Source organism: Streptomyces sp. NPDC046303 (assembly GCF_055588085.1).
In genome coordinates this window covers 1-109,868 of sequence record NZ_JBVJFA010000016.1, presented here as the reverse complement: position 1 = coordinate 109,868, position 109,868 = coordinate 1, and the positions used below count along the sequence as shown (strand labels likewise).

The 109,868-nt window shown below is 72.1% G+C and carries 106 protein-coding genes and 5 tRNA genes (1 of these 111 running past the window's edge); 32 read left to right on the top strand and 79 right to left on the bottom strand.

From position 1 onward, the window contains the following. Both ACZ6I1_RS18825 and ACZ6I1_RS18820 read left to right on the top strand, forming a co-directional pair. Positions 1-278 carry the 3' portion of a DsbA family protein gene (locus ACZ6I1_RS18825; RefSeq protein ID WP_469288486.1) on the top strand. The gene continues 226 nt to the left of window position 1, outside the view, so 278 of the gene's 504 nt are visible here — the last part of the coding sequence; its start codon lies off the left edge, out of view; the stop codon is at positions 276-278. Between the two features lie 4 nt (positions 279-282). Next, on the top strand, positions 283-1,008 hold the full coding sequence (locus ACZ6I1_RS18820; RefSeq protein WP_469288485.1) for a hypothetical protein: 726 nt from the start codon (positions 283-285) through the stop codon (positions 1,006-1,008). Positions 1,009-1,147: 139 nt separating this feature from the next. Here ACZ6I1_RS18820 and ACZ6I1_RS18815 read toward each other — a convergent pair whose 3' ends face one another. The 3 genes from ACZ6I1_RS18815 to ACZ6I1_RS18805 are packed head-to-tail and all read right to left on the bottom strand — an operon-like array spanning position 1,148 to position 3,934. After that, complete coding sequence (locus ACZ6I1_RS18815) at positions 1,148-1,990, bottom strand: GNAT family N-acetyltransferase (protein ID WP_469288483.1); 843 nt, start codon at positions 1,988-1,990, stop codon at positions 1,148-1,150. Positions 1,991-2,033: 43 nt separating this feature from the next. Further along, the gene (locus ACZ6I1_RS18810) at positions 2,034-2,855 is read right to left on the bottom strand and encodes an aminotransferase class IV (RefSeq protein ID WP_469288481.1); all 822 of its coding nucleotides are present in this window, start codon (positions 2,853-2,855) and stop codon (positions 2,034-2,036) included. Positions 2,856-2,869: 14 nt separating this feature from the next. After that, the gene (locus ACZ6I1_RS18805; protein ID WP_469288479.1) at positions 2,870-3,934 is read right to left on the bottom strand and encodes a chorismate-binding protein; all 1,065 of its coding nucleotides are present in this window, start codon (positions 3,932-3,934) and stop codon (positions 2,870-2,872) included. Positions 3,935-4,114: 180 nt separating this feature from the next. Here ACZ6I1_RS18805 and ACZ6I1_RS18800 point away from each other — a divergent pair. From ACZ6I1_RS18800 to ACZ6I1_RS18780, 5 genes are all read left to right on the top strand, one after another. Continuing rightward, positions 4,115-4,187 (top strand) — tRNA-Gly (locus ACZ6I1_RS18800). Between the two features lie 41 nt (positions 4,188-4,228). Then, positions 4,229-4,302, top strand: a tRNA-Cys gene (locus tag ACZ6I1_RS18795). 1 nt (position 4,303) lies between these two features. Then, positions 4,304-4,375, top strand: a tRNA-Val gene (locus tag ACZ6I1_RS18790). A 19-nt stretch (positions 4,376-4,394) separates the two neighbouring features. Then, positions 4,395-4,466 (top strand) — tRNA-Val (locus tag ACZ6I1_RS18785). A gap of 47 nt (positions 4,467-4,513) precedes the next feature. After that, positions 4,514-4,588 (top strand) — tRNA-Val (locus ACZ6I1_RS18780). 49 nt (positions 4,589-4,637) lie between these two features. Here the strand turns inward: ACZ6I1_RS18780 and ACZ6I1_RS18775 are convergent. From ACZ6I1_RS18775 to ACZ6I1_RS18760, 4 genes are all read right to left on the bottom strand, one after another. After that, positions 4,638-4,949 carry a TFIIB-type zinc ribbon-containing protein gene (locus ACZ6I1_RS18775; protein ID WP_469288477.1) on the bottom strand — a complete coding sequence of 104 codons (312 nt, stop codon included), beginning with the start codon at positions 4,947-4,949 and terminating at the stop codon, positions 4,638-4,640. A gap of 65 nt (positions 4,950-5,014) precedes the next feature. Next, on the bottom strand, positions 5,015-5,953 hold the full coding sequence (locus ACZ6I1_RS18770; RefSeq protein ID WP_469288476.1) for a phosphotransferase family protein: 939 nt from the start codon (positions 5,951-5,953) through the stop codon (positions 5,015-5,017). Continuing rightward, the gene (locus ACZ6I1_RS18765; RefSeq protein WP_469288474.1) at positions 5,950-6,270 is read right to left on the bottom strand and encodes a hypothetical protein; all 321 of its coding nucleotides are present in this window, start codon (positions 6,268-6,270) and stop codon (positions 5,950-5,952) included. Before ACZ6I1_RS18765 ends, ACZ6I1_RS18770 begins: the two co-directional genes overlap by 4 nt. A 236-nt stretch (positions 6,271-6,506) precedes the next feature. Beyond that, positions 6,507-6,692 carry a hypothetical protein gene (locus ACZ6I1_RS18760; RefSeq protein WP_469288472.1) on the bottom strand — a complete coding sequence of 62 codons (186 nt, stop codon included), beginning with the start codon at positions 6,690-6,692 and terminating at the stop codon, positions 6,507-6,509. A gap of 551 nt (positions 6,693-7,243) precedes the next feature. On the opposite strand from ACZ6I1_RS18760, the gene ACZ6I1_RS18755 reads away from it, so the two are divergent. Next, positions 7,244-8,434, top strand: a complete 1,191-nt coding sequence (locus tag ACZ6I1_RS18755) for a serine/threonine-protein kinase (protein ID WP_469288470.1) — start codon at positions 7,244-7,246, stop codon at positions 8,432-8,434. Between the two features lie 15 nt (positions 8,435-8,449). Here the strand turns inward: ACZ6I1_RS18755 and ACZ6I1_RS18750 are convergent, their stop codons facing one another. The 8 genes from ACZ6I1_RS18750 to ACZ6I1_RS18715 form a co-directional block, all read right to left on the bottom strand. Beyond that, positions 8,450-9,268 (bottom strand): TrmH family RNA methyltransferase, encoded by an 819-nt coding sequence (locus ACZ6I1_RS18750; RefSeq protein ID WP_469288468.1) that lies wholly within the window; start codon positions 9,266-9,268, stop codon positions 8,450-8,452. 42 nt (positions 9,269-9,310) lie between these two features. Next, positions 9,311-10,540 carry a uroporphyrinogen-III C-methyltransferase gene (cobA, locus tag ACZ6I1_RS18745; RefSeq protein WP_469288466.1) on the bottom strand — a complete coding sequence of 410 codons (1,230 nt, stop codon included), beginning with the start codon at positions 10,538-10,540 and terminating at the stop codon, positions 9,311-9,313. A gap of 356 nt (positions 10,541-10,896) precedes the next feature. Further along, positions 10,897-13,953 (bottom strand): nicotinate-nucleotide--dimethylbenzimidazole phosphoribosyltransferase, encoded by a 3,057-nt coding sequence (gene cobT / locus ACZ6I1_RS18740; RefSeq protein ID WP_469288464.1) that lies wholly within the window; start codon positions 13,951-13,953, stop codon positions 10,897-10,899. A 275-nt stretch (positions 13,954-14,228) separates the two neighbouring features. Continuing rightward, positions 14,229-15,443 (bottom strand): precorrin-6y C5,15-methyltransferase (decarboxylating) subunit CbiE, encoded by a 1,215-nt coding sequence (gene cbiE, locus ACZ6I1_RS18735; RefSeq protein ID WP_469288462.1) that lies wholly within the window; start codon positions 15,441-15,443, stop codon positions 14,229-14,231. 53 nt (positions 15,444-15,496) lie between these two features. Next, positions 15,497-16,180: a GNAT family N-acetyltransferase gene (locus tag ACZ6I1_RS18730; protein ID WP_469288460.1), complete on the bottom strand. Its 684-nt coding sequence runs from the start codon at positions 16,178-16,180 to the stop codon at positions 15,497-15,499. Between the two features lie 169 nt (positions 16,181-16,349). After that, positions 16,350-17,210, bottom strand: coding sequence for a MetQ/NlpA family ABC transporter substrate-binding protein (locus ACZ6I1_RS18725; protein WP_469288458.1), 861 nt, complete (start codon positions 17,208-17,210; stop codon positions 16,350-16,352). 89 nt (positions 17,211-17,299) lie between these two features. Then, positions 17,300-17,968, bottom strand: a complete 669-nt coding sequence (locus tag ACZ6I1_RS18720) for a methionine ABC transporter permease (RefSeq protein WP_469288456.1) — start codon at positions 17,966-17,968, stop codon at positions 17,300-17,302. Then, positions 17,965-19,029, bottom strand: coding sequence for a methionine ABC transporter ATP-binding protein (locus ACZ6I1_RS18715; protein ID WP_469288454.1), 1,065 nt, complete (start codon positions 19,027-19,029; stop codon positions 17,965-17,967). The genes ACZ6I1_RS18720 and ACZ6I1_RS18715 overlap by 4 nt, the downstream gene beginning before the upstream one ends. A gap of 558 nt (positions 19,030-19,587) precedes the next feature. On the opposite strand from ACZ6I1_RS18715, the gene ACZ6I1_RS18710 reads away from it, so the two are divergent. Together ACZ6I1_RS18710 and ACZ6I1_RS18705 are read left to right on the top strand one after the other, a co-directional pair. Beyond that, the gene (locus tag ACZ6I1_RS18710; protein ID WP_469288452.1) at positions 19,588-19,956 is read left to right on the top strand and encodes a hypothetical protein; all 369 of its coding nucleotides are present in this window, start codon (positions 19,588-19,590) and stop codon (positions 19,954-19,956) included. Next, a complete protein-coding gene (locus ACZ6I1_RS18705) occupies positions 19,949-20,365 on the top strand; it encodes a hypothetical protein (protein WP_469288449.1) in 417 nt (138 codons plus the stop codon). Before ACZ6I1_RS18710 ends, ACZ6I1_RS18705 begins: the two co-directional genes overlap by 8 nt. Before the next feature lie 43 nt (positions 20,366-20,408). Here the strand turns inward: ACZ6I1_RS18705 and ACZ6I1_RS18700 are convergent, their stop codons facing one another. The 3 genes from ACZ6I1_RS18700 to ACZ6I1_RS18690 form a co-directional block, all read right to left on the bottom strand. Then, complete coding sequence (locus ACZ6I1_RS18700; RefSeq protein WP_469288447.1) at positions 20,409-20,915, bottom strand: GNAT family N-acetyltransferase; 507 nt, start codon at positions 20,913-20,915, stop codon at positions 20,409-20,411. Between the two features lie 37 nt (positions 20,916-20,952). Continuing rightward, the gene (locus tag ACZ6I1_RS18695; RefSeq protein ID WP_469288445.1) at positions 20,953-21,522 is read right to left on the bottom strand and encodes a sigma-70 family RNA polymerase sigma factor; all 570 of its coding nucleotides are present in this window, start codon (positions 21,520-21,522) and stop codon (positions 20,953-20,955) included. 73 nt (positions 21,523-21,595) lie between these two features. Beyond that, entirely contained in the window at positions 21,596-22,765 is a 1,170-nt protein-coding gene (locus ACZ6I1_RS18690) for a glycerophosphodiester phosphodiesterase (RefSeq protein ID WP_469288443.1), read from the bottom strand. Between the two features lie 272 nt (positions 22,766-23,037). Here ACZ6I1_RS18690 and ACZ6I1_RS18685 point away from each other — a divergent pair, with 272 nt between their 5' ends. Further along, positions 23,038-23,667 carry a lysophospholipid acyltransferase family protein gene (locus tag ACZ6I1_RS18685; RefSeq protein WP_362297797.1) on the top strand — a complete coding sequence of 210 codons (630 nt, stop codon included), beginning with the start codon at positions 23,038-23,040 and terminating at the stop codon, positions 23,665-23,667. 1 nt (position 23,668) lies between these two features. On the opposite strand, the gene ACZ6I1_RS18680 is transcribed toward ACZ6I1_RS18685, so the two are convergent. From ACZ6I1_RS18680 to ACZ6I1_RS18665, 4 genes are all read right to left on the bottom strand, one after another. Then, positions 23,669-25,141 carry a membrane-associated oxidoreductase gene (locus tag ACZ6I1_RS18680; RefSeq protein ID WP_469288441.1) on the bottom strand — a complete coding sequence of 491 codons (1,473 nt, stop codon included), beginning with the start codon at positions 25,139-25,141 and terminating at the stop codon, positions 23,669-23,671. A 69-nt stretch (positions 25,142-25,210) separates the two neighbouring features. Further along, entirely contained in the window at positions 25,211-26,755 is a 1,545-nt protein-coding gene (locus ACZ6I1_RS18675) for an MFS transporter (protein WP_469288439.1), read from the bottom strand. Next, the gene (locus ACZ6I1_RS18670; protein WP_469288437.1) at positions 26,752-27,303 is read right to left on the bottom strand and encodes a TetR/AcrR family transcriptional regulator; all 552 of its coding nucleotides are present in this window, start codon (positions 27,301-27,303) and stop codon (positions 26,752-26,754) included. The genes ACZ6I1_RS18675 and ACZ6I1_RS18670 overlap by 4 nt, the downstream gene beginning before the upstream one ends. 34 nt (positions 27,304-27,337) lie before the next feature. Then, a complete protein-coding gene (locus tag ACZ6I1_RS18665; protein ID WP_469288435.1) occupies positions 27,338-28,615 on the bottom strand; it encodes a phthiocerol/phthiodiolone dimycocerosyl transferase family protein in 1,278 nt (425 codons plus the stop codon). 176 nt (positions 28,616-28,791) lie between these two features. Here ACZ6I1_RS18665 and ACZ6I1_RS18660 point away from each other — a divergent pair, with 176 nt between their 5' ends. Beyond that, the gene (locus tag ACZ6I1_RS18660) at positions 28,792-29,301 is read left to right on the top strand and encodes an HAD domain-containing protein (protein WP_469288434.1); all 510 of its coding nucleotides are present in this window, start codon (positions 28,792-28,794) and stop codon (positions 29,299-29,301) included. 45 nt (positions 29,302-29,346) lie between these two features. Here ACZ6I1_RS18660 and bla read toward each other — a convergent pair whose 3' ends face one another. From bla to ACZ6I1_RS18645, 3 genes are all read right to left on the bottom strand, one after another. Then, complete coding sequence (bla, locus tag ACZ6I1_RS18655) at positions 29,347-30,276, bottom strand: class A beta-lactamase (RefSeq protein ID WP_469288432.1); 930 nt, start codon at positions 30,274-30,276, stop codon at positions 29,347-29,349. A gap of 154 nt (positions 30,277-30,430) precedes the next feature. Beyond that, positions 30,431-31,858, bottom strand: coding sequence for an argininosuccinate lyase (gene argH / locus ACZ6I1_RS18650; RefSeq protein ID WP_469288430.1), 1,428 nt, complete (start codon positions 31,856-31,858; stop codon positions 30,431-30,433). Between the two features lie 129 nt (positions 31,859-31,987). Further along, the gene (locus tag ACZ6I1_RS18645; protein WP_469288428.1) at positions 31,988-33,181 is read right to left on the bottom strand and encodes an argininosuccinate synthase; all 1,194 of its coding nucleotides are present in this window, start codon (positions 33,179-33,181) and stop codon (positions 31,988-31,990) included. A gap of 176 nt (positions 33,182-33,357) precedes the next feature. Here ACZ6I1_RS18645 and ACZ6I1_RS18640 point away from each other — a divergent pair, with 176 nt between their 5' ends. The 3 genes from ACZ6I1_RS18640 to ACZ6I1_RS18630 are packed head-to-tail and all read left to right on the top strand — an operon-like array spanning position 33,358 to position 36,053. Beyond that, positions 33,358-34,764 (top strand): hypothetical protein, encoded by a 1,407-nt coding sequence (locus ACZ6I1_RS18640; RefSeq protein ID WP_469288427.1) that lies wholly within the window; start codon positions 33,358-33,360, stop codon positions 34,762-34,764. 5 nt (positions 34,765-34,769) lie between these two features. Further along, the gene (locus ACZ6I1_RS18635; RefSeq protein WP_469288425.1) at positions 34,770-35,351 is read left to right on the top strand and encodes a pyridoxamine 5'-phosphate oxidase family protein; all 582 of its coding nucleotides are present in this window, start codon (positions 34,770-34,772) and stop codon (positions 35,349-35,351) included. 6 nt (positions 35,352-35,357) lie between these two features. Continuing rightward, entirely contained in the window at positions 35,358-36,053 is a 696-nt protein-coding gene (locus ACZ6I1_RS18630; protein WP_469288619.1) for a L,D-transpeptidase family protein, read from the top strand. A gap of 11 nt (positions 36,054-36,064) precedes the next feature. Here the strand turns inward: ACZ6I1_RS18630 and ACZ6I1_RS18625 are convergent, their stop codons facing one another. From ACZ6I1_RS18625 to argC, 5 genes are read right to left on the bottom strand one after another with little or no spacing between them, the layout of a single operon-like run. Further along, positions 36,065-36,601, bottom strand: a complete 537-nt coding sequence (locus ACZ6I1_RS18625) for an arginine repressor (RefSeq protein WP_257557104.1) — start codon at positions 36,599-36,601, stop codon at positions 36,065-36,067. 7 nt (positions 36,602-36,608) lie between these two features. After that, the gene (locus tag ACZ6I1_RS18620) at positions 36,609-37,808 is read right to left on the bottom strand and encodes an acetylornithine transaminase (RefSeq protein WP_469288422.1); all 1,200 of its coding nucleotides are present in this window, start codon (positions 37,806-37,808) and stop codon (positions 36,609-36,611) included. Beyond that, positions 37,805-38,713 carry an acetylglutamate kinase gene (gene argB, locus ACZ6I1_RS18615; protein ID WP_469288421.1) on the bottom strand — a complete coding sequence of 303 codons (909 nt, stop codon included), beginning with the start codon at positions 38,711-38,713 and terminating at the stop codon, positions 37,805-37,807. The genes ACZ6I1_RS18620 and argB overlap by 4 nt, the downstream gene beginning before the upstream one ends. Continuing rightward, positions 38,710-39,867, bottom strand: a complete 1,158-nt coding sequence (gene argJ / locus ACZ6I1_RS18610; protein WP_469288419.1) for a bifunctional glutamate N-acetyltransferase/amino-acid acetyltransferase ArgJ — start codon at positions 39,865-39,867, stop codon at positions 38,710-38,712. The genes argB and argJ overlap by 4 nt, the downstream gene beginning before the upstream one ends. After that, positions 39,864-40,892 (bottom strand): N-acetyl-gamma-glutamyl-phosphate reductase, encoded by a 1,029-nt coding sequence (gene argC / locus ACZ6I1_RS18605; RefSeq protein WP_469288417.1) that lies wholly within the window; start codon positions 40,890-40,892, stop codon positions 39,864-39,866. Before argC ends, argJ begins: the two co-directional genes overlap by 4 nt. 348 nt (positions 40,893-41,240) lie before the next feature. On the opposite strand from argC, the gene ACZ6I1_RS18600 reads away from it, so the two are divergent. Further along, positions 41,241-41,936: a DUF6215 domain-containing protein gene (locus ACZ6I1_RS18600; protein WP_469288415.1), complete on the top strand. Its 696-nt coding sequence runs from the start codon at positions 41,241-41,243 to the stop codon at positions 41,934-41,936. A gap of 26 nt (positions 41,937-41,962) precedes the next feature. On the opposite strand, the gene ACZ6I1_RS18595 is transcribed toward ACZ6I1_RS18600, so the two are convergent. The 3 genes from ACZ6I1_RS18595 to ACZ6I1_RS18585 are packed head-to-tail and all read right to left on the bottom strand — an operon-like array spanning position 41,963 to position 44,808. Continuing rightward, positions 41,963-42,727, bottom strand: a complete 765-nt coding sequence (locus ACZ6I1_RS18595) for an N-acetyltransferase (RefSeq protein ID WP_469288414.1) — start codon at positions 42,725-42,727, stop codon at positions 41,963-41,965. A gap of 40 nt (positions 42,728-42,767) precedes the next feature. Continuing rightward, entirely contained in the window at positions 42,768-43,343 is a 576-nt protein-coding gene (locus ACZ6I1_RS18590) for a histidine phosphatase family protein (RefSeq protein WP_469288412.1), read from the bottom strand. Positions 43,344-43,374: 31 nt separating this feature from the next. Then, positions 43,375-44,808, bottom strand: coding sequence for an aminotransferase-like domain-containing protein (locus tag ACZ6I1_RS18585; protein WP_469288410.1), 1,434 nt, complete (start codon positions 44,806-44,808; stop codon positions 43,375-43,377). Between ACZ6I1_RS18585 and ACZ6I1_RS18580 the strand changes: the two genes are divergently transcribed. Together ACZ6I1_RS18580 and ACZ6I1_RS18575 are read left to right on the top strand one after the other, a co-directional pair. After that, positions 44,807-45,721, top strand: a complete 915-nt coding sequence (locus tag ACZ6I1_RS18580) for a DMT family transporter (protein ID WP_469288408.1) — start codon at positions 44,807-44,809, stop codon at positions 45,719-45,721. The two genes, ACZ6I1_RS18585 and ACZ6I1_RS18580, sit on opposite strands and share 2 nt — an antisense overlap. Before the next feature lie 57 nt (positions 45,722-45,778). After that, a complete protein-coding gene (locus tag ACZ6I1_RS18575) occupies positions 45,779-45,982 on the top strand; it encodes a DUF1918 domain-containing protein (RefSeq protein ID WP_469288406.1) in 204 nt (67 codons plus the stop codon). A 1-nt stretch (position 45,983) separates the two neighbouring features. On the opposite strand, the gene ACZ6I1_RS18570 is transcribed toward ACZ6I1_RS18575, so the two are convergent. Beyond that, positions 45,984-47,228, bottom strand: a complete 1,245-nt coding sequence (locus tag ACZ6I1_RS18570; protein WP_469288404.1) for a glycoside hydrolase family 10-like protein — start codon at positions 47,226-47,228, stop codon at positions 45,984-45,986. Between the two features lie 153 nt (positions 47,229-47,381). Here ACZ6I1_RS18570 and ACZ6I1_RS18565 point away from each other — a divergent pair, with 153 nt between their 5' ends. Next, positions 47,382-48,284: a 3-hydroxybutyryl-CoA dehydrogenase gene (locus ACZ6I1_RS18565; protein ID WP_469288402.1), complete on the top strand. Its 903-nt coding sequence runs from the start codon at positions 47,382-47,384 to the stop codon at positions 48,282-48,284. Here the strand turns inward: ACZ6I1_RS18565 and ACZ6I1_RS18560 are convergent. From ACZ6I1_RS18560 to infC, 10 genes are all read right to left on the bottom strand, one after another. Continuing rightward, complete coding sequence (locus ACZ6I1_RS18560; RefSeq protein WP_469288401.1) at positions 48,281-48,811, bottom strand: NUDIX hydrolase; 531 nt, start codon at positions 48,809-48,811, stop codon at positions 48,281-48,283. The genes ACZ6I1_RS18565 and ACZ6I1_RS18560 overlap by 4 nt on opposite strands. A 53-nt stretch (positions 48,812-48,864) precedes the next feature. Then, positions 48,865-50,205 (bottom strand): transcriptional regulator, encoded by a 1,341-nt coding sequence (locus ACZ6I1_RS18555; RefSeq protein WP_469288399.1) that lies wholly within the window; start codon positions 50,203-50,205, stop codon positions 48,865-48,867. Between the two features lie 316 nt (positions 50,206-50,521). Continuing rightward, entirely contained in the window at positions 50,522-51,703 is a 1,182-nt protein-coding gene (locus tag ACZ6I1_RS18550; protein WP_469288396.1) for a PP2C family protein-serine/threonine phosphatase, read from the bottom strand. Positions 51,704-51,842: 139 nt separating this feature from the next. Then, positions 51,843-54,371 carry a phenylalanine--tRNA ligase subunit beta gene (gene pheT, locus ACZ6I1_RS18545; protein WP_469288395.1) on the bottom strand — a complete coding sequence of 843 codons (2,529 nt, stop codon included), beginning with the start codon at positions 54,369-54,371 and terminating at the stop codon, positions 51,843-51,845. After that, complete coding sequence (gene pheS, locus ACZ6I1_RS18540; RefSeq protein ID WP_469288393.1) at positions 54,371-55,498, bottom strand: phenylalanine--tRNA ligase subunit alpha; 1,128 nt, start codon at positions 55,496-55,498, stop codon at positions 54,371-54,373. The genes pheT and pheS overlap by 1 nt, the downstream gene beginning before the upstream one ends. A gap of 150 nt (positions 55,499-55,648) precedes the next feature. Next, entirely contained in the window at positions 55,649-56,764 is a 1,116-nt protein-coding gene (locus ACZ6I1_RS18535) for a sensor histidine kinase (RefSeq protein ID WP_469288390.1), read from the bottom strand. Positions 56,765-56,819: 55 nt separating this feature from the next. After that, positions 56,820-57,677, bottom strand: coding sequence for a TrmH family RNA methyltransferase (locus ACZ6I1_RS18530; protein ID WP_469288617.1), 858 nt, complete (start codon positions 57,675-57,677; stop codon positions 56,820-56,822). Positions 57,678-57,914: 237 nt separating this feature from the next. After that, positions 57,915-58,301 carry a 50S ribosomal protein L20 gene (rplT, locus tag ACZ6I1_RS18525; protein WP_007263143.1) on the bottom strand — a complete coding sequence of 129 codons (387 nt, stop codon included), beginning with the start codon at positions 58,299-58,301 and terminating at the stop codon, positions 57,915-57,917. A 104-nt stretch (positions 58,302-58,405) separates the two neighbouring features. Next, the gene (gene rpmI, locus ACZ6I1_RS18520) at positions 58,406-58,600 is read right to left on the bottom strand and encodes a 50S ribosomal protein L35 (RefSeq protein WP_069919538.1); all 195 of its coding nucleotides are present in this window, start codon (positions 58,598-58,600) and stop codon (positions 58,406-58,408) included. A 104-nt stretch (positions 58,601-58,704) separates the two neighbouring features. After that, complete coding sequence (gene infC / locus ACZ6I1_RS18515) at positions 58,705-59,418, bottom strand: translation initiation factor IF-3 (protein WP_469288388.1); 714 nt, start codon at positions 59,416-59,418, stop codon at positions 58,705-58,707. A 355-nt stretch (positions 59,419-59,773) separates the two neighbouring features. On the opposite strand from infC, the gene ACZ6I1_RS18510 reads away from it, so the two are divergent. Next, complete coding sequence (locus tag ACZ6I1_RS18510) at positions 59,774-60,160, top strand: DUF1844 domain-containing protein (protein WP_469288386.1); 387 nt, start codon at positions 59,774-59,776, stop codon at positions 60,158-60,160. Between the two features lie 71 nt (positions 60,161-60,231). Here the strand turns inward: ACZ6I1_RS18510 and ACZ6I1_RS18505 are convergent, their stop codons facing one another. From ACZ6I1_RS18505 to ACZ6I1_RS18495, 3 genes are read right to left on the bottom strand one after another with little or no spacing between them, the layout of a single operon-like run. After that, positions 60,232-60,972, bottom strand: a complete 741-nt coding sequence (locus tag ACZ6I1_RS18505) for an SseB family protein (protein WP_469288384.1) — start codon at positions 60,970-60,972, stop codon at positions 60,232-60,234. Between the two features lie 21 nt (positions 60,973-60,993). Continuing rightward, positions 60,994-62,229: a type VII secretion-associated serine protease mycosin gene (gene mycP / locus ACZ6I1_RS18500; RefSeq protein ID WP_469288382.1), complete on the bottom strand. Its 1,236-nt coding sequence runs from the start codon at positions 62,227-62,229 to the stop codon at positions 60,994-60,996. Beyond that, positions 62,226-63,056 (bottom strand): hypothetical protein, encoded by an 831-nt coding sequence (locus tag ACZ6I1_RS18495; protein ID WP_469288380.1) that lies wholly within the window; start codon positions 63,054-63,056, stop codon positions 62,226-62,228. The genes mycP and ACZ6I1_RS18495 overlap by 4 nt, the downstream gene beginning before the upstream one ends. A gap of 206 nt (positions 63,057-63,262) precedes the next feature. Between ACZ6I1_RS18495 and ACZ6I1_RS18490 the strand changes: the two genes are divergently transcribed. Then, positions 63,263-64,465 (top strand): amino acid deaminase/aldolase, encoded by a 1,203-nt coding sequence (locus tag ACZ6I1_RS18490; protein WP_469288378.1) that lies wholly within the window; start codon positions 63,263-63,265, stop codon positions 64,463-64,465. Here the strand turns inward: ACZ6I1_RS18490 and ACZ6I1_RS18485 are convergent. The 4 genes from ACZ6I1_RS18485 to ACZ6I1_RS18470 form a co-directional block, all read right to left on the bottom strand. Next, the gene (locus tag ACZ6I1_RS18485) at positions 64,462-65,718 is read right to left on the bottom strand and encodes a haloacid dehalogenase-like hydrolase (RefSeq protein ID WP_469288376.1); all 1,257 of its coding nucleotides are present in this window, start codon (positions 65,716-65,718) and stop codon (positions 64,462-64,464) included. The genes ACZ6I1_RS18490 and ACZ6I1_RS18485 overlap by 4 nt on opposite strands. A gap of 104 nt (positions 65,719-65,822) precedes the next feature. Further along, entirely contained in the window at positions 65,823-66,608 is a 786-nt protein-coding gene (locus ACZ6I1_RS18480; protein WP_469288375.1) for a 3-oxoacyl-ACP reductase, read from the bottom strand. Between the two features lie 5 nt (positions 66,609-66,613). Then, on the bottom strand, positions 66,614-67,978 hold the full coding sequence (locus ACZ6I1_RS18475) for an aldehyde dehydrogenase family protein (RefSeq protein WP_469288374.1): 1,365 nt from the start codon (positions 67,976-67,978) through the stop codon (positions 66,614-66,616). A gap of 37 nt (positions 67,979-68,015) precedes the next feature. Further along, positions 68,016-69,380 carry a glutamine synthetase family protein gene (locus tag ACZ6I1_RS18470; RefSeq protein WP_469288372.1) on the bottom strand — a complete coding sequence of 455 codons (1,365 nt, stop codon included), beginning with the start codon at positions 69,378-69,380 and terminating at the stop codon, positions 68,016-68,018. Between the two features lie 77 nt (positions 69,381-69,457). On the opposite strand from ACZ6I1_RS18470, the gene ACZ6I1_RS18465 reads away from it, so the two are divergent. From ACZ6I1_RS18465 to ACZ6I1_RS18455, 3 genes are all read left to right on the top strand, one after another. Next, the gene (locus ACZ6I1_RS18465) at positions 69,458-70,204 is read left to right on the top strand and encodes a FadR/GntR family transcriptional regulator (protein ID WP_469288370.1); all 747 of its coding nucleotides are present in this window, start codon (positions 69,458-69,460) and stop codon (positions 70,202-70,204) included. A gap of 129 nt (positions 70,205-70,333) precedes the next feature. After that, positions 70,334-71,812 carry an ethanolamine permease gene (gene eat / locus ACZ6I1_RS18460; RefSeq protein WP_469288369.1) on the top strand — a complete coding sequence of 493 codons (1,479 nt, stop codon included), beginning with the start codon at positions 70,334-70,336 and terminating at the stop codon, positions 71,810-71,812. 72 nt (positions 71,813-71,884) lie between these two features. Then, positions 71,885-72,592 carry a gamma-glutamyl-gamma-aminobutyrate hydrolase family protein gene (locus tag ACZ6I1_RS18455; RefSeq protein WP_469288367.1) on the top strand — a complete coding sequence of 236 codons (708 nt, stop codon included), beginning with the start codon at positions 71,885-71,887 and terminating at the stop codon, positions 72,590-72,592. A 695-nt stretch (positions 72,593-73,287) separates the two neighbouring features. Here the strand turns inward: ACZ6I1_RS18455 and ACZ6I1_RS18450 are convergent. Next, on the bottom strand, positions 73,288-74,208 hold the full coding sequence (locus ACZ6I1_RS18450; protein WP_469288365.1) for a LysR family transcriptional regulator: 921 nt from the start codon (positions 74,206-74,208) through the stop codon (positions 73,288-73,290). A 70-nt stretch (positions 74,209-74,278) separates the two neighbouring features. Here ACZ6I1_RS18450 and ACZ6I1_RS18445 point away from each other — a divergent pair, with 70 nt between their 5' ends. Continuing rightward, a complete protein-coding gene (locus ACZ6I1_RS18445; protein ID WP_469288363.1) occupies positions 74,279-75,400 on the top strand; it encodes a TDT family transporter in 1,122 nt (373 codons plus the stop codon). Here the strand turns inward: ACZ6I1_RS18445 and ACZ6I1_RS18440 are convergent. Then, positions 75,397-76,149: a helical backbone metal receptor gene (locus tag ACZ6I1_RS18440; protein ID WP_469288615.1), complete on the bottom strand. Its 753-nt coding sequence runs from the start codon at positions 76,147-76,149 to the stop codon at positions 75,397-75,399. The two genes, ACZ6I1_RS18445 and ACZ6I1_RS18440, sit on opposite strands and share 4 nt — an antisense overlap. Then, complete coding sequence (locus tag ACZ6I1_RS18435; RefSeq protein ID WP_469288613.1) at positions 76,146-76,742, bottom strand: helix-turn-helix domain-containing protein; 597 nt, start codon at positions 76,740-76,742, stop codon at positions 76,146-76,148. The genes ACZ6I1_RS18440 and ACZ6I1_RS18435 overlap by 4 nt, the downstream gene beginning before the upstream one ends. Before the next feature lie 237 nt (positions 76,743-76,979). Here ACZ6I1_RS18435 and ACZ6I1_RS18430 point away from each other — a divergent pair, with 237 nt between their 5' ends. Genes ACZ6I1_RS18430 through ACZ6I1_RS18420 form a run of 3 tightly spaced genes read left to right on the top strand, consistent with a single transcriptional unit; the run spans position 76,980 to position 79,812 of the window. Further along, the gene (locus ACZ6I1_RS18430; RefSeq protein WP_469288611.1) at positions 76,980-77,885 is read left to right on the top strand and encodes a 5'-3' exonuclease; all 906 of its coding nucleotides are present in this window, start codon (positions 76,980-76,982) and stop codon (positions 77,883-77,885) included. Positions 77,886-77,938: 53 nt separating this feature from the next. After that, entirely contained in the window at positions 77,939-78,778 is an 840-nt protein-coding gene (locus tag ACZ6I1_RS18425; RefSeq protein WP_469288362.1) for a siderophore-interacting protein, read from the top strand. Positions 78,779-78,810: 32 nt separating this feature from the next. Continuing rightward, positions 78,811-79,812, top strand: coding sequence for an RluA family pseudouridine synthase (locus ACZ6I1_RS18420; protein WP_469288360.1), 1,002 nt, complete (start codon positions 78,811-78,813; stop codon positions 79,810-79,812). 15 nt (positions 79,813-79,827) lie between these two features. Here the strand turns inward: ACZ6I1_RS18420 and ACZ6I1_RS18415 are convergent, their stop codons facing one another. The 12 genes from ACZ6I1_RS18415 to ACZ6I1_RS18360 form a co-directional block, all read right to left on the bottom strand. Further along, positions 79,828-79,986, bottom strand: coding sequence for a hypothetical protein (locus ACZ6I1_RS18415; RefSeq protein ID WP_469288358.1), 159 nt, complete (start codon positions 79,984-79,986; stop codon positions 79,828-79,830). Between the two features lie 111 nt (positions 79,987-80,097). Beyond that, on the bottom strand, positions 80,098-82,938 hold the full coding sequence (locus ACZ6I1_RS18410) for a DEAD/DEAH box helicase (protein ID WP_469288356.1): 2,841 nt from the start codon (positions 82,936-82,938) through the stop codon (positions 80,098-80,100). Positions 82,939-83,047: 109 nt separating this feature from the next. Continuing rightward, a complete protein-coding gene (tatC, locus tag ACZ6I1_RS18405; RefSeq protein ID WP_469288354.1) occupies positions 83,048-84,013 on the bottom strand; it encodes a twin-arginine translocase subunit TatC in 966 nt (321 codons plus the stop codon). A 47-nt stretch (positions 84,014-84,060) separates the two neighbouring features. Continuing rightward, the gene (gene tatA, locus ACZ6I1_RS18400) at positions 84,061-84,354 is read right to left on the bottom strand and encodes a Sec-independent protein translocase subunit TatA (RefSeq protein ID WP_469288352.1); all 294 of its coding nucleotides are present in this window, start codon (positions 84,352-84,354) and stop codon (positions 84,061-84,063) included. A 183-nt stretch (positions 84,355-84,537) separates the two neighbouring features. Further along, on the bottom strand, positions 84,538-84,738 hold the full coding sequence (locus ACZ6I1_RS18395) for a hypothetical protein (RefSeq protein WP_469288350.1): 201 nt from the start codon (positions 84,736-84,738) through the stop codon (positions 84,538-84,540). Positions 84,739-84,764: 26 nt separating this feature from the next. Beyond that, positions 84,765-85,037: a hypothetical protein gene (locus ACZ6I1_RS18390; protein ID WP_469288348.1), complete on the bottom strand. Its 273-nt coding sequence runs from the start codon at positions 85,035-85,037 to the stop codon at positions 84,765-84,767. Positions 85,038-85,052: 15 nt separating this feature from the next. Then, positions 85,053-86,021, bottom strand: coding sequence for a helix-turn-helix transcriptional regulator (locus ACZ6I1_RS18385; protein ID WP_469288346.1), 969 nt, complete (start codon positions 86,019-86,021; stop codon positions 85,053-85,055). Between the two features lie 44 nt (positions 86,022-86,065). Continuing rightward, positions 86,066-87,022 (bottom strand): helix-turn-helix transcriptional regulator, encoded by a 957-nt coding sequence (locus ACZ6I1_RS18380; RefSeq protein WP_469288344.1) that lies wholly within the window; start codon positions 87,020-87,022, stop codon positions 86,066-86,068. A gap of 123 nt (positions 87,023-87,145) precedes the next feature. Continuing rightward, entirely contained in the window at positions 87,146-87,541 is a 396-nt protein-coding gene (locus ACZ6I1_RS18375; protein ID WP_469288342.1) for an FKBP-type peptidyl-prolyl cis-trans isomerase, read from the bottom strand. A gap of 31 nt (positions 87,542-87,572) precedes the next feature. Then, on the bottom strand, positions 87,573-88,514 hold the full coding sequence (locus tag ACZ6I1_RS18370; RefSeq protein ID WP_469288340.1) for an FKBP-type peptidyl-prolyl cis-trans isomerase: 942 nt from the start codon (positions 88,512-88,514) through the stop codon (positions 87,573-87,575). Between the two features lie 117 nt (positions 88,515-88,631). Further along, positions 88,632-89,993: a Pup--protein ligase gene (gene pafA, locus ACZ6I1_RS18365; protein WP_030655944.1), complete on the bottom strand. Its 1,362-nt coding sequence runs from the start codon at positions 89,991-89,993 to the stop codon at positions 88,632-88,634. 117 nt (positions 89,994-90,110) lie between these two features. After that, a complete protein-coding gene (locus ACZ6I1_RS18360) occupies positions 90,111-91,373 on the bottom strand; it encodes an MFS transporter (protein ID WP_469288338.1) in 1,263 nt (420 codons plus the stop codon). A gap of 146 nt (positions 91,374-91,519) precedes the next feature. Between ACZ6I1_RS18360 and ACZ6I1_RS18355 the strand changes: the two genes are divergently transcribed. Continuing rightward, complete coding sequence (locus tag ACZ6I1_RS18355) at positions 91,520-92,536, top strand: LacI family DNA-binding transcriptional regulator (protein ID WP_469288336.1); 1,017 nt, start codon at positions 91,520-91,522, stop codon at positions 92,534-92,536. 60 nt (positions 92,537-92,596) lie between these two features. Here ACZ6I1_RS18355 and prcA read toward each other — a convergent pair whose 3' ends face one another. The 6 genes from prcA to arc form a co-directional block, all read right to left on the bottom strand. Further along, on the bottom strand, positions 92,597-93,361 hold the full coding sequence (gene prcA / locus ACZ6I1_RS18350) for a proteasome subunit alpha (protein WP_362596112.1): 765 nt from the start codon (positions 93,359-93,361) through the stop codon (positions 92,597-92,599). Between the two features lie 46 nt (positions 93,362-93,407). Next, positions 93,408-94,247, bottom strand: a complete 840-nt coding sequence (gene prcB, locus ACZ6I1_RS18345; protein WP_048476955.1) for a proteasome subunit beta — start codon at positions 94,245-94,247, stop codon at positions 93,408-93,410. Next, a complete protein-coding gene (locus tag ACZ6I1_RS18340) occupies positions 94,199-94,432 on the bottom strand; it encodes an endonuclease VII domain-containing protein (protein WP_385065877.1) in 234 nt (77 codons plus the stop codon). Before ACZ6I1_RS18340 ends, prcB begins: the two co-directional genes overlap by 49 nt. 397 nt (positions 94,433-94,829) lie before the next feature. Then, the gene (locus ACZ6I1_RS18335; RefSeq protein WP_030233608.1) at positions 94,830-95,042 is read right to left on the bottom strand and encodes a ubiquitin-like protein Pup; all 213 of its coding nucleotides are present in this window, start codon (positions 95,040-95,042) and stop codon (positions 94,830-94,832) included. Positions 95,043-95,216: 174 nt separating this feature from the next. Continuing rightward, the gene (gene dop, locus ACZ6I1_RS18330) at positions 95,217-96,728 is read right to left on the bottom strand and encodes a depupylase/deamidase Dop (protein ID WP_469288332.1); all 1,512 of its coding nucleotides are present in this window, start codon (positions 96,726-96,728) and stop codon (positions 95,217-95,219) included. A gap of 252 nt (positions 96,729-96,980) precedes the next feature. Beyond that, complete coding sequence (arc, locus tag ACZ6I1_RS18325) at positions 96,981-98,747, bottom strand: proteasome ATPase (protein ID WP_469288331.1); 1,767 nt, start codon at positions 98,745-98,747, stop codon at positions 96,981-96,983. 264 nt (positions 98,748-99,011) lie between these two features. Between arc and ACZ6I1_RS18320 the strand changes: the two genes are divergently transcribed. Further along, entirely contained in the window at positions 99,012-99,332 is a 321-nt protein-coding gene (locus ACZ6I1_RS18320) for a ferredoxin (RefSeq protein WP_469288330.1), read from the top strand. A 4-nt stretch (positions 99,333-99,336) separates the two neighbouring features. On the opposite strand, the gene ACZ6I1_RS18315 is transcribed toward ACZ6I1_RS18320, so the two are convergent. The 3 genes from ACZ6I1_RS18315 to ACZ6I1_RS18305 form a co-directional block, all read right to left on the bottom strand. Continuing rightward, positions 99,337-99,942, bottom strand: a complete 606-nt coding sequence (locus tag ACZ6I1_RS18315) for a hypothetical protein (protein WP_469288328.1) — start codon at positions 99,940-99,942, stop codon at positions 99,337-99,339. A gap of 197 nt (positions 99,943-100,139) precedes the next feature. Beyond that, positions 100,140-101,036, bottom strand: a complete 897-nt coding sequence (locus tag ACZ6I1_RS18310; protein WP_362596102.1) for a tRNA (adenine-N1)-methyltransferase — start codon at positions 101,034-101,036, stop codon at positions 100,140-100,142. A gap of 18 nt (positions 101,037-101,054) precedes the next feature. After that, the gene (locus tag ACZ6I1_RS18305) at positions 101,055-102,188 is read right to left on the bottom strand and encodes a site-2 protease family protein (RefSeq protein ID WP_469288609.1); all 1,134 of its coding nucleotides are present in this window, start codon (positions 102,186-102,188) and stop codon (positions 101,055-101,057) included. 281 nt (positions 102,189-102,469) lie between these two features. Here ACZ6I1_RS18305 and ACZ6I1_RS18300 point away from each other — a divergent pair, with 281 nt between their 5' ends. Together ACZ6I1_RS18300 and ACZ6I1_RS18295 are read left to right on the top strand one after the other, a co-directional pair. Continuing rightward, complete coding sequence (locus tag ACZ6I1_RS18300; protein WP_469288327.1) at positions 102,470-103,351, top strand: RecB family exonuclease; 882 nt, start codon at positions 102,470-102,472, stop codon at positions 103,349-103,351. Positions 103,352-103,415: 64 nt separating this feature from the next. Continuing rightward, entirely contained in the window at positions 103,416-104,087 is a 672-nt protein-coding gene (locus ACZ6I1_RS18295; RefSeq protein WP_469288325.1) for a response regulator, read from the top strand. 74 nt (positions 104,088-104,161) lie between these two features. Here ACZ6I1_RS18295 and ACZ6I1_RS18290 read toward each other — a convergent pair whose 3' ends face one another. The 4 genes from ACZ6I1_RS18290 to ACZ6I1_RS18275 form a co-directional block, all read right to left on the bottom strand. Beyond that, the gene (locus tag ACZ6I1_RS18290; protein WP_469288323.1) at positions 104,162-105,745 is read right to left on the bottom strand and encodes an ABC transporter substrate-binding protein; all 1,584 of its coding nucleotides are present in this window, start codon (positions 105,743-105,745) and stop codon (positions 104,162-104,164) included. 71 nt (positions 105,746-105,816) lie between these two features. Then, positions 105,817-107,421 carry an ABC transporter substrate-binding protein gene (locus ACZ6I1_RS18285; protein WP_469288322.1) on the bottom strand — a complete coding sequence of 535 codons (1,605 nt, stop codon included), beginning with the start codon at positions 107,419-107,421 and terminating at the stop codon, positions 105,817-105,819. A gap of 537 nt (positions 107,422-107,958) precedes the next feature. Next, positions 107,959-108,660: an HAD family hydrolase gene (locus ACZ6I1_RS18280; RefSeq protein ID WP_469288321.1), complete on the bottom strand. Its 702-nt coding sequence runs from the start codon at positions 108,658-108,660 to the stop codon at positions 107,959-107,961. Positions 108,661-108,773: 113 nt separating this feature from the next. Beyond that, on the bottom strand, positions 108,774-109,868 hold a 1,095-nt coding region (locus tag ACZ6I1_RS18275; RefSeq protein WP_469288319.1), incomplete at its 5' end, for a vitamin B12 dependent-methionine synthase activation domain-containing protein.

Here is a 109,868-nt window from a genome sequence, read left to right as displayed (position 1 = left end):
CGCGCACCGCGGAGCTGGCCGAGCGGGGCGAGCCGGTCCTGCTGGACGTGGCGCGTGAACTCGGCCTGGACGTGGAGGAGTTCGACACCGCCCTGATCGACGGCCGGCACATCCTGATCGTCGACGCCGACCAGGCCGAAGGCAAGGCGATCGGCGTCACCGGCACCCCGACGTACGTGATCGGCGGGGAGCGCCTGGACGGCGGCAAGAGCCAGGAGGGCCTGCGCGCCCGCATCGAGGAGATCGCCGACCGCCTGCTCGACTCCTGGCTAGGCTGACCGAATGACAGCTGATCGCACAGCAGCCGCGTACCGCCGCATCCTCGCCCTGGCCGGCGCGGCCGGGATCGCCCTTGCCGGGAGCGCCTGTTCCTCGTCCGGGAGTTCCGGCGGGGCCGCCTCGGGCGGTGAGAGGCTGTCCTACGACCGGGTCGCCTCGACGGCGAAGCAGCTGACGAGTACGTCGGCCTGCCCGTTCGGCCTGGACCCGGCGGCGGCGCTGAAGGCGGCCGGTGTCGAACGGACCGTCACCCCGGCGGCGTCCGGCGGCGACCCCGCGGCTCAGGGGACCGTCGACCCGGGCCGGCCGGCTGAGGCCTGGCCCAGCGGGCAGCCCACGCCGTCCGGGCTCCCCTCCATCCCCGCCGTCCCGCCGAACGCGTCCGTCGTCTGCAACTTCACGGCTTCGGAAGCCCCGCTGGAGATCGACCTCGTGGCCGTGTCCGAGGGCGGGGTGGCGGTGAACCTGGCGCTGCCGCAGATCGCCCGCCTCGGCAACCTCGGCGCCGACGAGGTGATGGCGTTCTCCAAGGACGAGCCCGGGATCGGCCAGACCAGGGTCACCCCGGGCCGGGGCACGGCTGCCGTCGCACGGGTGGCGGTGGCGGGCAAGGGCGACTTGGCGCTCGTGGTCTCCCAGGGACCGAGCGTCACCAAGGCGGACCCGGCCCTGGCCGGCGAGTCGCTCAGGAAGGTCGCCGAGGCACTCGCGGCCCAGCTGCGGCCGTAGGCGCCGCCGGCAGGCGCCCCGTTGGCCCCGTCGCGGCACTAGGGGGTGTCTGACGGAGGTCCGCGGCGTCGCGATGCCCGGCACGCACTCTCGCCGCACCGGACACCGCTCCTTCACCACGGACCTCCGTCGGACACCCCTAGAGCAGTTCTTTCCGCGCGTTCACCAGGACGTCCTGGTATCCGAGCGACGCGTAGAGCCGGCGGGCCGGGGTGTTGTCCTCGTGGACGTGCAGGGCCAGCCGGCGGGCGCCCGCGGCCAGGGCGGCGTGCTCGGCCAGCAGCATGAGGGTCCGCCCGTGCCCCTGCCGCCGGTGCTCGGCGGCGACGTCGACGTCCCACACGTACGGGACGGGGCCGAGCCCGGGCACGTCGCGCTCCCCCACCCACAGCGTGCCCCGGATCGCCCCGTCCGGCGCCTGGAGCACGAGAAACGCCGACCCGGGGGTGTCCTGCCCGGCCGGCAGCAGCTCGGCGTGCAGCGCGCGGGACGCGGCCAGGGCCTGTTCGGCGGTCGTGCCGGGGCCGGCGAGGTGCTGGCTGTACTCCGCGACGGCCCGCTCGTGCCAGGCGTCGTACTCGGCCCGGGTCATGGCGCGGGGGCTGCCGCCCGGCGGCAGGGCGGGCGGTTCCGCCGGCAGCTCCTTGACCCGGACCCGGCCGGTCACCCGGTAGCCGAGGGCCTCGGCCATCCGCAGCGCGGGCGCCGCGTCGGCGGGTACCGACACGGCGATGCTCGTGCAGCGCCAGGAGCGCAGCACTTCCTCGGCGGCGAGCACGGCGACCGTGCCGCGTCCGCGCCGCCGGTCCGGTTCGTCGATCCGCAGGTCCCGGATCACACCGACCTCCGGCTGTTCGCCGGAGCGGGTGGCGAGTTCGAGGCTGCCGACGTGCCGGCTGTTGACCCGGACGGCGTACGTCCGTGAACGGGTGCCGTCACTGTGCTGCTGGAGCGGCTGCGCGGGCCGCAGGGTGGTGGTCATCACCTCGTGTTGTACCTGCCCGGCGGCTCCGCGTCACCCGGGTTCACGGATCGAGCCCGGCCCCGGCCTTCGCGTCGAAGATCCGCATGGCCTCGGCGGTGACCGGGCCGGGGGCCATGCCGAGCTCGCGGCCGTCGATCCGCAGGACCGCCTGCACGTCGCGCAGCGACGAGGTCAGGAAGACCTCCTCGGCCTGCTCCAGCACCTCGAAGGGCAGGTCGGTCTCCTTGGCCCCGGCCCACTCGACGACCAGGGCGCGGGTGATGCCGGCCAGGCAGCCCGAGGCCAGGGGCGGGGTGTGCAGTTCTCCGTCGAGCACGACGAAGACGTTGGAGCCGGTGCCCTCGCAGAGCTGTCCCACGGTGTTGGCGAGGAGCGCCTCGGAGGCGCCGGCCCGGTGGGCGGTGGCGAGGGCGACGACGTTCTCGGCGTACGAGGTGGTCTTCAGGCCGGCCACGGCGGAGCGCTCGTTGCGGACCCAGTCCACGCGGACGACGGAGGTGGTGTCGGGGCGGCGGACGGACTCCGCGACGGCGGCGACCAGCGTGGGCGCCGCATCCCCGCGGTCGGAGCCGAGGGGGGAGACGCCACCGGTGTAGGTCACGCGCAGCCGTCCGAACGGCATCGGGTTGGCTTCCAGTACCGCCGCGCACGCGCGGCGCACCTCGTCCAGGTCGGGATCCGGGAGGCCGAGACCGCGCGCCGAGCGGGTCAGCCGCTCGAGGTGGCGGGTGAGCGCGAAGGCCTGTCCGCGCTCCGCCTTGAGCGTCTCGAACACGCCGTCACCCACGGTCAGCCCGTGGTCGAAGACCGACACCTTCGCGTCGTCCACGTCCCGCAGCGCCCCGTCGAGCCAGATCCTCATCCGTGCGGCCCCTCTCATCGTCCCGCTCGTCCTGTTCGTCCTGTCTCATGCGCCCCCGACGCTACCCGCAACAGGCGGGCGGCCTTCAGTTCGGTCTCCGCCCATTCGCGGTCGGGGTCGGAGCCCCAGGTGATGCCCGCGCCGGTGCCGAACAGCAGGCGGGGGCCGCCGGGGGCCTCCCGGTCGATCCAGAAGGTGCGGATGCCGACGGCGAGCTCGGCGGTGCCCCGGTCGGCGTCGACCCAGCCGATGCCCCCGCAGTAGGGGCCGCGCGGGGCGGTCTCCAGGGCCTCGATGATCCGCAGGGCGGAGGATTTGGGCGCCCCGGTGACGGAGCCGGGCGGGAAGGCCGCGGCGAGCAGCTCGGGCCAGCCGGCGCCGTCGGCGAGCTCGCCGCTGACCGTGGACACGAGGTGGACCAGGCCCGGGTGCTCCTCGACGGCGCACAGCTCGGGGACGGTGACGGAGCCGGTGGCGCAGACCCGGCCCAGGTCGTTGCGTACGAGGTCCACGATCATCACGTTCTCGGCGTGGTCCTTGGGGAGCAGGTCGGCGACGGTGCGGCCGGTGCCCTTGATGGGGCCGGAGTCGATGCGGCGGCCGGTGCGGCGCAGGAACAGCTCCGGGGAGGCGGTGGCGATCTCGACTCCGTGGGCGGGGAGCCGAATCGTTCCTGCGTAGGGCGCGGGGTTGCCGCGGGCGAGCAGCGCGGTGAGGGCGTCGACGTCGGCACCGGCCGGATCGGGAAGCGGCGCGGACATCACCCGGCAGAGGTTGGCCTGGTAGACCTCCCCGGCGGCGATGTGCTCGCGGATGCGGCGGACGCCGGCGACGTACGCGGCGCGGTCGAGCGAGGTGGACCACTGGTCGGCGTCGGGGCCCCGCCAGGCGCCGGGTCGCGGCGTGGGGACGGGGTCCGGGCGTATGTCTCCGAAGCGCGCGCAGACGAGCCGCCCTTCGAAGTCGGCGGTCACCGCCCAGAAGCCGGTGGAGTCCAGGGCCGCGGGATCGCTGGTGACGTCTCGGAGGTCGGTCGCGAGGAGGCCGCCGAAGCGGGCCAGGGGAGGCAGGTCGTGCACGGCTGCGAGTCTATGACCGGTGGCGCGAAGGCGCCGGTGAGGTGACGGCGGGGTGACCGCCGGTGATCGAGCGGCAGCACGCTGCGGAAACGCGTTTTTGAGCTGGCCCCGGAATCCGCTAGAGTTCAACACGTCGCCAGGGAGCGAAGGGGGAAAACCCCGGAGCGAGCACGGTGACCTGCGGACGTAGCTCAGTTGGTAGAGCACCACCTTGCCAAGGTGGATGTCGCGAGTTCGAGTCTCGTCGTCCGCTCGAAGTGGGGGATTTCTTCCCGAGAACCCCTGCAGCTCCATGGTGGAGTGGCCGAGAGGCGAGGCAACGGCCTGCAAAGCCGTCTACACGGGTTCAAATCCCGTCTCCACCTCCAAGGACGATTAGCTCAGCGGGAGAGCGCTTCCCTGACACGGAAGAGGTCACTGGTTCAATCCCAGTATCGTCCACTGATCCGCAAGGATCCCCGCGCGATTAGCTCAGCGGGAGAGCGCTTCCCTGACACGGAAGAGGTCACTGGTTCAATCCCAGTATCGCGCACGCAGTACCTGTACCACCTGCTTCACCTGCGGCTTCATGCCGTTCCCGCGCGATTAGCTCAGCGGGAGAGCGCTTCCCTGACACGGAAGAGGTCACTGGTTCAATCCCAGTATCGCGCACCACCCGGAAGCCCCGGCCGTTTCGACGGCCGGGGCTTCCGCGTTCCGGGCATCAGGAGGAGAAGAGCATCCGGCCGAAGCCGCCCTTGCGGTGGCCGTGGTGACCGTGGCCGCCGTGACCGCCGTGGTGCGGGGCGCCCCAGGCAGGGGCCGGGGCCGCGTGCGGTGCCGGGTAGGGGGCCGGGGGCGCGGCGGGCGGGGGTGCCTGGCCGTACTGCTGGGCGGTGTACTGGGACTCCAGACGGGTCAGCGCCTCCAGCTCCCCGTAGTCGAGGAAGATGCCGCGGCAGCCGCTGCACTGCTCGATCTGGACGCCGTTGCGGTGGTAGGTGTGCATCATCGCGTGACACTTCGGACACTGCATGGCCGGATCAACTCCTCGCCGTGGACGCCGTCATCGGATGCATGCCCGATGGCGGAAGACTCACCCTACGCCGGAGGCCCGGACTCCAAGTAGGCCGGGAGAGCGGCGATTCGGGCGCAGGCATCCACCATCAGCCGCTGCTCCTCGTCGAGTCGGCGGCCGCCCCGCGCCGCCTTGGCCAGGGAAAGCGCCGCCGTCTGCACGGTGAGCGCCCGGGCGGCGAGATCGAGTTCCGGCCAGGGGTCGCTGCCGGGCGGACCGGCCGCCGGACCGCCGGCGGACCGGTAGGCATCGAGGAAGCGCAGCCAGGTGGCGGTGTCGAGGAGCCCGGCGGCGTACCAGGCGGCGGGGCGGGCCAGGTCCCAGCCGGGGGCGCCGGCACCGAGGTCGTCGACGTCGATGAGCAGCCAGGCCCCTGCCGGGGCGGGATGCCGCACCAACTGCCCCAGGTGCAGGTCCCCGTGGCACAGCGCCCCGCCGGCCGGCGGCGGCTCCTCCCCGCGCGCCCAGGCGGGCAGGGACCGGGCGGCGGCCCGTACGGCGCGCGCGGCCGCGGGCTCGGGCCGCAGGTGCTCCGCCCGCGCCAGCCGGTCCAGGGCGCGGGCGACCTTGGCCGGTCCGCGCATCGGCGGGAGGGGCGCGGGGAGCACGTCCGCCGGTGTCCGGTGCAGGGCGGCCAGGAGCCGGCCGGCCTCCTCCCAGGGCGCGTTCTCGGGGCGCTCCGGATCGACCGGAGCTCCGTAGGGCCACAGGGAGGCGGGCCTGCCGTGCACGGATCCGGTGCGCAGCGGCGGCAGCAGCACCCCGGCGAGGGCCGGCGTCCCGGCGATGCGCAGCCGGGCGGCGAGGGCCCCGCGGTCGCTGTCCCCGGCGTGGGCCTTGGCCACGGTGTCGCCGTGGCGTACGAGGGTGCCGTCGGGCCGGTCGGCGAGCACCTCGTACGTCCCGGGAGCGCGGCCCGCGCCCCAGGCGGCGAGGGCGGCGGGCAGGGGGCGGCGGGTCACGGCTCGAACGGCTCGTCGCTCCACCGGAACCAGGCCTCCGCCCCGTCGACGTGCAGCAGGAACTCGGCCACCGGGCCGGCGGGCGAGGCGAGGGTGAGCGCCTGCGCGATGCGCTCGCAGGCGGCGTCGAAGGGCTCCTCGTACTCCTCGGCGGCCATCAGGGCGAGGACCTCGTCGAACCAGGGCTTGACCTCGGCGAAGGCCGGCTCGGGCGCGAACCTGCCGTGCAGCCAGGGGAAATCGGCACCGGTGATGGTGATGGTGCCCAGCAGGGCGTCGCGGCGGAGCAGCCGCCAGGTGGTGCCTTCGGGCGTCACGGGCCCTCCCCTCTCGTGGGGCACGAGGGTACGCGCAGGCCGTCGCGGCATGAGCAGCGGTACGAGGAGCGGTGTGAGGCGCGGTGTGAGGCGCGGCATGAAAAAGGGTGCTGCCCGTCCGACTCCCCAGTCGTACGGGCAGCACCCTTCACCTGCCGTCCGTCGTCACGCCCCCGTCCCCACGGGGTGTGACAGGCTGATTTCCCCGGGCCGCTCTCCCGGGTCTGCGGCGCCGCTCAGCGCCCCAGCATCGCGCCCACGGACGACGCCTGCGCCGCCACCTGCTCGAAGCCTCCGAAGAGGAAGAGCAGGACGGCGGCCAGGGGGAGCACCATCGCAGCGGCCACCAGCGGGTGCCGCGTACCGGACTCATGGCCGTTGAACGCGAATGCCTTGCGTCCCTGCCGTGCGACGTCCGCCATGGTCCTCTCCCTGTGGTTGGCAGCGGCGGGCTTGTGACCTCGGGGGACGAGTGCTCCACCCGCCGCTTGTCTTCAACACTAGGCGCGCGGACGGTTCCAGGCCTCATGCCCTCGTACCCCTTCGCGGGCCTCCAGGAGGATGACGGGCCGCGGTCGGTGTACTCCCCTGGGTGGAGACCGCGCCCCCGCTGTCGGGGTCTTCCCGGAGGGGGTCAGCGCAGGGTGGTGACTTCGCTCACTTCCGTCACTCCCTGTTGCCGCGCGTCCGCCAAGGGGGCCGCGGGCGTGATCGACTCGCCGGTGCACGGCCCGCGGGCGCGGACGAACCGGGCACGGGCGGCGGCGATCGCCCAACCCCCTTGTGCGCAGCCCCGATTGATCCATCCGGCCGACCGGGGGTTCGTGCCGGGCCTGGCAGCTGAGGGCCCCTCAAGTGTGCCGCGGCGCACTGACAATCGAATCCCACGGCGAGGGCGCGGCCTCTGAGCGCACATGCCGGATGGTCCGTAAGCTGTGCCACGTCAACAGGACGACCGGTCAGCGGGGTGGACATGGCGATGATGCGGCTCCGGCGCGAGGACCCGCGTGTCGTCGGCTCGTTCAGACTGCACCGACGGCTCGGCGCCGGCGGCATGGGCGTGGTCTACCTGGGCTCGGACCGGCGCGGTCAGCGCGTCGCGCTCAAGGTCATCCGGCCGGATCTGGCCGAGGACCAGGAGTTCCGCTCCCGGTTCGCCCGCGAGGTGTCCGCCGCCCGCCGCATCCGGGGCGGGTGCACCGCACGCCTGGTGGCGGCGGATCTGGAGGCCGAGAGGCCGTGGTTCGCGACCCAGTACGTTCCCGGGCCCTCCCTGCACGACAAGGTGGCCGAGGAAGGCCCCCTGGTGGCCGCGCAGATCGCCGCCATCGGTGCCGCGCTCTCCGAGGGCCTGGTCGCCGTGCACGAGGCGGGGGTCGTCCACCGGGACCTGAAGCCCTCGAACATCCTCCTCTCCCCCAAGGGCCCGCGGATCATCGACTTCGGGATCGCCTGGGCGACCGGAGCGAGCACCCTCACCCATGTGGGGACGGCCGTCGGCTCCCCCGGCTTCCTCGCGCCCGAACAGGTGCGCGGCGCGGCCGTCACCCCGGCCACCGACGTCTTCGCGCTCGGCGCCACCCTCGCCTACGCGGCGACGGCGGACTCGCCCTTCGGGCACGGCAGTTCCGAGGTCATGCTGTACCGGGTGGTGCACGAGGAGCCCCACCTGGTGGGAGTACCGGACGCGTTGGCGCCCCTCGTACGGGCCTGCCTGGCCAAGGATCCCGAGGAGCGGCCCAGCACGCTCCAGCTGTCGATGCGGCTCAAGGAGATCGCGGCCCGCGAGGCGCAGGGCCTGTCCGACGGGCGCCCGCCGGCGCAGCGCGCCCGCGTCGAGCGGCCGACCGGGCGGCTCACGGAGGAGTACGCCGACCAGCGCACGGAGCGTCGCACCGGCGGCGGGGCCGCGCCCCGGCCCCAGGGCGGAGCGCAGAGCGGACCGCACTCGCGGCCCTCGTCCTCCCGCAATCCGCGTACCCCGGGCGGCCCGTCCTCCCGGCCGACGGCGGGGCGTACGGGGGGCCGCCCGGGTCCCCGTACGACGGGGACGGGCCGGCGGCCTTCGCGGCCGGACCCGAAGCTGATGCGGCAGCGGCTGATCGTGTTCGTCGTGGTGACGCTGATCGTGGCCCTGGGCATCGCGGCGGCCCAGAAGTTCTGAGCGGCCCGGGGCCGCTCAGGCGTGGTCGCGGCCCTGGGCCACCGCGTAGAAGGCCACCGCGGCTGCGGCGCCCACGTTCAGCGAGTCCACGCCGTGCGCCATGGGGATGCGCACCCATTCGTCGGCGGCGACCAGTGCCTGCGTGGACAGGCCGTCCCCTTCGGCGCCGAGCATCAGCGCGACCCGCTCCAGGGACTGGGGCGCGGCCACGTCGATGGGCGAGGCCTTCTGGTGCGGGGTGAGGGCCAGCAGCTTGAAGCCGGCCTCGCGGACCGAGTCCAGGCCCTTGGGCCAGGCGTCCAGGCGGGCGTAGGGGACGGAGAACACGGCGCCCATGGAGACCTTCACCGAGCGGCGGTAGAGCGGGTCCGCGCAGTCGGGTGACAGCAGGACCGCGTCCATGCCGAGGGCGGCGGCGCTGCGGAAGATGGCCCCGATGTTGGTGTGGTCGTTGACCGCTTCCATGATGACCACGCGGCGGGTGGTGGTGAGGAGCTCCTCGGCCGTGGGCAGCGGCTTGCGCTGCATGGAGGCGAGGGCGCCGCGGTGCACGTGGTAGCCGGTGACGCGTTCGGCGAGCTCCGGGCTGACGGCGTAGACCGGGGCGGGGAGCTCGTCGATGACGTCGCGCATGACGTCGACCCACTTGGCGGAGAGCAGCATCGAGCGCATCTCGTACCCGGCGTCCTTGGCCCGTCTGATGACCTTCTCGCCCTCGGCGATGAAGAGGCCTTCCTCGGGCTCGCGCCTGCGCCGGAGTTCGACGTCGGTCAGGCCCGTGTAGTCGCGCAGGCGCGGGTCGTCGGGGTCCTCGACGGTGATGAGATCAGCCACAGGGTGATACTGCCTTGTCCTGGGTGCGGTGCCAACGGCCTGTCAGGCGCTGGTACGGGGGAGGGCTCCGGGGTCGAGGACGGTGACGACCTCGCCGATGACGATGACGGCGGGCGGGCGGACCTCCTCGGCACGCACCGTCTCGCCGACCGTGGCGAGGGTCGCGTCCACCCGGCGCTGGGTGGCGGTGGTGCCCTCCTGGATCACGGCGACCGGGGTCCCGGCGGGCTTGCCGTGCCGGACGAGGGCCTCGGCGATCGAGCCGATCTTGTCGACGCCCATCAGGATGACGAGGGTGCCGGTGAGCTTGGCGAGGGAGGCCCAGTCCACGAGGGAGCGCGGGTCGTCGGGGCCGACGTGGCCGCTGACCACGGTGAACTCGTGGGCCACGCCCCGGTGGGTGACGGGGATGCCGACGGCGCTGGGCACCGAGATGGAGCTGGAGATGCCGGGCACGACGGTGCAGGTGATGCCGGCCTCGGCAAGCGCCTGGAGCTCTTCCATGCCGCGGCCGAAGACGTACGGGTCGCCGCCCTTGAGGCGGACCACGGCCTTGCCGGCCTTGGCGTGCTCGATCAGGGCGTTGTTGATGGCCTCCTGGGCCATGTACCGGCCGTACGGGATCTTCGCGGCGTCGATGACCTCGACGTGCGGTGGGAGCTCGGCGAGCAGGTCGCGGGGGCCGAGCCGGTCGGCGATGACGACGTCGGCCTCGGCGAGGAGGCGGCGGCCGCGCACGGTGATGAGGTCGGGGTCGCCCGGTCCGCCGCCGACGAGGGAGACGCCGGGGTTGTGGGGGCGGGCGGCCGTGAGGGAGCCGTCGCGCAGTCCCTCGACGACGGCGTCGCGGACGGCGGCGGAGCGGCGGGGGTCGTTGCCGCTGAGCACGGCGACGGTGACGCCCTCCACCCGGCCGGTGGCCGGGGTCCAGGCGGTGGCGGCCTCGGCGTCGTCGGCGCGGACGCACCAGACCCGCTCGCGGTCGGCCTCGGCGGAGGCGCGGTCGTTGGCCTCGCGGTCCCGGGTGGCGATGAGGGCGTACCAGGCACCGGCGAGGTCGCCGTCCTCGTAGCGGCGGCGCTCCCAGCGGATCTCCCCGGTCTCGGCCATGGCGTCCACGGAGGGGGTGGCGGAGGGCGAGATCAGGAGGACGTCGGCGCCGGCCGCGATGAGCGCGGGCAGGCGGCGCTGGGCGACCTGGCCACCGCCGATGACGACGACGCGGCGGCCCGCGAGTCTGAGGCCGACGGGGTACGCGGGGTGTTCAGCCATGGCGGTGCGGCTCCTGGTGCGGCGGTCGTCGTGTGGCTTGCCGCTGCGGCGTTGGAGCGGCGGTGGTACTGACGTGCGGTTATGTGGTGCGGGTCCACCATACGGCGCGGGCCGGGCGGGGGCGCGGGCCGGGCCGGGCCGGGCCGCTGCGCGGGGCTTCCCGGGGCTCCGCCCCGGACCCCGCGCCTCAAACGCCGGCGGGGCTGGAATTGCGCCGCTACGCGGCAACCCAGCCGCGCCTGGCGGACGGCATCAGCCACATCCAGCCCCGCCGGCGTTTGAGGCGTAGGGGTCCCCCCCGGACGGAGTCTGGGGGAGGGTCTGGGGCGGAGCCCCAGGACGGGGGTCCGCACGGGCTACTTCTCGGTGACGCCCGCGGAGTCGAACGTGGCGACCTCGTGCATCGCGCGGGCCGCGCTCTGGACCAGCGGGAGGGCGAGCAGCGCGCCCGTGCCCTCGCCGAGGCGGAGGTCCAGGTCGACCAGGGGACGCAGGCCCAGCTTGTTCAGGGCGGCCACGTGGCCCGGCTCGGCGCTGCGGTGGCCCGCGATGCACGCCGACAGGGCCTCGGGGGCGATGGCACGGGCCACCAGGGCGGCCGCGCCGGCGCTCACGCCGTCCAGGATGACCGGCGTACGCAGGGAGGCTCCGCCCAGGAGGAGGCCGACGATCGCCGCGTGCTCGAGGCCGCCGATGGCCGCCAGGACGCCGATGGGGTCCGCCGGGTCCGGCTGGTGCAGTTCCAGGGCGCGGCGTACGACGTCGACCTTGCGGGCGTGGGTCTCGTCGTTGATGCCCGTGCCGCGGCCGGTCACCTCGGCCGGGTCGACCCCGGTGAACACCGAGATGAGGGCCGCGGAGACGGTGGTGTTCGCGATGCCCATCTCGCCCGTGAGGAGGGCCTTGTTGCCCGCCGCGACCAGGTCGCGGGCGGTCTCGATGCCGACCTCGATGGCCGCGACGGCTTCCTCGCGGGTCATCGCCGGGCCGACGGAGAGGTCGGCCGTGCCGGGGCGGACCTTGCGCGGGAGCAGGCCGGGGGTGGCGGGCAGGTCGCCCGCGACGCCCACGTCGATCACGCAGACCTCGGCACCGACCTGGTTGGCGAAGGCGTTGCAGACCGCCCCGCCGCCCAGGAAGTTGGCCACCATCTGCGTGGTGACCTCCTGCGGCCACGGGGTGACGCCCTGGGCGTGCACACCGTGGTCACCCGCGAAGATCGCGACGGCGGCGGGCTCCGGGATCGGCGGCGGGCAGACCCGGGACAGGCCGCTGAGCTGCGCAGAGATGATTTCGAGCATGCCCAGGGCCCCGGCGGGCTTGGTCATGCGCTTCTGCCGCTCCCACGCCTCACCGAGCGCCTTCGCGTCGAGCGGGCGGATGCCGGCGACGGTCTCGGAGAGCAGGTCGTGCGGCTCCTCGCCGGGCAGCGCGCGGCGCCCGTACGTCTCCTCGTGCACGACCCAGGACAGCGGGCGGCGCTGTGACCAGCCGGCCTGCGCGAGCTCGGGCTCCTCGGGGAACTCGTCCACGTAACCGACGCACAGGTACGCGACGACTTCCAGGTGCTCCGGCAGGCCGAGCGACCGGACCATCTCGCGCTCGTCGAAGAAGCTGACCCAGCCGACGCCGAGGCCTTCGGCGCGCGCGGCGAGCCAGAGGTTCTCGACGGCGAGGGCCGAGGAGTACGGGGCCATCTGCGGCTGGGTGTGGCGGCCGAGGGTGTGGCGGCCGCCGCGGGTGGGGTCGGCGGTGACGACGATGTTCACCGGGGTGTCGAGGATGGCCTCGATCTTGAGTTCCTTGAACTGCTTCGCCCGGGCCTTGGGGAGGGAGTTCGCGTAGGCCTCGCGCTGGCGCTGGGCGAGCTCGTGCATCGTCCGGCGGGTCTCGGCGGAGCGGATGACGACGAAGTCCCAGGGCTGGGAGTGGCCGACGCTGGGCGCGGTGTGGGCCGCCTCCAGGACGCGGAGCAGCACCTCGTGCGGGATGGGGTCGGTGCGGAAGCCCTTCCGGATGTCGCGGCGCTCGCGCATGACGCGCAGGACGGCCTCGCGCTCGGCGTCGTCGTAGGCCGGAGCCGGGTCGCCTGCGGCGGGCTCGGCCGGTACGGCGGGCTCCGGCTGCGGCTGCGGCTGTGCTTCAGCCTCGGCGGGCGCCGGCTCGGGCTCGGCCACGGCCACGGGCGGTACGGGCTCCGCCGCGGCCAGGGGCTGGGGTTCGGGCTCGGGCTCGACGGCGACCGGCTCGGCGGGGGCGGGCTCGGCGGGGGCGGGCTCGCCCGCGACCGGAACGGCCACGGGCGCGGCCGCCACCGGCTCCGGTGCCACGACCGGCTCGGGCGCGGGCTCGGCGGGCACCACCGCTTCGGCGGGGCCGGGCGCGGGGACGGACTCGGGCTCGGGCTGCGGCTCGGGAGCGGCGGCCGCGACCATCACGGGGGCCGGCACGGGCTCCGGCTCCGGGACGGCCGCCACGACCGGCTCCGGCTCCGGCTCCGGCTCCGGCTCCGCTACCCGTACGGCGACCGGCTGGGGTTCCGCTACCGGTACGGCGACCGGCTGGGGCTCGGGCTGCGCCTCGGGCTCGGGCTGCGCCTCGGGCGCGGGCTGCGCCTCGGGCGCGGGCTGTGCTTCGGGCGCGGGCTGCGCTTCGGCTACCGGCTGTGCTTCGGCTACCGGCTGTGCTTCGGGCGCCGGGGCCGCGGGCGCCTCGACGGCCACCGGCGCCGGCGCCGGCTCCGGCGTCCACGGGGCGCCGGCCTGCGGCGGGATCTCGCTCAGCTGCGGCGCGGGGGCCGCGGGGATGTCCAGGTACTCCGGACCGGTGGTCGGCGGTCCGGCCTGCTGCACGGGGGCGGGCGCCGCGGCGGGACCCCGGTCCGCGAGGGACCGTACGACTCCGCCGGTGGCCTCGGGCACGGGCGGACCCATGTGCAGCGGGCGCCGGACCGGAGCGGCCGGGGCGGCGGCCGGGGCGGGGGCGGCGGGCGGCGGGACGACGAGCCCGCCGAGGTCGAGCGCTCCGGAGTCGCGGCCGCCGGTCTCGTGGGCGCCGGCGCCGTAGGACGGGAACTCGGGGTAGGCGGCGGGCTCGTGGTAGGCCGGGGGCTGCGGGTACGAGGGCTCGGTGCCGTACGGGGCGTCGGCGTAGTGCGGCAGTTCGGCCGGGGGCTCGACGGGGAAGGCGGGGGCCTGCGGGACGACCTGCGGGTCGCTCCACGCGCCCTGGCCGCTCGGCATCAGCAGCAGTTCCTCGTCCTCCGGCTCGGCCGGGTCGTCCACGAGGTCCTGGAAGGCGTAGCCGGCCGGAAGCGGCGGCGGGGGCTGGACGGGAGCGGGGATGCCCTGCTGATCCACCATGCCCGCATTGTCCGGGTGACCCTCGCCCGGGACCTGGCCGGTGTCAGTCATGCGTACCCCTCGCCCATCGGTGTTGCGTCTTCGATCGCCCGGTCGCCCACAGGGCCCGCCGAGCGGAGTGTCCGTGCGGCGTTGCCGTGCGGCGCCCTTGCCTCACGTGCGCCTGCGCGACAACCACTAAGCATTGTCGCGCCCGTTCGCCACCGTGGCGGCCATAACCGCCACGGTCCACTGTGGACTGCGCCACGTCGCGCGTCGTCCGGTGCCGTGATGCCCGAATCGTCCTGGGCAGTACGACGATCGGCCAGCCTACCCCGGTGCTGCCGTCAGCGGGTCACGGGGCGTTCGGCGGCCAGCAGGAAGACGACGGAGCGCGCTTGTTCGGTCCATGTGCGGGTGTCCAGGCCCACGGACTGGAGCAGCGCGCATTCGACGGCGTACCCGTGTTCGGTGAGGGCGCGGCCGATGGCCTCCGCCTCGTCGCGCGTGGAGGCGTGGCTGACGATCCGTTCGGGGCGGCGGTCGGCGACGGCCGCGACGACCGCGGCTCCCCCGCCGCCGACGCGTACGACGTCGGGTTCGGGCAGGTTCTCCAGTACGTGGGGTGCGCGTCCGGCGACGACCTGGAGCTGCACTCCCCGCTTGCGGGCCGCGGCAGTTACGCGTTCACAGGCCTGCGGGTCGGCGTCGACGGCGATGACGGCGGCGCCGAGTGCGGCGGCGTCCACGGCGACGCCGCCGGAGCCCGCTCCGATGTCCCAGACGAGGTCGCCGGTGCGGGGGCCGAGCCGGGCGAGCTGGGCGGCGCGCAGCTGCGCGGACTCCCCTTCCCCGGTGTCCGCCTGGGGCCGGGCCCAGCCGCGGTCGCCGGGGCGGTTCCGGTCGGGGCTCTGGCCGAGCAGCCAGCCCGGTTCGGCGGCCAGGGCCTGTCCGGTGCCTCCGCCGCCGATGACGATGACGACGTTCGGATCGCGCCAGGTGTGGTCGGCGGCCTTGTCGGAGGTGAGCACACTCACCTGTTCCCGGTCGGTGCCGAGTTCCTCGCAGATGACGAAGGTGCGGTGGACTCCCTCGAGGAGCAGCGCGAGTTCGGCGGGGCCGGCGCCGGGCGAGGTGAGGACGGCGACCTTGCCGTGGGCGCGGATGACGTTGACGGCGCGGCGCAGGGTACGGGGGTGGGCGACGACGACCTGGGCGTCGTCCCAGGGCATCCCGGCGCGGGCGAAGGCCGCGGCGACGGAGGACACGGCCGGGACGACCTCGACCTCCAGGCCGTGCTCCGGGGCGCGCAGGGTGCGTACGACGCCGAAGAAGCCGGGGTCGCCGTCGGCGAAGACGACGGCGGTGCCGCGGTGGCCGGCGATGCGGCGGGCGGCGAGGCCGAGGCTGCCGAGGCGGATGCGTTCGGCGGTGGGCGGGACCTCGGGGAGCGCGAGGTGGTGGGCGGCGCCGGCCACCAGGGTCGCGGCCGAGAGCGCGGATCGGGCGGCCGCGGTCAGGGGCGAGCCGTCCCAGCCGATCACCGTGACCCGGTCGGCCATCGTCGTCAGTCTCCTGGTGTGGGCGGGGGGCTGGGCACGGTGAGACTACCTGGTCATCGGGTCAGTTCCCGGTCGGCGCCGTCGGCTCTGTCGACGGAGAACGTCTCGTAGGTGTCATAGGTGTCGTAGCCGTCGTAGTCGCCGTAGCCTTCCGCGTCGTCGAGGTCCTCGGGGACGAGGCTCCAGACGATGACGTCGGTGCGGGTGTCGGTCCAGCTGCCGTCGGCGGACTGGGTGCGCACTATCCAGGCGTTGCGCAGGACTCCCTCGCTGATGCAGCCGATCTTCTGGGCCACCTGCTGGGAGGCGGTGTTGTCGGCGGCGGTGCGCAGTTCGAGGCGTTCGAAGCCCTGGTCGCGGAAGAGCCATCGGGTGACGGCGAGGACGGACTCGCTGGCGTAGCCCTCGCCGCGGGCCCAGGGAGCGGTGACGTAGGCGACCTCGGTGGCCCGGGTGCGCCAGTTGGTGTTCCTGAGGTGGACGATGCCGACGAGGCGCTGGGTGAGGAACTCGGTGACGGCGAAGACGATGCCGCGGCCTTCGGTGCGCTCGGCGTGGGAGACGCGGGTGGCCCAGCCGTGGGCGTCGGCCCGGGTGTAGGGGTGCGGGACCGAGGTCCAGGCGGTGACGCTCTCGTCGTTCATCATCTCCGTGAGCGCGGTGACGTCCTCTTCCTCGAACGGGCGCAGCACCAGCCGGTCCGTGCTGATGGTGACGTCCGGGAAGGTGGTAGTCATGCGCAGCTCCATGCCTGAGACCGTGGTGCGGGACCGTTTGTGCGGGTCGTAGGCCACAGCATGCAGCATCGGCCTGAGGAAGTGCAGGGCCGGGTTGCCCGGAAGCGGGCAGAGCGCGGCCCCGCGCGCCGACAGGTGCGTGCGGGGCCGTCATGCCTGACCGGCCGGCTCAGGAGGCGGGGGTGCCGAAGGCCGGGATGACCGAGCCCTGGTACTTCTCCTCGATGAACTTCTTGACGTCGTCGGAGTTCAGGAGCTTGGCGAGCTTCTGGATCCGCGGGTCGTCCTGCCTGCCGTCCTTGGCCGCGAGGAAGTTCGCGTACGGGTTGCCCTCGGCCTTCTCCAGGATCAGCGCGTCCTTGGCGGGCGAGAGGCTGGCCTCGATGGCGTAGTTGCCGTTGATGACGGCGGCGTCCACGTCGTTCAGGGCGCGCGGGACCGTGGCGGCCTCCAGCTCCTTGAACTCCAGGCCCTTCTTGTCGGTGATGTCGGACAGCTTGGCGCTGGTGCCGACACCCTCCTTGAGGGTGATGAGGTGGTGGGCGGCGAGGAGCTGGAGCGCGCGGCCCTCGTTGGTGGTGTCGTTGGGGACGGCGATGGTCTGGCCGGCCTTGATGTCGGTGAGGGCCTTGGCCTTCTTCGAGTAGAGGCCGAGCGGCTCCAGGTGCACGTTCACGACGGGCACGATGTGCGTGCCGTTCTTCTTGTTGAAGTCGTCGAGGTACGGCTTGTGCTGGAAGTAGTTGCCGTCGACCTGGCCCTGCTCGGTGGCGGTGTTCGGCAGGACGTAGTCCGTGAACTCCTTGACCTCCAGCGTGAGGCCTTCCTTGGCCGCGAGCTTGTCCTTGACGAAGTTCAGGATGTCGGCGTGCGGGCTCGGGGAGGCCGCGATGACGAGCGGCTTGCTCTCGTCGGCGGCGCCGTCGGCCTTGGTGGAGGACGGGTCCGAGGAGCTGCCGCAGGCGGTGAGGCCGAGGGCGAGCGCCGTGGCGGTGGCTGCGAGGGCGGTGAGCTTGGTGTTCTTACGCACGAAGAGTGCCTTTCTTGCATTTACAGGGTGGTGGCCCAAGCACGACAAGTGCGGGCTTTGCGAGGGGGAGGTGTTGTGGGCCCGGGGGCTCAGGCTGTCCGGCCGCGGCGGGCCAGGAGTCGGACCACGCCGTCGCCGATCAGCTGGATCACCGTGACGATGGCGATCAGGACGACGACGGTGGCGACCATGAATCCGGTCTCGAAGCGCTGGAAGCCGTAGGTGATGGCCTTCGAGCCGAGGCCTTCGCCGCCGACGGCGCCGGCCATGGCGGAGTAGCCGACCAGGGTGATCACGGTGGTGGTGACGCCGGCGACCAGGGAGGGCAGGGCCTGGGGAAGGAGCACCTTGCCGACGAGGGTGGGGATGCCGCCGCCCATGGATTCGACGGCCTCGACCAGGCCGTGGTCCACCTCGCGGACGGCGGTCTCGACGAGCCGGGCGAAGAAGGGGATGGCGCCGATGGCGAGCGGGACGATCATGGCGGTGGGGCCGATGAAGGTGCCGACGACCGCGGTGGTGACCGGGATCAGGAAGATCAGCAGGATGATGAACGGCAGCGAGCGGCCTATGTTCACGATCACGCCGAGCACTTTGTTGACGGGCCGGTTCTGCAGGAGGCCGCCCTTGTCGGTGAGGACCAGCAGGATGCCGGCGGGCAGTCCGCCCAGGACGGTCACCAGGGTGGACCACAGCACCATGTAGAGGGTGTCGTAGGTGCCCTGGGTGAGCAGGGGCTGCATTTCGGACCAGGTCACTTCGCACCATCCTTGACCAGCGCGGCCAGTTCGTCGTCGATCGCGTCGGCCTCGTCCGCCTGGTCGACGACGTCGACCTGGAGGCCCTGTTCGCGCAGGAAGCCCACGGGTACGACGTTGTCCTCGAAGCGGCCGGGCAGCTCGATGCGCATGCGGCCGATCTGGCGCCCGGCGACGGTGTCCATCGCGGCGCCGAGGATCGAGATGTCGATGTTGTACGTGCGCGAGAGCTGCGAGATGACCGGCTGGGCGGCGGCTTCGCCGTGGAAGGTGACGTCGACGACCGTGCGGTCGGGGCCGGTGGCGGCGCCGGTGACGGGGAAGAGCTCGCCCGCGAGCTCGGAGCCGGGGGTGGCGAGCAGCTGGGCGACGGTTCCGGACTCGACGATCCTGCCGCGCTTCATCAGGGCGGCCGAGTCGCAGACGGACTTGACCACGTCCATCTCGTGGGTGATGAGCAGGACGGTGAGGCCGAGCTGCTGGTTGAGGTCGCGCAGCAGCTGGAGGATGGAGCGGGTGGTTTCGGGGTCCAGGGCGCTGGTGGCCTCGTCGGACAGCAGCACCTTGGGGTCGCCGGCCAGGGCGCGGGCGATGCCGACGCGCTGCTTCTGTCCGCCGGAAAGCTGGGTGGGGTAGGCCTTGGCCTTGTCGGCGAGGCCGACCAGGTCGAGGAGTTCGAGGGCCTTGCGGGCGCGCTCGCGGCCGGAGACGCCGAGGATCTCCAGGGGCAGCTCGACGTTGCCCTGCACGGTGCGCGAGGACAGCAGGTTGAAGTGCTGGAAGACCATGCCGATGCGGCTGCGGGCCTCGCGCAGTTCCTTGCCGGCGCGGCGGCCGCGGCCCGCGAGGGCGGTGAGGTCGACGCCGTCGACGCTCACGGTGCCGGTGGTGGGGCGCTCGAGCAGGTTCACGCAGCGGATCAGGGAGGATTTGCCGGCGCCGCTCTGGCCGATGACTCCGTAGACCTCGCCCTCGCGGACGTGGAGGTCCACGCCGTCCAGGGCGGTGACCTCGCGGCCACGGGACTGGTAGACCTTCGTGAGGCCCGATGTGGTGATCACAGGATTTCCGTCGCTGTCGAGTGCACGGCGCAGCGGTGTGCCGGGCACGGGGCAAACATCTGGGGGACGCGATACGGGTCGAAACGTCAGGAAGGGACGGCGTCGACGCGTGCGCGGGGCAGGAGCGGTCCGGGGTTGCACGGACGGGCTCGGCCGGTCTCGCTTCGGGGCGCGAGGCGTGCGGAAGGGGCCCTCAGAAGGCGCGCATTCGACACATACAACGAGCACCGGGCGTCATCGTCGCCTCGGTCGCAAGGGTGCGGCTGCTCGTCGTGGTCATGGGCCCCAGTAAAGCAGACATGTCGCTTCACCGATCACGAATGTCCGAATAGCGGACGGAAAGCAGCCACATACCGGACAGGACCGGTCGCCGTCAGCCATCCGTCCCGACGGCTGGATCCCGTAGCCGACCTGCACCGACACGGCCGGCAGGTCCCGAACGGACCACCTCCGCGTCCGGTGCGGCGGCGCAGTGCGGTGTGGTCAAGACCACGGTCCGCACGCCGCCCGCGCAGGGGTGCGCGCATCGAGTCTTTAGGCCCGTAATACCCTCGCTGCATGCTCGACGCCCTGACGGTCGCCATCGGTGTGGCCGCACTCGCCCTCGCCGCCTGGTGCGGACACGCCGCATGGCGGGACCAGCCGACCAAGGACTGGCACTTCATCGGCATGGCCGTGGTGACGGTGCTGGTCCTGGCCCAGCTGGTGACCGGCCTGGTCATGCTGGCCCGGGGCGGGAAGCCCGACGAGGGCGCGGTGATCTTCGTGGCGTACCTGCTGGGCGCCTTCGCGGCGGTACCGGCCGCCGGGATGCTCTCGCTGACCGAGCGGACCAAGTGGGGTTCGGTGACGGTGGCCGCGGGCGCGGTCGTCCTCGCCGTCCTCGAAGTACGGCTCTACGACATCTGGGGAACCACCGGTGCCTGAGACGACGACCGCCACACCCGCCGGGCGCACACGGCTCGTCTCCGGGCCGGGGCTGCTGCTGGTGTGGCTGTACGGGGTGATGGTGGTCGGCGCGGTGTCGCGGTCGGCGTACCAGATCTCCACCGAGTTCGACCGGGCGCCGCTGGCGTACTCGCTGTCCGCCGCGGCCGCCCTGGCCTACGCGTTCATCACGTACTCGCTGGTGCGGGGCGGGGAGACGGCTCGCAAGGCGGCGCTGGGCTGCTGTGCCGCCGAGTTGGCCGGCGTCCTGGCCGTCGGCACGTGGACCGTGGTGCGGCCCGACTCCTTCTCCGACGCGACGGTGTGGTCGCAGTTCGGCATGGGCTACCTGTTCATCCCGGTGATCCTGCCGATCACCGGGATGCTCTGGCTGCGCAAGAGGCGCTAGCGCCGGGCGCCGGCGTCAAGGCGCCCGGCGTCGCCAGCCGGCGTCAGGCGCTGACCGCGAAGTCGGTGGCGTCCTTGGCTTCCTTCTCCAGGATCACCAGCTGCACGCCGTCCGAGGCCGTCCGGCCGCCGACCTGCGTGTAGCCCGCCTTGCGGTAGAGGCGCAGGTTGGACTCGCTCTTGTGCCCGGTGTGCAGGCGGAAGCGCGTGGTGGCGCCGTGGCCGGCCAGGGCCTCCTCGACCGCGCGCAGCAGACGTGCGCCGAGACCGTGACCCTGCAGCCGCGGGTGGACGCACAGCTTGGCGATCTTTCCGGTGCCGTCCTCGTCGACGCTGCCGCGCACGGTGCCCACGACCTCGTCGCCGAGCCGGGCCACCAGGACGGTGTCCGCCGCCAGCTCTGCCTTGAGGGAGTCCAGGGACTGGGTGAGCGGCTGGATGAGGTAGTTGCCGTACAGCTCGGCCTCGCGCTGGAAGGCCAGGTACTGCAGTTTGAAGATCTGCTCAGCGTCCTCGGCAGCCGCCGCCGAAATGGTCACGCTCATGCCCATGTGCGCATGCCTCCCGCTCACCTGGTAGCCCGTTGGTCTACCGCTCCTTTCCCCGCAGGCCAGGAGCCGCAACCTCTGCAGCCAGCATTCTGCGCAGACATCCCAGGCAACGGGAACGGACGGGCCCCAAACTTCCTTGTGAGATACCCAACTCTCCTGCGATTTCACGGTAAGTGAGGTCTCTGGGCGAAAGAAGTGCCTTCATCAGCTCCGGGCAGCGGCCGGGCAATCGGGCGACCGCCGACCGGAGTGCCCGGTTGTCCTCACCGTTCAGGAGGGCGTCCTCCGGTACGCCGGCGGCGTCCGCGGGGGCCGCGCCGGCCGCTCGGTGGCGGCGGCGGCCGTCCACGGGGTGGTGCCGGTGGTCGTAGGGGATCTCGCGGCGCGCCCGGCGCCGGGCGAGCCGGGCCTCGGCGCGCACCGCCCGGCGCAGCCAGCGGGCGCGGCCGGTGGGGTCGGGGTCGCGGGGGCCGCTCTCCAGCAGCCTGACCCAGACGGCTTGTTCCAGGTCGGCCGCCTCGACTCCGGTGCCCGGGGCTTCCGCGGCCGCCTCGGCGGAGAGCAACGGGCCGAGCTTCTCGAAGAGGTCAGCCTTCAGCAGGTCCATGCCGGGCGGGACGTGCGGTGCGTGCCCGGCGGTTTCCCCGCCGGGCGCGTCCCACTCGTACGGGAAGCTCCGCTCAGCGGTTGACGGGGCGTCGGCCCGGGTGGAACGCCTCCGCCGCGAGGAGCCCGGTGTCCGGGTTGTCCGTGAAGATGCCGTCGATGCCCTGCTCGAAGTACGTCCGGAAGGCGGCGAAGGCGTCTCCGTACGCGGCCGGGTCCGTGCCCTTGCGGAAGTCGGCCGGCAGGAAGCTGTTCTCGTTCCGGGCGGTGTAGGGGTGCAGCAGCAGCCCCTGGGCGTGGGCGTCCTTGACCAGGGTGGTCGGGGCGCCGAGCTTGCCGGCCGCGTCGCGCGGGAGGATCAGGTCCATGGTCGGGCCGATGCCCTGGGCGAAGCCGGCGATCCACTTCAGGCCCTCGGGCTTGACCAGGTCGGCGACGGTGCGCGGGTCGTTGGCCTGTTCGAAGTCCCAGGGGCGGGTGCCCGCCGCGGAGAGCAGTACGACGCGGGGCGCCGAGACCAGGCGGGAGAGCCGCTGGATGCTGGAGGGCTCGAAGGACTGGAGGAAGACGGCCGAGTCGTGCCGGTCGCGTCCGTAGCGGCGCAGCAGCTTGGCGAGGGGCTCCTCCAGGCCGAGGCCGAGCGCCCGGAAGTAGCTGGGGTGCTTGGTCTCCACGTGCAGCCAGATCTGCCGGTCGCGCCGCCGGCCTTCCCGGTTGGCCCAGCGCAGGACCTCCTCGAAGGTGGGCACCGCCCACTGGCCGTCGTAGAGGGTGTTGCGCTGCCGGACGGCGGGGATGCGTTCCTTCGCGCGCAGGGTCTTCAGCTCGGCGAGGGTGAAGTCCTCGGTGAACCAGCCGGTGACCGGGACCCCGTCGACGGACTTGGTGGTACGGCGTCCCGCGAACCCGGGATGGTCGGCGACGTCCGTGGTGCCGCCGATCTCGTTCTCGTGGCGGCACACCAGGTGCCCGTCCTTGGTCGGGACGAGGTCCTGCTCGATGACGTCGGCGCCCAGGTCGAGGGCGAGCTGGTAGGAGCCGAGGGTGTGCTCGGGCCGGTAGCCGCTGGCTCCGCGGTGGCCGATCACCGTCGGGTACGGGAGGTCCCGGAACCCTCCCCCGCCGTGCCCGCCGCCGGTGTCGGAGGCGGAGGCGGATCCCGCCGCGAGGCCGGTGATGCCGGTGCCCGCCGCCAGGACCGCCGCGCCGAGGACCGTCCGCCGTGCTGCCCCACCCTGTGTCATGCGTGCCACTTCCCCTCGCGAATACGCCCGAATCGGCGTGCCGATCGTAGGCTGGAAGGGGTTTCCGGGAAGGGTGTCACGTCGGAACACGGCGGAAACGCGCGTCAACACTGCGTATCCGTCGTGTGAACCCGATGTGCGATCAGTCCTGACCCACGAGTATCGTCCTCACCTGCACTACCGCCGCGTGGTGGGTGCGAGAACCGCTTTTCGATGCCGGAGGGCCCACGTTGTTCCGTACGCGCCTCATCAAAGCCACTGTCGGACCGGTCATGCGCCTGATGTTCCGCACCCGTGTGGAGGGCATCGAGAACATCCCGGGCACCGGACCGGTGATTTTGGCGGGCAACCACCTCACGTTCATCGACTCCATGATCCTCCCGCTGGTGTGCGACCGCACGGTGCACTTCATCGGCAAGGACGAGTACGTGACGGGCAAGGGGATCAAGGGCCGGGCGATGGCCTGGTTCTTCACCGGCTCCGGCATGATCCCCGTCGACCGTGACGGGGCGAACGGCGGGGTCGCCGCCCTGATGACCGGCCGCCGGATCCTCGAAGAGGGCAAGATCTTCGGCATCTACCCGGAGGGCACCCGCTCCCCCGACGGCCGGCTCTACCGCGGCCGCACCGGCATCGCCCGGCTGACCCTGATGACGGGCGCCCCGGTGGTCCCGTTCGCGATGATCGGCACCGACAAGCTGCAGCCCGGCGGCGCCGGGATGCCGCGCCCGGGCCGCGTCACCGTGCGCTTCGGCGAGCCGATGGAGTTCTCCCGCTACGAGGGCATGGACCGCGACCGGTACGTGCTGCGCGCGGTCACCGACTCGGTGATGGCCGAGGTCATGCGGCTCTCGGGCCAGGAGTACGTGGACATGTACGCGACGAAGGCGAAGGCGGCCTGACCTACTGCCGCTGGAGTGAGCGGCTGATGCCCGCCGCCGTGGTGGTGGCGAGGATCCAGCCGGTCACGATCAGCAGGTAGGACAGCCACTGGTACCAGCCGCTCGGCGCGTAGGCGGACTCCTGGCCGAAGCTGATGATCGGCACCATCAGGTCGAGCGTGTAGAAGACCGCGTTGAAGTCGGGGGCTTCACCCGCCTTCAGGGCCCGCGGCGGATGCGTGCCGTATGCGGTCGCCCCGGTCAGCAGCAGCGCGAGCAGCCAGCCGACCGCCCGCAGCGGCCGGAAGCCGTAACCGACGGTGACGTCCTGGAGCTTCCCCCACAGCCGGGCGGGCCGCGGCAGGGTGCGGCGGTGCCTTCGCAGTTTGGCGAGCTGGACGGTCCGGGCGGCGGCCTCGTCGCCCGCCGTGCGGTAGGCCGCGGCGAGCTGCTCGTAGGAGTACGGCAGGTAGCCCGACTCCTCGCGCTCCAACGCGGGCAGCCGCTGTTCGGCCGACAGGTGCGGGCTGATCGCCCGGTAGCTGAGCCCGGCCATGCGCACCGTACCCGGCCAGGTCTCGGGCTCCACGTGCAGCAGGTCGAACTGGGAGCGGCGCAGGTTGACCCCGCCCTGGATGGTGTCGCAGTTCCTCAGCCAGAACTCGCCGACGGTGCAGCTGCTGGCCCGCAGGGCCACGCCGCCGGGATTGACGAGCCGGGCGTAGGCGAGGTTGAGCTGCCCCGGTATGCGGGATCCGGTGAGGTTGACCCGGCCGAGCAGCTGTGCGCGCATCGCCCGCATGTCGGTGCCGACGGTCACGGTCTCCGCGTGCAGGGCGGTGCCGCCGGGCGCGTGGAGGGTGGCGTCGTCGAGGTTGATCTGGCCGCCGACGACCGCGCCGTTGATCCGCATCTGGCCGTGTACGGTCAGGTTGAAGGCGATGATGTCGGTTCCGATGGCGGCATGGTTGAGCTGGAGCGGCGCTTCGCCGGCCAGTTCGCCCTCGACCGGGCCGATCACGGCGCCCTGGAGGAAGAGGCCGCCGTCTATCCGGGCGCCCGCGAGGCGCACCGGGCCGCTGATCCGGCAGCAGGACAGCCGCAACACGACCTCGACGCGGACGGTGGAGGCGGTCAGGCCCGGCAGGGACGACTCGGTGAGGACCAGTGCGCGCAACCGTGCCCCGTAGAGCCCTGGTTTGCGTTCGAACCAGCAACCGCGCATCCGCATCGGGACGTCGATCGAGGCGTATTTGAGGTCCAGTTTCCCGGTGACCTTGGCGCCCTTGATCTTGAGGCCGGGGACTTGGCCGGGCTCGCTGGGTCCGCTCAGCAGCAGGGCCATGAGCACCTCGGCGCGCACCGTGCGCTCCGGCCCCCACGAGGCTCCGTCGGCCGCTTCCTCGTCGGGGCTTTCCCGGAAGTCGACGCCTTCCCCGCGCGGGAAGGCCTCCCATACGCGGCGCTCCGCCGGGGTCAGGTCGTTGATCTCCATCGCCGGGATGGTGTCCCGCGCTTCGACGGAATGTCAACTCCGCTCCGAGGAGCCTTCCCTGGCGGGACGTCAGTGCTCGATGCCGTCCTGGAGCCGCTGGCCCTTCAGCAGGAACCAGGCGGCCGCGGCGGTGGCCAGGAGGACGGCCGCGCCCACGCCGGAGGCGAGCCGCAGCCCGTCCACGAAGGCCTCCTGAGCGGCTCCCACCAGCTGCCCGGCGGTGTGCGGGTCCAGTGTCCCGGCCGCTTCGACGGCGCCGCCGAGGGATTCGTGCGCGGCGTCGGCGACGGGTCCGGCGACGGCGGCGGGGGTGGTGAAGCCCTGGTAGACGCCGGTGACGATGGAACCGAGCAGGGCGATGCCGAGGGCGGCGCCGAGTTCGTACGCCGTCTCGGAGACGGCCGAGGCCGAACCGGCCTGCTCCTTGGGCACGCTGGAGAGGATCACGTCGGCGGTGACGGTGAAGGAGAATCCGGCGCCGAGCCCGACGACCAGCAGGGCCGCGCCGATCAGCGGGTAGCCGGTCTCCTTGTGGATCACGGTCAGCACGGCGAGGGCCAGGCCGATGGCGGCGAGTCCGCCGGCGACGACGGAGCGCACCGAGTACCGGCGGGCGTAGCGGCCCGCGAGCAGACCGGTGGCCACCGCGCCGATGGCGGCGGGCAGTTCGGCCAGGCCCGCCTCCAGCGGGTCGCGGCCCTGGACGAGCTGGAGGAACTGGGAGAGGAAGAAGACCAGTCCGGAGAGCCCGAAGACGGTGAGCAGGTCGGCGAGGACCGCACCGGAGAAGCCGCGGTGCTGGAAGAGGCGCATGTCGAGCAGCGGGGACGGCAGGCTGAACTGGCGGCGGACGAAGGCGTACAGGCAGGCCGCGCCTATGACGGCGGCGGCCCAGACGCCCCAGGTCATGCCGTGGGTGGCGACTTCCTTGACGGCGTATACGACGCCGATGACCCCGACGAGGGAGAGGCCGACGCTGAACAGGTCCCAGGGGCCCGCGACCGGGTTCTTGGACTCGGGCAGCAGCTTGATGCCGACGACGACCAGGACGATCATCACGGGGAGGTTGATGAGGAAGACCGATCCCCAGTAGAAGTGCTGGAGCAGGGCTCCGCCGACGACCGGGCCGACGGCCGCGCCGGCCGAGGCGGTGGCGCCCCAGATGCCGATGGCGAGGCTGCGTTCCCTGGGGTCGTGGAAGATGTTGCGGATCAGCGCGAGGGTGGACGGCATCAGGGTCGCGCCGGCCACGCCGAGCAGGGCCCGGGCGACGATCATCATCTCGGGGCTCGTCGCGTAGGCGTTCAGCACCGAGACGGCGCCGAAGGCGGTGGCGCCGACGAGCAGGAGCTTCTTGCGGCCGATGCGGTCGCCGAGGGAGCCCATGGAGACGAGCAGTCCGGCGATGACGAAGGAGTAGATGTCGCCGATCCACAGCAGCTGGGTGCCGGACGGCTTGAGGTCCTCGCTGAGCGAGGGCGTGGCCAGACCGAGTACGGTCGCGTCCACCGCGACCAGCAGGACGGCCAGGACGAGCACGGAGAGCGCGAGCCAGCGCCCGGAGCCCTTCGCCCCCGTCTCCTTCGTCCGGCTCAGCTGCTCGGTTCGGGTCATTGCTCCACACTCCGTCGTGCGCCACCGAGCAACAGCTCGATGATCATGTACTGAAAGTCCTTGGCGGCGACCCGGCCGTCCATGACGGCCCAGGCGCAGGTGCCAATGAGGCCGTAGAGGGCCTCGGTGAGCCAGGCGGGGCTCAGGTCGATCCGGATGTCGCCCTCGGCCTGGCCCCGCCGGAAGAGCGCGCCGACGCGGGCGTCGAGGCGGGCCCATCCCTCGTTGACCTGGTCGCCCTCGAACAGCTGGTTCTCGGTCACGAGGAAGGCCAGCAGCTGCGCGTTGGGTTCGGTCTCGGCGACGAGCCGCTTCAGGGCGTCGACCGCCGTGCCCTCGCCGAGGCGGGCGTTGTCGAAGGCCACCTCGAACTCGCGGATGCCGAGGTCCTCGAGGGCGCGTACGAGGGCGTCGCGCCCGGCGAAATGCCGGTGGAGGGTCGCGCGGCCGATGCCTGCGGCGCGGGCGACCTCGTCCATCGTGGCGGTCGATTTGCGGGAGAGCAGGGCCGCCGCAGCGCGGAGCACCTGGTCACGATCCATGGCCATGAGACAAGCATACCCCGAATGAGACGACGATGTCTCATTGAGTGCCGTCGAGCTGGGCGAGGGCGGCGCGCAGCCTGGCCGTGATGCTGTCGGCGCGGCGCCGCTGCTGCGCGGCAACCGCTGCGGTGTGGTGGATCTCGACGCTGAGGCGGCCTCCGAAGGTACTGATCACGCAGGCGCCGCCGCTGGGGTGGTGCGGGCCCGGCGCCGAGGTGAGGACCGAGCGGAAGTCGGTGGTCCGCAGTCCTTTCGGCATCCGCGGCGCCGGGACCCGGCCCCAGTTGGTGACGAGCAGCATGCCCGGGGGCGGCGTCACGCCTGCCGTGCTCTTCTTGGGGACGTGCAACGGCGTCTGCTGCACGACGCCCTCGGCGATGGCCGCCGCCAGCGATGCGCAGATGCTGCGGCCCAGCTCGACCAGGCCGGTCGTCTCGGCCGCGGGCAGGTATCTCGCGGCCCCGAGCAGGTTGGTGCCGTCGGTGGTGCCGACCGCCGGCGTGAGCCGCGTGCGCAGGTCCACCGGGTAGACGTAGATCATCTCGGTCAGCGGAAGTCCGCGGATCTCGGCGTCGCTCAAGAGGATCGCGGCCGAGACCAGACCGTTGACGGTGACGCCCTCCCGGTGCCCGAGCTCGACGAGCGCGGCGGTCTCGTCGACCGACAGGTGGCAGCGCGCGACCAGCGGGGGGACGTGCCGGCCGCCGCCGACGGGTGCTTCGGCGGCGGCCGGTTCGGCGGTGGCGTTCGGTTCGGGGGCGTTCGGTTCGGGGGCGTCCGCCGGCCCCGCCGGCAGTGGCCAGGCCATCTTCTCGATGCCGCGCTGGGCGAGCAGTTCCTCGACGGGGACCGGATACGGACGTACCTCGCGCTCGGGCGAACGCCCCGTCACCACATCCGTGTAGCACGACCACAACTCGGCGAGCACGGCCAGGGAGTGATAGGCGTCCGCGATGCTGTGGTGGGTGAACAGCGTCACGTCGGCGGTGTCGCCGTCGCGCACCACGGACACGTGGCTGAGGACGGTACGCTGATCGAACTCCGGTCGGTGGACCGGCTGATCCGCATCACCGTCCACCACCGTGATTCCCGGTGCGCCCGCCGACGCGGCGACCAGATCGAAGCCCCCGCCGTCCGCCGGCTCCAGCCGCGCGCCGAGCACCGGATGGGCCCGCACCACCGCTTGGTAGGCCGCGGCGAGCGCCGCCACGTCCAAGCTGCCGGACACCCGCACCGCATACCCCATGTACACGCCGGCCCTCGCGAACGTCACTTCGCTCGGTGCCAACGGGCGGATCACCGCAGACGTGGTCATCGAGTCGAGCTCCCCTTCTCCTGGACGAGCAGCGTGCAAAAGGGACATCAAACCCCCGCACGCAGGCCGGAGCAATCCGGTTTCCGGTCCGCCGGAGGCGACCGGAGCGGACGTCAAGTCCCCCTCGAGCGAAAAACGAGCTGCCGTCGAGCAGCCGGAAAGGAATCCTGCGCACCATGAAGCCACTGCTGCTGATCGACGTCGACGGACCGCTGAACCCCTACGCGGCGAAGGCACAGCGCCGCCCCGAGGGCTACCGCACCCACCGGATGCGCCCGACGGGCTGGACGGTCGCCGAGAGCGCGAAACCCCTGCGCGTCTGGCTCAACCACGCCCACGGCGCGGACCTGCTCGCGCTCGCGGACTCGTACGAGCTCGTGTGGGCCACGACGTGGAAGGACGAGGCGAACGACTGGATAGGGCCGCACCTGGGCCTGCCCCGGCTCCCCTACATCGACTGGCCGGCGATGCACGGCCGGGCGCCGCGGGGCACCTTCTGGAAGACCCAGTACATCCTCGACTACGCGGGCGCCCGGCCCTTCGCGTGGATCGACGACGACATCACGGCCATGGACCACGAGTACGTCGACCAGCGCCACCCGGCGCGGGCGCTGCTCCTGCGCGTCGACGAGCGGATCGGGCTGACCCGGCCCGACTTCGACGCGCTGCGCGACTGGGCGGCGTAGGGCGAGCCGGGTCACCAGGCGGGCCGGGGTCGGCAGGGCGGGGGATCAGGTGAGGGCCGAGGCCAGCAGCCGGGCGGTCTCGGCGACGAGCACGTTGTCCCGGGGGCCGGTCGGCGAGCCCGGCTTGGTCGTCAGGACCGCCATCACGATCGGGGCGCCGTCCGGCGGCCACACCACCCCCACGTCGTTGGCCACCCCGTACTCGTGCCCGCCGCCGGTCTTGTCCGCCAGGATCCAGTCCGCGGGGAGGCCGGCCTTGAACCGCTCGGTGTTCGTCGTGTTGGCGATCAGCCAGCCGGTCAGCATCTCCCGGTCCCCCGGTGCCAGCGCGTCGCCGAGGAGCAGGCGCGCGTACGTCCTCCCGATGGCCCTGGGGCTGGTGGTGTCGGTCAGGCGGCCGGGTTCCGCCGAGTTCAGGGCGGGTTCCCAGCGGTCCAGCCGGGTGATCCGGTCCCCGAGGGAGCGGCTGAAGCGGGTGATCGCCGTGGGGCCGCCCAGTTCCTCGAGGAGCAGGTTGGCGGCGGCGTTGTCGCTCAGGCTGACGGAGGCGGAGCACAGGGCCCCGACCGTCATGCCGTGGGCCACGTTCTCGGGCTTGCCGGTCTCCGGGCCGTACCCGGACGCCGTGACGTACTCCCGCGTGTACCGGATCCGCTGCGCGAGGAACGCGCCGTCCTCGTCGAGGTCCCGCAGGACGGCCGCGGCGGCGAGCCCCTTGAAGACCGAACACATCGGGAACCGCTCGTCCGCGCGGTACACCACCGTCCGGCCCGTGCCCGTGTGGCGGGCGAACACCCCCAGCCTGGCGGAGTGCTCCCGTTCCAGCTCCCGCAGCCGCCGGGTCACCGCGGCCGCCGGCTCCGCGGCGTGGGCCGGGCCTCCGGCCGCCGTGGCCAGGCCGCTGAACAGGACGGTCCCCGTACCGAGTGCCAGTACCGCACGCCGGGACGGACCGGTTCCTGAGGTGTGCACCATCGTCTCCCCGTCTCCTCGTTCTCCATGATCGGAACACCGTCCACCACGCTCCTTGCGGACCGTTCGGTTCCCGTGGGGACGGGGAGGCGCGGCGCATGCCGGAGGGGGCGGCCGGGGCCCGTCCGCCCCGGCCGCCCCCTCGGGGCGGTGCCGTCTACTGCTTGTGCGCCGCCCAGGCGTGCTGGATGACCAGGTCCGCCTTCAGCTCGGTCAGCTGGACGGCGACCGCCGAAGGGGCGGTGCCGCCGCGGCCGTTGCGGGAGGCCAGGGCGCCGGGCACGTTGAGGACGGTGCGGACCTCGGGGGTCAGGTGCTCCGAGATCTTCGCGAACTGCTCGTCCGTGAGCTCGTCCAGCTCGATGCCGAGCCCCTCGCACTCCTTGACGCACTCGCCGGCCACCTCGTGCGCGACGCGGAACGGCACGCCCTGCTTGACCAGCCACTCCGCGATGTCCGTGGCGAGCGAGAAGCCGGCCGGAGCCAGTTCCTCCATCCGCTCCCGGTTGACCGTGAGGGTGGCCATCATGCCGGTGAAGGCCGGCAGCAGGACCTCGAGGGTGTCGCAGGAGTCGAAGACCGGCTCCTTGTCTTCCTGGAGGTCCCGGTTGTAGGCCAGGGGCAGCGCCTTGAGGGTCGCGAGGAGACCCGTGAGGTTGCCGATGAGGCGGCCCGACTTGCCGCGCGCCAGCTCCGCGATGTCCGGGTTCTTCTTCTGCGGCATGATCGACGACCCGGTGGAGAAGGCGTCGTGCAGGGTCACGAAGGAGAACTCCTTCGTGTTCCAGATGATGATCTCCTCCGCGATCCGGGACAGGTTGATCCCGATCATGGCGGTGACGAAGGCGAACTCGGCGACGAAGTCGCGCGAGGCCGTGCCGTCGATGGAGTTGCCGACCGAGCCCCGCTCGAAGCCCAGGTCGGCGGCGACGGCCTCCGGGTCCAGGCCGAGGGAGGAGCCGGCGAGGGCGCCCGAGCCGTACGGGGAGACCGCGGTCCGGTTGTCCCACTGGCGCAGCCGCTCCGCGTCCCGGGACAGGGCCTGCACGTGGGCCAGTACGTGGTGGGCGAAGAGCACCGGCTGGGCGTGCTGGAGGTGGGTGCGGCCGGGCATCGCCACGTCCGCGTGCGTCTCGGCGAGGCCGACCAGCGCGTCCTGGAGGTCGGCGATGAGCCCGCCGATGATCCGGGCGTGGTCGCGCAGGTACATCCGGAACAGCGTGGCCACCTGGTCGTTGCGGGACCGGCCAGCCCGCAGTTTGCCGCCGAGGTCGGCGCCGAGCCGCTCCAGCAGGCCGCGCTCCAGCGCGGTGTGCACGTCCTCGTCGGCGATGGTGCCGACGAAGGTGCCCGCGGCCACGTCGGCCTCGAGCCGGTCCAGTCCGTCGATCATGCGCTCGAGCTCGTCGACCGTGAGCAGACCTGCCTTGTGGAGCACGCGCGCGTGGGCACGGGAGCCCGCGATGTCGTACGGCGCGAGGCGCCAGTCGAAGTGGACCGACGCGGACAGCTTCGCGAGGGCCTCGGCGGGCCCGTCGGCGAAGCGGCCGCCCCAGAGCCGGACGTCACCGTTGTTGCTGCTCACAGCTACTGCTCCTCAAGACTGCATGGTGTGGGATGTGCAACCGCCCCCTCACTTTCGGCCCCGGCGGGCCCGGGAGGACCCCGGCGCGCGGAGGTGTCGGGAGGCGGTTCGTTCGGCTGCGCGTGCGCCTCAGGCGAGGTCGCGGCGCGCGGCGATCTTCGAGGAGAGGCCGAAGATCTCGATGAAGCCCTGGGCCTTCGACTGGTCGAAGGTGTCGCCCGAGTCGTAGGTCGCCAGGTTGAAGTCGTACAGCGACTCCTGCGACGAGCGGCCGGTGACGACGGCGCGGCCGCCGTGCAGGGTCATCCGGATGTCGCCGGTGACGTGCCGGCCGGCCTCCTCGATGAAGCCGTCCAGCGCCCGCTTCAGCGGGGAGAACCACAGGCCGTCGTAGACCAGCTCGCCCCAGCGCTGCTCGACCTGCCGCTTGTAGCGGGCCAGTTCGCGCTCGACGGTGACGTTCTCCAGCTCCTGGTGGGCGGTGATCAGCGCGATCGCGCCGGGAGCCTCGTACACCTCCCGGGACTTGATGCCCACGAGCCGGTCCTCGACCATGTCGATCCGGCCGACGCCCTGGGCCCCGGCGCGCTCGTTGAGCTGCTGGATGGCCTGCAGGACGGAGACGGACGTGCCGTCGACGGCGACGGGGACGCCGGCCTCGAAGGAGATGACGACCTCGTCGGGCTCGCGCGGGATCGCCGGGTTCGCGGTGTACTCGTAGACGTCCTCGGTCGGCGCGTTCCAGATGTCCTCCAGGAAGCCCGTCTCGACGGCGCGCCCGAAGACGTTCTGGTCGATGGAGTACGGGGACTTCTTGGTGGTGGCGATGGGGAGGCCGGCCCGCTCGGCGAAGGCGATCGCCTTGTCCCGGGTCATCGCGTAGTCGCGGACCGGGGCGATGCACCTCAGATCGGGGCCGAGGGCGGCGATGCCGGCCTCGAAGCGGACCTGGTCGTTGCCCTTGCCGGTGCAGCCGTGGGCGACGGTCGAAGCGCCGTGCTTGGTGGCGGCGGCGACGAGGTGCTTGACGATGACCGGCCGCGAGAGGGCGGAGACCAGCGGGTAGCGGTCCATGTAGAGGGCGTTCGCCTTGATCGCCGGGAGGCAGTACTCGTCGGCGAACTCGTCCTTGGCGTCGGCGATCTCGGCTTCCACCGCACCGCAGGCGAGCGCGCGCTTGCGGATGACGTCCAGGTCCTCGCCGCCCTGGCCGACGTCCACGGCGACGGCGATGACCTCGGCACCCGTCTCCTCGGCGATCCAGCCGATGGCGACGGAGGTGTCCAGGCCGCCCGAGTAGGCGAGTACGACGCGCTCGGCCACGGGCTTCTCCTTACGGTGCGTTCACTACGGTGCATTCCACGACAGGCATAACTATGCATTACTCCGTATGTTTCGTCAATCCTCGCCCTCTGCGAGGCTCCGACCAGCCCGAATATCAGGGGCGAAGGGCCGAGACGCCCGTCTAGCATCGGGCCGAGGTACCACGGGGAGGGCACATGGGCGCCGAAAGACAGCAGGAAGCACGGACGGGGCGACAGGCCGCCGAGCGGCTGGAGCATGCGGAGGAGTCCACCGGGGACGCACTGCCACCCGGCGCCGGGCCGGGCGCGTGGACCGCTTTCGACCGGGCCGTACGGGCGCTGCACCACCCCTGGCACCGCGGCAACCACCTCGCGCTGCGGCTGTGCCACCCCGACGGCTGGATCCGGGCGGGCGCACTGAACGCTCCGCACCCTCCGCTGCCCCTCGTCGCGATCCGCTGCGCCGACTGGGTCCCGGCGGTACGGGAGCGCGCGCGAGCCGTACTGGACCAGGCCCTGGCCGACGACCCCCCGGGGACGCTGCGCGCGCTCACCCCGCTGGTCCTGCGGCTGGGCCGGCGCGAACACGGCGCCTGGGCGCTGGAGCGGTTCGAGGCCGCGTTGCGCGGCACCGAGGAGGTGCTCGCCGAGCTGCTCCACAGCGCCGACCTGAAGTCCCGGCGGTTCGCCGTCCGGCTGAGCCTGGAGGCCGGGCGGTACGGCGTACGGGACCTGGCCCGGCTGGCGGCCGCCGAGCGGGACCCGGCCGCGAGCCGCCTGTGGGCGGACGCCGCCCTCGCCGCCATGGCGGCCGACGGGCCGGACGACGCGGCGATCGACACCCTGCTGCGCGGACACGTCCCCATGGTCCGGGCCGGCGGTGTCACCGCCCTGCGGAGCGCCGGGCGGGCGGCGGAGGCCGCAGACCACCTCGCCGACCGCTCCGGGCTCGTCCGGGCCTGCGCCCGCTGGCTGGTCCGGCAGGACGGCGGCGACGCGTACGCCCGCTACCGCGAGCTGGTCGAGGACCCGGCCCGCCTCACCCCGTACACCGTCACCGGCTTCGCCGAGTGCGCCCGCCGCGAGGACGCACCGCTGCTGCGCGCGCTGCTGGAGCACCCCGCCGGGGCGGTGCGGGCCTCCGCCGTGGGCGGGCTGCGGCTGCTGGACACCACCGACCTCGAGCTGCTGGTCCCGCTGCTGGACGACCCCTCACCCGCGGTGACCCGCGAGGTCTCCCTGAGCCTGCGCGCCACGGCCGGGCAGCTGCCCGCCGACCGGCTGCTGGCCCGCGTCGACCCCGAGCGGCCGCCGCACATCCGCCGGGCCGCGTACCGCCTGCTGCGGTCGCGGGGCGGTGTGGCCGGACTGCGCGCCTCGGTCGAGCTGCTGACGGATGGTGACCCGGGCCTGCGGCGGATCGCCGCGCAGCACATCCAGAGCATGTGGTCCCCGTACGGGCCGCCCGCCCTGCCCGTACGGGACCCCGAGGTCGGCGCCCTGCTGGACCGCTGCACCGGGCTGTTCAGCGACTACGTGATGGCGCGGATGCGCGCACAGCTCGGCCTCCCCCGCAGGACATCGACGACGGACGGATACTGATCACCATGGGAAAGCTCTACGCACGCATAGACGGCCGACTGCGTACGTTCATCGAGGAACAGCCGGTCTTCTTCACGGCCACCGCACCGCTCGCCGGTGACGGCCACGTCAACCTGTCCCCCAAGGGCCGCGCCGGCACCCTCGTCGTCCTCGACGAGCAGACGCTCGCCTACCTCGACTTCGGCGGCAGCGGCGCCGAGACCATCGCCCACGTCCGCGAGAACGGCCGCATCACCCTGATGTGGTGCGCCTTCAGCGGGCCGCCCAACATCGTGCGCGTGCACGGCGAGGGCGAGGCGGTCTTCCGCGACGACCCCCGCTGGGGTGAGCTGATCGGCCGGTTCGGCGATGCCGACGGGCCCTCCGCGCGGGCCGTCATCCTCGTCCGCGCCCGGCGGATCTCCGACACCTGCGGGTACGCCGTCCCCTTCATGGAGTACGAGAGCGAGCGCACCCTCCATGCGGAGTACTTCGGGCGCAAGACGGACGAGGAGTTCGCCGCGTACTGCGAGAAGAAGGACCACGTCGGGCAGAGCCTCGACGGCCTGCCTGCGCTGCCTTTGCCCCTTCCGCCCCGTACCGTCTGATATGTGCTGCGTACCGCCCTCGTCACGGGCTCACTGATCGTCACCGCTCTGCTCCCGCAGGGATTCCAGAGCCACGCCCCGCTGCCCGCCCGGCTCGCCGACACCGGCGGCGGGAGTCAGCTGATCACCGCCGTCGCCCCCGCTCCCGGCTCCACGACCGGTCTGCTGACCTGGTGGGACCGGCGGGCGGGGCGGTGGTACGAGGCCGGGAGCGCGAAGGTCCGGTTCGGGACGAAGGGTCTCGCCGAGGGCACGACGCGCACCCAGGGCACGAACACCACCCCGGCCGGCCTGTTCAGCCTCCCGTTCGCCTTCGGGATCCGGCCGGCGCCGGCCGGTACGGAGTACGAGTACCGCCCCGTCACCGGCGACTCCTGGTGGTGCCAGGACAACACGTCGGCCGCCTACAACCGCTGGGTGGAGCCGCTGCCGGCGGACTGCGCGCCGGGCGAGGCGGAGCGCCTGGTGACGTACAGGAAGCAGTACGCCCATGCGCTGGTCGTCGGCTTCAACTACGCCGAGCGCGTGCGCGGCCGGGGCGCCGGCATCTTCCTGCACGTCAACGGCAAGGGCGCGACGGCCGGTTGCCTGTCCGTACCCGGGAAGGCGATGCGGGAGCTCCTCCGCTGGGCGGATCCGGGCCGCCGCCCCCACATCGCGATCGGCACCGAGTCGGGGGCCCTGGACGTGACGCGCTACTAGGCCGTGGCGGCCTAGCCCTCCTTCTGGGCCAGGCGCAGCAGGTGGTCGGCCAGGGCCTGGCCGCCCGCCGGGTCGCGGCTGATCAGCATCAGGGTGTCGTCGCCCGCGATCGTGCCGAGGATCTCCCGCAGTTCGGCCTGGTCGATCGCGGAGGCCAGGAACTGGGCCGCACCCGGCGGGGTGCGCAGGACGACGAGGTTGGCGGAGGCCTCCGCCGAGATCAGCAGCTCCCCGGAGAGGCGCCGCATGCGCTCCTCCTTCGCCGACTCGCCGAGCGGGGCCTGCGGGGTGCGGAAACCGCCCTCGCTCGGCACGGCGTAGATCAGCTCGCCGCCGGTGTTGCGGATCTTCACCGCGCCCAGCTCGTCGAGGTCGCGGGAGAGCGTCGCCTGGGTGACGCTCAGCCCGTCGTCGGCGAGCAGCTTGGCCAGCTGGCTCTGCGAGCGGACCGGCTGCCGGTTGAGGATGTCCACGATCCGGCGGTGGCGGGCGGTGCGGGTCTGCGGGACGGCCTGGCCGCCTTGCTCGTTGTCCTGCGCCTGACTCATCGTCGTCTCATTCTCCGGATCCGTCCCCGTGGGCCGCGTCGAGGATGCCGGGCAGGTCCCGGACGAACGCGTCCGCCTCGGCCTCGGAGAGTACGTACGGCGGCATGAGCCGTACGACGTCGGGGGCGGGCGCGTTGACCAGGTAACCGGCATCCTGAGCCGCCTGCTGCACCTGAGGTGCGAGGGGCTCGGTCAGCACGATACCCAGCAGGAGGCCGGCCCCACGGACGTGGGAGACCAGCGGATGCGCGGAACCCTCGATTCCAGAGCGCAGCCGCTCGCCGCGTGCCTTGACCTGCGCGAGCAGGCCGTCGGCGGCGATGGTGTCGATGACGGCGAGTCCGGCGGCGCAGGCGACCGGGTTCCCGCCGAAGGTGGTGCCGTGCTGGCCCGGCTGGAGCAGGTCGGCGGCGGCTCCGAAGGCGGCCACGGCGCCGATGGGCAGCCCGCCGCCCAGCCCCTTCGCGAGGGCGACGAGGTCCGGCTCGACGCCCTCGTGCGCCTGGTGCTCGAACCACTGGCCGCAGCGGCCGATGCCGGTCTGCACCTCGTCGAGGACGAGCAGGGTGCCGGTGGCACGGGTGATCTCGCGGGCGGCCGTCAGGTACCCGGCGGGCGGGACGACGACGCCGTTCTCGCCCTGGATGGGTTCGATGACGACGCATGCGGTCTGCTCGGTGACAGCGGCCCGCAGGGCCTCGGCGTCGCCGTAGGGAACGTGCGTGACGTCACCGGGCAGGGGCAGGAACGGGGCCTGCTTCTTGGGCTGGCCGGTGAGCGCGAGGGCTCCCATGGTCCGGCCGTGGAAGCCGCCCGTGGTGGCGACCATGTGGGTGCGGCCCGTCAGCCGGCCGATCTTGAAGGCGGCTTCGATGGCCTCGGCGCCGGAGTTGCAGAAGAACACCTTGCCGGGGCGGCCGAAGAGCTGGAGCAGCCGCTCGCCGAGTGCGATGACCGGCTCGGAGGCGTAGAGGTTGGAGACGTGGCCCAGCGTCCGGATCTGGTTGCCGACGGCCTCGGCGACCGCGGGGTGGGCGTGGCCGAGCGCGTTGACCGCGATGCCGCCGACGAAGTCCGTGTACTGCTTGCCGTCCGCGTCCCAGACCTGGGCGCCCTCACCGCGTACGAGAGCCAGCGCGGGGGTGCCGTAGTTGTTGGTCAGGCTTCCCTGCCAGCGGGCGCGGTACTCCTCGTTGCCGGTGGTCACCGGGGCTCCCCTCCCTGTCCGTCGGGCACGACCATCGTGCCGATTCCCTCGTCGGTGAAGATCTCCAGCAGGATCGAGTGCTGGACCCGTCCGTCGATCACGCGGGCGGTGGTGACGCCGTTGCGGACGGCGTGCAGGCAGCCCTCCATCTTGGGCACCATGCCGCTGGACAGCTCGGGCAGCAGCTTCTCCAGCTGGCTGACGGTGAGCCGGCTGATGACCTCGTCGCTGTGGGGCCAGTCCGCGTAGAGGCCCTCGACGTCGGTGAGGACCATCAGGGTCTCGGCGCCGAGCGCCGCCGCGAGCGCGGCCGCGGCCGTGTCCGCGTTCACGTTGTACACGTGGTCGTCGTCGGCGCTGCGCGCGATGGAGGAGATCACCGGGATCCTGCCGTCGCCGAGCAGCGCCTCGATCGCGCCGGTGTCGATGGCGGTGATCTCGCCGACCCGCCCGATGTCGACGGGCTCGCCCTCGATCTCGGGGGTGTGCTTGGTGGCGGTGATGGTCCGGGCGTCCTCGCCGGTCATGCCGACGGCGAGCGGCCCGTGCTGGTTGAGCAGCCCGACCAGCTCGCGCTGGACCTGGCCGGCCAGGACCATCCGTACGACGTCCATGGCCTCGGGGGTGGTGACGCGCAGGCCCGCCTTGAACTCGCTGACCAGGCCCTGCTTGTCGAGCTGGGCGTTGATCTGCGGGCCGCCGCCGTGCACCACGACGGGCTTGAGGCCGGCCTGGCGCAGGAAGACCACGTCCTGGGCGAAGGCGGCCTTCAGGTCCTCGTCGATCATGGCGTTGCCGCCGAACTTGATGACGACGACCTTGCCGTTGTGGCGGGTCAGCCAGGGCAGGGCCTCGATGAGGATCTGGGCCTTGGGCAGCGCGGTGTGCTTCCTCGCGGTGCTCACGAGCTGTACGCGCTGTTCTCGTGGACGTACTCGGCGGTCAGGTCGTTGGCCCAGATGACCGCCGACTCGCCGCCCGTGGCCAGGTCGGCGGTGATGCGGACCTCGCGGTCCTTCATGCTCACCAGGTCGCGGTCCTCGCCGACCGAGCCGTTCTTGCAGACCCAGACCCCGTTGATGGCCACGTTCAGCCGGTCCGGGTCGAAGGCGGCCCGGGTGGTGCCGATGGCGGAGAGCACCCGGCCCCAGTTCGGGTCCTCGCCGTGGATCGCGCACTTGAGCAGGTTGTTCCGGGCGATGGACCGGCCGACCTCGACCGCGTCCGCCTCGTCGGCCGCGCCGATGACCTCGATGCGGATGTCCTTGCTGGCGCCTTCGGCGTCGCCGATCAGCTGGCGGGCCAGGTCGTCGCAGACGGTCCGTACGGCCTCGGCGAACTCCTCGTACGCGGGCACCGTGCCGGAGGCTCCGGAGGCCAGCAGCAGCACCGTGTCGTTGGTGGACATGCAGCCGTCGGAGTCGACCCGGTCGAAGGTGGTGCGGGTGGCGGCGCGCAGTGCCGTGTCGAGGGTGGCGCTGTCCAGGTCGGCGTCGGTGGTGAGGACGACGAGCATGGTGGCCAGGCCGGGGGCGAGCATGCCCGCGCCCTTGGCCATGCCGCCGACGGTCCAGCCGTCCCGGGTCACCGTGGCCGTCTTGTGCACGGTGTCGGTGGTCTTGATGGCGACGGCCGCGTCCTCGCCGCCGTCCTCGGACAGGGCCGCGGCCGCGGTCTCGATGCCCGGCAGCAGCTTGTCCATGGGGAGCAGGACGCCGATCAGGCCGGTGGACGCGACCGCGATCTCGCCGGCGTTGAACTCCTCGCCGAGGACGGCGGCCACCTTCTCGGCGGTGGCGTGGGTGTCCTGGAAGCCCTGGGGGCCGGTGCAGGCGTTGGCGCCGCCGGAGTTCAGGACGACCGCGCTGACCACGGCGCCGCGCAGGACCTGCTCGGACCAGCGCACCGGGGCGGCCTTGACGCGGTTGGAGGTGAAGACGCCCGCCGCTGCCAGGCGCGGCCCGTTGTTGACCACGAGGGCCAGGTCCGGGTTGCCGTTCGCCTTGATCCCGGCGGCGATGCCCGCCGCCGTGAATCCCTGTGCTGCCGTGACGCTCACGGTGCGACTCCGATCGTGGAAAGACCCAGGCCCTCGGGGAGGCCGAGAGCGATGTTCATGCTCTGCACCGCGCCGCCGGCGGTGCCCTTGGTCAGGTTGTCGATGGCGCTGACGGCAATGATCCGCCCGGCGGACTCGTCGTGGGCGACCTGCACGTGGACGGCGTTGGAACCGTGCACGGACTTGGTGGACGGCCACCGGCCCTCGGGCAGCAGCCGGACGAAGGGCTCGTCGGCGTACGCCTTCTCGTAGGCGGCGCGCAGCGACTCTCCGGTGGTGCCGGGCAGGGCCTTGGCGGAGCAGGTGGCGAGGATGCCGCGCGCCATGGGGACGAGGGTCGGCGTGAAGGAGACGGAGACCTTGGCGCCCGCGAGGGGGCTCAGGTTCTGCACCATTTCGGGCGTGTGCCGGTGGCCGCCGCCCACGCCGTACGGGGTGACGCTGCCCATCACCTCGGCGCCGAGCAGGTGCGTCTTGAGCGCCTTGCCCGCACCGGAGGTGCCGGTGGCGGCGACGATCACGGCCTCCGGCTCGGCGAGCTGCGCCTGGTAGGCCGGGAACAGCGCGAGGGAGACGGCGGTGGGGAAGCAGCCGGGGACGGCGATGCGCTTGGCCCCTTCGAGCGCGGCGCGCCCGCCGGGCAGCTCGGGGAGACCGTACGGCCAGGTGCCGGCGTGCGGGGCTCCGTAGAACCGGTCCCAGTCGGCCGGGTCCTTGAGCCGGTGGTCGGCGCCCATGTCGACGACGAGGACCTCGTCGCCGAGCTGGGCGGCGACGGCGGCGGACTGGCCGTGCGGCAGCGCGAGGAACACGACGTCGTGCCCGGCCAGGACCTCCGGGGTGGTCGCCTCCAGGGTCCGCCCCGCGAGCGGCCCGAGGTGCGGCTGCAGGTTGCCGAGGAGCTCTCCGGCGTTGGAGTGGCCGGTCAGCGCACCGATCTCGACCTCGGGGTGCGAGAGCAGCAGGCGCAGGACTTCACCGCCCGCGTACCCGCTCGCTCCGGCCACCGCTACACGTACCGCCATCGGACCCTCCTTGTCGATGGCATGACTATACGTATCGCCGCACGTTTATGCAAAGGTCTTTCCGCTCGGCGGTCTTGTGCGCGTGTGACGTGCTTATGCTGCCGCCATGAGTCTGGGTCTCATGCCGACCGGCGACGGAGGATTCTTCCCGCCGGCCGCCGACCGCTGGCACCCGTCGGTCCTTCTGGTGTGCCCGCCCGAGGCCTTGCCTGGCAAGGCCCGCGCCTGGACGCGGGGGGAATCCCGCCTTGAGGAGTTCCTGGAGCGGGTTTTATTGCTCCCTCTCGGCTGATGATCACGGATAACATCCCCGGGCATCTATCGGGGGAACCACAGCAGGCGGGGGACATGGCGGACGACAGCGACGCGCCCAACAGGGGAGCGGCCGCGTGGGGGCAGGCCCTCGCGGCTCTGGTATTGGTGCCCGCGCTCGGCATGGGCCTGTGGGTCTGGGGAGAGGCGGTGTCGCGCGGCGGCAGTGGCGGTGGCGGTGGCGGGGAAGCGAAGGCGGCCGGCTGCGCGGGGGCCGAGCCCGAAGGGGAGTCCGCGGGGCTCTCCGGGACGCGGTTGTGCGAGGCGCTGAACCGACCCGACCTCGCCGACCTGCTGGGGACGCCCGGGGAGCGGGCGAAGTCGGCCGGCGGCAGCGGCGGCGGCAGCAGCGAGGACGCCACACCGTCCGGCAGGGTCGAGTTCGAGACCTACACCGTGACGCTGGCGGCCACCTCCGGCAGCCTCCGGGTGGCCGGGGCGGCCTCCCTCCTCGGGGAGACCGCATCCCCGCGCACCGTTCTGGGGCGCCCGGCGGCCTTCTACTCCGACCGCACCATCCGGATCCGGTTCCGCCTCGACGGGAGCGACTCCGGCAGCGGCCCCGGCGTGCCCGCACGGGTCCTGACCGTGGCCCGGGACGCGCAGGACAGCGGCGGCTTCTTCGAGGTCTCGCTGTGGCGCGCGGACGGCGCGATCCCGGACGACGCCGTCCTGCTTCGCGTCGCGGAAACGATCCTCCCGACCGTTCCGGGCTGGAGCGCCTCCGGCTGACCGCCGCTCCCACCTGCGGCCGGAGGTCAGCGCGGCACGGGCGGCCCCAGCGGGTGGCGGACCCAGACGTTCGGTTCGACGTAGACCGCGTAGCCCCCTTCCGGGGAGCAGTGGACCGGGGCCAGGGCGCCCGGGACGTGGACCGGGCCCGGGGCGTCGAAGGGAAGGCCGGTCCACTCGCGCCACTGGGGAAGGGAGCCGGTGATGGTCATCGAGAGGGGCGCCACCGAGTCGACGACACCGCCCGCGCGGACGTGGACGCGCAGCCAGGGGTCGTACGGGAGGCCGTCCTCGCGGGTGCGGTACGCGTACTCCTCGATCGGGGTGTCCGGCTCGGCCGGTTTCCCGCTCGGCCGCACCGGGGCCACGGCCTCGGTGAAGCCGCGGGCGCGGGCGTTGTCCCGCAGGGCGGCGAGCATCCGGCCGGACAGGCCCTCGCCCTGCCGGTCCGTGGCGACGCTGATCTCGATCGCGCTCACCGTGTCCGGTACGACCGCGCGCCGCAGGTCGGAGAAGGCCCACATCAGGACCCGGTCCCAGCCCTGCGCGGGCAGGACCCCGTCCCGGCCCGGCGCGTGCTGGGCGAAGGGCACGCTGAACCCCCGGGCGACCACCGCGTCGCCGTCGGTGGCGACCAGGACGTACTCCGGCAGCTCGGCCACCATCCGCGGGTACAGCAGCCAGGCCAGCGCGTCGTGGCTGGCGAACTCCGGCCACGAGTCCTTCATGTCCCAGAGCCGGCCCGCGAGTTCGGGCCGCTCCGCCAGTGTGGTGATCAGTATCCCGGTCATCCCCGCAGGCTAGGACCGCGCCGGAAGCGCCTCAACCGCTTTACACCGGTGCTTGCAGGGACAGGTGCCAGCGCCCCGGCCGGCCCGTCAGGGTCATCGTGGACAGCGGTCGCACGTCCACGTTCCAGTAGGTCAGCGGCGGTGCCTGCAGGGCGTAGACCAGGGCCGCCCGCACCACCGAGGGCTCCGCGACCGCGACGATCGCGCCGCCGTCGTCGGCGGGCCGCGTGTCGAGCCAGCCGCCGATCCGGGAGATGAAGGCGAGCAGTGACTCGCCGCCGTGCGGGGCGGCGCGCGGGTCGGTGAGCCACAGGTCCACCGCCCCCGGCTCGCGGGCGGTCACCTCGGCCAGGGTCAGCCCCCGCCAGCGGCCCATGTCGCACTCGCGCAGCGCGGGCTGGGCGAGGGGCGCGTACCCGAGCGCCTCGCCGGTGGCCCTGCTGCGCGGGGTGGGCGAGCAGTAGCGCAGTCCGGCCGCGCCCAGCGGGACCAGCCCGGGGGCGGCGGACTCCACCGCGTACCACCCGGCGCCGTCGAGCGGGCGGTCGTCGTCGAAGCGCTCGGTCAGCAGCGGACAACTGCGGGCTGCGGCGACGAGCGAGACCCGAACATGCATGCGGTGATGGTGGGCCTCGCGCCGCACTGGGTCAAGCGTCGGTACCGAGTCCGGCCCGCAGCCGCTGGACCGCCTCCACCAGCTCCCCGGGCCCCGACACCCCCGCGAAGCTGAGCCGGACGTGCGGGCCGGGCGGCTCCGCGCAGAAGTAGGGGCGGCCGGGTGCGACCGCGACCCCGGCGCGCAGGGCGGCCGCCGCGAATCCGGCGTCGTCTCCCCCGCCGCTCGGCCGCACCCACAACTGGTATCCGCCGGACGGCACATGGGGCAGCTCCAGCCCGGGCAGCTCCCGGCGCAGCGCCCCGGCGAGGACGTCCCGGCGGTGGCGCAGCTCGGCGGAGACGGTCCGCAGGTGGCGGGGCCAGGCGGGCGCGCCGACCAGTTCCAGGGCGGCCTCCTGGAGCGGCCGGGACACGAAGAAGCTGTCCACGACCTGGATGGCGCGCAGCCGGTCCACGACGGGGCCCCGCGCGGCGAGGGCGCCCACCCGCAGGCTGGGCGAGGTCGGCTTGGTCAGGGACCGGACGTGGACGACGACTCCGTCGGCGTCCTCGGCGGCCAGGGTGGCGGGCAGCGGCCCGCAGTCCTCGTGGGCGAGGGCCCGGGCGTAGTCGTCCTCGACGACGAAGGCGCCGGCGGCCCGTGCGATCCGCAGCACCTCGGCCCGCCGCGCGGGGGCCAGTACGGCCCCGGTCGGGTTCTGGAAGAGCGGCTGGCATACGAAGACCCGTGCCCCGGTGGCTTCGAAGGCGGCGGCGAGCAGTTCCGGCCGGACGCCCTCGGCGTCCACCGGGACCGGCACGGGCCGGCAGCCGGAGGCGCGCGCGATGGCGAGCAGTCCGGGGTAGGTGGGCGACTCCACGAGGATCGGCGCTCCGGGCGGGGCGAGCGCCCTCAGGGCGGTGGCCAGCGCGCTCTGTCCGCCCGCGGTCACCAGCACGTCGGCGGCGACCACGGCGCCGCCGATCTCGCGGGCGAACCAGTCGCGCAGCTCGGGCAGTCCCTCGACGGGCGGCCGCCCCCACGCCCCGGGCCGCCGCCCGGCCCGGGCCAGCGCGGCCGCCATGGCCCGCTCGGGCTGCAGGGAGGGGTGCAGGTAGCCCCCGTTGAGCTCGATCACCCCGGACGGCGGGGTGGCCAGTGAGCCCAGTACGCCGGTGGCGTCCACGGAGCGCGGGACGATCTCCCCGGCGCCCTCGGCGCTGAGGGCGACCTCCTGCCAGGAGGTGTCTCCGGGGGCGGCGGCCGACGTGCGCGGCGGGGCGCGGAAGACCCCGGCGCCGGGCCGGGTGACGACGAGGCCTTCGGCGGCGAGCTGTGCCAGGGCCCGGGAGACCGTGACGGGGCTGACCCGGTAGCGCTCGACCAGGGCCCGGCTCGACGGCAGCTTTCCACCGACCGAGTAGCGGTTCAGTTCGGACCTCAGGGATTCGGCCAGCTCCACCACACTGCTACGCTCATACATGACAGCACAGAATAGCGCTACTCTGCCGAGCACGATAGCGGTGACGGGGTCCGCCCGCGGCTCCGCCACCGGTACCGTCCTCGCCTCGCTCGGCGTGGTCGCCTTCTCCCTGACGTTCCCGGCCACGGCGTGGGGGCTGGAGAGCTTCGGCCCGTGGTCCCTGGTCGCCCTGCGCAGTGTCCTGGCCGCCGCCATCGCCGGCGCGTTCCTGCTGGCCCGGCGGGTCCCGCTGCCCGCCCGGGAGCACTGGGCGGGGCTGGCCGTGGTCGCCGCCGGGGTGGTCGTAGGATTCCCCCTCCTGACCACCCTCGCGCTGACCACCTCCACCACCTCGCACGCCGCCGTCGTGGTCGGGCTGCTGCCGCTGACCACGGCCGCCCTCTCCGCGCTGCGCACCGGCGCCCGGCCCTCGCGCCGGTTCTGGGCGGCGGCGCTGGCCGGGGCCGGCGTGGTCCTCGCCTTCACCGTCGCCCAGAGCGGCGGTTCGCTGTCGGCCGGGGACGCCTACCTGTTCGGCGCCCTGCTGGTGTGCGCCGCCGGGTACACCGAGGGCGGCCGGCTCGCCCGGACGCTGCCGGGCTGGCAGGTGGTCGGCTGGGCGCTGGTGCTGTGCCTGCCGCTCAGCCTGACGGGCTCCGCGCTGGGGCTCGCGTACGAGCCGGTCCACCTCACCGGGCACGGGCTGGCCGGGCTGGTCTGGGCGGCGGCCGGCTCCACCTTCCTCGGCCTGTACGTCTGGTACCGCGGCATGGCCGAAATCGGCGCGCCCCGGGCCAGCCAGCTGCAGCTCGCCCAGCCGCTGCTGACCCTGTTCTGGTCCGTGGCCCTGCTCGGCGAGCAGCTGTCCCCCGCCGCCCCGGTGGCCGCCTGCGCGGTACTGGTCTGCATCGCCGTGACCCAACGGGTCAAATAGCCGCGGAACGACCTAAACTGCTAGCACCGGATCGGACCGCCACCGAGGAGGTCAGTTATGCGCGCGACCGAGGGCGACCAGCTGGTGCAGCACGGCAGGATCGTCGGACAGCACGACAAGGTGGGCGAGATCACCCAGGTGCTCGGCGAGAACGGAACCCCCCCGTACCGGGTCCGCTTCCAGGACGGGCACGAGGCCCTGATGGCCCCCGGGCCGGACTGCGTGGTCCGCCACCCCGCAGAGCCCGAGGACCAGCACTGACTCAGCGCGGTACCGCCGCCGCCCCGTAGTGGTCGGCGACCACGCGGGCCATCGCACCGTTGGGGTCCGCCGCCACGTGTTTCGCCGAGAAGTACACGTGGCCGCGGACCTCCGGGTATCGCCGCGCGAAGGTGACGTGGCGGGAGAGTTCCCGCGGATCGCGCCAGGCGGGCGTGGGGCTGTCCGCGTCGCAGCGGTACAGGGCCTCCCCCACGTACAGCTGTACGCCCGTGCCCGCGACCGTCCGCGCCCACCAGGGCACGAGGTCCGCGTAGTCGGCGGTCGGGTGCCCGATGTGCCAGTACGCCTGCGGCACGACGTAGTCGATCCAGCCCTCGGTGACCCACTTGCGGGTGTCCGCGTACAGGTCGTCGTACGTCGCGATGCCCGCCCGTGTGGGTGAACCGAGCGGGTCCCGGTCGGAGTTGCGCCACACGGCGAACGGGCTGACGCCGAACCGGGCGGACGGCCGGACCTCCCGCAGTCGCGCGGACATCTCGCTGACCAGGGTGTCGGTGTTGTGGCGGCGCCAGTCGGCCCGGGAGCCGAAGTCCCCGCCGTACTCCTCGTAGGCCTCGTCGTCGTCGAACTCCTCGCCCTCCACCGGGTACGGGTAGAAGTAGTCGTCCCAGTGCACCCCGTCCACCGGGTAGCGCGAAACGGCGTCCAGCACGGCCTCCTGGACGAAGCGCCGCACCTCGGGCAGCCCGGGGTTGTAGAAGAGCCTGCCGCCGTACTCCACGGTCCATTCGGGGTTGCGCCGGGCCGGGTGCGCGGGCGCCAGCCGGTCGTGGTCGGCGTGGTGGGCCACCCGGTACGGGTTGAACCAGGCGTGCAGTTCCAGACCGCGGGCGTGTGCTTCGGCGACGGCCGTGCCCAGCGGGTCCCAGCCCGGATCCACCCCCTGCTCGCCCGTCAGCCACTGCGACCAGGGCTCCAGCCGCGAGGGCCACAGCGCGTCGGCGGCCGGCCGGACCTGGAGGACCACCGCGTTGAGGCGGCGCCGCACCGCCGTGTCCAGGAGTCCCAGCAGCTCCCTGCGCTGCTGCGCGGCGGGGAGCCCGCTCCGGGAGGGCCAGTCCACGTTCGACACGGAGGCGATCCACATCCCCCGGAACTCCGTGGTCGCCGCATGGCGGGCGGGCGGCAGGGCCGCCGCCCGGGCCGGCACCGCCCCGCCGCCCGCGGCCGAGGCCAGCGCCCACGCGGTTCCCGCCAGCAGCCCCCGACGTCCGATGCACTCCATGCGACGACTCCGTTCCGTTGCGTGACATCCCGTTGCGTGCGCCCAGCATGCCCGCCCCGGCCCGCCACCCGGGTCAAGGTCGGGGGTAACGTCGGGGGGCGTGGCGGGCGCCGGACAGCAGTTACCACTGTGACCACGGGGGACCCGCGATGGATGAGCAGCGAAAGGCACGAAGTGACGGACCTCTCTACCCTCCCGACCGACATCACCCGCGTCGGCGTAGTGGGCTGCGGCCAGATGGGCGCGGGCATCGCCGAGGTGTGTGCCCGCAGCGGTCTTGAGGTGAAGGTCGCCGAGACCACGGGCGAGGCCCTGGAGATCGGACGCACCCGGCTGCACAACTCGCTGACCAAGGCCGCCGAACGCGGCAAGATCAGCGAGGAGGAGCGGGACGCCACCCTGGCCCGGCTCACCTTCACCACCGACCTCGGCGAGTTCGCCGACCGCGACCTGGTCATCGAGGCCGTCGTCGAGAACGAGCAGGTCAAGACGGAGATCTTCCAGGTCCTCGACCAGGTGATGACCCGCCCGGACGCCATCTTGGCCTCCAACACCTCCTCGATCCCGCTGGTCAAGCTGGCCGTCGCGACCTCGCGGCCCGACCAGGTCATCGGCATCCACTTCTTCAACCCGGCCCCGGTCCAGAAGCTCGTCGAGCTGATCCCGGCGCTGACGACGGGCGAGGAGACCGTCAAGCGGGCCGAGGCCCTGGTCCGCGACGTGCTGGGCAAGCACGCCGTCCGCGCCCAGGACCGTTCCGGCTTCGTCGTCAACGCGCTCCTCGTCCCGTACCTGCTGTCCGCGATCCGGATGTTCGAGTCCGGCATCGCGAGCCGCGAGGACATCGACAACGGCATGGAGCTGGGCTGCGCCCACCCGATGGGCCCGCTCAAGCTCTCCGACCTGATCGGCCTCGATACCATCGCCTCGATCGCCGACTCCATGTACGCCGAGTACAAGGAGCCGCTGTACGCCGCTCCCCCGCTGCTCCAGCGGATGGTCGACGCCGGCCGCCTGGGCCGCAAGACCGGCTCGGGCTTCTACCCGTACGGCTAGCCGATCCGCAGGTGGTGCAGCAGGAGCAGCCCGGCCGCCATGTTGGCGGCCGGGACCTCACCCCGGGCGATCATGTCCGGCACCAGCTTGAGCGGGACCCACTCCACGCGTGAGGACTCGAAGTCGTCCTCGGGAGGGCCCACGTACGTGGCGCCGTCCGCCCAGTAGAGGTGGTGGCGGGCATCGGTCAGCCCGTTGGACGGCTCCACGGTCATCAGGTGCTGCAGCGGTCCGGGCCGCCAGCCCGACTCCTCCTCCATCTCCCGCGCGGCCGCGCTCTCGACGGACTCCCCGCCCTCGACCACCCCGGCGGGCAGCTCCCAGCCCCAGCTGTCGGTGATGAAGCGGTGGCGCCACAGCAGCAGCACCTCGTTGGCCGCGTTGACGGCGGTGGCGACGGCGACCGGACGCAGCCGGATCACGAAGTGGTCCAGGTGCCGGCCGTCGGGGAGTTCCACATCGGCGAGGTTCACATCGAACCAGCGGTTCTTGTACACGGTGTGCTCACTCAGGTTCGTCCACTGCACGGTTGTGCCGCCTTCCGTTCGGATTGGTGGCAACATGGCAGCAGCTGAAGCCGTCACAGGGGAACGCGCAGCGCCCCGTCGATGAGCTGGGCGGTCTCCTCGGCGCCCGAACACCCGCTGGTCAGCAGTTGTTCGCGGACGGTCCGCAACCGGTCGCGCAGCCGCAGCGACTCCATTCCCTTGGCGCGTTCCGCCATTTCGGCCGCGGCCGCCACCGCCCGGTCCGCCTCCCCCTGCCGCAGCTGGATCTCGCACAGCATGGCGAGGCGGTGCACCCGGCCGCGGTCGTGCGCGGGGGTGCCGACGGCCGCGGCCGCCTGCTCGTGCGCGGCGGCGAGGTCCCCCAGCCCGAGCAGCGCCTCGGCCACCTGGACGTTGACCAGCCCCGGCTGTACGTAGCCGGTCTCGTCCGGTTCGGCGCCCGGGGTGATCCGCTCGGCCGCCGACTCGGCGTGCCGGATGCAGGCCAACGCGGCCCGGGTGTCGCCGAGTCGGGCGTACGCCTTGGCCTGCATCGCGTACAGGTCGGCGGCCAGCGCCGGGGTGGTGTGCCGGCCGGCGGCGCGCAGCGCGGCCTCGGCGAAGGCCACGGCCTGCCGGTACTCCCGCAGGTGCAGGGACTGGTTGACGATCAGCGCGATGACGTACGCCCCGAGCCCGCGGTCCCCGCTCGCCTTGGCCAGGCGCAGGGCCTGGTGGAAGTAGCGCTGGGCGAGCCCGTGGGCGTCCGAGTCGTACGCGCAGATCCCCGCCACCGCCACGAGGGACCCGGTGGCCCGGTGCAGCCGGCGGCCGAGGGCGTCGGGATAACTGCCGCGCAGCATGGGCGCCGTTTCACTGCCGAGGAAGCGGACGATCCGGTCCCGGGTGGCCACCCCGCCGGCCCGGCGGTACATCAGCTCGTAGTGCGCGCGGGCGGCCCGCAGGATCTCGATGTGCTCGGGCCCGATCCTGTCCGGGCCCTCGCGGGAGACGTCGGCGTCCTCCGGCGGGTTCTCCCACTCCCAGACCGGGATGACGGCGGGGGTCCCGGTGACGGCCTGCGCCGTGAGGAGTTGGGTCCGGGCCTGCCCGTCGGCCCGCCACAGCGCGGCGGCGCGGTCCACGAAGCCGCTGAGCGGGGAGGCGTGGGAGGAGGCGGGCAGGCCCGGCACGCCGAGGCCGATGTCGTCCAGGCCCACGGGCCTCCTCAGCCGGCCCCCGAGCACCTCGCAGATCAGGTCGGGGACCTGGCCGCGGGGCCGCTGGCCCTTCAACCACCGGGCGACGGCCGTGTGTTCGTAGCGCAGCGCGAGTCCGCGGGTGCGGCCCGCCTGGTTCACGTACGCGGCGAGTCCGGCGTGGGACATGCCCGCCTCGGCGAGGAGGGCGTCGAGCAGGACATTGGGCTGCATGGGCCGCTCCCGGGGGCTCGTCGGTTTCAGGCTAGTGCGTACTCGGTTCACACGGGGTGTGAACCGAGTACGCGCATAAATGCGATACGCACTCTGCCGCGGGGGGTCCCGGGGGCGGTTCACTTAAGGGCCTCGCCAAGAGGCGGCTCGGGTCGTCGGCTCCCCCTCGTACAGTGCGACGACCCGTCACCGCGCCGCCCGTCCTGCTGTCTGCCCGACACTCCACGGCAGGCGGGCGGCGTGCCGGTTCCGCCGGTGCCCGGTTGGTCGCCGGGCCCGGCGGGGCCGGCCTGGCCGGGGTGGCATGCCCGGCCGGTCAGGACCGGTCGTCGCGGAGCACCAGCAGGGCGACGTCGTCGGCGAGTCGTCCGCCGGTGTGCCGGAGCAGGGCCGTGTGCACGCCCGCCACCAGCCGCGCGGGCGTGAGCGGTTCCGCTGCGAGGACGCTGTGCAGGGGGAAGAACGTGCCGGCGGCGTTGCGGGCCTCCGCGGCGCCGTCGGTGTACAGGAACAGGGTGTCGCCCGGGCGCAGTTCCCCCACGAGGTGTGGCTGAACCTCCACCGGTACGGGCACCACCCCGAGCGGGGGCATGGTCTCGCCGTCCAGCGCCTGTACGTGCGTGGGCCGCTGCGCGGGGCTTCCCCCACCCCGCCCCTTCCCGAAACCGGGGCTCCGCCCCGGACCCCGTACGGCGCTCCGCGCCCGCGCCTCACACGCCGGCGGGGCTGGGTTGACGGCCGGCACCTTCGAGGCCGGCTCGGCCGCATCCAGCCCCGCCGGCGTGTGAGGCGCGGGGTCCGGGGCGGAGCCCCGGCTGCGCGGAGCGCAGGGCTCCGGGACCGCCGCCGGGCGCAGCAGGTACGGCCAGGGGTGGCCGCAGTTCAGGGCCAGCAGGGTGCCGTCCGGGCCGATCTGGAGGAGCAGCACGGTCACGAACTCCTCGGCCGACGGAGACTCCGGCTCGGCCGGACAGGCCGCGGGATGCTCCGCTCGCGCCCGGTCGCGTACGTGCCGCCCCAGCGCCCGCTCCATCCGCACCAGTACGCCGCCCAGCGACACCTCGTCGTACGCCGCTTCGCGGAAGGCTCCGAGGACGGCCGCGGCCGCACCGAGCGCCGGCAGCCCGTGTCCCCGCACGTCCCCCATGACCACCCGCACGCCGTGCACCGTCGGCACGGCTTCGTACAGGTCCCCGCCCACCGCTGCGCCCCGGCTCGCGGAGAGCTGCGCGGCGGCCAGCGCGAGCCCGTCCATGCGTCTCGGCAGCGGCCGCAGCAGTGCCCGCTGCGCGGCCCCCGCGATCTCCTGCGAGCGCCGCAGCTCCGCGACCAGCCCGCGCCGGATGTGCAGCGCGCAGCCCGTCGCCAGCAGCAGGAACGCCGCGCACGTGGCCAGGCTCGGGACCAGCCGCCCCGGGGTGGACAGCTCCCAGGACACCGCGGCGCCGCCCCACGCGAAGACGCACACCCGCCGTACCTGGGGCATCTCCCCGATCATCGCGGCCTCCCCTCGGCCGCAACGATTGTGCCGACCACCCGGTGCCCCGGACACGGGTCGCGGGCCTTCTCACCCGAATGAGTGAGGGGCGCATCCGGTGGTCCGGATGCGCCCCTCAGCAGGCCTTACAGGCGGGCGGCTACGCGCCCCGGAGCACCGCCCCGGTCCGCTCGCCCGCGAGCGCCACCGCCGCGTCGCGCGCGGCCGTGGACTCCTCGGCGGTCAGCGTCCGGTCCGCGGCGCGGAAGCGCAGCGCGTACGCCAGGGACTTCTTGCCCTCGCCGACCTGCTCACCGGTGAACACGTCGAACAGCCGGAGCGACTCGAGGAGTTCGCCCGCGCCCTCGCGCAGCGCGGCCTCCACGTCCGACGCCGGAACCGACGCGTCCACGATCAGCGCAACGTCCTGGGTCGCCACCGGGAAGGAGGAGATCCGGGGCGCCTGGAGGGCCTCGCCGCCGGCCGCCGCGAGGCGGTCGAGGTCGAGCTCCATCGCGCTGGTACGGGCCGGCAGGCCGAGCGCCTTGACCACGCGCGGGTGCAGCTCACCGGCGTGGCCGATGACCTGCTCGACGCCGTCGAGGGTGACGGCCAGCTCGGCGCAGCGGCCCGGGTGCCAGGGGCCGTACTGGCCCTGGCGGACGAGAAGCTCCGCGCCGGCCTCGGCGGCCAGCGCACGCGCGGCCTGGACGGCGTCCGCCCAGTCGGCCGGGCGGCCCTTGCCCCACCAGCCGGCCTGCTCGCGCGCACCGGCCAGCACGACCGCGGCGTACCGCGGCTGCGCGGGCAGGGCCGCGTTCAGGGTGGCGATCTCCTCGTCCGTGGGACGGCGGTCGACCGGCAGCCGTACGGCCGCGCCCGGCTGCGGGCCGGCCAGGAAGACCGAACCGGTCTCGAAGAGCGCGAGGTCGTGGCTGCCCCGGCTGTCGTTGCGGCGCAGCGCGCCGAGCAGACCCGGCAGCAGCGTGGTGCGCAGCGCCGGCTCCTCGTCGGAGATCGGGTTGACCAGCTTGACGACCTGGCGGGCGGCGTCGTTCTCGGGCAGCTGGAGCTGGTCGAAGACGCCCTCACCGATGAACGGGTAGCTGAGCGCCTCGACGTAGCCCGCGCCGGCCAGCGCGCGGCCGGCCCGGCGGTGCAGCTGCTGCCGGGGGGTGAGACCGCGGCCGGAGGGCACCTGCGGGAGGGTCGACGGGAGGTTTCCGTAGCCCTCGAGCCGGATGACCTCTTCGGCGAGGTCGTTGGGCGCGGCGAGGTCGGGCCGCCACGAGGGGACGGTGACGACGAGCTCGTCCTGGCCGTAGACGTCGCAGCCGACCTCCTGGAGGCGGCGTACGACGGTCTCGCGGCCGTAGTCCATGCCCGCGACCCGGTCCGGGTGGTCCGCGCGCATCGCGATGGTGCGCGGGGCGCCGGGGGCGAGGAACTCGGTGACCCCGGCCTCGGCGGTGCCGCCCGCGAGGAGCACGAGCAGGTCGACGGTCCGCTGCGCGGCCGCGGCGGCGGCCAGCGGGTCGACGCCCCGCTCGAAGCGCTTGGAGGCCTCGGAGGACAGCTTCAGGCGGCGGGCGGTGCGCGAGATCGACACGGAGTCGAAGTGCGCGGCCTCGATGACCACGTCCCGGGTGCCGGTGACGGCGCCCGTCTCCGGGTCGGTGACGGAGTCGGCGATCTCGGTGTTGGCGCCGCCCATGACACCGGCGAGGCCGATCGGCCCGCTGTCGTCGGTGATCACCAGGTCTTCGGCGTCGAGCGTGCGCTTGACCCCGTCGAGGGTGGTGAACTTCTCGCCCTGCTCGGCGCGGCGGACACCGATGGCGCCGTCGATCCGGGAGCGGTCGTAGGCGTGCAGCGGCTGGCCGAGCTCGAGCATCACGTAGTTGGTGATGTCGACGGCGAGCGAGATCGGGCGCATGCCCGCCTTCTGCAGGCGGCGGGTCAGCCAGATCGGGGAGCGCGCGTCGGGGTCGAGGCCGGTCACCGTGCGGGCGGTGAAGCGGTCGCAGCCGGCCGGGTCGTCGACCTTGACCGGGTAGCCGTACGAGTTCGGCACCGGGACGTCGAGCAGCGCCGGGTCGCGCAGCGGCAGGCCGTAGGCGGTGGCCGCCTCGCGGGCGACGCCGCGCAGGGACATGCAGTAGCCGCGGTCCGGGGTGATGTCGATGTCGAGGACCTCGTCGACGAGCTCGAGCAGCTCGATCGCGTCGGTGCCGACCTCGTGCTCCGGCGGCAGCACGATGATGCCGTGCGTGCCGTCGTCGCCCATGCCCAGCTCGTCGCCGGAGCAGATCATGCCGTGCGAGGTGCGGCCGTACGTCTTGCGCGAGGCGATCGCGAAGTCGCCGGGCAGGACCGCGCCGGGCAGGACCACGACGACCTTGTCACCGACGGAGAAGTTGCGGGCTCCGCAGACGATCTCCTGCGGCTCGCCGGTGCCGTTGGCCTGGCCGACGTCGACCGTGCAGAAGCGGATCGGCTTGCGGAAGCCCTCGAGCTCCTCGATGGTCAGCACCTGGCCGACGACGAGCGGGCCCTTGAGCCCGCCGCCGAGCTGCTCGACCGTCTCGACCTCGAGGCCGGCGTCGACGAGCTTGGCGGCCACGTCACGGCCGGTCGCACCCGCGGGGAGGTCGACGTACTCCCGCAGCCAAGAAAGCGGGACCCGCATCAGATCTCCATCCCGAACGGCCGGGTGAAACGGACGTCACCCTCGACCATGTCTCGCATGTCTTCTACGTTGTGGCGGAACATCAGCATCCGCTCGATGCCGAAACCGAAGGCGAACCCGCTGTACTTCTCGGGGTCCACGCCGCAGGCCACCAGCACCTTGGGGTTGACCATGCCGCAGCCGCCGAGCTCGATCCAGCCCTCGCTGGAGCAGGTACGGCACGGGCGGTCGGGGTTGCCCACCGACTCGCCGCGGCACACGTAGCACTGCATGTCCATCTCGGCGGACGGCTCGGTGAACGGGAAGAAGTGCGGGCGCAGGCGCGTGGTGGTGCCCTCGCCGAACAGCTCCTGGACCATGTGGTCCATGGTGCCCTTGAGGTCGGCCATGGTCAGGCCCTCGTCCACGGCGAGCAGCTCGACCTGGTGGAAGACCGGGGTGTGCGTCGCGTCGAGCTCGTCGGTGCGGTACACGCGGCCCGGGCAGACGATGTAGACGGGGGGCTTGCGCTCCAGCAGCGAGCGCGCCTGCACCGGGGAGGTGTGGGTGCGCAGCACGACGCCGGACTCGTCTCCCGCGGTGCCTTCCGGCCCCTGGACGAAGAAGGTGTCCTGCATCTGGCGCGCCGGGTGGTCGGGCGTGAAGTTGAGGGCGTCGAAGTTGAACCACTCCGCCTCGACCTCGGGCCCCTCGGCGACCTCGTACCCCATGGCCGTGAAGATGTCCGCGATGCGGTCCATCAGCGTGGTCAGGGGGTGCCGGGCGCCGGCGGGAACGCGGTCGTAAGGCAGCGTGACGTCCACCGCCTCCTCGACCAGCACCCGCTCGTCGCGCTCGGCTTCGAGCTCGACCGTGCGGGCCCCGAAGGCCTTGTTCACGGCCCCGCGGGCCTGGCCCACGCGCTTGCCCGCCTCGGCCTTGGCCTGGGGGGGCAGGGCGCCGATCTCGCGGTTGGCGAGCGCCAGGGGCGAGCGATCGCCCATGTGCGCGGTCTTCGCCTCACGCAGCGCGTCGAGGTCGCCGGCGGACGCGAAGGCGGCGAGCGCCTCGTCCCGCATGCGCTCGATCTCTTCCGGTTTCAGTGCCTCGACCTCGACAGGGTCGTACGACTTGTTCGGTGCCGACATCTCTTCCCGTACTTCCGATGGCTGGCTGGTGGTCCCCGTACGGCGCGATCAGACCGATCGACACAGAGACACAAAGGTGCCAAAGGACGAGTCTAAAGGTCGCTGGGGCTGAAGGAGCCCGTGGGCCGCCTGGCAAGACGCTCCGCAGTGCTACTGCGTGAGGTAGGCCGGGGCGCTCACGGGCAGGATAAATCGGAACTCGGCGCCGCCGCCGGGGCCGCGGCCGACCGTGATGGTGCCGCCGTGGGCCTCCACGATGCCCTTGACGATGTACAGGCCCAGGCCGGTGCCGCCGCGCTTGCTCCCCCGCCAGAAGCGGGTGAAGACGCGGCCCATCGACTCCTCGGGGATCCCGGGGCCTTCGTCGGTCACGGTGACGGCGGTTCCCTTCTCATGCGGCGATACGTCGATGGTGACCGTTCCGTCTCCGTGTCGCACCGCATTTTCGAGGAGGTTGCCGAGGATCTGGTCGATCTTGTCCGGGTCGGCCCACAGATCGGGGAGGGGGCGGCTGACCCGTACGAGGAACCGCTCGGGGGCCTGGCCGTTCGCGGTGAGCGCCTGGACGTGCCGGCCGACGGCGGTGGCGATGTCCACCGGCTGGCGGCGCACCTCGAGGCGCCCGGAGTCGATCCGGGAGATGTCGAGGAGCTCGGCGATGAGGCGGGTGACGCGGTTGGCGTCGGCGTCGACGGTCTCGAGCATCAGCCGCTTCTGGTCGTCGGTGAACCGCTCCCATTTGGCGAGCAGGGTCGCGGTGAAGCCCTTGACGGAGGTCAGCGGGGAGCGCAGTTCGTGCGCCACGGTGGCGATCAGCTCGGCGTGGCTGCGCTCGGTGCGGCGGCGGGCCTCGGTGCCGCGCAGGGTGACGACGAGGCGGCGCAGGGGACCCGTGGGGTGCGTGCGGATGTAGCTGGCGGAGACGAGCACCTCGCGGCCGCCGGGCAGCAGCAGGTTCCGCTCGGGCTGCCCGCGGCGGGTGGCGAGGCCTCCGTACGGGTCGGTCAGGGTCCACCAGCGGCGCCCCTCGAGGTCCTCGAGGGGCAGTGCGCTGTCGATGCGGGCGCCGAGGGCCTGGCCGGCCGCGATGGCGGTGATCCGCGCGGCGGCACGGTTGAAGCAGACGACGCGCCCGGTGTGGTCGGCGACGACGAGCCCGTCGGGCAGGTCGTCGGGGTCGATCCCCACGCCGGCCCCCCGGAACCGCTGCTCGGCCGCGTCGGCGGCTTCCGCGGCCCCCGGTGAGCTGTTCGTACCGACGGTCATGTCCCCGTACCCCACATCTCCGAGTAGCGCAGTGGGCCCCCGGGCCGCCACATTACTAGCTGGGGGTCACGGAGCGGCACCCTCCGGGTGCCCGCTGTGCACGCGCGGAGGCGTACAGGCACACGGCGGCGGCCGTGGCGAGGTTCAGGCTCTCCGCCTTGCCGTGGATCGGGACGCGGACGACGGCGTCCGCGAGGGCCCTGGTCTCCTCGGGCAGGCCCCAGGCCTCGTTGCCGAAGACCCAGGCGGAGGGGCCGCCCATGGTGCCCGCGTCCAGCTCGGCGTCGAGGTCGTCCTCGCCGGCCCCGTCGGCCGCCAGGATCCGTACGCCCGCCGCGCGCAGCCCCGCCACGGCCTGCTCCACGGGGACGCCGACGGCGACCGGGAGGTGGAAGAGGGAGCCTACGGAGGCCCGTACGGACTTGGGGTTGTACAGGTCGACCGAGGCGTCGGTCAGGACGACGGCGTCGGCTCCGGCGGCGTCGGCGCAGCGCAGCACCGTACCGGCGTTTCCGGGGTCGCGGACGTGCGCGAGGACGGCGACGAGCTTCGGCCGGGCCGCGAGGATGTCCTCGAAGGGCGAGTCGAGGAAGTGGCAGACGCCGACGAGGCCCTGCGGGGTGACGGTCTGCGAGACCTCGGCGAGCACCTCGTCGGAGGCGTGGTGCACCCGGGCCCCGGAGGCGAGGGCGGCGTCGATGATCTCGGTGTAGCGCTCGGCGGCCTCGACGGTGGCGAACAGCTCGATCAGGGTCGGCGTCCCCTCGGCCCCGCGGTGCTCGACGGCTTCGCGGACGGCCTGGGGGCCTTCGGCGATGAACCGGCGCTCCTTGGTGCGGAAGTTGCGCCGCGCCAGTCGCCTGGCGGCGGCCACCCGCGGGGATCGGGGGGAGATCAGCTCGGGGTGACCCAGGTCAGCCATGTTCTCTGCGGTTCTCTCTCGGGGGGTGCGGGGCCGCGCGGGGCGCGGGCGGTGCGGGCGGCACCGGGCTTGCGGGCGGTGCGGAGCTTCCGGGCGGTGCCGGGCTTGCGGGCGGGCCGGGCTTGCGGGCGGTGCCGGCGCTCGTGCCGTGCGGGGAAAGCACTCGGACCCGCAGGCGAATCGCCTGCGGGTCCGAGGATGCCGACCGCCTACGCGGCCGGCCAGGCCTTACGCAGCGGCCTTGGGGGCGTTGACGTCGGCCGGGAGGGCCTTCTGGGCGACCTCGACCAGCGCGGCGAACGCGTTGGCGTCGTTGACGGCCAGCTCCGCGAGGATCTTGCGGTCCACCTCGATGTTGGCGGCCTTCAGACCCTGGATGAGGCGGTTGTACGTCATGCCGTTCTGGCGGGCAGCAGCGTTGATGCGCTGGATCCACAGCTGACGGAAGTCGCCCTTGCGCTTCTTGCGGTCGTTGAAGTTGTAGACCAGCGAGTGGGTGACCTGCTCCTTGGCCTTGCGGTACAGGCGCGAACGCTGACCGCGGTAGCCGGAGGCCGCCTCGAGGATTGCCCGGCGCTTCTTGTGGGCGTTTACTGCCCGCTTGACGCGTGCCACTTTTTAACTCCTTGTAGCGGGGCCGTGGTTGTCTTCACACGGCCCGAATTCGATGGGTTCCCGGTCCTGACGCTCATCCGCTCCCGGCGCGGGAGCGGAGAGCATCACTTGCCGAGAAGCTTCTTGATCTTCGCGGCGTCGCCGGGGGCCATCTCCGCGTTGCCGGTGAGGCGACGGGTGATGCGGGACGACTTGTGCTCGAGCAGGTGGCGCTTGCCGGCGCGCTCGCGAAGCACCTTGCCGGAGCCGGTGATCTTGAAGCGCTTCTTGGTCCCGCTGTGCGTCTTGTTCTTCGGCATAGCGCCGTTATCTCCTCGTCGGTGGCGCTCCCCCCGGTCCGGTTCGGGACCGGGTGGCGGGAGCGTCATGTTGTGTCGGTGATCCGAGACAGGCTGCCCCGGAATCAGGCCTCGGCGTTCGCCTCGTCGGCGGCGGCCTCGGTGACGTCGGCATCCTCGGTGGTCTCCGCCTCGACCTCGGCGGCCTCCTGGGAAGGAGCCTCCTCGTCGGTGGCGGCGACACCCTGGCGCTCCGCCTTGCGGGCGGCCTGCGCCTCGCGGGCTTCGGCCATCGCCTCGGTCTTCTTCTTGTGCGGACCGAGGACCATGATCATGTTTCGGCCGTCCTGCTTCGGGTTCGACTCGATGAACCCGAGGTCCTCGACGTCCGAAGCGAGACGCTGCAGCAGTCGGTAGCCGAGTTCCGGCCGGGACTGCTCGCGACCACGGAACATGATCGTGATCTTGACCTTGTCGCCCTGCTTGAGGAACCGAACGACGTGACCCTTCTTGGTGTCATAGTCGTGCGGGTCGATCTTCGGCCGGAGCTTCATTTCCTTGATGACCGTGTGCGCCTGGTTCTTGCGCGCCTCACGGGCCTTCATGGCCGACTCGTACTTGAACTTGCCGTAGTCCATGAGCTTGCAGACCGGCGGGCGTGCGGACGCCGCGACCTCGACCAGGTCGAGGTCGTACTCCTGCGCGAGCTCAAGCGCCTTGGCAAGCGGCACGATGCCGACCTGCTCGCCGCTGGGACCGACGAGTCGTACCTCGGGAACGCGAATCCGGTCGTTGATGCGGGGCTCGGTGCTGATGGATCCTCCTCGGTAGCACCACACGACTGCCTGGCAGACAGCCGCTGACGTGTATTTCCGTCAGACCGACCGCGGCGGGGAGAATGAAAAAAGCCCCGCCGGGCACAGGCAGGGGCTCCAAAGGGACCGGAGCACCGCCACGTGCGAACCGCGGGGCGCAGACTCGGGCAGCTTTCCATCGTCCGTACGGAACGATGGATGCCGCCTGACCGGTGACCCGCCGCCCCGGAGGGTGGTCGGGTGGGAGATCGGAGCCTCCACTTGTGGGCCGGGGACACAGGTCTCCGGCCGGTCGTAGCCCAATATAGCATTCCGCGCCAGGACCGCTCACCTGGTGCTCCGGTCGGGGGCCCGCGGCGCCCGGCTTATCGTGGGGAGCATGACTGACGCGACCCGCCCCGCCGACACCGCCGCCGACACCGCACCCGATTCGCCCGACTACGACGCCATGACCCGCGACATCGCGGACGTCCCCGCCGTAGAGGTGATCACCACGGTGGCCGTGCACCTGCTGAGCGCCGCGGCGGTCAACCTGGGCCTGGACAAGCCCGACTCCGAGCACAAGGACCTCGACGAGGCCCGCAAGCTGATCACGGCCCTGGCCGGCCTGGTCACCGCGAGCGCCACCGAGATCAGCTCCTTCCACGCCGCCCCGCTGCGGGACGGCCTGAAGTCGCTCCAGCTGGCCTTCCGCGAGGCCTCGATCGTCCCGGACGAGCCGGGCCAGGGCCCGGGCGAGAAGTTCACCGGTCCCGTCTTCGGCTGAGCCGGCCGAGTCGGCGCCGTACGGGGCGGGGGTTGCGGGGTTCGTTCCCGCAGCCCCCGCCCCTTCGCCGTTCAGCGGGTGAACAGCGCCTCGCCGGGCGGGGCCGGGGCGTCCGGCGGCAGCAGCGCCAGGTCCAGGCCGCGCACCAGCCGGGCGCGCAGGGTCTCGTCCGCCGCCAGGGCCTCGGCGACCCGGCGGGCCGCCGGCTGCGCCCGGGCCGCCTCGGCCGGCACGATCGCCAGGGTGCCGTCGGAGTCGGCGCCGCCGGGGCCGAGGTAGGCGCGCAGTACGGCCTCCTCCGCCGCCACGGCGGCCCGTACGGCCTCCCGTACGGCGGGATCGGCCAGCGGATCCGCCTGGGTACGGCCCTCGGCCAGCGCGAGCAGCGCGGAGCCGGTCAGCTGGTAGGTGACCGGGCCGGCCAGGTCCAGGACCACGGTGTCGGCCTTCTCGTGTGCGGCGGCCGCCAGCGCCTGGTGCAGCGGGACGGCCACCGGGCGGGCCGCCGGGTCCCACAGGGCGAGCGAGGCGGTCGAGGTGAAGGCGGGCAGGGCCCGCCGGTCGCCCGCGCGCAGGGTCGGTACGGCCATGTCGCTGGTCTTCTCGCGCCGCAGGCCGGTCTCCGGGTCGGTCTCCGCCTCGCCGAGTACGGCGACGACCGGGACCAGCAGGCGGGCGTCCTTCAGGGCCGCCAGCACCTCCGGCTCGTGCGACCGGTCCTGGGACCAGGCGGCCAGGGCCGCGCTCAGCCGGGGGTCGGCCGAGCCGTCGTCGTCGGAGAAGCCGGGGTCGGGAATGTTCTTGTTCGCCATGTTCGCCACAGTTACCCGACCCTACTGTGCCGGGCCCGACGGCAGGGTGAGGGGTTGGCGGTCCCGGTCGCGGGCCCGGCCCCGGGAGCCCCGGCGCGGCCGCCGCGACAGTAGGGCGGCCAGGGCGAGCAGCACGGCCCCGGCGGCCGCGGACTGCGGGGCGCCGAAGCGCGCCGCCCGCTCGGGCGGGCGGACCGGGTCGGGGCCCGGGCCGAAGTACGCCTTCCCGGCGGCGGCGGGCGCGGGGACCGGCGGCTCCGGCTGAACGGCCTCGGCGACCTGGAGGGCCGCGACGGGGTCGACCATCCCGTGGCCGCGGGCGTCGTCGCGGCCGCCGGCCGGGCTGTCGGACGCGGTGTCCTCCAGCAGCTTCTTGATCTGGGCCGGGGACAGGTCCGGGTGGGCGGCCTTGACGAGGGCGACGGCGCCGGAGACGAAGGCCGCGGCGGCGCTGGTGCCCCAGCCCTCGTAGTAGGAGCGGTCGGGATCGGCGATGACGACGTCGACGCCGGGGGCGCTGACGGTGGCGTACCAGTTGCGGGTGGAGAACTTGGCCTTGCGGCCGCGCCGGTCGACGGCGGCGACGGCGATCACCCCGGGGTAGGCGGCCGGGTAGGAGACGCGGTCGCCGCTCTCTCCGCCGTTGCCCGCGGAGGCGACGACGACCACGCCCTTGGAGAGGGCGTACTGGACGGCCTCGTCCTCCCCCGCCTCGTGGTGGGCGGAGTCGCTGTCGTCGCCGAGGGACAGGTTGATCACGTCGGCGCCGTGGTCGGCGGCCCAGCGGATGCCTTCGGCGAGGGCGCCGCCCTTGCTGTCGCGGGCCTGGGCGCGGCCCGGATCGCCCTCCTCCAGGATCACCCGCACGGGCAGGATCCTGGCCTGCGGAGCGATGCCGAGGACGCCCTGGGCGCGGCCGGAGCCGTGGCCGTGCCCGGCGATGATGCTGGCCATGGCGGTGCCGTGGCGGGCCCAGGAGCGGTCGCCCCGGCCGGCGCCCATGCCGATGAGGTCGGCGCCCTCGAGCACCTGCCCGGCGAGGTCGGGGTGGGAGGCGTCCACCCCCGTGTCCAGGACGGCGACGGTCACCCCGTCGCCGCGGGTGGTGCCCCAGGCCTCCTCGGCGCGCAGGGCCAGGAGCCCCCACTGGCGGTCGCGGAGGGAGTCGGCAGTGGCCGGGGCCGCGCCGGCAACCGTCAGGACGGCGGCGACGGCCAGGGCGGCGGCGCCCCGGACGAGCGCCCGGCGGCGCCTCATCGGGAGGCCTCCGGGGCGGGAGTGGCGCGAGCGGCGGCCGGGGCGGGCGGGTCGGCGAGGAGCGCCACGGCGTTGCCGATGCGGTCGGCGACGGCGTTGGCCTCGTGGCCGAGCCCGGCCTGGGCCACGGCTCCGGTGGCGTCCTTCTTCATCACGTCCTGCGCGGGGCGGGGCGCGTCGAGCGGACGGCCGTCGGCGAAGGCGGAGACGGCGTAGACGATCACGGGGGCCTTGTCGAGGACGGACGCGGTCCAGGCGGCGCGCTGGTTGTCGGCGAACCCGTACGCGGGCGGGGCGGTGAGCCGGCCGGTCAGGGCGGTCATCGCGGGGGCGTCCGCGGGGGTGAAGACCATGCCGACGGTGATCAGGAAGCTGCGGGTGGCGTCGGTGTAGGTGGCGCGCAGCACCCGGGTGCAGCCGGCCTCGGCCAGCAGGACCTGCCAGTCCGCGGCGAGGGCGGCCGGGCAGTCGGCGTCCGGGGCGAGCGCGATCCGGGTCCAGCTCCGGTCGGAGCCGCCGGGGCCGGCCGCGGGGCCGGCGAGGACGGGCGGGAAGAGGGTGTCGACGGGGGCGGACCGCCACAGCGACCCGGCCTTGCGGTAGACGGCGGCGGCGGACGGCGGGTGGTGCGCGGCGCGGTGTTCGAGCCAGGCGTCGGCTCCGGCGCCGCCGACGAGCCCGAGGCCGAGGAGGGCGCAGAGCACGGCGGCGAGGACCCGTCCGGGGTGGCGGCGCGGCGGCGGCGGGAAGGGCGGCGGGGTCTGGGCCGGCTCCCGGGGCGGATCGGGCTCGCCCAGGACCGCGGTCCGCGGTGTCGTCGTGGTCATCCGGCGGCTCCGCCCCCCGTTCCGTACGGCTGCCTGCCCGTACTCTACGGGTTCCCCGGCGGGGTGCTCCGCTGTGTCCGGGGCCGTGGGCTCCGCAGGGGCGGGGGCCGCGGCGGTGGCCGGGGCGGGGCAGGGGGGCGCAGGTCCGGGGCAGGTCCGGGGCAGGACCTCTACCCATCGGTAGACCGGCGTGGCAAGCTCCCGCCATGAACTCCCCCGCCGCCGACCGCGCCCGGTACGACCGGGCGACCGCGCACCTGGACGCGCCGCTGGCCATCGTGGATCTCGACGCGTTCGACGCCAACGCCGACGATCTCGTGCGCCGGGCCGGCGGGAAGCCCGTCCGCGTGGCCAGCAAGTCCGTCCGCTGCCGTGCGCTCCTCGAACGGGTCCTGGCCCGGCCCGGGTTCGCCGGGATCATGTCGTACACCCTCGCCGAGTCGCTGTGGCTGGCCCGGTCCGGCTTCGACGACGTGCTGCTCGCCTATCCGTCGGCCGACCGGGGCGGGTTCGCCGAGCTGGCGGCCGATCCGAAGCTGGCCGGCGCGGTCACCGTCATGGTGGACGACGAGGCCCAGCTGGATCTCATCGACCGGTCGCGGGACGGCGGCACGCAGGAGGTCCGGGTCTGTCTGGAGCTGGACACCTCGCTGCGCCTGTTCGGGGGGCGGGTGCGGGTCGGGGCGCGCCGGTCGCCGCTGCGCGAGCCCGGGGAGCTGGCCGCACTGGCCCGTGCGGTCGGTGCCCGGCCCGGCTTCCGGGTGGTCGGGCTGATGGCGTACGAGGGCCACGTCGCCGGGGTCGGGGACGCGCTGGCCGGGCGGCCGGTGCGGTCGAGGGCGATCCGGCTGATGCAGGGCGCGGCCCGCAAGGAGCTGGCGGCACGGCGGGCCGCGGTGGTGCGGGCCGTGCGGGCGGTGGTGCCGGACCTGGAGTTCGTCAACGGCGGCGGGACCGGGAGCGTGGCGGAAACGGCGGCCGAGGAGGCGGTGACCGAGATCGCCGCCGGATCGGGGCTGTACGTTCCGCGGCTGTTCGACAACTACACCTCGTTCAGCGGACGGCCGGGGGCGCTGTTCGCCCAGCCGGTGGTCCGCAGGCCCGGGGTGGGCGTGGTGACCGTGCTCGGCGGCGGCTATCCGGCCTCCGGCGCGCCCGGCGCGGACCGGCTGCCGGTGCCGTACCTGCCGCAGGGGCTGCGCTACGACCCGCGGGAGGGCGCCGGCGAGGTGCAGACCCCGCTGCTGGGCGGCCCGGCCGACGATCTGCTGATCGGCGACCGGGTCTGGTTCCGCCATGCGAAGGCGGGCGAGCTGTGCGAGCGGTTCGACACCCTGCACCTGGTGGAGGGCGACCGGGTGACGGGCACCGCCCCGACCTACCGGGGCGAGGGCCGCACGTTCCTCTAGAAGACCGAGTCCGTCTGGTCCGGGATGACGCTCGCGTCGTCCCGCAGGACCGGGCCCTTGGTGCCGTCGCGGTCGACGTAGCCCGTCGTGGCGCACGGGTAGGGGGCGGTCTTCTGCGGCTTGGGTTCGATGAACATGGGGTTGACGATCCAGCGGCCGTCGCTGTCGTCGTACGCCCGGCACATCAGCTCGTTCTTGTTGCGGTTGACGACGAGCCGCAGGGCGGTCGCGTCGCGCAGGAACGAGATGTCCGTGTCGGAGTCGCCCGCGGCGAACACCTGGCGGCGGGCGGCGGGCTGGACCTGCTCGGCGGCAGCGCCGTGCACGCCGAAGACCTCCTGGTTGATCCAGCAGCGCTTGCCGTCGATGTACGTGATTATCGTGTCGGCGCCGTCCCGGACGGATCCGCAGCCCTTCAGGTGGGAGGTGAGCTTCCCGCCGCGGGTGGTGGTGTTGCGGATGCCGATGACGTGGTCCGCGTCGATGCCCACACCCTTGGCCCAGACCTCGACGACCGGCTGCGGGGAGGCCGAGCTGATCCAGACGTCGAAGCCGGCCTTCTGCAGGGTGTTGACCAGGGCCTTCTGCTGGTCGTAGTAGCGGACCCAGCCGGTGGCGGTGCCGCTGCCGACCTGCTGGACGGCGCCGATGGGCGCGGCGAGGTTCTCGGCGCGGGCCGCGGCGGCGAAGCCGCGGACCTCGCGGGCGGTCCAGCCCTGCATCAGCTGAGGGAGCCAGGCGTACGAGGGTTCGGTCGTGCGGCGGTCCCAGCCGGCGAAGGCGGTGGCTCCGGTCCGGGTGGCGGCCGTGCCGTACACGCTGTTGATCTCGTCGGCGCAGTCCGCGCCCTCGGGGGTGCCCGTGGGCAGCGGTGTGCCGGGGCGGGCGAGCGGCCCGCAGGCGTCCGTCAGGGCGGTGGCGGCGGCGGGGGTCAGGAAGCGGCTGGTGGCGGACCAGTCGGCGGGCTGGCGGATCCTGCCGTTGCGCAGGAGCCAGTACATGGTCGCGTCGCCGACGTCGTTCTTGACGACGGTGTTGTCCCAGTCGAAGACGGCCACGGGCTTGGGCCGCCGGCCGCAGCTGCCGTACCGGTCGACGAGCTGCTGCAGCCGGGCCTGGTTGTCCCCGTACCAGCCGGATCCGACGGCCGCCCGCCGGCAGGAGGTGTGGTCCGCCTGCGCGGGCGGTGCCAGGAGGAGGCCGGAGCCGGTGGCGGCTATGAGGGCGAGGGTGGCGGTTCGGCTTCTGCGCATGCTGCTCCTCGGGCTTCGGGGTTCGGGGTTCGGGGTTCGGGGTTCGGGACGGGAACGGCCGGGCGCCTGGTGGGGCGCCCGGCCGGCTCGGAAGCGGGGCGGGTCTACAGCGGGGTGACGTACGCGCCGGAGATGCCGCCGTCGACCAGGAAGTCGGTGGCGTTGATGAAGGAGGAGTCGTCGCTGGCGAGGAAGGCGACGGCGGCGGCGATCTCGGTGGGCTCGGCGAAGCGGCCCAGCGGGATGTGCACGAGCCGGCGGGCGGCGCGCTCCGGGTCCTTCGCGAACAGTTCCTGGAGGAGCGGGGTGTTGACGGGTCCCGGGCACAGCGCGTTGACGCGGATGCCCTCGCGGGCGAACTGCACGCCGAGCTCGCGGGACATGGCCAGGACGCCGCCCTTGGAGGCGGTGTAGGAGATCTGCGAGGTGGCGGCGCCCATGATGGCCACGAAGGAGGCGGTGTTGATGATGGAGCCGCGGCCCTGGCGCTGCATGTAGGGGAGGGCCGCCTTGCAGCACAGGTAGACGGAGGTGAGGTTGACGTCCTGGACGCGCTTCCAGGCCTCCAGGCCGGTGGTGAGGATCGAGTCGTCGTCCGGCGGGGAGATGCCCGCGTTGTTGAAGGCGATGTCGACGGAGCCGTAGGTGTCGAAGGCCGTCTTGAAGAGGGCCTCGACCTCCTCGGGGCTGGTGACGTCGACCTTCACGAACGTGCCGCCGACCTCCTCGGCCGCGGCCTTGCCGGCCGTCTCGTCGATGTCGCCGCAGACGACGTTGGCGCCCTCGGAGGCCAGGCGGCGGGCGGTGGCGAGGCCGATGCCGCTGCCGGCTCCGGTGATGACGGCGGTACGGCCGACCAGGCGGCGGCAGACGATCTCTTCAGTGCTCATGGTTCTCAGGCCTCCGTGCTGATGAAGACGTTCTTGGTCTCGGTGAAAGCGGTGAGGGCGTCGGGTCCGAGCTCCCGGCCGAGGCCGGACTGCTTGTAGCCGCCGAAGGGCGTCCAGTAGCGGACGCTGCTGTGGGAGTTGACGGAAAGGTTGCCGGCGGCGACGGCGCGCGAGACGCGCAGCGCGCGGCCGATGTCGCGGGTCCAGAGGGAGCCGGAGAGGCCGTACTCGGTCGCGTTGGCCAGGCGTACGGCGTCCTCCTCGTCCTCGAAGGGCAGGACGACGGCGACGGGGCCGAAGACCTCCTCGGCGGCGACGGGCGCGGTCGGGGCGACGTCCGTGACGAGGGTCGGCGGGTACCAGAAGCCGGGGCCCTCGGGGGCCTTGCCGCGGACCGCGGTGAGGTCGGCGGTGACGTAGGACCGTACGCGCTCCAGCTGGGTGCGCGAGATGAGCGGTCCCATCTGGGTCTTCTCGTCGAGGGGGTCGCCGACGGCCACGGATTCGATGCCGGGGGCGACGAGCTCGAGGAACCGGTCGTAGACGGAGCGCTGGACGAGGATGCGGGTGCGGGCGCAGCAGTCCTGGCCGGTGTTGTCGAGGAAGGACATCGGCGCGGCCGCGGCCGCCGCCTCCAGGTCGGCGTCCGCGAAGACGATGTTGGGGCTCTTGCCGCCGAGTTCGAGGGTGACGCGCTTCACCCGGTCGGCGCACTTGGCCATGATCTGCTTGCCGACGCGGGTGGAGCCGGTGAACACGATCTTCGCGACGCCGGGGTGCTCGACGAGTGCGTCGCCGGCGACCGCTCCGCGGCCGGGGAGCACCTGGAAGAGGTGCTCGGGGATCCCGGCTTCGAGGGCGAGTTCGGCGAGGCGCAGCGCGGTGAGCGGGGTGGTCTCGGCGGGCTTGAGGATGACGGCGTTGCCCGCGGCGAGGGCCGGGGCCAGGCCCCAGGCGGCGATCGGCATGGGGAAGTTCCAGGGGGCGATCACGCCGATGACGCCGAGGGGTTCGAGGAAGGTGACGTCGATGCCGCCGGCGACGGGGATCTGGCGGCCGGAGAGCCGTTCCACTCCCCCGGCGGCGAAGTCGAGCAGGTCGCGGACGTTGCCGGCCTCCCAGCGGGCGTTGCCGAGGGTGTGTCCGGCTTCGCGGACCTCCAGCCGGGCCAGCTCCTCGATGTGGCCGTCGACGACGGCGGCGAAGCGGCGCAGGATCCGGGCCCGGTCGGCGGGGGCGGCCGCCGCCCAGCCGCGCTGGGCAGCGGCGGCTCTGGCGACGGCGGCATCGACATCGTCCCGTGTGGCGGCCGGGACGATGGCGACGATTTCCTCGGTGGCCGGATTCAACACTTCCAGCGCGTCGGACACGTGGTGCCTCTCAGACGTTCGTCGGTCGGTTCGTGGGTTACAGGCGTTCGAAGGAGCGGCGCAGCTCCCAGTCGGTGACCGCGGAGTCGTAGGCGTCGAGTTCCACGCAGGCCATGTTCCGGTAGTGGGCGACCACTTCCGGGCCGAAGGCGGCCTTGGCGATCTCGCTGTTCTCCCAGAGCTCGGCGGCGTCGCGCAGGGTCGCCGGGACGTGCGCGTAGTCGCCGGTGTAGGCGTTCCCCGTGCACACCTCGGGCAGTTCGAGGCGGTTCTCGATGCCGTGGATGCCGGCCGCGACCAGGCCCGCGACGGCGAGGTACGGGTTGACGTCGCCGCCGGGGAGGCGGTTCTCGAAGCGCATGGAGCGGCCGTGGCCGACCACTCGGAGTGCGCAGGTCCGGTTGTCCACGCCCCAGGCGACGGCGGTGGGCGCGAAGGATCCCGGCCGGAAACGCTTGTACGAGTTGATGTTCGGGGCGTAGAGAAGGGAGAAGTCGCGCAGCGCGGCGAGCTGGCCGGCCAGGAAGTGCCGCATGAGGGGGGACATTCCCCCCGGCCCGTCTCCGGCCATCGCGTTGCGTCCGTCGGCGTCCTGGAGCGAGAGGTGGATGTGGCAGGAGTTGCCCTCGCGCTCGTCGTACTTGGCCATGAAGGTGAGCGAGACGCCCTCCTGGGCGGCGATCTCCTTCGCGCCGGTCTTGTAGACGGCGTGCTGGTCGCAGGTGGTCAGCGCCTCGTCGTAGCGGAAGGCGATCTCGTGCTGGCCGAGGTTGCACTCCCCCTTCGCCGACTCGACGATCAGGCCGGCGGCCTGCATCTCGTTGCGGATGCGGCGCAGCAGGGGTTCGATGCGCCCGGTCCCGAGGACGGAGTAGTCGATGTTGTACTGGTTGGCGGGGGTGAGGCCGCGGTAGTTGGCGTTCCAGGCCTGCTCGTAGGTGTCCTGGAAGACCATGAACTCCAGCTCGGTGCCGACCATCGCGGTGTATCCGTGCTCGGCCAGGCGCTCGAGCTGGCGGCGCAGGATCTGCCGGGGCGCGGCGACGACGGGCGTCCCGTCGTTCCAGCCGAGGTCGGCGAGGAGGAAGGCACTGCCGGGGTTCCAGGGGATGCGGCGCAGGGTGGCGGGGTCGGGGTGCATGGCGAAGTCGCCGTAGCCCCGGTCCCAGGAGGACATCTCGTATCCGTCGACGGTGTTCATGTCGGTGTCGACGGCGAGGAGGTAGTTGCAGCCCTCGGTGCCGTGCGCGAGGACCTCGTCCAGGAAGAACTGTGCGGCGAACCGCTTGCCCTGGAGCCGCCCCTGCATGTCGGGGAAGGCCAGGACGACTGTGTCGATCTCACCGCCGGCGACCAGGGAGCGGAGCTCCTCGATCGTCAGCGGCGGCTTGCGGTCTACCACGGGAATCTCTCCTTCGGTGAGCCGAGGAGGCCTAAGGTATTGAATAGAACCATTGCTTGGGAAGGGGAGGGGCCGAGATGACCGATACGGCGAGCGAGGGCGGCGCGATCGCGCGGCTGAATCCCGTACTGCGGCAGGTGCGGGCGGGCAACGGTTTCGAGGAGGCCCTCGAACAGATCCTCCAGGTGGTCCGGCTGGGCCTCGTTCCGGGCGGCGAACGGCTGCCGCCCGAGCGCGAGCTGGCCGAGCGGATGGGGATCAGCCGGGTCACGCTGCGCGAGGTGCTGAAGGTACTGCAGGACCAGGGGCTGGTGGAGGCGCGGCGCGGCCGGTACGGCGGAACGTTCGTGCTGCCCCGACCGGACACTCCGGCGGGCGGCGCCGAGGAGGAGCTGCGCCGGCGCGTCGCGGGCGTGGACATCGAGGACGCCCTGCGGTTCCGGGAGGTCCTGGAGGTGGGGGCGGCTGGGCTCTGCGCCTCGCAGGGGCTGGCCGAGGAGGGCGCCGACCGGCTGCTCGCCGCCCTGACCGCCACCCATGACGCCCCGCTCGCCGACTACCGGCGCCAGGACACCCTCTTCCACCTGACCCTGTGCGAACTGGCCGGGTCCGCCACCCTGACGGCCCAGTACGCCGCCGTCCGGGCCACGGTCAACGACCTGCTGGACTGCATCCCGCTGCTGGTGCGCAACCTGGAGCACTCGCAGCAGCAGCACACCGCGCTGGTGGAGGCCGTACTGGAACGGGACGCGGACGGGGCGCGCGAGACGATGCGCGAACACTGCTGCGGCACGGCGGCGCTGCTGCGGGGCTTCCTGGCGTGACCCGCCCGGCCGCCCACCTCACCCCCCGGGGCCTTTCGTAACGTCCGTTTAACGCAGAGGTCTTGCGCACTCCACCGCTCTACGGCAAAGGTACGCCCCACAACCATTGCCCCGAGGCAGGAGCGCACGATGGCCGACGACATCGAGGCACGGCTGAAAGCCGTGCCCGCACCCACCCCGTCCCCCGAGGGCGGCGACCGCCACGACGACTACCTCGAGCGCCGTACGCTGCGCCGCGGCAGCGCCGGCTGGCTGCTCCTGACCGGCCTCGGCGTCGCGTACGTGGTCTCCGGTGACTTCTCCGGCTGGAACCTCGGCCTCGAGAAGGGCGGCTTCGGCGGCCTCGCCATCGCCACCGTCCTGATGGGCGCGATGTACGCGTGCCTGGTCTTCTCCCTGGCGGAGCTCTCCACCATCCTGCCGACGGCGGGCGGCGGCTACGGCTTCGCCCGCCGCGCGCTCGGCCCCTGGGGAGGCTTCCTCACCGGTACCGCCATCCTCATCGAGTACATCCTGGCCCCGGCCGCGATCGTCATCTTCATCGGCGACTACGTCGAGTCCCTCGGCCTCTTCGGCCTGACCTCCGGCTGGCCCGTCTACCTCGGCTGCTTCGTCGTCTTCATCGGAGTGCACCTCTGGGGCGTCGGCGAGGCGCTGCGCTTCAGCCTCGTCGTGACCGCCGTCGCCGTCGCCGCGCTGCTCATCTTCGCCGTGGGCGCCTTCACCGAGTTCAGCGCCGACGGCCTGAACGACATCCCGGTCGATGCGAGCGCCTTCGGCTCGAACTCCTGGCTGCCGCTGGGCGTGCTGGGCATCTGGGCCGCGTTCCCCTTCGGCATGTGGTTCTTCCTGGGCGTGGAGGGCGTACCGCTGGCGGCCGAGGAGGCCAAGGACCCGGTGCGCTCCATGCCGAAGGCCCTCGCCATCTCCATGGGCGTCCTCGCGCTGCTGGCCCTGATCACCTTCTTCGCGGCGACCGGCGCCCAGGGCGCGGACGCCGTCAAGTCGGCCGGAAACCCGCTGGTCGTGGCACTGGAGGGGGACGGCGGCCCGACCGCGCTGAGCCGCTTCGTCAACTACGCCGGGCTCGCCGGTCTGGTCGCCTCCTTCTTCTCGCTCATCTACGCGGGCTCGCGCCAGCTCTTCGCCCTCTCCCGGGCCGGCTACCTTCCGCGCTTCCTCTCCCTCACCTCCCGCCGCAAGGCCCCCTACCTGGGCCTGCTCATCCCCGGCGCGATCGGTTTCGCCCTGGCCGCCGCCACCGGCAACGGCGCCCGCATGCTCAACATCGCGGTGTTCGGCGCGACCATCTCCTACGCGCTGATGGCCCTCTCGCACATCGTGCTGCGCCGCCGGGAGCCCGGCCTGGAGCGCCCGTACCGCACCCCGGGCGGCGTCCTGACCTCTTCGGTGGCCTTCGCACTCGCCCTCTCGGCCCTGGTCGCCACCTTCCTGGTGGACAAGGACGCCGCATTCATCGCCCTGGCCGTGTACGCCGTCGCTCTGGCCTATTTCGCGCTCTACAGTCGGCACCACCTCGTAGCCTCGGCTCCCGAGGAGGAGTTCGCGGCGCTGGCGCAAGCCGAGGCGGAACTGACCCGCGACTGACCCCGGCCGACCCGCGTACGACTCACGTCCGACTCCCCTGCCCGTATCGCCGCCCTTCCGGAGGTAAAGCCCGTGCCACGGCCGCTCATCGGCATCACCACCTACGTCGAGGAATCCACCCGTTACGGGGTGTGGGACCTCCCGACGTCCCTCGTACCGTCCGGGTACTACGAACTCGTCCAGGCGGCGGGCGGGGCGGCGGTGCTGCTGCCGCCGGACGAACCCGGGAGGGCGGCGGAGGTGCTGAGCCGGGTGGACGGCCTGGTCGTCGCGGGCGGCCCCGACGTGGATCCGGTCCACTACGGCGCCGCCCGTGACTCCCGTACGGGCGCCCCTGCCACGGTCCGCGACCACTGGGAACTGGCCCTGATCACCGCCGCGTTGGAGGCGGACGTGCCGGTGCTGGGGATCTGCCGGGGCATGCAGGCGCTGAACGTGGCGCTCGGCGGGACGCTGATCCAGCACATCGACGGGCACTTCGACGCCCCGGGCGAGACGTCCTGGCACCCGGTACGCCCGGTCCCGGGCACCCGGTACGCGGCCCTCATCCCGGAGGAGGCGGACGTCCCGACCTACCACCACCAGGCCGTCGACCGCCTGGGCCACGGCCTGATCGTCTCGGCCCACGCGGTGGACGGAACGGTGGAGGCCATCGAGATCCCCGACCCGGCGCGGTGGGTGCTGGGCGTCCAGTGGCACCCGGAACGCGACAAGGACACCCGGGTCATGGCCTCCCTCATCGCGGCGGCCGCCCTCCACACCCCGGTCCCGGTGGCCTGACGCTGCGCGACAACGAGCCCTCACGGGATGCGGCACCGTTGCCTTTCAGCCCGCCGGCGATCGAGACGCGGGGCCCCGGGGCGAAGCCCGGCCTGTCAGCCCGGCCGCGATCGAGACCCGCGGCCCCGGGGCGAAGCCGGCCTGTCAGCCCCGCCGGCGATCGAGGCGCGGGGCCCAGGGGCCGAAGCCCGGCCTTTCAGCCCCGCCGGCGTTTGAGGCGCGGGGGTCCGGGGGCGGGCCCCCGGCAACGGCGCCGCACCCGGCACACCCCCCGCCAGGACCGAATCCAGCCCCGCCGGCGATCAAGGCGCGGGGCCCCCGGGCGGAGCCCGGCCTTCCAGCCCCGCCGGCGATCAAGGCGCGGGGCCCCCGGGCGAAGCCCGGCCTTCCAGCCCCGCCGGCGTTTGAGGCGCGGGGGTCCGGGGGCGGGCCCCCCGGCAGCGGCGCCGCACCCGGCGCACCCCCGCCAGGACCGAAACCAGCCCCGCCGGCGATCGAGACGCGGGGGGGGCCGGGGCCGATGCCCGGCCTGTCAGCCCCGCCGGCGTTTGAGGCGCGGGGGTCCGGGGGCCGGCCCCCGGCAGCGGCGCCGCACCCGGCGCACCTCCCGCCAGGACCGAGATCCAGCCCCGCCGGCGATTGAGGCGCGGGGTCCGGGGCTCAGGCCCGGCGGCGAGGCCTCGGCCGGCAGGCGCCTAGGAACGGCGGGTCAGCGACAGCAGGTCCCGGGCCGGCCCGGCCGGCCGGGCACCGGCGGGCCAGACCGCCCGCAAGGCCCGCCCCAGGGCCGCGCCGGCGACCGGCACCTCCACGAGCCTCCGTGCCGCCAGCTCGTCCCCCAGCGCCAGCTCCGACAGGACGCACGGCCCGGCCCCGCTCAGCGCCGCCGCCTTCACGGCCGTGGTCGACGCCAGTTCCAGCAGCGGCGCCGCCAGCCCCCCGGCCGAGGCCAGCGCCGCGTCCAGTACCTGCCGCGTCCCCGAGCCCCGCTCCCGCAGGATCAGCGGCGCGGACGCCAGCTCCGCCACCTCCACGCCCTTCGAGCGCCGCGCCCACGCGTGCTCCGGCGCCACCGCCACCACCAGCCGGTCCTGCGCGATCACCGCCGAGTCCAGCCCCTCGGGGACCGTCAGCCCCTCCACGAAGCCGAGGTCCGCCTCGTGCGCGAGGACCCGCTCCGCCACCACCGCCGAGTTCCCGGCGTGCAGCGACACCGCGGTGTCCGGCCGCTGCCCGCGCAGCGCGATCAGCCAGCCCGGCAGCAGGTACTCCGCGATCGTCATGCTCGCGGCCACGCGCAGCCTCGAGTCCCGCCGCCCCCGCAACGCCTGCGCCCCCGCGTCGAAGGCCTCCGCCGCCTCCACCACCCGCCGGGCCCAGTCCGTGACCAGGGCGCCTTCCGCCGTCAGCGTCGACCCCCTGGGCGAGCGGTCGACCAGGGCCACCCCCAGCCGCGCCTCCATCGCCCGGATCCGGCTGCTCGCCGCGGGCTGGGTGATGCCCAGCCGCCGGGCCGCACCGCTCAGACTGCCGACGCGGGCCACGGCGAGCAGCAGCTCCAGCGCCCCCAGGTCCGGCACCCGGTGCGCCAGCGGAACCCACTCGTCATTACCCATAACATCAGTTTATGACCTCATAGGGCGGAGACCTCTGCCACCCCTTCCCACCAGGGAAGATGCTGCATCCATGGCCACCACCCTCGTGCGACCCCGCACCACCGCCACTTCTTCCGAGACCGCCCCCCGGGCCCACAAGGCCCTGCGGCAGCTCGGCCCCAACTGGTACGCCCCGATCATGGGCACGGCGATCGTCGCCAACGCCGGCGCCACCCTCCCCTACCAGCTCCCCGGCCAGCGCGTGGCCTGCCAGCTCGTCTGGGCGCTGTCCGCCGTCGCACTCGCCGTCCTGCTCACCGCCCGCGCCGGCCACTGGCTGCGCCACCGCGACCAGGCCCGCGCCCATCTCCTGGACCCCGCCGTCGCCCCCTTCTACGGCTGCCTCTCCATGGCGCTGCTGGCCGTCGGCGGCGGCACCCTCATCGTCGGCAAGGACCTGATCGGCACCGGCGCCGCGGTGGCCGCGGACGCCGTGCTGTTCGCCGTCGGCACCGCCATCGCCCTGGTCATGGCCGTGGTCGTGCCCTACCTGATGGTGGTCCGCCACAAGGTCGAGGCCCGTCAGGCCACCCCCGTCTGGCTGCTCCCCCTGGTCGCCCCCATGGTGTCCGCCGCCCTGGGCCCCCTGCTGATACCCCATCTGCCCGCCGGGCAGCCCCGCGAGGCCATGCTGCTCGCCTGCTACGCGATGTTCGGTGTGAGCCTGCTGGCCGTCCTGCTGATGCTCCCCCTGGTCTTCGGCCGGCTGATCGTGGGCGGCCCCCTCCCCCTGGCCCTGACCCCCACCCTGTTCCTGGTCCTCGGCCCCCTCGGCCAGTCCACCACCGCCGTGAACCAGCTCGCCGACATGGCCCCCCAGTCGATCGGCGCCCCCTACGCCGGCGCGCTCGGCGCCTTCGCCGTCGTGTACGGGGTCCCCGTGATGGGCTTCGCCCTGCTGTGGCTGGCCCTCGCCTCGGCCCTGCTGGTGCGGGCCGCCCGTCACGGCATGGGTTTCGCGATGACCTGGTGGGCGCTGACCTTCCCCATCGGCACCTGCGTCACCGGCGCCGCCGGCCTGGCCCGCCACACGGGCCTGACGGCCTTCGCCTGGCTCGCCGCGGCCCTGTTCCTCGTCCTGCTGGCCGCCTGGCTGCCGGCCGCCGCCCGTACCCTGCACGGCCTGTTCACCGGCCGCCTCCTCGCGGCCTAGACGCGTCGGCCGGATACCCCCTCTAGTGCCTGCCGCAACGCCCCGGCCAGTACGGCCGGGGCCTCGGCGAGCGAGGGCCCGTACCAGGTGAGGTGGCGGCCGCTGACCAGCGCGGCGGGCAGACCCGGGAAGGCCTCCGGACCGTCCTGCGCGGCGAAGGGGTACGGCTCGTCCGGGAGCACCACCAGATCGCAGCCCGCGGCCGCGAGCTCCTCCACCGGAATCCTCGGGTACCGCTCCGGGTGGCCCGCGTAGACGTTGCGCACGCCCAGCCGGGCGAGGAGGTCGCCCGCGAAGGTGTCGCGGCCCAGCACCATCCACGGCCGCCGCCACACCGGCACGAAGGCCTTGAGCTCGGCGGCCGGCTCCGCCCGGGCCCATGCGGCCTCGGCGTCCGCCAGCCATCCCGGCCTCGTCAGCCCCAGGATCCCCACGAGCAGCCGGTCCAGCTCCCGCAGGGCCTGCGGGAGGTCCCGTACCTCGGTGACCAGCACCTCCACCCCGGCCGCCCGCAGCGCCGCGAGGTCCGGCTCCCGGTTCTCCTCCTCGTTGGCGATCACCAGGTCGGGGCGCAGCCCGGCGATCGTGCGCACGTCGGGGTTCTTCGTCCCCCCGATCCGCACGGCGCCGCCGAGGTCCCCGGGGTGGGTGCACCAGTCCGTGACCCCGACCAGCATTCCGGGCGCGGTCACGGCCACCGCCTCGGTCAGGGACGGCACCAGCGAGACGATCCGCCGCACGCCGCTCAGTGCCCGGGCGAGGGCGGCTCGGACGTGGCGTGGATGTGGTCGCCCACTGCCACCACCAGGATCCGGGTGTCCTCGGTGACGGCCCGCCAGCGGTGCCGTACGCCTCCCGACAGGAACAGCGCGTCGCCGCTCTCCAGCCGGTACGCCCGTCCCTCGGCCTCCACCTGGCAGGCGCCCTCGACCACGTACATCAGCTCGTCGTTGCGGTGCTGGTACTCGCGCCCGGCGTCCTGGTCGCCGGTGAATTCCAGGGCGTGCAGCTGGTGGTGCCCGCGCACGAGGGGCCGTACGCCCGGCACCGGCGTCAGCCCGGATTCGTCACCGGCCCGTACGAGGTCCACCGTGCGCGCGGTGTCCGACGCGGCGAGCAGTTCGACGGCCGTGGTCTCCAGCGCGTCGGCGACCCGCTCCAGGGAGCGCATGCTGGGCCGGGCCCGCTCGTTCTCTATCTGGCTCAGGAACGGGACCGACAGTCCGCTGCGCGCCGACACGGCGGCCAGGGTCAGATGGAGCGCGCGGCGCCGCTTGCGCACGGCCACGCCGACCCGGAGCGGCTCCTTGCCGTCCTTGTCCTTTTCCTTGTCCCTGTCCATCGCCATGCCCTCGGGGCTCTTGTCGTCCAGGCCGTCCGTGCCGTCCCTGTTGTTCATTTCGGGGCTGCCCTCCCCTTGTCCGTCGCACATCGGTGTGCTGTAAGCACCTTACGCAGCAACCGCCCCTCGTTTCGCGTGCACGGGTGTTCCCGTACCGGATCGCTCACCGTCCGTGGCCGTCCGGCGGCCCCTCGGCGGGGTTGCGGCATCATCGTCTCCGTGACGACACGACGCCTGATGCTCCTGGACACCGCCTCCCTCTACTTCCGGGCCTATTTCGGCGTGCCGGACTCCGTGAAGGCCCCCGACGGCACCCCCGTCAACGCCGTGCGCGGACTGCTCGACTTCATCGGCCGGCTGGTCCAGGACCACCGCCCCGACGACCTCGTGGCCTGCATGGACGCCGACTGGCGGCCGCACTGGCGGGTGGAGCTGATCCCCTCGTACAAGGCCCACCGGGTCGCGGTGGAGACCGAGACCGGCCCCGATGTGGAGGAGACCCCCGACACGCTGGCCCCGCAGGTCCCGATCATCGAAGCGGCGCTGGACGCCTTCGGCATCGCCCGCGTGGGTGTGGCCGGGTACGAGGCGGACGACGTCATCGGCACCCTCACCGCCCGCGCGACGGGCCCGGTGGACATCGTCACGGGCGACCGGGACCTCTACCAGCTGGTGGACGACGCCCGGCAGCGCCGTGTGCTCTACCCGCTGAAGGGCGTGGGCAGCCTCCAGGTGACGGACGAGGCGTGGCTGCGCGAGAAGTACGGGGTGGACGGTCCCGGGTACGCGGACCTGGCGCTGCTGCGCGGGGACCCGAGCGACGGCCTGCCGGGCGTCCCGGGCATCGGCGAGAAGACGGCGGCGAAGCTCCTGGACGCCTACGGCTCGCTCGACGGGATCATCGCGGCGATCGACGACCCGAAGTCGAAGCTGACACCCGCCCAGCGCAAGCGCCTGGACGAGTCCCGCCCCTATCTGGCCGTGGCTCCGAAGGTGGTACGGGTGGCCGCCGACGTCCCGCTCCCGCCCTTCGATCCGGCCCTTCCGGCCGCCCCGGCGCAGCCGGAACTCGTCGAGGCCCTCGCCCATCGGTGGGGTCTGGGCGGCGCCGTGTCGCGCCTCAGCAGCGCACTTCGACCTTGAGATGCTAACTTAGGTAATCCTAAGTTCGGTTCAGGGGAGTCAGGGGAGACACCGTGGCAGAAGGACGCGCCCGCACCGTCGGCACCGCCGTCGTCGTACGCACCGAGCGGCTGACGCCGCACATGGTGCGCATCGTGCTGGGCGGTGACGGGCTGGCCGGATTCGGCGCGGGCGAGTTCACCGACCAGTACGTCAAGATCCTCTTCCCCCCGCAGGGCGTCACCTACCCCGAGCCGTGGGACCTGGAGGGGATCCGCGGCCATTTCCCCCGGGCGCAGTGGCCGCGCCAGCGCGCGTACACCGTCCGCAGCTGGGACCCGGCGCACCGCGAGCTGACGCTCGACTTCGTCGTCCACGGCGACGAGGGCCTGGCCGGCCCCTGGGCGGCGCGGGTCCAGCCGGGTGAGGTCGTACGGTTCCTCGGCCCGGGCGGCGCCTACGCCCCGGACCCCACGGCCGGCTGGCACCTGCTGGTCGGTGACGAGAGCGCGCTGCCGGCGATCGCCGCGGCGATGGAGCGGATGCCGGCCGGTGCGCGGGTCCACGCCTTCGTGGAGGTCGAGGGCCCGACCGGCGAGCAGAGGATCACCACCCCGGACGGGACCGCCCCCGTGTGGCTGCACCGCGGCGACCGGCCCATCGGCGAGGCCCTGGTGGCGGCGGTCACCGCGCTGGAGTTCCCCTCCACCGACGTCCACGCCTTCGTCCACGGCGAGGCGGGCTTCGTGAAGGAGCTCCGCCGCCACCTCCGGCTGGAACGCGGCATCGCCCGCGAACGCCTCTCGATCTCGGGCTACTGGCGCCTGGGCGAAACCGACGAGGGCTGGCGCGCGATCAAGCGCGAGTGGAACGCGGCGGTCGAGGCCGAACAGGACCACGCCACCGCCGCGTAGCCGCACCCGGACGGCGACATAGCCTGTCCTTGATGAGACGCAGAGCCCAGGCACCCCCCTCGCCCCTCCCGCAGCGCGCCGGCATCGACCCGGTGCGGCTGCGGCTGCCACCCGACCCGGAGGGCGCGTGGCCGGATCTGGGCGACTACCTGGCCGCGCGCTACGCCGGCACCCGCGGCGCCGAGTCCATCGCGCACCTGCTGGCCGCCGGCCGGGTCCTCGGCCCGGGCGGGCGGGTCCTGCACGCGCAGGACCCGTACGAGCCGGGCTCCTACCTGTGGTTCCACCGGGACATGGAGCCCGAGCCGCCCGTACCCTTCCCGATCTCCGTCGTCCACCGCGACCCGCACCTCCTGGTCGTGGACAAGCCGCACTTCCTCGCCACCACCCCGCGCGGAAGCCACATCACCCAGACCGCCCTCGCCCGGCTCCGCACGGAGCTGGACCTGCCCTCCCTCAGTCCGGCGCACCGCCTGGACCGGCTGACCGCGGGACTGGTGATGTTCAGCATCCGGCCCGAGGACCGCGGGGCGTACCAGCTGCTCTTCCAGCAGCGCCGCGTGCACAAGGAGTACGAGGCCCTCGCACCGTACGACCCGGCGCTCGCCTTCCCCCGCACGGTCCGCAGTCGCATCGAGAAGGCCCGCGGGGTCATTGCGGCGACCGAGGTCCCGGGGGGCGAGCCCAACGCGGAGAGCCTGGTGGAACTCACCGCGACCCGGGGCGGGCTGGGGCGCTACCGGCTGGTCCCGCACACCGGCCGCACCCACCAGCTGCGGGTGCACATGAACAGCCTCGGCCTGCCCATCCTCGGCGACCCGGTGTACCCGCGGGTCACCGACCCGGCTCCGGACGACTACCGTCGGCCGCTGCAACTCCTGGCCCGCGTACTGGAGTTCACCGACCCGGTCACCGGGGTCAGCCACCGCTTCACCAGCGGCCGCACCCTCCAGGCCTGGCACGACCGCGCCGCCTGGGAAGCGGGACCGGGCGGCGACGAGGGCCAGGGGGCAGGCCCTCCGGGCCCGGCGTGACCCGCACGACGCCCCCTACGCCGAGGCGTCGGAGCGGCACGGTTCCCACAGCCGCCGGGCGGCGGGCCGGCCGGAACCGGCGAGCAGCCTGCGGTCCGGCACCGGCGAGGGTGCGACGGTGGACTCCAGCAGCCCGGCGAGGAGTTCCTCCTTGCCGCCGACGCAGTGGTACATCGTGGCCCGGCAGTTCGGCCGCCGCGCAGAGGAGTCCCTCGCGCGGCAGCCGGATCATGGCCGGAAATCAGATCACGCCATCCCCGCCCCCGGAGGAAGCACCGAAGGCGACTAGCCGACCGAACTGTAGGCCACTACGCCCCGCAGCAGCGCGTCGACGGCCTTGCGGGCATTCTTGGCCACCGTGCTTCCGCTGTCACCCGAGGCCGAGGGCGCCGCGGCCGCGATCTGCCCCAGCACGTCGATGACCTGCTTGCACCAGCGCACGAAGTCACCGGCCGGCATCTCCGCCTCGCGCAGCACCTCGTCCAGGCTCTTGTCGGAGGCCCACTGGTACGCCGCCCACGCGAAGCCGAGGTCCGGCTCGCGCTGGCCCACGCCCTCCGCCTGGTTGATGCGGTGCTCCTCCTCCAGGCCGTCGAGCCGGCCCCAGATGCGGACCATCTCGCCCAGCGCGGCCTTCGCCGCGCCGCCCGGCACCTTCGGGGCGACCGCGTCGTCGGACTGCCGCGCCTCGAAGACCAGCGCCGAGACGCAGGCGGCCAGTTCTGCCGGGCTCAGGCCCTCCCAGATCCCCGCGCGCAGGCACTCGGAGGCCAGCAGGTCCAGCTCGCCGTACAGCCGGGCGAGCCGCTTGCCGTGCACGGTGACCTCGTCGTCGCGCAGGTAGTCGAGCTCGGTCAGGAGCGCGTGGATCCGGTCGAAGGTGCGGGCGATGGTGTTCGTCCGGCCCTCGATCCTCCGTTCCAGCTGCACCGTGTCCCGCTTGAGCCGGTGGTAGCGCTCCGCCCAGCGGGCGTGGTCCTCGCGCTCGTCGCAGCCGTGGCAGGGGTGCGCCCGCAACTCCGCCCGCAGCCGGGCGATCTCGCGGTCGTCGGCCGCCGCGGCCCGGCCGCGCCCGCGCCGTTCCGGCGTGATGTGCCCGGCCTTGGAGCGCAGCTGGGACGCGAGGTCGCGACGGGACTGCGGGGAGCGGGCGTTGAACGTCTTGGGGATCCGCATCCGGTCGAGGGCCTCCACCGGGACGGGGAAGTCGATCGCGGCGAGCCGCTTGACCTGCCGCTCGGCGGTGAGCACCAGCGGACGCGGGCCCTCGGCGTACTCGTACCCGCGGTGCCCGTTGACCCGCCCGGCCGGCACGCCCGGGTCCAGGACCAGCGCGAGCCCGGCGAACTTGCCCGTCGGCACGTGGATGATGTCGCCCGGCTTGAGCTTCTCCAGCGAACTGGCCGCCTGCACCCGGCGCTGCGCCGCGCCCTGCTTGGCCAGCTCGGTCTCCCGGTCCTTGAGGTCCCGGCGCAGCTGCGCGTACTCCTCGAAGTTCCCCAGGTGGCAGGTCATGCCCTCCTTGTAGCCCTGCAGGCCCTCCTCGTTGCGCTGCACCTGCCGGGAGATCCCGACGACCGAGCGGTCGGCCTGGAACTGCGCGAAGGAGGTCTCCAGCAGCTCGCGCGAACGGTGCCGCCCGAACTGGCTGACCAGGTTCACGGCCATGTTGTACGACGGCTTGAAGCTGGAGCGCAGCGGATAGGTACGGGTGCCCGCGAGCCCGGCGAGCGCCCCCGGATCCATGCCCCGCTGCCACAGCACCACCGCGTGGCCCTCGATGTCGATGCCGCGCCGCCCGGCCCGGCCGGTGAGCTGCGTGTACTCGCCGGGGGTGATGTCGGCGTGCTGCTCGCCGTTCCACTTGACCAGCTTCTCCAGGATGACCGTGCGGGCGGGCATGTTGATGCCCAGCGCCAGGGTCTCGGTGGCGAAGACGGCCTTGACCAGGCCCCGTACGAACAGCTCCTCCACGACCTCCTTGAAGGTGGGCAGCATGCCCGCGTGGTGCGCGGCGATGCCCCGCTCCAGGCCTTCGAGCCACTCGTAGTAGCCCAGGACGTGCAGGTCCTCGGCGGGGATGGAGGCGGTCCGCTCCTCGACGATCTCGCGGACCCGCAGGCGCGCGGAGTCGTCGTTGAGCCGCAGGCCCGCGTACAGGCACTGCTGGACGGCGGCCTCGCAGCCGGCCCGGCTGAAGATGAAGTTGATGGCGGGCAGCAGCCCGTCCCCGTCGAGGCGGGCGATGACCTCGGGCCGCGACGGGGTCCAGATCCGGCCGCGGGAGCGCCGCTCGCGCTCGCGGTCCGCCTCGCGGACCATCTTCCCGCGCCGCCGGTCCTTGGGGACGTAGGTGCGGCTGTTCTCCTCGCGCGCCATCCGCAGCAGGTCGGGATTGACCTCGCGGCGGGCGGAGCCGCGGCCGCCGTGGTCGGACGCCTCCTCGAACAGGTCGAAGATCTTGCGGCCGGCCATGACGTGCTGCCACAGCGGTACGGGCCGCTCCTCGGAGACGATCACCTCGGTGTCGCCGCGCACCGTGTCCAGCCAGTCACCGAACTCCTCGGCGTTGGACACGGTCGCCGACAGCGATACCAGGGTCACCGACTCGGGAAGGTGGATGATCACTTCTTCCCAGACGGCTCCGCGGAACCGGTCGGAGAGGTAGTGCACCTCGTCCATCACGACGTAGCCGAGGCCGCGCAGCGACTGGGAGCCCGCGTACAGCATGTTGCGGAGCACCTCGGTGGTCATGACGACCACCGGCGCCTCGCCGTTGACGCTGTTGTCGCCGGTCAGCAGGCCCACCTTGTCGGCGCCGTAGCGCTTGACGAGGTCGGCGTACTTCTGGTTCGACAGGGCCTTGATGGGCGTCGTGTAGAAGCACTTGCGGCCCTGCTGCAGGGCCAGGTGCACGGCGAACTCGCCGACGATGGTCTTGCCCGAGCCGGTCGGGGCGGCCACCAGGACGCCCTTGCCCGCCTCCAGTGCCTTACAGGCCTCGACCTGGTACGGATCCAGGTCGAAGGAGTACATCTCGCGGAAGGGTGCCAGCGCGCTGGCTTCTTCGGCGGCGCGGATCCGGGCAGCGGCGTACCGCTCGGCGGGTGAGAGTTCTTCGGTCATCTTGAGATCGAGCCTACCCGCCCCCTCTGACAACAGTCGCGATCATTTAAGTGAGGACCGCAGGGCCCCGGGACCGCACGCGGAAGGCTCACGCTCCGGAGCCTGCCGGTCAGGTCGCGTCGTCGTAGCCGTTGATCCGCTGCCGGCCGCCGTCCGCCTGCCCGGGCAGCGCCGCGGGGGCGGGGACCGCTTCCATCTCGCCGATCGGCGCCGGGGAGAGGTCCAGCGGGGAGGCTTCGTCGTCGTCGAGGCCCGCGTCGGGATCGTTGCGCTTGCGCCGGCGGTCGTTGACCAGGCACACGCCGAGCGCGACGAAGTAGAGGGCCACGATCGGGGCGGCCAGCGACAGCATCGTGAGCGGGTCACCGGTGGGCGTCGCGAAGGCGGAGAAGACCGTGATGCCCAGGACCATGGCGCGCCACCAGCTCGCCAGCCGCTTCGCCGTCAGCACACCGGTGAAGTTCAGAAGGATCAGCAGCAGCGGCAGCTCGAAGGCCAGGCCGAAGACGACGACCATGCGCGTGATCAGGTCGAGGTAGTCGTCGACCGGGAGCAGGTTGCGCGCGTGCTCGGGGGTGAAGTCGAGCAGGATCGTCGCGGTCTGCGGAAGGACCTTGTACGCGAGCACGGCGCCGGCGCCGAACAGCGGGGCTCCGACCGCGACGAAGCTCATCGCGTACTTCTTCTCGTGGCTGTGCAGGCCGGGAGCGGTGAACGCCCACAGCTGGAACAGCCACACCGGCGCGGAGAGCACCACTCCGGCGGTGAGCGAGACCTTCAGGGCGATCGAGAACGGTGCGATCAGACCGTTCACGGTCATGTCGGCACAGGGCCGGCCGTTGCGCTGCGAGACCACCCCGTCGGTACAGCCGACGGAGTCCAGCATCGGCTTCAGCATGAAGTCGATCAGGTCCTTGTAGAAGAAGGCCGCCACGACGGTGATCACGAGGATCGCCAGGACCGACTTCAGCAGACGGTTTCTCAGCTCACGCAGGTGCTCGACGAGCGGCATGCGCCCTTCGGCGTCCTTTGCCTGTCGTCCTTGCTTCTCCTGCTTGCGGGCAGACTTGAGCAACCCACGTCCCTTGTCTCGTTGCAGATGACTGGCGTGTCCGGCTTCGGTCAGCCCTTGGCGGTGCGGTTCGGCTCGGTGACGGGCCGGGAGCTGGTGACGTCACCGGGCGCGGCCTGGATGGTGCGCGGGGCGACGGGCTGCTGCGCCTGGTCGGCGGCCGGGGCGGCGGCGGCCGCGTCCTCCGCTTCGCCGTCCTTCTTCATGGCCTTGGCCTCGCTCTTGAGGATGCGGGCCGACTTGCCGAGGGAACGGGCCATCTCGGGGAGCTTCTTGGCGCCGAACAGCAGCACGATGACAGCGATGATCAGAAGGATCTCAAGGGGCTTCAGATTGCCGATCATGTGTGTCTTCCTTCTCACCGAAACGGCTGGTTGTGGTGGCTGTGGACGGCTCGGACACAGATCCGGTAACCGCTCAGGCAAGGATCGTAACCCCCGGGGGTTAACGCCCGGCAATCCCCCGGGATATCCCCGCTTGCGCGCGGGACCCCCGTCCATGCCCGGCTCGCACCGGTTCGTCCCGCTTCAGGACCGCATTCCGCGGCCCGTCCGGGCGAGATCGGCCGCGGCCCGCTCGAGGTCCTCCGAGGCCTCCGCGATCCGCCGGCTGGCCGCCGCGACCTGCCGGGACAGCCTGCGGACCTCCGCGAAGACCCGTACGGCCGGCACGGCGAGGACGGCGATCCCGAGAAATCCCAGGGCAATTGCGAACATCGGCCACAGCATGGGACGAGCCTAGGCCACCGGACGGCTCACAGGCTCCGCAGGGTGCTCACGCCTCCGCCGGTCAGCAGTTCCACGATGCGCTCACCCGCGGGCTTGCGCACGGACGCCCCGCACTGCGGGCAGGTGAAGGAGTAGAACGTGGTCCGCCGGCTGCCGCCGATGACCAGCCGCAGGGCGCCCGCGTCCAGCTCGAAGCGGGACCGGCAGTCGGGGCAGGCCGCCTTGAAGGCGACACACCCCGATGAGACGGATGTAACCGATGAAGCTGACGAAACTGGCGTACCGGACGTAGGCGTCATCGACCGCTGCTCCCCTCAGACCTGTTCCGCGTACCCCGCGAGTGCCTCCCGCGCCGCGCTGCGCGCACTGTCCGCCAGCTCCGCGGGGGCCACGATCCGCCCCTCGCGGCCCAGCCGCAGCGCGAGCCTGCGCAGCGAGGCCGGATCCGGGCTGCGCAGCGTGATCCGCAAGCCGCCCCCGGCCAGTTCCTCGGCACTGTCGTGCGGGTAGTACTCGGCGACCCAGCGCCCGCCGGGCCCCACCTCGACCACCACCTCCGGATCCTCGGCGGCCGGCTGGACCAGCCCCTCGGACAGGTCGCGCGGCTCGATGGCGGGCGGCTCGGCCCGCTCGTCCAGCAGCCGGATCTCCGCGACCCGGTCGAGACGGAAGGTGCGCCGGGCCTCGGAGAGGTGGCACCACCCCTCCATGTAGGTGTGCCCGACCGCGAAGAGCCGGATCGGGTCGACCTTGCGCTCGGTGAGCTCGTCGCGCGCCGGCGAGTAGTACCGCAGCCACAGCCGGCGCCGCTCCGCGATGGCCCGGTCGACGTCCGCGAAGACCCCGCCCTCCGACTCGAAGGTCACCGACAGCCGGGAACTGGCCCCGGCGGCCTCGCCCGCCGCTGCCTCCAGCTTCGCGGTGGCCCGCAGCAGCGCGTCCCGGTCCCCCTCGCGCAGCCCCGGCAGCGTCGCCACCGCACGGGCGGCGACCAGCAGCGCGGTCGCCTCGTCGGCGGCCAGCCGCAACGGCTCCGCGGTGGACTCCCCCGAGGCGTCCGGATTGCGCCACCAGATCCGCTCGCCGTCGGTGTCGATGTCGAGCAGGTCCCCGCCGCGGAAGCTGGTCCCGCACATGGGCAGCACGTCGAGGTCCGAGATCAGCTCGTCCTCGGTGATGCCGAAGGCCCGCGCGACGTCGGCGACGTGCGCACCCGGGCGCTCGCGCAGGTACGTCACCAGGGACAGCATCCGGCGGGTCTGGTCGATGGCGTTGGCAGCCATGCTGGTACGTCTCCCCCTCAGGGCGTAGCTACAGGTGGTGCGGATCAGCCCTGGGCGACGGCGCGCAGCCGGTCCACGACGTCGGCCCGCAGATCGGCGGGCTCCAGGACCACCACGTCCGGGCCGAACTCCACGAGCCAGGCGTCCAGCCCGTGCCCGTACGGGATCTCCAGCTCGTCCCAGCCGTCCGCGCCCTCGCGCACGGCGGTCGCCTTGGCCCGCAGCGGATAGCCCGCCCCGGCCCGCAGCCGGATCAGCGCCGAGCGGTCCGCGCTCTCCCCGGCCCAGCTCGCCACGGTCTCCCGTACCGTCACCACGTCCGGCACCTCGGCGGTGTACTTGCCCGCGCGGGAGCGCACCTTGCCGGTGATCCGCGAGAGCCGGAACACCCGCTCCGCGCCGCGGTCCCGGTCGAAACCGGCCAGGTACCAGTGGCCGCGCCAGCACTCCAGCGCCCAGGGCTCCACCTGCCGGGTCTCCGGCGTGGCCGCGGTGGACTTGCGGTAGTCGAAGACCACCGGCCTGCGGTCCCGGCACGCCAGCATCAGCGGCTCGAAGGCCGCCTCGTGGACGGGGATGCGCGGCTCGATGGCACTGTGCCGGCCCAGGTACGGGTCCCCCGCCTCCGGCATGCCCCCGGCACGCAGCTTCTGCAGGGCCCCGCTCGCGGCCCCGGCGAGACGGGCCTGCTGCCAGACCTTGGCCGCCAGGCCCAGGGCCGCGGCCTCCTCGGCGTCCAGGGAGACGGGCGGCAGCCGGTTGCTGTCCCGGCGGGCGAGGTAACCGGTCTCGCCCTCCAGGTTCTCCACCGTCTCGATGACCAGGCCCAGCTCCCGCAGGTCGTCCTTGTCCCGCTCGAACATGCGGTTGAAGGACTCGTCGTTGCCGGCCTCCAGGTAGGCCTCGATGGAACCGCGCAACTCGCGCTTGCTGAGCGGCCGCCGGGTGCCCAGAAGGCACAGCGCCAGATTCATCAGCCGCTCGGCCTTGGCAATCGCCATCGACGCCGTTCCCCCGTTCTCGACACACACTCGTGACCGCTGACCGTACCGCCCCGGCGCGCCCGGACAAAAGCGAGGGCCCCCGCCTCACGGCGGGGGCCCACAGCGTGCACGTCCGGACGATCAGACGGCGATCAGGTCGCAGACGAAGATCAGCGTCTCGCCCGGGGCGATCACACCGCCGCCCGCACCACGGTCGCCGTAGGCCAGGTGCGCGGGGATCGTCAGCTTGCGACGGCCGCCGACCTTCATGCCCTGGATGCCCTGGTCCCAGCCGGAGATGACCTGGCCGGCGCCGAGCTTGAACTCCAGCGGGTTGCCGCGGTTCCAGGAGGCGTCGAACTCCTCACCCGTGGAGAACGCCACGCCCACGTAGTGGACCTTGACGAAGTCACCGGCCTTGGCCTCGGCGCCGTCGCCCAGCCAGAGGTCCTCCTTGACCAGGTCGGTCGGGACCGGGCCCTCGGGGAAGTCGATCTCGGGCTTCTCGAGCTTGTCGCTCACGGAACTGCTCCTCATACGTACGAACGGGGGCCCAACCGGAACAGTCTTACATCACCGCGAGGATGTCGAGGCTGAAGACCAGCGTCGACTTGGCCGGGATGGTCCCCTGCTCCTTGTCCCCGAAGGCCAGGTCCGGCGGGATGACCAGCAGGATCCGGCTGCCGACCTTCTTGCCGAGGAGGCCTTCCTTCAGACCCTTGACGGACAGCTGCTCCATCGGCCACGTGACGGTCGTGTCGGTGGTGTACGTGCTCTCGAAGGTCTTGTCGTCCTTCCACGTCTTCCCGTTGAACTTGACCACGACGTTGTCGGTGTCCTTCACCACGGCACCGTCGCCCTCGAGGACGTAGTTCGAGACCAGCTTGGCCGGCTCGGCGGTGTCCTTCGGAACGGTCACGGCGACTTCCTTGCCGTCCGTGTTCGTACCGACCTTGGGCAGGTCCTTGTTGTCCTGCGCGACCTCCTTGCCCGTGGCCGAAGCCGGGACGGAGGTGCCCTTGACGATGTCCACGACGAAGACCAGCGTGGCGTTCGGCTTGATCTTGTCGCCCGAGCCCTGCTCGCCGTAACCCAGCGCCGGCGGGATGACCAGCTCGACGCGGCTGCCGACCTTCTGGCCCTCCAGGCCCTGGTCCCAGCCCTTGATGACCATGCCCGCACCGATGGTCACGTCGAACGGCTTGCCCTTGCCGAAGCTGGCGTCGAACGGCTCCTTGCCGTCCCACACCTGGCCGAGGTAGTTGACCTGGGCGATATCGCCCTTCTTCAGCGCCGGGCCGTCGCCCGCGCTGACGGTCTCCACCTTCAGTTCCTTGGGCGGCGCGCCCTTCCCCTGCGACAGGGTGGGCGTCTCCCCGAACTTGGCGCCCTTCGTGATCGCGGGCACCCCGTTCTTCATCTGGGCGGAGTCGGAGCCGCTGTCGTCGCCACACGCCGCTGTCGACAGCAGCAGAAGGGGTACGACAAGCAGGCCGGCAAGTCGGCGCACGTGTTCCTCAGATCTCAGACGGCAAGGTGGTCGCCCGCCACTCTAAGCCGTGGGCAGGGCCCCGTACGAGACCGTACGGGGCCCTGCCCAAGATCAGTGCTACGTCACACCGCACACTCACATGCCGGCGATCAGCTTCTCCACCCGGTCGTCCACCGACCGGAACGGGTCCTTGCACAGCACCGTCCGCTGCGCCTGGTCGTTCAGCTTCAGGTGCACCCAGTCCACCGTGAAATCCCGCCGCTGCTCCTGCGCCCGCCGGATGAAATCACCCCGCAACCGCGCCCGCGTCGTCTGCGGAGGCACCGACTTGCCCTCGAAGATCTTCAGGTCGTTGCAGATCCGCGCCGCCTGCCCCTTGCGCTCCAGCAGGTAGTACAGCCCGCGCCGGCGGTGGATGTCGTGATACGCGAGGTCTATCTGAGCCACCCGCGGATTGGACATCGTCATGTTGTGCTTGCCCCGGTACCGCTCGATCAGCTGGTACTTCATGACCCAGTCGATCTCGGTCCCGATCCGGTCCAGGTCCTCCGCCTCGATCGCGTCGAGCGTCCGCCCCCACAGCTCCAGCACCTGGTCCACCACGCCCGTACGGATCCCCCGCCGCTCGGCGAAGTCCACCGCCTTGTCGTAGTACTCCCGCTGGATCTCCAGCGCCGACGCCTCCCGGCCACTCGCCAGACGCACCTTGCGCTGACCCGTGATGTCATGGCTGACCTCACGGATCGCCCGGATCGGGTTCTCCAGGGTCAGATCCCGCATCACCGTGCCCGCCTCGATCATGCGCAGCACCAGATCGGTGGCCCCGACCTTGAGCAGCATGGTCGTCTCGGACATGTTCGAGTCACCCACGATCACGTGCAGCCGCCGATACCGCTCGGCATCCGCGTGCGGCTCGTCCCGCGTGTTGATGATCGGCCGCGAACGCGTCGTCGCGGAGCTGACACCCTCCCAGATGTGCTCGGCCCGCTGGCTCACGCAGTACACCGCGCCCCGAGGAGTCTGGAGCACCTTGCCCGCACCGCAGATCAGCTGCCGCGTGACGAGGAAGGGAATGAGAATGTCCGCCAGGCGGGAGAATTCCCCGTGCCGCGCCACCAGGTAGTTCTCATGGCAGCCGTACGAGTTGCCCGCCGAGTCGGTGTTGTTCTTGAAGAGATAGACGTCGCCCGCGATTCCCTCCTCGTGCAGGCGGCGTTCGGCGTCGACGAGCAGACCTTCGAGAATGCGCTCGCCGGCCTTGTCGTGCGTGACCAGCTCGGTCACGTTGTCACATTCGGGAGTTGCATATTCCGGATGCGAACCCACGTCAAGGTACAGACGGGCACCGTTCCGCAGGAAGACATTGCTGCTGCGGCCCCATGACACAACACGGCGGAAGAGGTAGCGCGCCACTTCGTCAGGAGACAGTCGGCGCTGTCCCCTGAACGTGCACGTGACGCCGTACTCGTTCTCCAGCCCGAAAATGCGGCGGTCCATGACTGAACATTACGCCTTCTGCCCTCTTCTGAAACCGGGTTCGAGAGCGCCATTTCGATCAGTTTCCCAAGACCGCCCCGCCACACCCGCACACCACCCCGCCGACCCGACCCCCGGTCAGCCCTCCGAACGCACCCCCGACACCACCCCACGGGCACCATCCGACACACCCTCAGCCGAACCCGCCACCGCCCGGCCGCGCCCCCCAGTTGCCAGCACCCGCTGAGTCACCATCAGCACCAGCAGCGCCGCACCACCCGCCACACCCGCCACACCGAACCCCGCCGCCGTACCCCCCAGCTCCACCGCCGGCCCCGCCGCGGCCGTACCGATCGCCGCACCCACACCGAAGAACGTCACCAGCCACGAAAACGCCTCCGTCACCGTCCCCGCCGGAGCATGCCGGTCCACCACGATGAACGCACACGCCAGCGCCGGCGCCAGGAACACACCCGCCAGCGCCACCAGCACCGCCATCACCACCGGCCCCGGCGTCAGCAGCAACGGCAGATAACACACCGCCAACAGCGCCACCAGTACCCGCAGCCGCCGCTCCGGCGCACCCGCCCACTCACGCGCCCCGTAGAGCACACCGCCGATCAGCGCACCCAGCCCCAGCGCCGCCATCAGCCACCCGTACACCGCCTGATCCCCGTGATCATCCGCGTACGCCACACCCGCCACCGTGATCGACCCCAGCGCCGTACCCACGAAGAAGAACGCACCCAGCAACGCCACCAGACCCCGCGAACGCAACGCCCCCAGCCAATGCGCCTCACGCGGCTCCGAACGCCACGCACGCGACGGCTCGCTCACCACCACCGACAGCGCACCCACGACCCCGATCACATTCAGCGCCACCAGCGCCCCGGCCGGCGACCACAGCGCCACGAACAGCGTCACCAGCAGCGGACCGACCGTGAACATGACCTCCTGCGCCACCGCGTCCATCGCGTACGCGGCATGCACCCGCTCCTGCCTGCCCCCCAGCACGCCCGGCCACAGCGCCCGCAGCCCGCCCTCCAGCGGCGGCGTGAACAGCCCCGCGACCACCACCGCCGCGTACGCGGCCGCCACCGGCGCGGTACCCGCCACCGCCAGCCACACCATGCCCAGCGCCGAGACCACCGCGGCCGGCAGCTGCACCCGCGGCTGCCCGTACAGGTCCACCGCCCGCCCCAGCAGCGGCTGACCCACCGCGTTCGCCACCCCGTACGCGGCGGCCAGCGCCCCCGCCAGGCTGTAGCTGCCGCCCTCCGCCCGCGTGAACAGCACGATCGCGATCGGCGCCGTCGCATTCGGAAGCCGGCCCACGAGCGTGCCCACCAGCAGCCTCGCGGCATGCCGGGTCCTGAGCAGCTCCGCGTATCCCGCGGCCATGACCGCCCCCTTCTGCCCGGATCCCGCCGGGGTAATACGTATAACGTGACTCGTCATACGTACCATGGCCCCAGCCCACAGGTCCACCCGAACAGACCCACACCCACCCCGCCACCCCCAGCCGGCACGCACCACAGGAGCCCCGAGTGACGAGACCCACCAGCCGGGACGTCGCCACCGCCGCCGGAGTCTCCCAGGCCACCGTCTCCCTCGTCCTCGGCGACAAATGGCACGGCCGCGTCTCCCCCCGCACCGCCACCCGCGTCCGCGAAACCGCAGACCACCTCGGCTACCGCCCCAACCTCGCCGCCCGCAACCTCCGCCTCGGCACCACCCGCACCGCCCTCCTCGTCGTCCCCGCCCTCACCAACGAGTTCTTCGCCCGCGTCTACACCGGCGCCGCCCGCATCGCCGCCGAACACGGCTTCGGCGTCGTCCTCTACCCCTCCCCCGACGGCACCGGCCCCGCCCGCAACCCCTTCGCCTCCGCCCAAGCCGCCCTCGACGGCGTCATCGCCTCCTCCATGGCCGCCGACGCCCTCCACGCCCTCGGCACCGACACCCTCCCCCTCGTCATGCTCGACAGCGACCCCACCTCCGGAACCGCCGCCGCCCACGTCAACCTCGCCATGGCCGACGGCATGCACCAGGTCACCGAACACCTCCTCACCCTCGGCCACCGCCGCTTCCTCCACCTCGCCTCCGCCGTCGACTCCTGGACCTTCGACATCCGCGCCCAAGCCCTCAGCGCCCGCCTCGGCCCCCACACCGAGCTGCGCACCGTACGGGCCCCCCTCAGCGTCGACGCCGCCCGCACGGCCATGGAAACGGCCCTCGCCACCCCCGCAGACCGGCCCACCGCCGTCATCTGCGACGACGACATCCTCGCCGCCGGCGCCTGCAAGGCCGCCCGCCGCCTCGGCCTGCACGTCCCCGCCGACCTCTCCGTCACCGGCTTCGACGACCTGGCCCTGGCCACCGCCGTCGAACCCGAACTCACCACGGTCCACCTCCCCGCCGAACGCGTCGGCGAACAGGGCATGAAAGCCCTCCTCGCCGTCCTCGACGGCACCCCCTGGACCGCCCCCGACCTCCCCGTCGAACTGATCGTCCGCAACTCGTCCGGCCCGGCCCCCGCCCCCGCCCCCGCCCCCGCCCGCTGAACACGACGAAGCCCCGGCCCGCCCACACAGGGCGAACCGGGGCCTCCGCTCCACGAGGAACTACTCCGCCTCGTCCTCCGGAGCCTCGTCGTTCGACACGGCATCGGCCTGCACCGCCGCCGTCACGTCCGCCTCCAGCAGCCGCGCCAGCTGCCGGCCCCGGATCCGCTTGAACTTGCGCTGCTGCGACCGCGTCCGGTCCAGCACCGCCACCTCCAGCCGCTCCGCCGGAATCGTCTTGTCGGCACCGTTGGCCTGGCTCGACAGCGCCTGCACCGCCAGCTTCAACGCCTCCGACAACGTCATCCCGTCCTGGTGCCGCTGGTCCAGGAACGTACTGATCTGCTCCGCGTTACCACCGACCGCCACCGAACCGTGCTCGTCCACGATCGACCCGTCATGCGGCAGCCGGTAGATCTGGTCCCCCGCAGCCGTCGCACCCACCTCGGCGACGACCAGCTCCACCTCGTACGGCTTCTCCCCGGCACTCGAAAAGATCGTGCCGAGCGTCTGCGCGTACACGTTCGCCAGCCCACGGGCCGTCACATCGTCACGGTCATAGGTGTAACCGCGCAGATCCGCGTACCGCACACCACCGATCCGCAGGTTCTCGTACTCGTTGTACTTGCCGGCGGCCGCGAAACCGATCCGGTCGTAGATCTCGCTGAACTTGTGCAGCGCACGGGACGGGTTCTCGCCGACGAACACGATGCCGTCGGCGTACTGCAGCACGACAAGGCTGCGACCGCGGGCGATGCCCTTCCGGGCGTATTCCGCCCGGTCGGCCATGGCCTGCTGGGGTGACACATAGAACGGAGTCGACACCGGCTGTCCGTCCCTTTCTTCTGGGCTCCTACAGGGAGACGGATGGTCAGAGCAGGGCGGCGCGCGGGCCGTCGGGCTGCTCGAGACGACGGTTGGTGACCGTACGGGCGAGCTCCTGCGACTCCTCGTCCGTCAGCCTCCGGAATCCCTCGTCCGTGATGACGGTGACGATCGGATAGATGTGGCGGTACAGGTCCGGCCCACCCGTCGCCGAGTCGTCGTCGGCCGCGTCGTACAGCGCCTGCACGACCAGCGTGGTGGCCTGCTCCTCCGTCAGATCGGGGCGGAAGAGCTTCTTCATCGAACCGCGGGCGAAGATCGACCCCGACCCGGTGGCGGCGTAGCCGTGCTCCTCGGAACGGCCGCCGGTCACGTCGTAGGAGAAGATCCGGCCCTTCTCCTTGGCCTCGTCGTACCCCGCGAACAGGGGCACAACGGCCAGCCCCTGCATCGCCATGCCCAGATTGCTCCGGATCATGGTGGACAGACGGTTCGCCTTGCCCTCCAGGCTGAGGGTCGTCCCCTCCACCTTCTCGAAGTGCTCCAGCTCCAGCTGGAACAGCTTCACCATCTCCACGGCCAGGCCGGCCGTACCGGCGATGCCCACGGCGGAGTACTCATCGGCCGGGAACACCTTCTCGATGTCCCGCTGCGCGATCATGTTCCCCATGGTCGCCCGCCGGTCACCGGCGAGCACCACCCCTCCGGGGAAGGTGGCGGCCACGATGGTCGTCCCGTGCGGCGCCTCGACGACCCCCTCCGGCAGCTTGCGGTTGCCGGGCAGCATCTCGGGCGAGTGCGCGCCCAGGAAGTCCATGAAGGACGACGACCCCGGCGTCAGGAAGGCTGCCGGTAGACGCCCTGTGCCACGATTGTTGGCTTCCACGCGTGTCCCTCCAGATATGAGATGGCCCGACGCAGAGTGTCGGGATCGTCTCCCAACTTGCCGATGGCCGAGTTGCAGTTGAAGCACAGTACGCCTCGGACCTTACCCGTCTGGTGACAGTGATCCACATGCACGGCCGGAGCCTTTTGGCAGATACAACAGAGACCGTCCTGCGCTGCGATCATTTCGTCCCGCTCGGCCTCCGTCATGCCGTACGCACGCTTGAGATGAGCTGCTCGACTCTCGACCGATCGACACGCCTTACAGCGAGTCGACAGCCCATCCGAAGCCGTCTTGTTCTTGTCCCATTCCGAGTGAGGCTTGATCTCCCCACATCGACGGCAGTACTTGTGCCCCACAGGGGCTGCGACACGGGGACGAACGTTCTTCCCCTTGGCTTTCTGACGCTGCTGGTGATATTCGGCTGCGCACGGCCTGCAGTAGCACTGCAGGCCGTCACGCATCGCTTTTGTTGGCAGCGAAGTCCTCAAGTGGCTTGAGTAAGCCACACCGTGGACATCGCTTCTCCACCCCCGACACTCACCCTCCCCGCGAGCATTCACCTTTGATTCAAAGGTGAAATCACTCGCCGCCCTTCTGAACGAAGGAGCGCACGAAGTCCTCGGCGTTCTCCTCGAGCACATCATCGATTTCGTCCAGTACGGAGTCGACGTCGTCGGAGAGCTTTTCCTGGCGCTCCTTGAGGTCGGTCGATTCCTCGACCGCCGCCTCCTCGACCTCCTCGGTCGAGCGCGTCGCCTTCTGCTGTCCGCCGCCGGTGTCCTTGGTCGCCATGTCTACCTCACCCCGCTCGGTTCGCACGCTCACGTCGAGGGACCCCGGGATTCGGGATCCCTCAAGATCAGACCCTACGTCCGACCCTACAAGGAGGGTCCGACATTCGTCCCCGCACTTTCACAACGTCCGGTCCTCTTCATGATTCCCGGACCGGAGGCCTTTCAGGCGCGCTCAGCGCCCCGAAAGCACCCGCACCAGGTCCTGGGCCGTGCGGCACCGGTCCAGGAGCTCCTTCACGTGGGCCCGCGTGCCGCGCAGCGGCTCCAGCGTGGGGACCCGCTGGAGGGAGTCGTGGCCCGGGAGGTCGAAGATGACCGAGTCCCAGGAGGCCGCGGCCACGTCGTCCGCGTACTGCTCCAGGCACCGGCCGCGGAAGTACGCCCTGGTGTCCTCCGGCGGCTTGCTCTGGGCGCGCTCGACGTCCGGTTCGGACACCAGGCGCTGCATCTTGCCGCGGGCCACCAGGCGGTTGTAGAGGCCCTTGTCGGGCCGCACGTCGGAGTACTGGAGGTCCACGAGGTGGAGCCTCGCCGCGTCCCAGCCCAGCCCGTCGCGGCGCCGGTAGCCCTCCAGGATTTCTCGTTTGGCGATCCAGTCGAGCTCGCCCGCCAGGCTCATCGGGTCGGTCTCCAGCCGGCCGAGGACGTCTTCCCAGCGGGTCAGTACGTCCGCGGTCTGGTCGTCCACGTCGGAGCCGAACCGCTCCTCCACGTACTTCCTGGCCAGCTCGAAGTACTCCATCTGGAGTTGTACGGCGGTGAGTGTCCGGCCGCTGCGGAGCGTGATCAGGTGCCCCAGGCCGGGGTCGTGGGAGACCTGGTGGAGGGTGCGCACCGGCTGGTCGACGGCGAGGTCGACGGTGATGAACCCGTCTTCGATCATGGACAGGACCAGGGCGGTCGTGCCGAGCTTCAGGTAGGTGGAGATCTCGGACAGGTTGGCGTCGCCGATGATCACGTGCAGTCGGCGGTATTTCTCGGCGTCCGAGTGCGGCTCGTCGCGGGTGTTGATGATGGGCCGCTTCAGGGTGGTCTCGAGTCCGACTTCGACCTCGAAGTAGTCGGCGCGCTGGCTGATCTGGAAGCCGTGTTCGCGGCCGTCCTGGCCGATGCCGACGCGTCCGGCGCCGGTGACGACCTGGCGGGAGACGAAGAAGGGGGTCAGGTGGCGCACGATCTCCGAGAAGGGGGTTTCCCGCTTCATCAGGTAGTTCTCGTGGGTGCCGTAGGACGCGCCCTTGTTGTCGGTGTTGTTCTTGTAGAGGTGGATGGGCTGGGCGCCGGGGAGCTGGGCGGCGCGGACGGCGGCCTCGGCCATGATCCGTTCGCCGGCCTTGTCCCAGAGGACGGCGTCGAGGGGGTTGGTGATCTCCGGGGAGCTGTATTCGGGGTGTGCGTGGTCGACGTAGAGGCGTGCGCCGTTGGTGAGGATGACGTTGGCGAGGCCGATGTCCTCGTCGGTCAGCTGGCTGGTGTCGGCGGCCTCGCGGGCGAGGTCGAAGCCGCGGGCGTCCCGCAGCGGGTTCTCCTCCTCGAAGTCCCAGCGGGCGCGGCGCGCCCGGTGCATCGCCGCCGCGTAGGCGTTGACGATCTGGGACGAGGTGAGCATGGCATTGGCGTTCGGGTGGCCCGGGACGGAGATCCCGTACTCCGTCTCGATTCCCATTACTCGCCGTACGGTCATGCGGCCCTCCTTGCCCGGCGGCGTTCCCCTTCGGGAGCGGCGCTCAAGTACCGCTGGTGCTCCGTTGCGTGTGCTTGTGCGGTGCCCGTCCCCGCACTGCGCGTCCGGCGGTATGGAAGAGCCTAGAACCACTCCGCGCTCGTGGGGAGATCATTTCCGTCATTGAATTCGCCTCGTCACCGGCTGGAAAGCAGTCGGTAAAGCAGTCGGCTGCGGATGCCCGGGGAGGGCATCCGCAGCCGCTCCGCTTGGTCAGAGGTACTGACCGGTGTTTGCCACCGTGTCGATGGAGCGTCCGGTGTCGGCGCCCTGCTTTCCGGTGACGAGCGTGCGGATGAATACGATCCGCTCGCCCTTCTTTCCGGAGATTCGGGCCCAGTCGTCCGGGTTGGTGGTGTTGGGCAGGTCTTCGTTCTCCTTGAACTCGTCCACGCAGGCCTGGAGGAGGTGGGAGACGCGGAGGCCCTTCTGGTTGTGTTCGAGGAAGGCCTTGATGGCCATCTTCTTGGCTCGGTCGACGATGTTCTGGATCATCGCGCCGGAGTTGAAGTCCTTGAAGTAGAGGACTTCCTTGTCGCCGTTGGCGTACGTGACCTCGAGGAAGCGGTTCTCCTCGGTTTCGGCGTACATCTGCTCGACGACGGTCTGGATCATGCTGTGGACGGTGCTGGCGGTGGAGCCCTGGTGTTCGGACAGGTCGTCCGTGTGCAGGGGCAGCGAGGCCTTGAGGTACTTCGCGAAGATGTCCTTCGCGGCTTCGGCGTCCGGGCGCTCGATCTTGATCTTCACGTCGAGGCGTCCGGGGCGCAGGATGGCCGGGTCGATCATGTCTTCGCGGTTGGAGGCGCCGATGACGATGACGTTCTCCAGGCCTTCGACGCCGTCGATCTCGGCGAGGAGCTGCGGGACGATGGTGTTCTCCACGTCCGAGCTGACGCCGGATCCGCGGGTGCGGAAGAGGGATTCCATCTCGTCGAAGAAGACGATGACGGGGGTGCCCTCGCTGGCCTTTTCGCGGGCGCGCTGGAAGACGAGGCGGATGTGCCGCTCGGTCTCGCCGACGTACTTGTTGAGGAGCTCGGGGCCCTTGATGTTCAGGAAGTACGACTTCCCCTGGGCCTGTCCGGTCACTTCGGCGACCTTCTTGGCAAGGGAGTTGGCGACGGCCTTGGCGATGAGTGTCTTGCCGCAGCCGGGGGGGCCGTAGAGCAGGATGCCCTTGGGCGGGCGCAGTTCGTGTTCCTTGAACAGGTCGGGGTAGAGGTACGGGAGCTCGACGGCGTCGCGGATCAGCTCGATCTGGTCGCCCAGGCCGCCGATCTTGTCGTAGTCGATGTCGGGGACCTCTTCGAGGACGAGGTCTTCGACCTCGCTCTTGGGGACGACTTCGTAGACGTAGCCGGAGCGGGGTTCGAGCAGGAGGGCGTCGCCGGGGCGGATGGTGATGTCCAGGAGCGGCTCGGCGAGCCTCACCACCCTTTCCTCGTCGGTGTGCCCGACGACCAGGGCGCGCTCGCCGTCCTCGAGGATTTCCTTGAGGGTGACGATGTCCCCGGCCCGCTCGTACTCCATGGCCTCGACCACGTTGAGTGCTTCGTTGAGCATGACTTCCTGGCCGCGCCGGAGGTCTTCCGGGTCGACGCTGGGGCTGACGTTCACGCGGAGCTTTCGGCCTCCGGTGAAGATGTCGACGGTGCCGTCCTCGTTCGCCTGGAGGAAGACACCGAAGCCGGCCGGTGGCTGTGCGAGCCGGTCGACTTCTTCCTTGAGGGCCACGATCTGGTCGCGGGCCTCACGGAGGGTGTTCGCGAGTCGTTCGTTTTGTGCGGAGACGCCGGCCAGATTCGTCTGGAGCTCGATGATCCGCTCTTCGAGAATCCTCGTGTGTCGCGGAGAGTCGGCGAGCTTGCGTCGCAGGACGGCGATTTCCTGCTCGAGATAGGCAACCTGGCCGGCGGGGTCCTCAGACCCTCGCCCGGGCCGGATGCCGCGGTTGATGTCGTCGTCGTGGGCTGCCACGGTCCTCACCTCCTCCAAGGGGAGCTGGACGCTTCCTGACCCTACCTGGGCTGGTGGTGATTGAAACCCCTAGATCACAAAGACGGTAGAGGTGTGTCCGATCTTCACCCTTGCGTACTCCCTCTCGCCAAGGAAATACCCACCCATCAACATCTGAAAGCGGCCGGTTGTAAGGTCGAAGTGTTCAACACCCGTCAGAGCTCGCGCGACTTGCTGCGAGGAGTGACCGGGATGGATCACTGAGCGCAGGGAACGGCAGGAGATATGAGCGTGCAGCAGGAGGCGCCGACGGGTGGTGTCGGCGGGGCCGGGGAGCCGCTGGAGGTCTGGATCGACCAGGACCTGTGCACCGGGGACGGGATCTGCGCGCAGTACGCGCCGGAGGTGTTCGAGCTGGACATCGATGGTCTGGCGTATGTGAAGAGCCCGGAGGACGAGCTGCTGCAGGCGGTGGGGGCGACCACTCCGGTTCCGTTGCCGCTGCTTCAGGACGTGGTGGATTCGGCGAAGGAGTGTCCGGGTGACTGCATCCACGTGAGGCGCGTTTCGGACGGGGTGGAGGTCTTCGGTCCGGACGCCGAGTGACGGTTCAAACACCCTTGGCGGTCGAGTCCGTCAGCTCCTGGCGGAATTTTCCGCCGGTCCAGCGCCACTTGGCCAGCTTCTTGACGTCGGGGCTGTAGCGCGGGATCTCGGGTGAGGAGTAGCCGAGGAGGGTGGCGGTGACGGTGCCGTCGCGGACAGTGAGGTCGGCCGCGGTCTGGCGCTGGGGGGTGTCGAGGAGGGTGGCGACGACGCGGGGGGCGGCGGCCTCGGTCCGGTCGCGGGTGAGGACGTAGATCGCGTGGGGCGGGGTGCCGGAGCCGGCCTGGCAGCGGACGGCGGCCACGGTTTCGGGGCGGCCGTCGCCGTCGAGGTCGCCGTGGGCGGTGGCGGTGACGGCCTGGGGGGCGCCCTTGCAGTCGAGCGGGTAGGTGACCGTGGCGGCGTCGGGGGCGGTGGCCGTGGTGGTCTGGGGGCCGTTCGGGGCGGGGTCCGTGGGGGCTGCGGGGGTGCCGGTGGCCGGCTGGACGAGTCCCGCGGTGGCTATGACGGCGGCCATGGCGGTGGCCGTGGCGAGCCAGTGGAGGGGCCTGGCGTGGCTGTGCGCCAGGGTTTCCAGGGTGGGCTCCAGCTCTGCGGGGCTGTGCAGCACGCGGGGTGTCTCCTGTGCGACGGGCGGCGGGTGACGGGTGACGGGGAGCCAGCATCGTGCCACACCTCACACGGGGGTGGAACGGGCGGGTCCGGTGCCGGTACCCGGGACAACGAAAAGGCGCTGTGGCGCAGTTCCCGGTTGGTCGGGGGAACTGCGCCGCAGCGCCTTGGTGTTGGTGGGCTTCGGCGGGTCCGTTATGCGGAGCGGTCGCTGCCGGGGCCTTCGTAGTCTTCGCCGTAGGCGCCCTTGGCGGGGCGGCGGCGGCGCATGGGGGGTTCGACTCCGTCCGCGAGGCGGCGGGCGGTGACGAGGAAGCCGGTGTGGCCGATCATGCGGTGGTCGGGGCGGACGGCGAGGCCCTCGACGTGCCAGTTGCGGATCATCGATTCCCAGGGCTGCGGTTCGGCGAAGCAGCCGATCTCGCGGATGGACTCGACGGTCTTGGACAGCTGGGTGGTGGTGGCCACGTAGCAGCAGAGGATGCCGCCGGGGACCAGTGCCTTGGAGACGGCCTCGAGGCATTCCCAGGGGGCGAGCATGTCGAGGATGACGCGGTCGACGTCGGTGTCGGACAGGTTGTCCTGGAGGTCGCCCACGGTCAGCTGCCAGGCGGGGTGGGGGCCGCCGAAGTAGCGCTCGACGTTGGCGGTGGCGATCTCGGCGAAGTCCGCGCGGCGCTCGTAGCTGTGGAGCATGCCCTGGTCGCCGATGGCGCGCAGCAGGAAGCTGCTGAGGGAGCCGGAGCCCACTCCTGCTTCCACGACGCGGGCGCCGGGGAAGATGTCGGCGAAGGCCAGGATCTGGCCCGCGTCCTTGGGGTAGACCACGGCGGCGCCGCGGGGCATGGACAGGACATAGTCGGGGAGCAGGGGGCGCAGCGCGAGGTACGCGACGTTCCCCGTGGTGCGGACAACACTGCCTTCGGGAGCACCGATCAGCTCGTCGTGCGGGAAGGAACCCTTGTGGGTGTGGAAATTCTTCCCTGCTTCGAGCGTGAACGTGTAGTGGCGGCCCTTGGGGTCGGTGAGCTGTACCTGGTCCCCGACCTCGAAGGGCCCGCGTCGGCGGGCGGCACCGGTCGGTTCGGACATGTGACCAGTGTATTGGCTTCAGGACTGGGGCCGTGCCATGGCCTTCACGAAGGCCTTCTCGACGTCGAGGGTGGACAGGACGCCGTAGATCTCGCCGGTGGGTTCGAGGACGAGGTATTCGGTGGCGGGGTGGGTGCGGAGGTGGTCGAGGAGTTCTTCGCCGGTGAGGCCGGCGGGGACTTTCATGCCGTCGGTGAGGTCTTGGGCGAGGGTGCTGACGGCGATCCAGGGGCGGCGGTGTTCGGGGACGGAGGCGATGGCGCTTTCGCGGACGATGGCGGTGGGGTCTCCGTGGCCGTCGACGATGACGAGGGCGCGGGCGCCGGCTTCGTTGGCGCGGCGCAGGGCTTCGGAGAGGGGGGTGGCGTTTTCGACGGGGATGGCGCGGCGGGTGAGGGTGCGGGCTTTGAGCTCGGGGAGGTGTTCGCGCAGGCGGGCCATGCGCAGGCTGTTGCCGGCGCCGGTCCAGATGATGGCGGCGAGGATCGCGGCGAGCAGGGCGTCCATGACGGTGTCCATGCCGCCGATCTCGGTGGTGCGGTTGCCGACGAGCCCGGTGTGGGTGAGCAGTGGCAGGCCGAGGAGGACGGTGACGGCGAGGCCGCGGCCGATCCAGGCGGCGACGACGGTGCCGGTCATGGGTTTGCCGGTGATGCCCCAGATGACGGCGCGGAGCATGCGGCCGCCGTCGAGGGGGAGGCCGGGGAGGAGGTTGAAGGCGGCGACGAGCAGGTTGGAGATCATCAGGCCGGCGAGGAGGACGCCGGGGACGGTGGCGGGGTCGACGGCCTTCATGCCGAGGTAGAAGGCTCCGGCGAGGAGGAGGGAGAGGAGGGGGCCGACGAAGGCGAGGACGAATTCGCGGCCGGGGGTCTCGGATTCCTTCTCGATTTCGGAGACTCCGCCGAAGAACTGGAGCTGGATGCGGCGCACGGGGAGTTTGAAGCGGAGTGCGGCGACGGTGTGGGCGAGTTCGTGGACGAGGACGGAGGCGTAGAAGGCGACGGCGAAGAAGAGTGAGACGAGGTAGCGGACGGGGCCGAGGTCGGGGAGGATCCGGTCGAGCTGGTCGCCGAAGACCCAGGTGATGAGGGCGGCGACGAGGAACCAGCTGGGCGAGACGTAGACGGGTACGCCGAAGGGGCGGCCCATGAGGAGTCCGCCGCCCGGTGCGGAGCGCCGTCCTGCGCGCTCGCCGGTTTCGTCGGTGTCTGCCACGTCTGTCCTTCGTTCTGGGGGCCTCGGAGGGCGTCCGGGGGTGTGGTGCGGGGGGAGTCGTGTCGTCGTGTGCCGTGTGGTGGTGCCTCGATCATGCAGTGCCGGGCGTTCTCGGGGAAGTGGGGCACGTTCGCGGGTCGTGCGGTGAACGCTTTGGCGGTGTTTGTGTTGATGGTATGCGTGGGCTGTCCGTGGGGGGCCGTAGGGTTTTGTGCATGACGACGAGCTCCGGTGACGTTCCGGTGGAAGCGGCGGCGAGTGCTGCGCGGCCCAGTTCGCTCTCCCCTTCGCGGGCGAGCGATTTCATGCAGTGCCCGCTGCTGTACCGGTTCCGGGTGATCGACAGGCTTCCGGAGAAGCCCAGTGCCGCTGCTACCCGCGGGACGCTGGTGCATGCGGTGCTGGAGCGGCTCTTCGATCATCCGGCGCCGGAGCGGACGGCTCCGCGGGCGAAGGCCCTGGTGCCGGGGCAGTGGGACCGGTTGCTGGAGGCGAAGCCGGAGCTGACGGAGCTGTTCCCGGAGGGGGATGGTGGGGAGGGGCTGGCGCGGTGGCTGACGGAGGCCGAGGCGCTGGTGGAGCGGTGGTTCACGTTGGAGGACCCGACGCGGCTGGAGCCGGTGGAGCGGGAGTTCTTCGTGGAGACGGAGCTGGAGTCGGGGCTGCGGCTGCGCGGGATCATCGACCGGGTGGATGTGGCGCCGACGGGTGAGGTGCGGATCGTCGACTACAAGACGGGCAAGGCGCCGCGGCCGGAGTACGCGGAGGGCGCCCTGTTCCAGATGAAGTTCTACGCGCTGGTGGTGTGGCGGCTGAAGCAGGTGGTGCCGCGGCGGCTGCAGCTGGTGTACCTGGGCAGTGGGGACGTGTTGACGTACGACCCGGTGGTGGCTGATCTGGAGCGGGTGGAGCGCAAGCTGCTCGCGCTGTGGGAGGCGATCGTGGAGGCGACGGAGTCGGGTGAGTGGCGGCCGCGGCCGACGAAGCTGTGCGGTTGGTGTGATCATCGGGCGGTGTGTCCCGAGTTCGGGGGGACCCCCCCGGTGTATCCGCTGACGATCGCTCCGCGGGCGGAGGTCCGCCCGGCGGATTGCTGATCGTTTCGTCAGGGCACAATGGGCCGGGTCCGCCGAAGCCGCCCGACGAATAGAGGTAGACCCCGTGGCGATCCGCGTCCTGCTGGTCGACGACCAGCCCCTGCTGCGCACCGGCTTCCGGATGATTCTGGAGGCGGAGGGGGACCTGGCGGTGGTCGGTGAGGCCGGGGACGGTCTGCAGGCGCTGGACCAGGTGCGGGCGCTGCAGCCCGATGTGGTGCTGATGGACATCCGGATGCCGCGGATGGACGGGGTGGAGGCGACGCGTCAGATCACCGGTCCGGGGCGGGACGGTCCGGCGAAGGTGCTCGTCCTGACCACCTTCGACCTGGACGAGTACGTGGTGGAGGCGCTGCGGGCGGGGGCGAGCGGTTTCCTGTTGAAGGATGCGCCGGCCAATGAGCTGGTGCAGGCGATCCGGGTGGTCGCGGCGGGCGAGGCGATGCTCGCGCCGAGCATCACGCGCCGGCTGCTGGACAAGTACGCGGGGCACCTGCCGTCGGGTGAGGAGAGCGTCCCGGACGCCTTGGGGACGCTGACCGAGCGGGAGGTGGAGGTGCTGAAGCTGGTGGCCCGGGGTCTGTCGAACGCGGAGATCGCGGCGGATCTGTTCGTGAGCGAGACGACGGTCAAGACGCATGTGGGGCACGTGCTGACGAAGCTGGGTCTGCGGGACCGGGTCCAGGCGGCGGTGTACGCGTACGAGAGCGGTCTGGTCCGCCCGGGGGCGCAGTAGCGGAGTGGGGATGCGACGGGCCGGCAACCGCGTGGTGCGGTTGCCGGCCCGTTGTGCGTGGTCCGGGGGCGGGGTCAGCCCTTGCTGATCTCCCAGAAGCGGAAGACGGTCGAGGCGTCGAGGGACCACTGGAGGCCGCTGACGTTCTCGCGGGTGACGGCGTACTGCTTGCCCTGCCAGAGGGGGAGGATGGGGAGTTCGTCGGCGACGATGTCCTGGAGCCGGTTGTAGTCCGTGTTGGCCGCGGTGCGGTCGGACTTCGCGGAGGTCGACGGGATGATCGTCCCGCTGATCTCCTTGTTGTCGTAGTTGTTGGCGAGGACGTTGCCGGGGCCGAAGAACGGCTGGGTGAAGTTGTCGGCGTCCGGGTAGTCGGGGACCCAGCCCTTCACGTAGACGCCGTACTTGCCGTCCTGGATGTCCTTTTCGTACTGCTCGAACTCGACGGACTTCATGTCGGCCTCGAAGAGGCCGCTCTCGTTGAGCTGCTTGGCGATGACCTCGAACTGCTGGTCGGTGGAGGGTCCGTAGCGGCTCGGGGTGGACCAGAGGGTCAGCTTGATCTTGCTGTTGATGCCGGCGGCCTTGAGGACGGCCTTGGCCTTTTCGACCTGCGGGCTGCCGCCGTAGCGGTCGAAGAAGGGGGTGGTGTGTCCGGCGATGCCGGCGGGGACGATGGAGTAGAGCGGGGTGGCGGTGCCCGCGTACACGTCCTTGACGAGCGCTTCGCGGTCCACGAGGTAGGCGATGGCCTTGCGGACGGGCAGCTTTCCGACGACGGGGTCGTTGACGTTGAAGACCATGTGCTCGACTTCGGCGCCGGTGCCCTGGACGACGTCGACCTTGGTGTCGCCGGTCTTGGTCGCGGCGAGGGCGGCGATGTCCTTGGCGGCCAGGCCGCGGAAGGCGAAGTCCACGTCCCCGCTCTCCAGGACCTTCTTGAGGCCGGCCTGGTCGCCGTTGAAGAACTTCAGGGTGACGCCGGTGTTCTTCGCCTTGGCCTTGCCGGTGTAGTGCTCGTTGACCGAGAAGCCGGCGCTCTTGTCGCTGAACGAGTCCAGCTTGTAGACGCCGGAGCCGATGGCCTTGTTGTCGGTGCGGAGCTTGTCGGCCGGGTACTCGGCGTGGTCGACGATGGAGCCGGCGCCCGAGGCGATCTTGCTGGGGAAGGTGGCGTCGGGCGTCTTGAGGCGGAAGACGACGGTCTTCTCGTCGGGGGCGTCGATGCCGGCGATCGAGGAGAGCAGCACGGCGGGGCCGGCGCCGTCGTTGATCTTCAGGGTGCGCTCGAAGGAGAACTTGACGTCCTGCGAGGTGAGGGGGTGGCCGTTGCTGAACTTCAGGCCGGGGCGCAGGATGCACTTGTACAGCTTGCTGTCGCCGCCCTCGAAGCCGCAGCTCTGGGCGGCGTCGGGCTCGGGGGTGGTGCCGCCCTTGGGGAAGCTCAGCAGCGACTGGAAGACGTTGTTGAAGAGCAGCCAGGAGCCCGGGTCGTAGCCGGAGGCGGGGTCGGTGGACTTCACCTTGTCGGATATGCCCATGACCACGCCCTTGCCGCTGCCGGCGTTGGAGCCATCGGTCGAACCGCAACCGCTGAGCAGCGCGGCGGCGGTGGCTGCGCCGAGCGGGGCCGCCAGCCACTGGTTACGTCGATTCACGGATCTGTCCTTCACAGTCGAACTGTTGCGTTGCTCCGGCCCGCGACACCCGCTGCCGGTCGTTGCCGTTGTCAGCCGCTTACGCCGCGGCCGAGCTCCCACAGCTGGAGGTCGGAGATGGCGTTGACGGACCACTCCACTCCGGTGATGCCGTCGCGTGCGGCGACGTACTGCTTGCCCTGCCACAGGGGCAGGACGGGTACGTCCTCGGCGACGATGTCCTGCATTTCCGCGATCGCGGGGACGGCGACGTTGCGGTCGACGGCGCGCCGGGATTCGGGGATGAGCCTGGTGCGGACCGCGCTGTTGGCGTACGGCGTGCCCAGGAAGTTGTCCTGCTCCAGGAACGGGGCGAGGAAGTTGTCGGCGTCGGGGTAGTCGGGGAACCAGCCGAGCCCGTAGGCGGCGTGGTCGCCGTTCTTCTGCGCGGGGCGGAAGTCGGCCCATTCGCTGCCCTGGACGGTGATGTCGAACAGCTGGGTGGAGTTCAGCTGGGCCTTGAGGACTTCGAACTCGGCGGCGGTTCCGTCGCCGTAGTGGTCGTTGGTGTAGTGGAGCGTCAGCTTGACGGGGGTTTTGATCCCGGCGTCCTTCAGCAGGGCGGCGGCCTTGGGGGTGTTGGCCTCGCCGTACTTGCTGAAGAAGGAGTTGACGTGTCCGGTCACGGTGGTGGGGACCAGCGAGTAGAGCGGCTGGGCGGACTTGCCGTAGACCTTGGAGATGAGGGCGTTGCGGTCGACGGCGGCGGCGAGCGCCTGGCGTACGGCCTTGTCCTTGACGACGGGGGCCTCGGTGTTGAAGCCGAGGTAGCGGATTTCCAGGCCGGGCATCGGGACGAGCTTGACGCCCTTGGGGGGCTTGGCCGCGAACTCGGTGATCTGGGCGGGCGACAGGGTGCGGGAGACCATGTGGATCCTGCCGTCGGTGAGCGCCTTGCCCATGGCGGCGGAGTCCTCGAAGGTCCGCAGTTCGACCTTGTCGTTCTGGAGCTTGATGTCGCCCTTGTAGTGCGGGTTCTTGCTGAAGACGGCCCGGACGAGGTGGTTGTCCTTGACCTCGGCCTTCATCGTGTACGGGCCGGAGCCGTCGACGTCGAAGCCGTGGCGGAGCTTTTTGGCGTCGTAGTTCTTCTCGCTGACGATGCCGGTGGCCGGGGTGGAGAGCTTGTACGGGAAGGTCGCGTCGGGGGTCTTCAGGTGGAAGACGACGGTGTCGGCGCTCTTGGCCTCGACGGTGTCGAGGGTGGAGAGCAGCGAGGAGGGGCCGCTCTCGTCCTTGATGGCGAGGACGCGGTCGAGGGAGAACTTGACGTCCTTGGCGGTGACCGGGTCGCCGCTCGCGAACTTCAGGCCGGGGCGCAGGGTGCAGCGGTAGCTCTGGTTGCCGGTGTCGGTGAAGCGGCAGTCGGAGGCTGCTTCGGGGACGGGCTGGCCGCCGCCGCGGGGGGTGTGCATCAGGGTCTGGACGGTCTGGCGCAGGACGTTCCAGGCGCCGGCGTCGTAGGCGTACGCCGGGTCGAACGGGGCGGGGGCGTACTCGGCGGCCTCGAACCGGTCGGTGGTCCCGACGACGATCGCCCCGGTTCCCGCTCCTCCGCCGGTGGCGCTGCCGCATGCGGCGAGCGTGGGCGTGAGCAGTCCGGCCGCGGCCGTCAGCACCATGGTCTTGCGGTTCATGCTGGAAGAACTCCCTGTACCCGGCACTTGGTCAAAGCGGTGTAAAGGGCACGTCGCGACGGTCGCCCGTTCGGGGCGGAACGATCGGGCCGGTGGTATGACGATCGGTCCGGGCGTCCCGGCACAGGGGTGTGTGTCCGGGACGCTCAGGTGCGGCGCAGTGCCCGGATTGACACTAGTGGCCCGGGACGGGATGGCTGGAACTGGCCGGACTTGGGGTGTAATCGCACCGTGATGGGAGCGGACTGGCTGTCTATGTGGGGGTGGGCGCAGATTCGGTCAGGAGCTGATCAATGCGGACACAAGGGAAGCCGAACAAGCCCCCGGACAGGTGTCTCGGGGGCTTGACGCGTGACTAAGGTCACCTGGGACAACTGCCGCGGAAGAGATGGAATTTCGGCCTCCGGGGCGGCCCGCGGAAGATCCTCTCGTGGGACCTTGGTCCTACCGGGTTCCGTTCGGTACAGAGCGTGTGCGAGAGGTACCGGTGCGTGCAGTCCGGCGCCGGGGGGCGGGGTGCGCTTGTGCGGAGCCTGCTCAGTTCAGCGGACTGATGAGGGAGCGCAGGAACGGCAGGTCGATCTCTTCCAGCGAGCGCACGATCGTCCGCCCGGGGGCCGCCTCGATGTGGCCGACCGAGGGAATGGCCACGACCCGGCAGCCGGCGGCCTCGGCGGAGGCGACGCCGGTGGCGGTGTCCTCGATGACGGCGCACCGGGAGGGGTGCGCACCGAGGCTGGTGGCGGCGAGGAGGTACGGGTCGGGGTGCGGCTTGGTACGGGCCACCTCGTCCCCGGCGACCGTCAGCGTGAAGCGGTCCCGGCCGAGGGTGAGCAGGACCTGGTCGATGACGCGCCGGTGCGAGGCGGAGACGAGCGCGGTGGGCACGTTGTGCCGGGCCAGCTCGCTCAGGAGCCGCTCGGCGCCGGGCATCAGCGGGACCTGGTCGGCGATGCGGGCCTCGAAGCGCTCGTTGAGGAGCACGCTGAGCTCGGCGAGACCGATGGCGGCGCCGGTGGCCTCGATCAGGAAGGCGGCGCTGCGGCTCATGGGACCGCCGACGACGATGTCCCTCCAGGATTCCTCGAGCCGGTGTCCGAGCTCCCGGAAGATCTCCTCCTCGATCTCCCACCAGAACCCCTCGGTGTCGACGAGGGTGCCGTCCATGTCCAGCAGCACCGCCTGGAGGGCGTGCCCGTCGGCCGTTCGGACCACGGGGACGGGAACGGTGCTGGTCATGCGCACGCCTCTCTGAGGGGACGAGAAGGCCGGTCACCTCCGCCCGCGGGGACATCCCCCTCGGGAACAGGTGACCGGCCTGTATGGGACCGACCAGTGTACGCCGGTCCGCCTCAGCGTGCGTTGAAATACTTCGCTTCGGGGTGGTGGATGACGATCGCGTCGGTGGACTGCTCGGGGTGGAGCTGGAACTCCTCGGACAGGTGGACGCCGATCCGCTCCGGCTGGAGGAGGTCGGCGATCTTCGCGCGGTCCTCCAGGTCGGGGCAGGCGCCGTAGCCGAGCGAGAACCGGGCGCCGCGGTACTTGAGGTCGAACATGTCCTCGACCTTGTCCGGGTCCTCGCCGCCGAATCCGAGCTCGGCGCGGACGCGGGCGTGCCAGTACTCGGCCATGGCCTCGGCCAGCTGGACGGAGAGGCCGTGCAGTTCCAGGTACTCGCGGTAGGAGTCGGACTCGAACAGCTTGGCGGTGGCCTCGCCGATCTTCGACCCCACGGTGACGACCTGGAGACCGACGACGTCCGTCTCGCCGGACTCCTCGGGGCGGAAGAAGTCCGCGAGGCACAGGCGGCGGCCGCGGCGCTGGCGCGGGAAGGTGAAACGGGTCCGCTCGTTGCCCTGCTCGTCGAGGATGATCAGGTCCTCGCCCTTGGACACGCAGGGGAAGTAGCCGTAGACGACGGCCGCCTCGAGCAGGTTGTCCGTGTGCAGCTTCTCCAGGAGGCCGCGCAGCCGGGGACGTCCCTCGCTCTCGACGAGCTCCTCGTACGTCGCCCCGCCGGCGCGGGCCTGCTTGAGACCCCACTGGCCCTTGAACAGGGCGCCCTCGTCGAGCCAGGAGGCGTAGTCCTTGAGCGGGATGCCCTTGACCACGCGGGTGCCCCAGAACGGCGGGGCCGGGACCGGGTTGTCCACGGAGACGTCCGAGCGGCCGCCCGGCTCCTCCGGCTCGTCCACCTGGAGGACGGGCGCGTCCCTCTTGGCGACGCGGCGCTGCTTGAGCTCGGGAAGGCTGGCGCCCGGCACGCCGCGCTTGACCGCGATGAGGGCGTCCATCAGGCGCAGGCCTTCGAAGGCGTCGCGGGCGTAGCGGACTTCGCCTTCGTAGATTTCGTGGAGGTCCTGTTCGACGTAGGCGCGGGTGAGGGCGGCGCCGCCGAGGATGACCGGGTAGTCGGCGGCCAGCTTGCGCTGGTTGAGCTCCTC

Coding starts and splice junctions, on each gene's coding strand:
- ACZ6I1_RS18820 (WP_469288485.1), top strand. CDS start 283: ATGACAGCTGATCGCACAGCAGCCGCGTACCGCCGCATCCTCGCCCTG.
- ACZ6I1_RS18815 (WP_469288483.1), bottom strand. CDS start 1,990: ATGACCACCACCCTGCGGCCCGCGCAGCCGCTCCAGCAGCACAGTGAC.
- ACZ6I1_RS18810 (WP_469288481.1), bottom strand. CDS start 2,855: ATGAGGATCTGGCTCGACGGGGCGCTGCGGGACGTGGACGACGCGAAG.
- ACZ6I1_RS18775 (WP_469288477.1), bottom strand. CDS start 4,949: ATGCAGTGTCCGAAGTGTCACGCGATGATGCACACCTACCACCGCAAC.
- ACZ6I1_RS18760 (WP_469288472.1), bottom strand. CDS start 6,692: ATGGCGGACGTCGCACGGCAGGGACGCAAGGCATTCGCGTTCAACGGC.
- ACZ6I1_RS18755 (WP_469288470.1), top strand. CDS start 7,244: ATGGCGATGATGCGGCTCCGGCGCGAGGACCCGCGTGTCGTCGGCTCG.
- cobA (WP_469288466.1), bottom strand. CDS start 10,540: ATGGCTGAACACCCCGCGTACCCCGTCGGCCTCAGACTCGCGGGCCGC.
- cobT (WP_469288464.1), bottom strand. CDS start 13,953: ATGACTGACACCGGCCAGGTCCCGGGCGAGGGTCACCCGGACAATGCG.
- cbiE (WP_469288462.1), bottom strand. CDS start 15,443: ATGGCCGACCGGGTCACGGTGATCGGCTGGGACGGCTCGCCCCTGACC.
- ACZ6I1_RS18730 (WP_469288460.1), bottom strand. CDS start 16,180: ATGACTACCACCTTCCCGGACGTCACCATCAGCACGGACCGGCTGGTG.
- ACZ6I1_RS18710 (WP_469288452.1), top strand. CDS start 19,588: ATGCTCGACGCCCTGACGGTCGCCATCGGTGTGGCCGCACTCGCCCTC.
- ACZ6I1_RS18700 (WP_469288447.1), bottom strand. CDS start 20,915: ATGGGCATGAGCGTGACCATTTCGGCGGCGGCTGCCGAGGACGCTGAG.
- ACZ6I1_RS18695 (WP_469288445.1), bottom strand. CDS start 21,522: ATGGACCTGCTGAAGGCTGACCTCTTCGAGAAGCTCGGCCCGTTGCTC.
- ACZ6I1_RS18690 (WP_469288443.1), bottom strand. CDS start 22,765: ATGACACAGGGTGGGGCAGCACGGCGGACGGTCCTCGGCGCGGCGGTC.
- ACZ6I1_RS18685 (WP_362297797.1), top strand. CDS start 23,038: ATGCGCCTGATGTTCCGCACCCGTGTGGAGGGCATCGAGAACATCCCG.
- ACZ6I1_RS18680 (WP_469288441.1), bottom strand. CDS start 25,141: ATGGAGATCAACGACCTGACCCCGGCGGAGCGCCGCGTATGGGAGGCC.
- ACZ6I1_RS18675 (WP_469288439.1), bottom strand. CDS start 26,755: ATGACCCGAACCGAGCAGCTGAGCCGGACGAAGGAGACGGGGGCGAAG.
- ACZ6I1_RS18670 (WP_469288437.1), bottom strand. CDS start 27,303: ATGGCCATGGATCGTGACCAGGTGCTCCGCGCTGCGGCGGCCCTGCTC.
- ACZ6I1_RS18665 (WP_469288435.1), bottom strand. CDS start 28,615: ATGACCACGTCTGCGGTGATCCGCCCGTTGGCACCGAGCGAAGTGACG.
- ACZ6I1_RS18660 (WP_469288434.1), top strand. CDS start 28,792: ATGAAGCCACTGCTGCTGATCGACGTCGACGGACCGCTGAACCCCTAC.
- bla (WP_469288432.1), bottom strand. CDS start 30,276: ATGGTGCACACCTCAGGAACCGGTCCGTCCCGGCGTGCGGTACTGGCA.
- ACZ6I1_RS18640 (WP_469288427.1), top strand. CDS start 33,358: ATGGGCGCCGAAAGACAGCAGGAAGCACGGACGGGGCGACAGGCCGCC.
- ACZ6I1_RS18635 (WP_469288425.1), top strand. CDS start 34,770: ATGGGAAAGCTCTACGCACGCATAGACGGCCGACTGCGTACGTTCATC.
- ACZ6I1_RS18625 (WP_257557104.1), bottom strand. CDS start 36,601: ATGAGTCAGGCGCAGGACAACGAGCAAGGCGGCCAGGCCGTCCCGCAG.
- argC (WP_469288417.1), bottom strand. CDS start 40,892: ATGGCGGTACGTGTAGCGGTGGCCGGAGCGAGCGGGTACGCGGGCGGT.
- ACZ6I1_RS18600 (WP_469288415.1), top strand. CDS start 41,241: ATGGCGGACGACAGCGACGCGCCCAACAGGGGAGCGGCCGCGTGGGGG.
- ACZ6I1_RS18595 (WP_469288414.1), bottom strand. CDS start 42,727: ATGACCGGGATACTGATCACCACACTGGCGGAGCGGCCCGAACTCGCG.
- ACZ6I1_RS18590 (WP_469288412.1), bottom strand. CDS start 43,343: ATGCATGTTCGGGTCTCGCTCGTCGCCGCAGCCCGCAGTTGTCCGCTG.
- ACZ6I1_RS18580 (WP_469288408.1), top strand. CDS start 44,807: ATGACAGCACAGAATAGCGCTACTCTGCCGAGCACGATAGCGGTGACG.
- ACZ6I1_RS18585 (WP_469288410.1), bottom strand. CDS start 44,808: ATGTATGAGCGTAGCAGTGTGGTGGAGCTGGCCGAATCCCTGAGGTCC.
- ACZ6I1_RS18575 (WP_469288406.1), top strand. CDS start 45,779: ATGCGCGCGACCGAGGGCGACCAGCTGGTGCAGCACGGCAGGATCGTC.
- ACZ6I1_RS18570 (WP_469288404.1), bottom strand. CDS start 47,228: ATGGAGTGCATCGGACGTCGGGGGCTGCTGGCGGGAACCGCGTGGGCG.
- ACZ6I1_RS18565 (WP_469288402.1), top strand. CDS start 47,382: ATGAGCAGCGAAAGGCACGAAGTGACGGACCTCTCTACCCTCCCGACC.
- ACZ6I1_RS18555 (WP_469288399.1), bottom strand. CDS start 50,205: ATGCAGCCCAATGTCCTGCTCGACGCCCTCCTCGCCGAGGCGGGCATG.
- ACZ6I1_RS18550 (WP_469288396.1), bottom strand. CDS start 51,703: ATGATCGGGGAGATGCCCCAGGTACGGCGGGTGTGCGTCTTCGCGTGG.
- pheT (WP_469288395.1), bottom strand. CDS start 54,371: ATGCGGGTCCCGCTTTCTTGGCTGCGGGAGTACGTCGACCTCCCCGCG.
- pheS (WP_469288393.1), bottom strand. CDS start 55,498: ATGTCGGCACCGAACAAGTCGTACGACCCTGTCGAGGTCGAGGCACTG.
- ACZ6I1_RS18535 (WP_469288390.1), bottom strand. CDS start 56,764: ATGACCGTCGGTACGAACAGCTCACCGGGGGCCGCGGAAGCCGCCGAC.
- rpmI (WP_069919538.1), bottom strand. CDS start 58,600: ATGCCGAAGAACAAGACGCACAGCGGGACCAAGAAGCGCTTCAAGATC.
- ACZ6I1_RS18510 (WP_469288386.1), top strand. CDS start 59,774: ATGACTGACGCGACCCGCCCCGCCGACACCGCCGCCGACACCGCACCC.
- ACZ6I1_RS18505 (WP_469288384.1), bottom strand. CDS start 60,972: ATGGCGAACAAGAACATTCCCGACCCCGGCTTCTCCGACGACGACGGC.
- mycP (WP_469288382.1), bottom strand. CDS start 62,229: ATGAGGCGCCGCCGGGCGCTCGTCCGGGGCGCCGCCGCCCTGGCCGTC.
- ACZ6I1_RS18495 (WP_469288380.1), bottom strand. CDS start 63,056: ATGACCACGACGACACCGCGGACCGCGGTCCTGGGCGAGCCCGATCCG.
- ACZ6I1_RS18490 (WP_469288378.1), top strand. CDS start 63,263: ATGAACTCCCCCGCCGCCGACCGCGCCCGGTACGACCGGGCGACCGCG.
- ACZ6I1_RS18485 (WP_469288376.1), bottom strand. CDS start 65,718: ATGCGCAGAAGCCGAACCGCCACCCTCGCCCTCATAGCCGCCACCGGC.
- ACZ6I1_RS18480 (WP_469288375.1), bottom strand. CDS start 66,608: ATGAGCACTGAAGAGATCGTCTGCCGCCGCCTGGTCGGCCGTACCGCC.
- ACZ6I1_RS18465 (WP_469288370.1), top strand. CDS start 69,458: ATGACCGATACGGCGAGCGAGGGCGGCGCGATCGCGCGGCTGAATCCC.
- eat (WP_469288369.1), top strand. CDS start 70,334: ATGGCCGACGACATCGAGGCACGGCTGAAAGCCGTGCCCGCACCCACC.
- ACZ6I1_RS18450 (WP_469288365.1), bottom strand. CDS start 74,208: ATGGGTAATGACGAGTGGGTTCCGCTGGCGCACCGGGTGCCGGACCTG.
- ACZ6I1_RS18445 (WP_469288363.1), top strand. CDS start 74,279: ATGGCCACCACCCTCGTGCGACCCCGCACCACCGCCACTTCTTCCGAG.
- ACZ6I1_RS18435 (WP_469288613.1), bottom strand. CDS start 76,742: ATGGACAGGGACAAGGAAAAGGACAAGGACGGCAAGGAGCCGCTCCGG.
- ACZ6I1_RS18430 (WP_469288611.1), top strand. CDS start 76,980: ATGCTCCTGGACACCGCCTCCCTCTACTTCCGGGCCTATTTCGGCGTG.
- ACZ6I1_RS18420 (WP_469288360.1), top strand. CDS start 78,811: ATGAGACGCAGAGCCCAGGCACCCCCCTCGCCCCTCCCGCAGCGCGCC.
- ACZ6I1_RS18415 (WP_469288358.1), bottom strand. CDS start 79,986: ATGTACCACTGCGTCGGCGGCAAGGAGGAACTCCTCGCCGGGCTGCTG.
- ACZ6I1_RS18410 (WP_469288356.1), bottom strand. CDS start 82,938: ATGACCGAAGAACTCTCACCCGCCGAGCGGTACGCCGCTGCCCGGATC.
- tatA (WP_469288352.1), bottom strand. CDS start 84,354: ATGATCGGCAATCTGAAGCCCCTTGAGATCCTTCTGATCATCGCTGTC.
- ACZ6I1_RS18395 (WP_469288350.1), bottom strand. CDS start 84,738: ATGCTGTGGCCGATGTTCGCAATTGCCCTGGGATTTCTCGGGATCGCC.
- ACZ6I1_RS18390 (WP_469288348.1), bottom strand. CDS start 85,037: ATGACGCCTACGTCCGGTACGCCAGTTTCGTCAGCTTCATCGGTTACA.
- ACZ6I1_RS18385 (WP_469288346.1), bottom strand. CDS start 86,021: ATGGCTGCCAACGCCATCGACCAGACCCGCCGGATGCTGTCCCTGGTG.
- ACZ6I1_RS18380 (WP_469288344.1), bottom strand. CDS start 87,022: ATGGCGATTGCCAAGGCCGAGCGGCTGATGAATCTGGCGCTGTGCCTT.
- ACZ6I1_RS18375 (WP_469288342.1), bottom strand. CDS start 87,541: ATGAGGAGCAGTTCCGTGAGCGACAAGCTCGAGAAGCCCGAGATCGAC.
- pafA (WP_030655944.1), bottom strand. CDS start 89,993: ATGGACCGCCGCATTTTCGGGCTGGAGAACGAGTACGGCGTCACGTGC.
- ACZ6I1_RS18360 (WP_469288338.1), bottom strand. CDS start 91,373: ATGGCCGCGGGATACGCGGAGCTGCTCAGGACCCGGCATGCCGCGAGG.
- ACZ6I1_RS18340 (WP_385065877.1), bottom strand. CDS start 94,432: ATGATCGCAGCGCAGGACGGTCTCTGTTGTATCTGCCAAAAGGCTCCG.
- ACZ6I1_RS18335 (WP_030233608.1), bottom strand. CDS start 95,042: ATGGCGACCAAGGACACCGGCGGCGGACAGCAGAAGGCGACGCGCTCG.
- dop (WP_469288332.1), bottom strand. CDS start 96,728: ATGACCGTACGGCGAGTAATGGGAATCGAGACGGAGTACGGGATCTCC.
- ACZ6I1_RS18320 (WP_469288330.1), top strand. CDS start 99,012: ATGAGCGTGCAGCAGGAGGCGCCGACGGGTGGTGTCGGCGGGGCCGGG.
- ACZ6I1_RS18310 (WP_362596102.1), bottom strand. CDS start 101,036: ATGTCCGAACCGACCGGTGCCGCCCGCCGACGCGGGCCCTTCGAGGTC.
- ACZ6I1_RS18305 (WP_469288609.1), bottom strand. CDS start 102,188: ATGGGCCGCCCCTTCGGCGTACCCGTCTACGTCTCGCCCAGCTGGTTC.
- ACZ6I1_RS18300 (WP_469288327.1), top strand. CDS start 102,470: ATGACGACGAGCTCCGGTGACGTTCCGGTGGAAGCGGCGGCGAGTGCT.
- ACZ6I1_RS18285 (WP_469288322.1), bottom strand. CDS start 107,421: ATGAACCGCAAGACCATGGTGCTGACGGCCGCGGCCGGACTGCTCACG.
- ACZ6I1_RS18280 (WP_469288321.1), bottom strand. CDS start 108,660: ATGACCAGCACCGTTCCCGTCCCCGTGGTCCGAACGGCCGACGGGCAC.